This window comes from Coprococcus sp. AF38-1 (assembly GCF_003603945.1).
In the GTDB taxonomy this organism is placed as follows: domain Bacteria; phylum Bacillota; class Clostridia; order Lachnospirales; family Lachnospiraceae; genus Coprococcus; species Coprococcus aceti.
The window spans coordinates 1-115,343 of sequence record NZ_QVGO01000004.1; the positions used below are offsets into that span (position 1 = coordinate 1).

Below are 115,343 nucleotides of genomic sequence, written 5' to 3' on the forward strand. Positions count from 1 at the left end.
ACGCATAAAAATACCCTCCTTACTGGTTGTCCAGTAAAGAGGGTACATATCAAAGTAAACCTGTGGTTTAAAATTTTTTATTCAGTTTTCCCGTTCTGCTTCGCAAGCTTGTACTGGGTCATCTTCCTCTTGGAAGCTATGCGCTTATGCTTCTTTGCCTCAGCCCGCTCCGCAGACCGGTCAGGAAGAATGCCACAGGCCTCAAGGGCTCTCGGCCATGGCCCAAGGTAGGATTTTATCCAGCCAACCTGCTCCGGTGTAAAGTCTGACTTTTTCGGATATCTTCCAAGTGAAATATATGCGTCCAGAAGCATCTGACAACATTCTTCACGTGTATAGCCAGCTCTCTTGTTCTCCATACCTCTTTCCTCCGGATCATCTCTGCGTTTCTATGGTCTGAGAATTATTTTACTTTGACAGACTTCACTGAGCTGCCAAGTCCCATGTATCTCTTGCCATTTATTGTCTTGTAAGCTCTTACTCTCACATAGTATCTCTTGTTCTTTGCTAGATTCTTGATAGTTGCACTGCCATACTTTGCGCTCACATACTTTGTCTTTGCAGACTTAAAGTTCTTGTTTGTAGCATATGTTATCTGATATCCGGTAGCACCGCTTACCTTCTTGTAGGTCACCTTAAGACTTCTGCTGCTGTTTGGTGCAAGCTTTGTTATTGATGACTTTGCAGGGGTAACTATCAGAGTTACGATTCCGCTTGCCTTGTTGTAATTGCCGTTGCCTGAGACAGTGATCTTTATCTGTACTCTGCCCGGCTTCTTGGTTCTCACAAGACCTGACTTGCTGTTCACTATCGCAATATTCTTGTTTGTTGATGAGTAAGTTACAGTTCCCTTACCGGCAGCCTTAACGGTTATATATCTGTTGTATACATATAATGTGTTGCCTGTCACTGTCTGGTCTGCCTTATTGATCTTGAAGGTCTGCTCAACACTGCCTGTATAATCGTTCTTACCTGTTATAGTTACCTTGGCTGTTCCGGCGTTCACGTTATTTGCATACGATGCTGTATAATCAGCCACCTCAAGTTTCTTACCGTCAACTGTTACTGTAACCTCAGGCTTCTGTGCCTTGCCTGTATATGTCACATCTGCAACTTCTATAACTGTGTTGTCCTTTGTGAGTGTAACCTTTGTATCCGGCTCCTCTGGCTCTACAGGAACCTCCTTGACTGTTATCTTGATAACGATCTGTCCAGCCTCGTAGTTCTCTGTTCCCTCAGATGAAACTGTGATCTCAGTCTCACCGACAGCCTTGACTGTCACACGTCCTGTCTCAGGATCTACCTCTGCCACCTCTGGTGCAGATGATGCAAATGTAAGTGTACCCTGTCCTGTAACCTTGAGATCAAATGGCTCTGCATTTTCAAGAACCTCGATCTCAGTCTTTTCTGTAGTTATCGTCTTTGTAGACTTCTTTATCTCGAACTCGCCCTGAATTGTACCAGAGAACTTACCAGTTCCCTTTACCGTACAAGTACCCTTTCCGGCATTTACGTTATCACTGTATGTAACCTCATAGCTGCTTGGATCAAGCTTCTTGTCATTTACATATACGGTAACTTCCGGTGTGAGCTCCTCTCCAGTGTACTCTGCGTCTGCTATCTCAAGCTTTGTATTGTCCTCAGTGAGTGCTGTCACTGCCATGATCTTGTACCATGCAGTTCTTCCACCTCTTGATGTGATCCTGCACACAACATCATTTGTCAGGTTGATCTTGGCTGAAAGTCCGTCAACCACAACATAATGGCCATCCGCAGTTGTCTTGTATGTCATGTCAAGCTTTACAAGATCTGCGCTCTCCGGCAATACAACACCGACCTCAAATGGATCAGCCTTTGTTCCTGTTCCATTCAGAACCTCTCCATTTGCCTTGTATGTGTAGGTAGAATTCCAATTCTCATCGTATTCTGTCTCTGTGGTAAATGTTATCTCTGTTCCATCTATTGTCATGGACTCAAATGTAGGAAGTCCTGAGAATGATGCTGCTACATCTGCTCCTGTGAGCTCATAGTGAAGCTCGATAGTGTCGTTATCCTTTGCAGCCAGTGAACCAAGCCCACCGTTGTCAAAGTCGTCTCCGTTGTATGACAGCATCCATCCTGACATTGAGTAGTCAGCAACTGATGCAAGTCCGTTTACAGATACGATATATGGGCCATAAGCTGACTCCTGAATATCGTAGGCTATTCCGGCATTATCCAGTGCACGCTTTACAGCGTCAACCGCGGAAGCTGCCTCAACCTTTGTGTTCTTAAGGATAACTCCATCCTTTGATGCACCATTTATTCCGGCTGCACTTGCTGTGTAGTCATATACACCTATGTTGAAGATAGTAACTCCGTCAATTACAGTTCTTACCTTCTTGTATGTCTCTACAAATTCTCCATCTTCTGCTGTCAGAGGAACATTTGCCATGATCTCTGCTGCAGGTGCCACGTTCAAGATGGCCTCTCCGTCATTGATCTTGGTAACTGTGTCAACTGTGAGCTTCTTGACTGCCTCTATATTAGCAGCCGATACATATGAAGCCTGATTCTCTGTGATGCTCTCATCTGCTGCGGCTGTGCATGAATATGCAGATCCTGATATTGTCAGATCCTCTGAATAACCTGCAAATACGCCTGTTGTGGCTGCGTCACTGCCATTTACAGTTCCTGCGCTGTAGCAGTCTGTGATCTCCACGCCTGCGTCATTTGACGTATTACCCTTGAAAACACCTGCAATACCGCCTGCATTTGTCTGGCCTGTGATCGTTCCTGCATTGTAGCATGAAATGATCTTGCATCCAGGATCCTGTGGATAGTATTCATTGTGGCTTCCGAGTATTCCACCAACATTTGTCTTGGCTGTGATGTCACCATAGTTTGTCGAATTCTGTACGCAGATATTTCGGCTGCTCATAGATCCTATGATTCCGCCGACGGTACCACCGTTTTCTGCCTTAATAGTTCCATGATTTACACAGTTCTCAATCACTGTGTTGCTTATTTTGTTCGTGTTACAGTATCCTACCAGACCACCTATCGAAGCTGATGTATTTGTGCCTGTGTAAGTGATATTTACTTTAGATGTACAACCTGCTACTCTTGCCGGTGCATCTGTGGTTCCCTGATACAGGTATCCCACAACCGCTCCTGCTGCAGTCTTGGTGCTCATGATGATAGTTCCCTCTACTGTGAGGCCGCTGATCCTTGCACCCGCCTGTCCAAATATTCCTGAGTAGCCTATATCATTCTGATACAGATTGCTGATAGTATGTCCCTGGCCGTCAAATAAACCCATGTATATGGCACCCGATGTACCTATTGGTGTCCAGCTATATCCTGCAAGGTTGATATCCGCTGTGAGCACTGCATTTATGTCGACCTTCTTATTGACATTTACCTCATTTTCAAACCAGTACAGCTCTGCACCTGTGCTGATCTGGTATACTCCGTCAACCTGTTCGGGCTCGGTCTTGCTCTCGCCATCCCAAGCAGTTGCACTTGACGCTGTGAGGCTGATGGTCTGTGACATCTCGCCGGAAGTATCCTCCGGGATCTCAAATGTTCCCTCGGCATACATGTATCCGGCACACTTCATAGTGTAATTGTACTGTCTGCCTGCAAGGCCATTGAAGCTGCCGTCATTTACTGTTACGGCATTTCCTTCAGTATCCTTTATGCTTACCTTATATCCTTCTACTGCTTCGTTTGTAGCACCATCCACTACATCAAGCTTTACCTGGACAAAGTCTGTCTTTGCCAGCTTAAATGACATATCCGGGAGACTTCCAAGGTATGCCACACGTACGCTTGCTGCCATCTGTACAGGCTTTCCTGTTGCATGGCGGACCTCTCTGTGTGAACCGTATGGCGAACCAAATCCGCCCTCATACAGAACTCCGCTCAGCGTGTACTCGTCACCTGCAAAATACTGAGGTATCTTGACTGTAACTGTCTGGGCAGCAGGATATGATGCAAATGCATACTGGTTGCTTGCTCCTGAGAATTCATTTCCTTCACCATCTGACAGTTTTATAGTTCCGGCCATGTTGTAAATTCCTGCAAGCTTGTTGGCCGGAATATACAGACCATCGTATGCCTTCTTGCCATCCTCTGTACGCTTACCATATGAAACCTCTATGGTATCACCGGCTCTGAGTTCATCTGCTGAGATCTCGTCACCATCAGCGTTCTTATATGTGTATGATACCGGGACTTCCTTTGCACGTACTACCTGATATGTGCTAACTCCGTCCTTTGTCACCTTTATTATGTTTGATCCCTCTGTGAGACCGCTTACAGTGTAGCTTCCATCATCATTCTTCTTGACATCTGCTGTTGTAAATCCACTGTATGTAAGCTTGTTTCCCGTGATCTGTGGATGAAGAACTGATACTGCCACTCCATCCTCCGGTGTAAATGTGTACTCTGCACCGGCTGCTCCCTCAAGATAATACAGAACATCGATCTGTGCATCCAGATTGTCTACAGCAGTCTTAGCAGTCTCTGTGTTGCGTCCTGCATTTAATGTCATATTTGTCTGAATGTCTGAGCCGTCATTTCCTACAGTGAATACGACTACACCTGTGTTCTCAGGCCAAATCGCACTGAAGAATGAACCGCCCATACCAGGCTTGTTGATCTCGGCGTCATAGGTTACGAGAAGTATCGCTGTACCCTCTGATTTCGCCTGGATCTCAGCAACCTCTGAGTGATCTCCCGGAACTACGCTGATGACATCATCAGATACGTTTCCATTCTCATCAATGACTGTATAGTGGTAATCAGGCTCTGCTGACTTGGCATTCATGATTCCCTCTATAGCCTGCCAGTTACGGAAGCACTCAAGGCTGTATGTCTCACCCTTCTGCATTGACACATAGCCCTTCTCATTGGATGTCATGTAGATATCTGCGACATCTGAGCTGTTGGCTGACATGTCATGTACAACTGTGCCAGGGCCATATGTGCTGTCGCCGATGTACATATCCTCGGCTGTTACCTTGTACTCAGCATCTGTGGTTGTGGAGAACCAGTTCCAGTATGTCACTCCCTCTCCACCAGTTACACGGTAGTAATATGTGATACCACTTCCAAGCTTATACTTGTATGTGTCATATCCGGCATCCTTGCTGTCTGTCTTGATGCCAGCCTCATCCTTATATATATAGTATGTTGAAAGTGTACCAACTCTGAGCTCAGTTCCCTCTGGAACTGTGAACTCTACTGTCTTTGCCGCTGCAAGAGCTACTGAATAACCGTAGCTTCTGTTGGATGTAAGTGTGTTTGACACAGTCTTAGAGATATAGTCATCTGCTCTATCTCCAACCGGATCATATGTCACTGACACCATATCAGCATAGTAGAACAGTCCTGCATACTTTGCCCAGGCGTCATCTGACCCCTCCCTGGTCTTTACAAACTCTGCATGTCTGTCCACATTGTCAGGAGACATAACCTTACCTGTGACGGTATAGTCAACGTCTTCCTTCCAATATTTTTTGTTGCCATCTACAGTGTCATAACCTGTACATGCTATATCTGTGATGCTGTATATGCTGTATGACTGCTGTGGATCGTCTGTGACTACGAGATCTATAGATCCCATATCTGTCTTCTCGTCACCGCTCTTCTGATATGCTGACAGACGGTATGTACCCGGCTCAAGCTCAAGGGTATACTTGCTGCCATCAGGCTCTCCAACTTCAATCTCATTGCCCTCTGAATCAGCCAGAGTCATGTAAGGAGCAGAATAATTCATGGTTACAGATACTGTATTTCTCTTGTCGCCCCTGATCTTCTTCTCAACTGCCTGAACCTCATCTGCAGTTGCAGTGAGATCTGTCATGACCGCCTGAACCTCTTCACGTAGAGCCTCGTCCTTAGCTATCTCATCTGCATGCTCTGCATAGAGCACATAGAGCTCTGTCTTGTCCTGAGTCTCATAGTATGCATACTCAGAGTCAAATGTATTCTTATCCGGATTGTAGCCATATCCCAGATCTGCGCCATAATCTGCGAGCGTGAACTGCCAACGGATAACGTGTGTATTGTCTACTCCGGCTGCAGAATCTACCTGATATTCTCCTGCGCCGACATTTCCCAGTATATTGTCAACTGTGTTCATCCAGCCAGACATGCTGAAATAATCAAACTGGCCAAGATCTTTTCCTGTCTTGTCCTTAAGCTCAAGTGCCTTTCCATTCTTCTTCTGATAAGCATCCTTAAGCTCCTGTGGAACATTTGCAGCTCCCTTATCAATGCCCTTTATGTTGGCAAGATAATAATCGGAACTATTGTATTTGTCTGTTCCTGAAGGTTCTGTTTCAAGTCCCTCTTTCTTGAAAAACGCGTAAGTAGCCTGTGATACGGTAAGCTTAGACAGGTCGATGTCTATGCCTTCCTCTTTCCAGACTTCACCGATCTCTTTGTAGGACATTCTCTCCGGCTCGATATAGAAGCCCTGACCAAGAGTAAATCCCTCAAGAGACAGCACAACGTACTCAGTGCTGTAATCAACTTCGCCATCACTCTCTGCGGCGGCAGCCTGAACATAGCCCCAGCTTGCATTTGAAGCAAATGGTGCCACTAAAACTGCGCATGCCAATAAGAATGAAAGCATCAATGTCCTGATTCGTTTCATCTCCTATTTTCCTTTCTTTATTTAATTGTAGGTTATAAAGCAGGGAATATGTATTCTGCTTTTCCCACGCCCAAAAGCTAACAGATGAACTGTCGTGTCATCCGCATCCGGGTACTCCGCATATCCCGGCTGTCTGTGTCTGTCAGACGCCGTCACGCGGCCGGAAATCTCATAAAATCTGCGGGCATTCTGACTGAAAGACACAAGTCTTAACACAGTAATGGCGGTTGCACCGGAATCTCACCGAATTTCCCCCTGATCGGATGCTTTTCAGGACGGCATCCGAGCAGATTTTCACTATGAAATCACAGGGTTTATAGTAATTGTGAATCGGGGAATTGTCAACTCCAAGTACCACTTAATGTACTTTTTTGTCATATTTTATTAGTAAGGTGAGATATGTGTTTTATCCATATCACACATTTCTGCATAATATGTAAGTAGAGAGAAATTACTGAGAATACCTTTGGATTTCATTCTGCTGTCCACAGCATACATTTGGTTTACAAAAGCCGGGTATCCCTATTTTATAGAGATATCCGGCTTTTCTTCTGGCTCTTATTCTGATTACTTTTTAGTTACGGAAGCCAGCTTATTCTGACCTCTTTGAGCTGTCCTGTTGTATCGTCAAACTCAAATGTATAGCCGCTGCTTCCCATATAAACCTCAGAATCTACACTGTACTTGACTATCTTGCCATCTACTTCTGCATTCTCGCTGCACTTTTCAAGCAACTGATCCTTGGTGATAGTTGTAGGGAATGAGAAGTTCACCTGCTTTGCACCGTCAAGCATCATCTCACTGATCTCTGCATTCATGCTGGCATCATAATCCGGGTTTGGCACAAAAAGGTGTGAATACCTTACATATGAGAGAACGCAATCCTCCGCCTTCTGCTCACTGTCAGTAAAGTTGCCAAACATAAACTGCATCGTTACGTAGTCATTGATTTCTGCTGTGTATCTGTCAGTTTCGTAATTTTTATTTACATTGTTGCCACTGTTATTGAGAGAATTCTGCTCAAATGGTATTCCACCGTCTATAAGATCCTTCAAGGTGGACTCACCTAAAGTGAATTTCTTTCCATTATATACAAATGACCTATTGTCAAGATCTGCGTAATTCTCGCTGAGTCCCGATGCCAATGTGAAATCCTCATATACAGGCATCGTAAATTCTGTGGATTCCTCACTGTAATCGGTTTCATCTGCATATGAATCATCAGATTCAGTATCACCTGTATCCTCAGCCTCAGATTCCTCCTCCGTTGCCATTTCCGTTTCGGTTACCTGCTCTGTTGACTCCGTCTCTCTGGTGGATTTGCCATCATTTCCACATCCAACTATAGAAATTCCCATCACCACCGTGATAAGTCCTGCAATCAGCATTTTCTTGTTCCTCATATAATAATCCTCCTTAAAACCTAGTGGCTTTATTATTAAGAATGTCACTATATTTTATCAAGCCGTAATCGGTTGCAACGGGGCAACTATGGGTAGCAAACCGGAATTATAGGGATTTTCGTCACTTTTTTGTAATCTATAGTGCTTATTTCTCCGTAATGTTCATGAAACTATAATAAGTGTCTCTGTCCATGGCATCCGGATTATCATCGGCAAATCCGCTGACTGTATATATGTTCCCATCCTTCAGATCAGCATATGCATTAAAATAGTATGTGATATTTCTCTTGCCGTCCTTTATATATAAGGTCGAATATGTGTAGTAATAAAATGTCACACCATTTACCTCACACTGACCTTCCTCTGTTACCTTTGATATTCCGGCCCCGGTCTTTCTGTCTGCCATATCAGATGCTGTCATCCAACTATACGGTACGATCGAAGTCACAACCGTGATCTTATCACCGTCTGAATAGTATGTCTTACCTGACAAATCCTCATTCTGAAGGCTGTAATTTTCAGGGATTTCATATGACACGGTAGTATCTCCATTCACGACACTGTCCACTACTCCCGTCTCCATAGCTTCGTCCTCCTGCCAGTATGCGCCTGTCATATCATTTGTCTCATCTGTGGGAACGGCCCCCGCAACAATAGCCACAGCTTCATCGGCAGCCTTCTCATATACCTCAGCTCTCTCCGACCCGCTCAGCGCATCTATATCTATCTCATCAAATCTTATCGAAGTAAAGAAACGCTGACCTTCCCCGGCATCACATATAAGCTGATAGAAATATGATCTGTCGAACTTCGCACCTCGTTCATTTGCAAAACTCGCTATGTATCTGATATATTCCTTCCCCTGTATCTCGAACTTCTCAGGCTCCAGCTCCATCACATAACCTGCGTCCTCAATATTTTTCTTGCGCTGCTCTCTGTTGTCCCAGAAGTCCGCAATCGTCTTATCCTCCACATCGATCTGTATCAGATAATCATCACAGCTTCTTATATTAAGGCAGCCACTCTCATGTATGATTGCCTGTCCTACCGGATTCACAGAGAAGGCATATCCCTTGAACACTATATGCCAAGGCTCTGTCTCATCGTCAGCTATTTTATTTCCATCCTGTTCAGTTTCACTTTTTTCTTCCGTCTTCTGCGCGCTGTTCAGATCAATAACGCCCATAAATTCAAGAGCGACAAATGCAGCTCCCGCCAGTATGCATGCTATAACGATCGCGCAGACAATTTTTTTACATTTTTTCATCGGCTGTCTTATCCTCAAGTATGATCTGAAGTGTATCTTCTTTCTTCATCCTTCTTATCTCAAGCCCAATGAGGGTCAGAAGAATAATAAACACCAGCATGACAAATGATGCGGCAACTATGGTTGATGCCTTGTAATTCAGAAACAGTCCATTACCGTCCGCCCCTGTGTACAACTGTATGTAATCTCCATCTCGTACCCCCGGTACATCAAGCCACGCAGTATCCATGATCTTTCGGCCATTGTCATCCAAATATGCCAGATCAGCTTTTGTATACTGCTGATACACCTTCTCCACGCGCACATTTCCGTTCTTATCTGAATGGCTGGTCCACTCGTTCCTCACAAACAGCACCGCCACCACAATTACACAGAAAACGCATATGGCTGCCATCACGCAAAATAATATTTTCAATCTGGCAAGCCTGCCTTTTCCCCTGAGATTCTTCAGATGGACAGCATTATTCGCTGAAGTCCCATCCCCGGACACCTCTTCCGGCGCCTCCGGCTCCTCACCCTTTCCATATATAAGTTCTCCAACCTGTACATCCAGAATCTCACATATACACACAAGCCTGTCCAGATCAGGATACGCCTTATCCCTCTCCCACTTGGACACAGCCTGTCTGCTGACTCCCATCTTTTCCGCAAATTCCTCCTGATTCAGCCCGGCTTTCTTCCGGTACTCCTGAATCCTGGATCCTATAAGCAGCATTTGTTTTCCTCCTTTTCCCGAATATTCGGATTGACATTCATATTGTTAATAAGTTCTTTTAGAGAATTGGCAATTGGCTTATCTTCCACTTCTCCATCTATATCCATATTTTCCAGAAAAATATTATGACTACTCACGTCATAGAGAACGTATCCACCAGAATAACCAAGCCATCCTATAGGAATAAATTTTTTAATATCACCCATCTTCATATTCTTTCCTATTTGGCATCTCTTCCGGAAACCACGTCAAACCTTCTGTCCGGTACATTTTATGCATCCTTGATCGCCTTTTCCTTCTCCGCCGGACATTGAGGCTGTCTGCTATCCTCCGACTTCGGTAAATTATAGTTCTCTCCAACCTCTATTCCACATTTTCTTTTTACCTGTGAAATATACAGATTAGAGACCTTTAACCCATGCTCTTTCAGCACATACTCCGCTTTCCGTTGGGACAGAAGAACTACCGTCTCTACATGGCACGATGCCTTCTGATTGATGTCAGGTTTTGTGCCCGTTCGTGGAAACATATCCTGTCAAAAAGGAAACAGGTCCACACCTCTGATATCGTGCATTCACAGATGCAAACAGATGCAATCTGTGGCAAAATTGACATTCATATCACGGCCTTGACCACCCCAGTCTATGGGAACAAATCGGTATAAGTCCTTTACTACCTATATAATGCAAGCCGATTTTACATTGCTGCTCTCTGCCACTGTCTCGACCTGGAATCAGATCCTTATTTCTTTGCGCTTTCTTCTAATTCCAGCATATACTTATCAAAATCAGACATGAACAATCTATCCTGGATGACACGGTATTTTTCAAATTCTGTCTCAGCATGAAGCTTTTCAATTTCTGCGGACACCTTACCTGCGTCCTGTAAAATACCATAGTCAAACATTTCAATAAAGCTGTTGAGTCTCTTTTCCCAATCCTGCATCGTAAGCGGGATATGGCGTAAAGTCATGTTTTCAGCAAAATCCAGATATGCCGTCACCATACGATTCAGCTGCTTCATTTCATCCTGGCTCAGATAATTCTTCGCAACCGTAACATCGCTCTTCCTGATCTTTCCTTCCGGTGCATCTGCCCAAGTAGTTAATCCCATATGCTCTTTTGTATGATCAGCTCTTTCCACGATCAGCTCAGCTGCCGTATGTCCATGAACTGCGTAATGCATCTTATTCTGAACGGTCGCGTAGAATCTTCTCGTCGTTGCAGAATTTTTGTCATAGTCAATGGCTGTCGCATACAGGTCGGTGATCTTCTGATAGAACTTTCTTTCGCTGGCACGGATCTCACGGATGCGCTCTAACTGCTCATCGAAATACTTCTCCGTCAGATACGTTCCGCGTTTCAGCCGCTCATCATCCATCACCCAACCTTTGATGGTGTAATCTTTTGCAATCTGATTTACCCATTTACGGAACTGTACCGCGCGCTCGGAATTGACCTTGAAGCCTACAGCAATGATCATTTGGAGGTTATAGTGCTTGGTATCGCGTGTGACCTGACGAGAACCTTCGGTTTGAACTATTCGGAAATTCCGAATAGTTGCGGCCTCTTCCAATTCACTATCCGCGTATATTTTTTTAATATGTTCATTTATCGTCGGTAAACCAACATCATACAATGTGGCCATCATCTTCTGTGTCAGCCATATATTTTCATCCTCATAGCGCATTTCTATGCTGTCCTGCTGATCACCTACAGAGGCAACATAGGTCAGGTATTCCGCTGCGCTGGAGCGGATGGTTATCTCATCTTTTTTCTTTACCAAATAAAGCGCCTCCCTTTTTCTTATCACTAGATCCAGCAATTCTTCTTAAATTTCTCAATCTGAGCTAATTCTTCCTCAGAAGGTTCTTCTGCCTTATAATCTATCAATGATCTGATAGTTCTCTATTCATTTTCATATTCATATTCAAGATTCTTTGTGTTCCCCGTCCCGAGGTCTAACGCAACAACAACGGTTACTTTCTTCACAAGGCTCTTTTCTTTGTGATTTTCACCTATTTTTCTGAAACTGAAAAACCTCTCAAAGTGCCTAAAATCAAGGATTTTTACATATCGGTCCGATGTAGTGCAACTATTGTTTCTACGTGAACAGTGCCCGGAAATTGATCGACAGCGCATGCCTTAGTCACGAAATATCCGTTCTCCTGCAGAGTCACCAGATCCCTGGCAAGTGATGTAGGCTTGCAGCTTATGTACACAAGCTCATTCACGCCATAGTTAATGATCTTTGTCAGAGCCTTTGGGTTGATTCCGTCACGAGGTGGATCAAGAACTATGAAATCCGGCTTCTCCTCTATGTCATCTATGACCTTAAGAACATCCCCCGCGATGAACTCACAGTTGTCAAGGCCGTTGAGCCCGGCATTCACACGGGCAGCCTCCACGGCTTCCTCAACGATCTCCACACCGATGACCTTCTTTGCGACAGGCGCAAGAAGCTGGGCTATGGTTCCGGTTCCGCTGTAGAGGTCGAATATTACAGCATCCTTTGTGTCGCCCACATAAGAGCGAGCTTTGTCATAAAGTCTCTCCGCACTCTTGGTATTTGTCTGGAAGAATGAGAACGGTGATATCTTGAATTGAAGTCCAAGCACCGTCTCGTATATATACTCTGTTCCGTAGAGCAGATTTGTCCTGTCGCTGATGACCGCATCCGCCATGGAATCATTCTCCGTGTGGAGGATTCCTGCAATTTTGCCCTCAAGTGGCAGTTCCAGCAGACCCTTCACATATGCGTCAAGATCGAGAGCCTCCAGATTCTGGGTAGTCGTCACCAGATTCACCAGCAGATCGCCATTGGTAGCAGAACGTCTTATAACCAAATGGCGCAGAAGGCCCTCATGCTGCATCTTTTTGTAATATGGGAGTCCCGCCTCCTTGCAGAACTGGACAGTATATTTCACTATCTTGTTCAGATCATCATTCACTATATAACAGTCATCCATCTGTACGATGTCGTACGTGCTGTTCTTCTTGTGAAGTCCCAGTGCCAGCGGACCATCCTTATACTCATCGCCAAATGAGAACTCCATCTTATTTCTGTATCCCTTTGTCACAGGTGAAGCAAGTATCCCCTGCCACTCATAATGATGCGCCCCACTATCTATCACACCGTCAAGGAGACCTTTGACAAGCTCCTCCTTCACCTTGAGCTGGTTCTCGTAGCTGAGCGTCTGGTAACTGCAGCCACCACACATACCAAAATGCGAACATACCGGCGAAGCATCCTCAAGCTCAGACTTCTCAAGAACCTCAAGGAGTCTTCCGTCAGCCTTGCCCTTCTTCAGCTTCGTTATGCGGCAGCTCACTTTCTGGCCTTTTATCGCACCCTTAACTGTTACTTTTCTGTCATCCATATGGAAGCTGCCCTTGTTCGGGAACTCATATGTATCTATCACACCTTCAACTATATCGTGTTTCTTCATATCATTTTACCTGCCATTATCATATTCGTTAGTCTCTAGAAGACATACACTCTTGATTCTCCGTCCCCAAAGGCCGACTTCTGCTCTATCCCCACAGATCCTCAAAAAACTTCTTCCTCTTCTTCTCCTCCGGTATGGAACATCAGCCATTTAAAGCTGCCTTCGGCAGGGCTGATGCTACATGTCAAATTTTCTTCGAAAACTTGACACATTCGACTCTACCCTCGGCAGCTCATTCTGCGCAAAAAACGGCGTTCCGTGCTGGTCAAAGTCCAGCAGCATATACGTTCCAACTCTGTTGTCCCTCGGCAGAGCCAGACTTCCCGGATTCACTATATATGAACCCTTGTAGCTCGTCAGGTCACGGCGGTGGGTGTGTCCATACATTACGAAGTCATATCCTTCCGTGTCGATAAGCTCCTCCAGATATGAAATACCGCTGTTCACACCATACCTGTGTCCATGCGTTATAAATGCCCTCTTATCTCCGATGTTGAATTCGTCATATATCTGGAGCTCCGGGTTGTAATCGCAGTTGCCCCTCACCATGTGGATCTCACAGTCAAACAGATCATGTATCAGCTTTTCATCTCCCTCAACATCTCCGAGATGTATCAGCATTTCCACGTCGCCAACTATATCGTGTATCTGTTTTAAGCAGCTACTCTTGCCATGAGTGTCACTTATTATCAGTACTTTCATCTATTCCTCCTAACGAGAATCCATCGATCCCACTGATCATTAACTGATTTATTCCTGATTCTCACTTACTCTCCCTGTGCGCTCTGATGACGTTCTTCATCAGTCTCAGTGCATTTCCCCTGTGACTGATCTTGTTCTTCTCCTCAGGATCAAGCTCCGCAGTGGTCTTGCCCAGCTCTGGAAGGTAAAATATAGGGTCATACCCGAAACCGTTCTCGCCGCGCTCCTCGTAGCCTATGATTCCCTCTATGGTTCCCCGCTCTGTGTACTCGCTTCCATCCGGGAACACTGCTGCTATAGCGCACACGAATCTTGCTGTCCTCTCAGGATCTGGAACCCCGGCCAGCTTGTCTATTATGTACTGGTTCTTTATCCTGTACGATGTGTCCTCACCAAGGAATCTCGCGCTGTATATTCCAGGCGCCTTGTCCATGTAATCGACCTCAAGTCCTGAGTCATCCGCAAGCACCAGGCATCCGCTTGCCTTGCTGATGGCTCTCGCCTTGATCAGAGCATTCTCCTCAAATGTCTGTCCGTCCTCAACTATATCTATGTTGATCCCAGCCTCCTTCATGGACTGTATCTCATAACCAAGATCCGCAAGTATCATGCGGACCTCCTTCATCTTTCCTTCATTTCCCGTTGCAAATATCAGCTTGTCCATAATAGTTCTCCTTTCCCACAGCTTACATACACTTCCTGTTTATTCTGTCTTATCCGTAAATGCCTTGAGGCAGACGTTACATTTTCTCTCTTTTTCCGCACTGTACCACTGATTTCCATACAGACTTATATAGCCTTCTCCATCGGAGATGTCAAAGCTGTCGGTCATGGAATCCGCATCATACTCTATGGCTATCGGGTATTTGCTGCCCGGCGTGGTTATATGTACTATGACCGCAAATTTCTTTTCATCCGGGAGCTTGACCACATCATCCAGGTTGACCGTGTAGTATCCTGCGTACTCCATCTCGCCTGACGCGACAAGCTTCTTATTTGCCAGATCGTCAGTGTTCTCAAAATTTGTAGCCACATATACTTCATATGTCGTCTTTGCATCAGTAGCATAGAATGACACAGCCTTGAGCTCCTCGCTCTTGCCTGCCGTGTAAACATTTGCAAAGTAGGCATCCTCCTGGTCAAATCCAAGGACTCCTACCCAGCCCAGCTTATCCGACTGGTATATCTTATCGTAGTTGTCTGCACCCTCAAGTCTGGTGTACACAACACTGGTCTCGCAAATATGCGCATCATAGTATGATATATAGAAATATCCATCCTCGCCAAATTCGGTTCCCCAACTGTTCTTACAGATAAAAGCACCATCTTTCTTCGGCGCCTTGTTAAAGTTGTTCTTGCTGTAATTGTCATCCCATCCTACTATTACCACATCGTGGTTGATTCCCTCTGAACCATCATAATAGTACGCATGAGTCTCCTCGTTGTAATACTCCGAGCTACTGTCGGCATCTATCATATCGCTGTATATCGCAGTCTCCACACCGCCCTTGGTGTACACTGCCTCTTTCACAGCCTTCAGATTCTTGTCGTCAATTATCTCCGCCTCCTGCAAATGCTTCACGGCCTTAAGCTTGGAGTTCGTCTTGTCATCCCCGTACGGATCATCCTTCTCGAGAACCGGTCCCTTCCAGGATGCAAGATATGCAATACTCATCCTGTACTGGCCACCCTCAAACTGTTCAACGCCAAATCCGTTGTTCATGGTCATGTTATCCACAGAGAACTGCAGCTTTTCATCCGGCATAAGAGTTGTCTCAAGCGCAGCCAGCGACGCAAATGCCCAGCATGTTCCCGAGTCTCCCTGGTCTCTGACCTCTGTGACCCTGCCCTCTTTTCTCATGTCGTAGGCGGCCGGCAGCTTACTGTCCTCACCGACCTTCTGCAGGGATACACGGCCTGTGTCATAATTGTACTCACATGTATAGTCAAGCGTGTCCGCTATATACTCTATAGGGACAAATGTCTCGTCATCCTTCTTTATCGGCGCATCCGCGATCTTCACGTCCTTGCCGTCCAGCTCTGCATCCTGGGAATCAAGCACCAGTCTGGCGACTCCTTCATTCCTCTTGATCACGATACTGCCATTCACATACTCTATGTATGTGCACTTCATCTTATCCTTGAGCATCTTCAGCGGCATCATAAGGTGAAGATTATTGCTTACATACGGCTTGTACTCGTCCTCTTCCACCTCACTGCCATTTACATACAGTGTGAGTCCCGCTTCATTGTAATCGCCCGCAAGCTTCTCAGACATGCCGGAAACTGCGTGTTGATCCTCCTCGTTCTTCTCCAGACGTCCCGACGGCTCCTTTGTTCCGTAATACGCCAGAGCACCTATGGCAAGGATCAGAATTATATATACAAATTTCTTCAAGCTTCTTCTCTCCTTCGTTTAGGCGGCTTCGGTCCCATAAACTGATAGAAATATGATTTTATCATTCCGTTGTATATCTTGCGGTTTCTGTCGGCCTTTCTGCCGATATACTTCTCCGCATCCGTATACGATGTGATCAGGAACATTGACCAGTCATCAAGACTCCTATAGCTCTCGCCGATGGTCCTGTACAGCTCAGGCAGAGCCTCCTTCTCCTCAAGTCTCTCTCCGTAAGGTGGATTTGTGATTATAAATCCATACTTCTTCGGATTTCTCAGATCCTTCACATCCCTCTGCTGAAAATGGATGTGCTGCTCCACTCCTGCTGCCCTGGCATTCTCCATGGCACACTTCACCATATCGCCATCCAGATCATATCCCTGTATGTTCATCTTCACATCGCGGTCTATGAGATCATGAGCCTCATCCACCGCATTGTACCATATCTTCTTGTCACAGATCTTGGACCACTCCTGGGCCGTGAACTCCCTGTCCATTCCCGGTGCGATGTGTGCGCCTATCATGGCCGCCTCTATCGGAAATGTTCCACTTCCGCAGAACGGATCTACAAGGACTCTGTCGCTGTGCCACGGCGTGAGCATGATCAGCGCGGACGCCAGCGTCTCCGATATAGGAGCCTTTCCAACCAGCTTTCTGTATCCCCTCTTGTGAAGTGACACACCTGACGTGTCAAGTGCTATGGTCACTATATCCTTGAATATAAATACTCTCACCGGATAGCTTGCGCCATCCTCCGTGAACCATGACACTCTGTATGTCTGCTTCAATCTCTCAACCATAGCCTTCTTGACTATGGACTGTATATCCGATGGACTGAAGAGTGCACTCTTGTTTGATGTCGCCTTGGACACCCAGAATTTTGCATCCCTTGTCAGATACTTCTCCCAGGCGATGGCCTTTGTTCCCTCGAACAGCTCGTCAAATGTGGCGGCCTTGAAGCTGCCACATTTAAGCATGATACGCTCGGCTGTCCTTATAAAAATATTTGCCCTTGCAATCGCACTCTCGTCTCCGGCAAATGTGATCCTTCCGTCCTCCACCTGGACTATCTCGTATCCAAGATCAAGTATTTCTTTTTTCAGTACCGACTCCAGTCCAAAATGACATGGAGCTATAAGTTCTACTCTACTCATTTCCTGCCCTTTCTGTGGGTTGTATATTTGTTCTATCTCTGTCTTGTGAGCGGGCCTCTGTACTGCGCCAGGCCTCCCACCGTGTTGATAACTCTGTATCCATCCTCGCTCATGATGAGCGCAGCCTTCATGCTGCTCACCCCATGAGCACAGTATACCAGCAGATATTTGCTTTTGGGAAGAGTATACTCCCTCGCTTCTATCAACTCAAATGGAATATTTACCGCCATGGGGATGTGTCCCTCCAGAAATTCATCGCGGTCCCTGACATCCACTATTATGCCGCCCCTTGCAACAGCTTCACGTATGATGTTGCGTATGGGAATACTTGTGAATCCCATTTCTCCACCTCCTTCATACCGACAGAAAAACCTCTTCTGTTATATGATATGAAGGAAATGTCTCATCGACACAATAAAAACGAAGATCCCGGCAGGCGAAAAGCCAATTCCGTCTGTCGGGACCTTATAATTACTTCTTAAGCTGTGCAAGACGCTCGGCAACCTGCTCAGACATCTCAGTGTACTTGGCAAGCTTTGCCTTCTCCTCCTCAACCTTTGCGGCTGGGGCCTTGTCAACGAACTTTGGATTTGCAAGCATTCCTGATGCACGCTTGATCTCTCCGGCAAGCTTAGCAGCCTCCTTCTCAAGTCGCTCGATCTCCTTGTCGATATCCACAAGCTCCTCAAGAGGAATGTATACAGCGGCATCGTGGATCAGTGTTGATACTGCATTCTCATCGATTCCTGTCTTGTCCTCCTGAACGTGTACCTCGCTGGCATAACCCAGTGTGGCAAAGAAGCTCTTTGATGACTCAAATATATGTCTCACGTCCTCCTTTGCAGATACGACATATACCTTTGCCTTTCTGCTAGGTGGTACGTTCATTCCTGTACGAAGGTTTCTGATGGCACGGACTGCTGCCTTGATAGTGTCAACAGCGGCCTCGTCAGCCTCAAAGTTCCACTCGTCTGTATACTCAGGCCACTTGGAGATCATGATCGACTCCTCCTCGTCCTGAATGTTGCAGAAGATCTCCTCTGTGATGAATGGCATGTATGGATGAAGAAGCTTAAGTGCCTGGATCAGAACTGTCTTAAGTGTCCAGAGTGCTGCTGCCTTTGTCTCATCCTCATCGTTGTAGAGACGAGGCTTAACCATCTCGATATACCAGTCACAGAACTCCTCCCAGATGAAGTCGTACACCTTGGATACAGCGATACCAAGCTCGAACTTCTCCATGTTGTCTGTCATCTCTTTTGCAAGTGTGTTGACCTTGGACAGGATCCAGCGGTCAGCTATTGTCAGGTCAGACAGCTTCACATTTGTGAAATCTGCCTTCTCCATGTTCATCATGATGAAACGTGTTGCGTTCCAGATCTTATTTGCAAAGTTTCTGGAATTCTCAACTCTCTCCCAGTAGAAACGCATGTCGTTTCCAGGAGCATTTCCTGTTATAAGTGTCAGACGAAGGGCATCTGCACCGTACTTATCTATAACCTCAAGCGGGTCAATACCATTTCCAAGTGACTTACTCATCTTACGTCCCTGGTCGTCTCTTACAAGTCCGTGGATCAGCACATGCTTGAATGGGCTCTTGCCTGTCTGCTCAAGTGCTGAGAATACCATGCGGATTACCCAGAAGAATATGATGTCGTATCCGGTTACAAGCACGCTTGTAGGATAGAAGTATTCATACTCAGGTGTCTTGTCCGGCCAGCCAAGTGTTGAAAATGGCCACAGCGCAGATGAGAACCATGTATCGAGCGTATCCTCATCCTGTGTGAGATGTGTACATCCGCACTTTGGACATACTGTAGGTGTCTCACGGCTGACGATGGTCTCGCCGCACTCGTCACAGTACCATGCAGGGATTCTGTGTCCCCACCAGAGCTGTCTTGATATACACCAGTCACGAATGTTCTCAAGCCAGTGGATGTATGTCTTGTCAAACTGCTCAGGCACAAATGAGAGCTCATCGGTCTTGATGATGTCAAGTGCTGCCTGTCCCATCTCCTTCATGCGGACGAACCACTGAGGCTTGATCATAGGCTCTACAGTTGTCTTACATCTGTCATGTGTTCCTACGTTGTGGCTGTGTGGAACTACCTTTACGAGAAATCCCAGTGCGTCAAGGTCTGCCACCATCTGCTTTCTTGCCTCGTAGCGATCCATGCCTGCATACTTGCCTCCGAGCTCATTTATGGTTGCATCATCGTTCAGTATATTTATCTCCTCAAGATTGTGACGCTTTCCAACCTCGAAGTCGTTAGGGTCATGTGCAGGTGTGATCTTTACACATCCTGTTCCAAACTCCTTGTCAACATATGGATCTGCGATAACCGGGATCTGTCTGTCTGTAAGTGGCAGCTCCAACATCTTTCCTACTATATCTGTGTATCTCTCATCGTCAGGATTTACTGCAACGGCTGTATCTCCGAGAAGTGTCTCCGGTCTTGTGGTTGCTATCTCCACAAATCTTCCAGGCTCTCCAACTACAGGATAGTTGATATGCCAGAAGAATCCGTCCTGCTCCTCATGTATAACCTCAGCATCTGATATGGAAGTCTTACATACAGGACACCAGTTGATGATCCTTGAGCCCTTGTAGATGTAGCCCTTCTCGTACAGTCTTACAAATACTTCCTTGACTGCCTTGGAACATCCATCGTCCATGGTAAATCGCTCTCTGTCCCAGTCCGCGGATGAACCCATCTTCTTGAGCTGGCTCACGATACGATTGCCGTACTCCTCCTTCCATGCCCATGCATGCTTTAAGAACTCCTCACGGCCGATCTCTTTCTTATCTATTCCCTGCTCCTTCAGCTTCTCTGTAACCTTGACCTCGGTTGCGATGGCTGCGTGGTCTGTACCAGGCTGCCACAGTGCTGAGTAACCCTGCATTCTCTTGAATCTGATAAGTATATCCTGCATGGTATTGTCCAGGGCATGTCCCATGTGGAGCTGTCCTGTTACATTTGGAGGCGGCATTACGATCGTAAATGGCTTCTTGCTCCTGTCAACCTCTGCGTGGAAATACTTCTTCTCCTCCCACTTTCTGTAGAGTCTGTCCTCTATCTGGGAAGGATCATATGTCTTCTCTAACTCTTTCATCTCATTCTTCCTTTCTATTCTTCCTGATCTCTTACATGTTGATATATACTTTTACAAAATTTTTCACAAAAAAACCCGCTCTCCGGACATTCTGTCAGAAGGGCGAGTAAATATTCGCGTTACCACCTTGTTTTGTATCTCATCTTATCCTATAACGGGAACGCCCCGGCATGGCCTATCCTTATCATGATCTTTCAGCCATGCAGCTCAGAAGCTACCTTCACAAATCTCTGTCAGGAACGGTCTCACAGCCCACGAACCATTCTCTCTGTCTGACTCCACATGCTACTCCTCTTCGTCACAGCATTTGCATATATCTTCTTTATTCATTGTGATAGTACAACATAGGCTGGCTGTACGTCAAGCACAAAGTCATCCTATCTGGTTTCTGAACTGATCCTTGAGTGCACTCAGGATGGAATTCATACGCCTGTCATAGTCCTCTATGTCGCCGTGCATTCTGTTGTACACAGCCTTCTGGACTTTGTTGTATATGGACATCTCATGTACATCCTCCTTTGAATCAGCGATCTCGTTCATCAGATCGTCCAGGAATCCGGCCGGCATACCGCGCTTTCTTATCTCCCTCTGGAGTGTCGCCGTGTCCACCGTCACCGCCATTACACAGAAGTATTCTATCAATGACTCATTGTTCTTATTCAGCGCAAATGCTCTGATGAAAGCATCCTTTGCCTCCTCAAGCTGAAGATTGCCCGCCAGCGCAACGCCTTTGTTGTGATATATATTTCCAAGGAACTCATCGTACTCACCATGTGACTCCTTGTACTCTATGATGTCATCGTATATGGCGTCAGCCTTGATGTAATGCTTGTACATCATGTAGCTGTCAGCTCTCTTCTTGTCCAGCTCATACGGCTTGAGAGTCCTGATCCTCTTGCACTCGTCCATGAATTCCTTCACTTCATCCTTGCTGTAGAACTCACCAAATGTAAGTATCTCCACCATGATATCCTGGATATACGCATTCTTGGCATTGAGCGCGTCTATCTTGTCCGCAAGATCCTCCATGTCTATGGCCGTTCTCAGCCAGTTGCTGAGTCTGTCCGCAAGGTCGTCTTTACCTATGAGCACCATATTGTTGAATATGTAGTAGCACAGCTCCTCATATGAATATATGGTTATCTTCGTATTGAGGAATGTGTACGGATTGTCCGCTGTCTTTGTCTTACAAATAATAATTCCACTCATATGTGTATCACTCTCCCGGATCAAAATGCTGTCCTCTGAGGTATGACGGGATGCTGAACGCACTCTGCTCATACTCATCGGAATCTTCGTCATCCAGATCCTCTTCATCTATGGTTTCTTCATCGTCCGGCTCTGACTCGTCGATCTCAGTCTCGCTGTCATCTGCATCGTCTGTAATGTCATCTGATTCTGATTCGTCATCATCTACCTCATATGCAACATCCACTGATTCCGTTTCGTCATCATCTACCTCATATGCAGCATCCACTGATTCCGTTTCGTCATCATCAATTTCATCTGAAATGTTCTCAGGATCAGAGACCGCATCATCTTCTAACTCTTCAGCCTCCGTCATATCCGCCGCATCGTCATCAATCTCTTCCACAACATCCTCTGCTTCCGTTCCGAAATCGTCCGGCTCTTCCACAGTCTCCGGCTCCACAGGTGACGCTGTTCCGTAATATACCACAGGCTCTTCATGTACCTCCTGCTCGGCTTCCACCGTCTTTGCATTACCATGCTCCACCGCCGGATCTTCGCCTCTCAGTTCCTCGGTGTCACCCATGCGTATCCTGAGCTCCTCTTCCCTTCGCGCTGCCTCAAGCTTCTCCGCATGCTTTCTCCTGATGGCTTCTATGTCAAATTCTTTTCTGTATATCTTATTTGTGGTAGGATACAAACTTCCAAATCCAAGATCACGGATGACTATCGCGCCCTTATCCGCACCATAATACTCCACGGATATCGACAGCTTTGTCGTCTTCTTTGGTCTCGCCGGAAGCCCGTATATCTCCACAGTCTCCCGCCATTCTTCCTCAGTCAGTATATCCTGGTATACGATCTGTATCCTTCTTGTGTTGTCGAGGAATACCTCTATGCTTCCGCGGGTGTTGAACCACTCAAGCCCGCCGTATGCTATCGGCCAGAACGTCTTCTTCTCATCCATGAGATTTATTCCGATATTTGTCTTGACCGTCTGCTCCGTATCTATAAAATATCTGCTGAGCGCCTCCGTGTACACACCGCCAAGCGATCTGTAACATGCACCCTTTGTATATATATTCTGTCCAACAAATACCCTTCTGCCCTGACACAGGACCGCCGCCGACTGCTTCATCCAGTTGTCAGCAAATCCTATTCCCGTGAGGAATACAGAGGATATAAACACCTGTGACATACATTCCTTAACTATATCCGCAAATGCCTCATCCATATCCTCATGGTATTTTCCAAATCTTTTCATGTTCATCCTGTCATGGAAGTTCACATGCTCAACGGTCACTATCAAAGGATATTTCCTTGTCATATCTATCCTGTAAAAATCCAGCCCGCTCCTGCCGAAATCAAACAGTCCCACGCTGTTATTCCTGAGCGGCTCAGGCTGTGCAAATATATAGCACAGGCCACTGTCCAGATGGCTCACTATATTAAACTGGTCATGGGTCAGACGGAGTGCCGACTTAAGTCCTCTGACTGCAGCTATGATGCGCGGATCTGTGTCAGCCACTGTGACTGTCAGTTTCTTTATCACAAAACCCTCAAACTGCTCGGTAAACTGTCTTATATGCAGTATCATCATCTTCACAAGAAGATCTCCCGCCTTATAATTACGCCCCGCAACTTCTATATTCTCATTTCTCAGGGTACGCTCATACACCTGATCCACAACCGTTCCATTTTCCTCGAACCTGCAGGCTGAAGCCTTCGCCCCTGCACACCAGCCAGCCAGATCTATGAACTTGTAAGCTTCACTCTGTCCGTCATCCGTCTTTTTGTTGTACGCGCTGTAGAACATGATGTTAGGGAGCATATATGTATCCCTCGCCTCCTTGTGGTACACCGATTCCGGCTCCCGCGTGTCAACATTATAATAACTAAGCTGTGCATATTCCGGGCCAAGATCCAGACCCAGATATAACTGTGTGTCAGACATAAATTATGCCCCTCCTTGTGAAAAATCAAAAAGTTAAAGCAACATCAAATTGGCGTCGAAGAAATGGCTGTTGTACAGATATGTGTCCATTGCCTGTATGAGCTCATGGTCATTTCTTGTCTCCTGGCTAACCAGCATGCTATTGATAAGTTCAAAGCTGCTGCTTCCATCCTTATGGAATGTCTCATTTTTGAGTATGTCGCTCTCAACCACGACTGAAGTTCCAACCACTCCATCGATGGAGTAGACAAGCGACTCTCCGTGGAATACGACAACTTCCTTAACATACACTCCCGGAATTATCTCATTCATCCTCTCGGATTTGTAGTTTGCCATACTGCTGCTCTCCTGGCCAAAGCTGTAGCTGACCCATACCTGCTTTCCGCTTTCTCCCTTGAATATGACATATGTCTTGAATCTCATATCCCCTGGCAGCTTTACGATTGACTCAAATTTTCTGAAGAACGGAAGTATCTTGCTGTATTCTATAAACTGTTTTACATTTGCCTTGATCCATTCCCGCTGCTCCTCAGTGTATCGTCCACTTCGGTTGCTAAAATAATACAGCAGGCTCATTCTGGATATCTCGTCCTTTATATTGCCCTTGGCGATCTCCTTGTACAGATCCTCCATTATATATGAAGGGATCTTCTGATCCTTTATAAAATACTGGTGCGCGCAATATCTGAGGAAAGCTTTCACCACCATGCCTCGGCTGCGGCCGCGATAGTACACCTCAAATATATCGTATATGGACTCTATATATCCGTCCGCGAACATCATCTGTGCGAGTATGTTCTCAGACAGCATATCAATATTTCTGTAATTTGAATTGACCGACTTGAAGAGATTTGCCATCTCCTCGAGTGATCCGTTGTAATTGTTGATGAGATATGACAGTATCTTCTGTCCGGCGTACCCTCTCCTGTATATATACACGCATATGGATATGAGCAGCCTGCTCTCATCGTATCTCTTGTCATCGATTCCAAACTCGGCTATCTTGATCAGCTCATCTATATCCACATCCACATAGCCAAATCTGTACATTCCCTCAAATGCATTCTCATACATATCCAGAGCTATATAATATGTATTTATCCTGGAAGCATATGAAGGATCCACGTAATCCAGATCTATCTTGGACAAATATTTTCCGAGAATGTCCGCATCGAAATTCTCATGATAATACTCAACCATATGGGTAAGCGCTTCCTGTCTCACCCTGTAGCTCACCTCAGGGCAGAGTGCGATATCTCTGGCAAGATTTATCTCCTTTGCATCCCTGTGTGTAAATATATCTATATCGTTGTAGAGGAACAACAGGTATCTGTAATCCCTTGGACTGTACTCGTGACAAATGTCCAGATAGCTCCTCTCGTCTACGATTCTCTCCATTCTGTACTGTACGGTGCTCACATATCTGCCGCCGTTGTCATCCAGAAGTGTGACTATGGCAGACGGCGATATTATCTCTACATATGCCTCACCATTAACCACCGGAACCTTGACCTCTCCGCCAAGCTCACTGTGGGATACCAGTATGTGTGTTATATTCTCATTATCACACACGAACTTTCTCTTGAATATTATGTTGATGAGCTTTGTGGCAAATTCCGGTTTCACCGTATCAGGATCAAGGAATTCATCGTATATGACTGTCAGGTCATCGCTCACATTCCCCTGAAGTATCATCTTCTCCATGAAACGCTCAATGGCAGGGACAAAATCCCTGTACACCGACTTCTGGTTCTCCTTGTTCATGATGACATTTGCATATATATACGCCAGCTCCTCGTCCGTCAAAACGTTCTTGTAACTGAAATATCTGAGTATAGCCTCCGGTATCTCATCGTAGTGGTTTTTGTCCATGCTCCTGATAAAGCATTCATTCAGACCAACATACTTGAGATCCTTGTCCGATGCGTCACTGTAATATCTGTGATAACACGGATCGTACATCTTATTCTTGATCAGTATTCCACAAATGGCATCCAGAGTCGTCCTGTCATGCCTCATATCGTATATCTGCTCAAGCATCTTAAATGCCTGCTCGTCAAAATCCTTCTGTCTCGAAGCAGTCTTGACAAACTCCACGATGACATCCTCTGAGACAAATTCATTTCTCATGCCCCATCTGAGGGCTGCGATCTCAAGCGGTGCGATCTTCTTCATCATGAGAGGCTGCTTGTTGAACATGTCGCATATCTCAAAGTATATTACCGGACTGTTTACACCTGAGTTAAACAGCTTCTGTATATCCTCGTAGAGAACCCATTTGTCCTCTGTATAATTCACATCCACAAATAACAGTATCCAGAAATAGAACAGCCTGTTCTTGTCATTTGCCTCAAATCTTTCTCTGACCATGGCAGCAGTTCTGTCTATGATGAACTTCTCCCTGCGCAGAAGCGACTTCAGGTAACTGAGATAACACTTCTCCATGTCCTCCATGCTGGTGAAATTGGCGTCCGCATCTATTCTCAGGAATTCCTGCTCGACAAATTCTGTGTGTCCCTCCAGAATCTGCATATGAAGCAGTCCCAGCCTGTACATTCCATACTCCGGTCTGTATTTTATAAGGGTATTCAGGGCATCCCTGGTCTCCGCTATGTACTTCTTCAGATCGATCTTGTCCGTTCTGAAGTCAATATATGCACGGATCAGAGCCTCCTCCGCCCTCTTGATGGTGAATCTCGTCTGCCTGCTCTTTGGAGTCATCTTGATGACCTCAGGCTTTCTGATGCTCACCTGTATTCTCATATTCTGATAAGTGTTCCATATATAAATGTAACCCGATGACTCCCCGTCGTGGATCTTCTGCGGATCTATGAGGAAACTGAGGTCAAATGTGTTGCCATCGAAGCTGTTCCACTTCAGCACGCTGGTCTCCGGTATGAGGAAATCGCAGTCCGATGCTATCTTGGTATTCGTGTAGCCCCAGGTGTTCTTGGTGATCGTAACCGATGCCCTGACCAATTCGGATGGCATCTCAACCAGCAGATCGTTCTGAGCCACGGACAGTGTGAGTGCCCTCTTCTTGTGTGTATACACAAGGAATTCCTCCATGGCCTGTCCTATGGACAGTGACATTCCCAGTGTGTCATACACCCTCTGAAGCTTTTCATCCCTGCCTATAAAAGTGCGCACAAAATCCTCGCTTCCGAATATCCTTATGGCATCCTCCCAGTTCTCCTCTGCATATGCTGCAAACTGGAACAGATCCTCGAGCTTCTTACCCTCGACCTGAATATATGGAGCGACTATAGCTATATGATAAGGGATTATAAACTCTCCCCCATCAGTGATTATATTTATATGACCCTTGAAGGATTTGCCTTGCTCGATTCCTCGGGCGTCAAATGAATAGCTGACTCTGTTCTTCCTGCCCACAAATGTGTGACTCTTGAAATCCAGTATATAGCGGCTGTCGTATACCATCAGTTTCACTGCACAACTGTTTGAAGAATCCACTGTAAACTCTCCATCATACACAGTTCCCGCCTCGATATTCAATTCTATCTTGCTGACTGATATGGCTACCGCTGGTCTGTCAACCTTAAACTCACCACGAGCATACTGTTCAACTATTCCCTTCATCGTCTGGTCTCCTGTATCTATTTCTATTGTCTTTTTGTCAAAAATCACTCATAGTGGTTGTATTTGAAGCTTCCAATCGGTATAATTGACAAAAAGACATATATTCAGATTATAACAAAATATTGTCTCTTTTTAAACAATATATACAGAAAAATAACTTAAAACAACTGAAAAAGGGGTTTTTTTATGAAAAATGGGGTTATCAATCTAAAAACAGAGAATCTCCTCAGTCAGGTCGAAACTGTTCGTGCAGATCTTAACATGAATCCACTGGGAGTTCCCGAATCTGTTACTAAAGCTATTGCGGACAACATGAGTCAGTTATCAGTATACCCTGATCACAACACAAAGAAATTAAAGGAGGCCATATCCGCATACTCCGGAGCAAAGACAGACGACATAATCGTCGGCGGCAGCTCCTATGAATTTGTCAAGATACTGTGCGAATTTACCTCGCCTAAGAAAGCTATCCTGATAACACCTGGAGCACAGAATTACGAAAAGCTGCTCTCTATGAACAGCTGTGAGATAATCTACTACTCCACACCTGAGGAGGAGGATTTCACCCTCGACATCGCAGATTTTATATCGAAGTTGTCAGAGGACATCGATATTATATTTATATCGAATCCTAATGGTACAACATCACAGATAATCGATGCAGAGTCTTTGGAATTTATAGCCAAGATATGCGATGGCAATAACATAACCATGGTCGTTGACGAGGAATACATGGATTTTGTTGATGATCTGGAGAGTAATTCTGCCATTCCTCTCACATCGGAATACGAGAATGTTATCGTGCTGCGAAACACAACGAAATTTTTTGCAGTTCCCGGACTCAGGCTGGCATATATGATCACATCGAATCCTGTTCTCAAGAAAACACTTGAGATCACCGGACTGCCATTTGCGATAGGCAAGCTTGTGGAGGCCGCCGGAGTCGCCATGTTCACCGACGAAAAATACATTGCCGAATCAAGAGAGCTCATCAGAACCGAGCGCAACCTTGTGTACTCGGCACTGTCCACCCACAAGTCGATCAAGCTGTACAAACCGGCCGCCAACTTCATACTGATTCGTATCCTGAGGGATGCTATTTCCGCGGGTGATGTGGTGGATTACTGCATGCCAAAGGGACTTTATATACGAAGCTGTGCTGATATAGGCGGACTTGACAACAAATACATAAGATTCTGTTTTATGAATCCAAAACAGGATGACCTGCTGGTCAACACCGTGCTGGAAATAGTCTAGGAAATTACTGTTTTATTTACAGACAACATAATAATAGAAAAGGAGAATTTAAACTATGGAAAACATGACAACCAAGATCACATCGTCTTATAACAATGCACTGGACATCAAAGTAGTTGACGGACATTTTGCAACTAACCATTCCCACATCAACAGATACATCGATATGACAACCATCAAAAGCAGAAGAAAGATGGCTCTCGCTGCTGCCAAATCCATGGCTACAGAGTATGTTGCAACAACGATCGTTGACACCATCGTCTGCATGGACGGAACAGAGGTTATCGGTGCTTACCTTGCAAATGCCCTCACAGAGAACGGTATCGTGTCCATGAACCAGCACCAGACCATATACATCATGACACCTGAGGTTCATTCTTCAGGCCAGCTCATATTCCGTGATAACCTTCAGCCAATGATCAAGAACAAGAACGTTCTCCTTCTCCTTGCATCGGCAACCACCGGCAAGACAATCAAGCAGAGCATCGAATGTATTGAATACTACGGCGGAAGCATCTCAGGAATATCAGCTATCTTCTCAGCTACAGACGAGGTTGCAGGCCACGAGGTTCACTCTCTGTTCAGCAAGAAGGATATCGACGACTATGCTTCTTATTCCGTTGACGAGTGCCCTATGTGTAAGGCCGGCAAGAAGATAGAAGCCATTGTCAACAGCTATGGTTATTCGATGCTGTAATACCTCAGAAACAACACAACCTTTCCCTCGCCGCTCACATAAACTAAAACGGCTGCCTCGATGGCATATGGCCTTTCTTACCGAAAACCACATACCATCAAGGCAGCCGCTTATTTTATATTATTCTATTTTCCAAGATAAAATTTCTTTGACCTTTTATGATATACGATCACTCCGGCCAGTGCACCGATCACCGCTGCCACAATAAACCATGCCCATATCGGCACATCTTTGATATTGTAGCATCTGATGTTGATCCACATCTGGTTGATATCCTTGGTGGCATCCTCATCGAAATACTCCATGACCGCACTTCTCTCTATGGCGTCCTGTGACGGATACTGAGCCCCAAGCTGTCTGTTGACCTGTTCCGCAGGAGCTCTGAGAACGTAGTCAGGATCTGAGTTGTCCCCTGTGAAGAAATATCCAAGTGGATAATCAACAACATCCTCCTCGTCATCTTCTGCACCATAAGTGTAATCCAGATAAGAATATACCGTATCGTCATCCCCACCTGCTATGACTGAGGTATAACCAATGTAATACATGTTGCGGACTGCATTGTCAGGTCTTGACACAAAGTTGATAAACGCCTCGGCCGCCTGCTTTCTGTCAGCGTCACCGTCTATTCCATTTTTCAGCATGACCCATCCGTCAAAGTACAGATTTGTGCACTCCTCAGGGACCGCAAAGTCAAGCTTCACACCATCCTCCTCAGCCTGATCCATGGCATAAACTGCATCTCCTGACCACTGGTAATTCGCAACAACCTTTCCTGTTATCATGTCTGCCTTACCGCTGTCAGTCTCAAATGAATACACATTATCCTTTATGTCCTGTAGAAGATCCTGTGATTTTGCTATAGTCTCAGGACTGACATCGTTCATGATATCCTTGAGCTGCTCTGAGTAATCATCCTGAGCCCTGAATTCAGTGTCCATCAGCTTGTCCCTCTGCAGTGCTCCGACTGCGGCGAAGTAGGAATCTCTGACATTGTCTTTTATGGTGATCTGTTTTGCAAACTTAGGGTTGTTGAGGACTGTCCATGTTCCCGCCTCGTCAGCAGTCATCTTCTCCGGATTGTACAGAATTCCCGTAATTCCAAACATGAAGCCAGCCGCATATTTGCTCCAGGTCTCACCATTTATCTCATGCGTCTCAAATGTATCTCGAATATATGGCGACACACCATTTATATAATAATTCTTGTCATTGTTCTCATCGAAAAAGTCATCGGACAAAGGCTCAAGCTTGTTCTCAGACATAAGCTTCATGATCATGTACTCCGAAGGACATACAAGATCATACACATCGCCGAGAGTCAGCATATTATAGAGATCCTCATTGGTACCGAAGCACGAATACTGAACATTCACCTTCACACCATAATTCTCGTAATACCAGTTCTCGAAATCCTCCACCATGGAATTCTCACCAAATATAGTTGTTCCATTGTCCAGTTCCAGGGCTTCGTCTTCATCCCAACCACCCTCGTCAATGTACTCTTCCCAGCTGCACACCCTGAGAGTGACCTCTTTTTCAGTAGCAGATGCACCGTTGTTCTTGACAGAAGCAGAATCTCCTATATCCTCCGCTGCCATTACCGGCAGCATCTGTCCGGCAAGCAATGAAACAGCCATGACTGCTGCCGCCAGCTTTCTGGAAATCGAACGTCCAAAACATCTATGTCTTATCATCGCTCCACCCTCTCTATAATGTTTCGCCCCTCTCTGCTTCGCGAGCGGGGCAGATCGGTGGAGCGCATTAGAATTATTCACTCCGTTCATAAGCGCTCCACCTCCTTCTTTCTTCCGGCCACATTCATAGCCACAACGATTATGACAACCAGTGCAAATATGACTGTTGAGAGCGCCCACAGGGCTGTCTTAACTTCCGTCTGTGAACCCTTTGTCGCATTTACAACGTAAGTACTTATGGTGTCAAATGTCGCAGGCTTGGTGTATGTCGCGATGAAGTAATCATCCAGTGACAGTGTAACAGCCAGCGCAAATCCCGAGATAATGCCCGGAAGTATCTGAGGTATCACTACCTTTGTGAGTCCCTGGAAAGGTGTAGCTCCCAGATCTAACGCAGCCTCATACAGACTGCTGTCCATCTGCTTGAGCTTTGGCACCACTGACAGATATACGAAAGGTGCCGACAAAACCACATGGCCGATGACAAGTGGAACATAGCTGTCCTTGCTCATGCCAAATGCAACTATGAGCAGTATACATATAGAGAAACCTGTCACAACATCTGCATTTACAACAGGCACCTCATTCATGGCATTTATTGATGCTGAAGCCCATTTTTTTGAATAAAAAGCACCTATGGCACCGAGTGTTCCTAGTATGGTTGCTATCAGTGCTGAACCGGCAGCCAGAAGCACAGTTCCAACGATCATTGACCTCAGCTCATCTTTGGTGAACAGAGTCACATAATTGTGAAGCGACCATCCGTGAATGCTTCCGATATTTGCCGATGTTGTGAAGCTGTACACAGCCAGTATCAGTATAGGCATATATATGAGAAGCAGCATAATGCATATAAATATAATCTTAGACCATTTCTTCATTATAACAACGCACCTCCTCTGCTTCCGCCGTCGTCATCCGTGTACTTGTTTGTCACAAGTGTGAATACAAGTATTATCACAAGAAGGACGAGTGCTATCATGGAACCGCCGTTCCAGTTGTATGCTGAGAAGTAGCTTCCTATCAGACTACCCATGATATATGTGCTGTTGTAAAGCATATCAAGCACAACATAGTTAGTCATAGATGGCAAAAATACCATAACTATTCCGCTGACGATTCCCGGAACGGTGAGCGGAAGTGTGACCTTGACAAATGTCTGGAAGCTATTTGCCCCAAGATCCACAGCGGCCTCCATAAGGCTGCCGTCAAGCTTCAATATGGTTGTGTATATAGGAAGTATCATAAATGGCAGGAAATCATATGTCATTCCTATAACCGAATTGAGAAACGGGTGGAATGCCAGATTGCCCTCTATAACCGTGAGCACTTCCTTGAGTGCTGTGATCCTCAGTGTGAAGTTGATCCACATCGGGAGCACGAACATCATGACAATTACCGATTTCCTTTTCATCTCACTTCTCGCAAGTATATATGCGATCGGATATGCCAGCAGCAGACACACCAAAGTAGTCGCTATGGCAAGCAAAAAGCTGTATGCCAGAGTACCTATGGTGTTCGGGCTGGTAAAGAATCCCGTCAGATTGTCAAATGTAAACCTGCCCTCGCCGTTGGTGAAGGCATAATAAATAATTACAAACAGTGGTGCAACTACAAAGCATATGAGAAATAATGCGTATGGGATGCCCAGCTGTTTTCTTGAAAAACGTAAGCCGTTCATGTTCATCCCTCCATCTACCTTTTAAGTGAAAACTTCATCTTATCCTCTGGAATTATCAGGCTGACTCTGTCCTCCATGTTCCACAGGTACTCGTCATCCACGATAAAGTCCTCCTCATTGTCAGTTCTCACCACATAGCTGTAGTGGTCTCCCTTATATATAAGATTGATGATATGTCCGCAGAGTATACCAGCTTCCTCGTCATCACTCATGTCGATATCCTCTGGAAGTATAGATACTATTACCTTGATCTTCTCACGGTCTATCGCCTCACCATTTGCATCCACCAGCACGCCATCCTTCATGGCTGAACCCGGAACGATCTCCGTGAGGTCACATGATACCTTACCGTCAAATACGCCGAGGGCATAATTTCTATTGACTGAGCTCTCAATCTTGTTGATTGCAGTCTCCGATATCATGATGTGTATTCCATCAGGTTCAACATTGAGGCCAACCTTGTCTCCAACCTTGGCGGACTTTGTGGTCTGAATAACTATCTCATTCCTTCCGGACTCAACGGTGATCTCATAGTGTACACCTTTGAACACAACAGATGTCACAACTCCCTTTACAGCGCCCTGTTCAGGTGTAGTGATCATCACATCCTCCGGTCTTACTACGGCGTCCACCTTTGTTCCAATCTCCACGTCATCCAGACAGACAAATTCTGCACCACAGAATCTTACCTTTAACTTGCCCGTCATGATTCCGTTAAAGATGTTACTCTCGCCTATGAAATCCGCAACAAATGCGTTCTTTGGCTCATTATATATATCCTCAGGAGTTCCTATCTGCTGTATCTCACCCTCGCTCATGACAACTATCTTGTCTGACATGGTGAGTGCTTCCTCCTGGTCATGTGTTACATAGATAAAAGTGATTCCCAGCCTGTCATGCATTCCCTTGAGCTCTATCTGCATCTCTTTTCTCATCTTGAGATCCAGTGCGCCAAGAGGCTCATCCAGAAGAAGTATCTCTGGCTCATTGACAAGAGCTCTCGCTATAGCTATTCTCTGCTGCTGTCCACCCGAAAGCGTGGCGACTTTTCTGTCCTCAAAGCCCTCAAGGTCAACCATCTCAAGGACCTTCTTGACCTTCTTCACAATCTCTGCCTTAGGAAGCTTCTTGAGCTTGAGGCCAAATGCTATGTTGTCAAAGATATTCAGATGTGGGAACAGCGCATACCTCTGAAAGACCGTGTTGATAGGTCTCTTATTTGGTGGAAGCTTGCTGATATCCTGTCCATCCAGTAATATCTCTCCTGAAGTAGGAATCTCGAATCCTGCTATCATTCTAAGTGTCGTGGTTTTTCCGCAGCCTGAAGGGCCTAAGAACGTGACGAACTCGCCTCTCTTCACTTCGAGGTTAAAGCCGTCAACTGCTGTGAATCCATTGTCATAGGTCTTGACAATGTTTTTCAATTCAATGATATTGTTGGAATTATTGTTGTTTTTTTCCATTTATTTCCTCCTTAAGTATCGTGACATACTCCGTCACTTACTTACAGTGCCCCAACAAAGCGCATTTGTCATCTGCCATTCCAAATGGACGACAAGAGCGACCGCCCCGCCGTCAGCGGACAACAAATCCACGCTCCATGTATCACTGCTGTATATCTCACCAGCCCGGGGAGCAAATAACGAAAAGCCTATCTGATAGCTCTCCTCGCATGAGCACAACTTTATCTTGCCCTCATACTGTCGGGGAATCAAAAACATGTTAAGAAAAAACCCCTTTATGATACCGGGTGATGGCATGGATCACGGTTAGTAGCCCTATCCACCTGCCTCTCCATGTCGAGATACATTTTAAGGCACGATATCCAGGGTAAAATAGCTAACAGACTTCCTATTTTTCCCAAAATCCACGAAGATCATCCTGCATTTTATGCAGAAAAATCGACCCTGTCTCCAAACATTCCGCATATTCGCGGCTGCATCCCTGCAATTTGAAACAAAGTCGATTTATTCTAACATATAATCATTGGTAATGATATATATTTTCATTTAATTCTTTAACAAAACAGGTCGTTACCTGTTATTTCATTCTGAACAATTCCGGAATGACTCAAGAGGCAGTCACATTTTACTGAATCCATCAAATCCGAATCGCTATTCAGATAACAGTTAATAAATTCTAGATCAGAAGTACCGCCAGCTGCACCAGTGCTGACAGCCATATGAGAACCACCAGATATATCTTTGCCGCTTTTGTCATGTCGAACCTCCACACACGTCCCTTTTACAACTTGTTATTATTATGTTCTACAAGAGGGGATTTTATGCCTGAGCAGGCACAAGTTTACGCAAAGATCGTGCAAAAATCATCTGATAATCCTTCTTTCCGTTTTCCCATATTTCCATGTATATACATACGTAAGCTTCATCTGCCCGTGCTCTGACTGCCATTCAAGATGTCCGTCTTTCATCCGAAAATCTATGCCCAGCTTGTCCGTGTCTATCTCTCCTGGCTGGTATGTTCCATCTTGACCGTCACGAGATACATCGCTGATACCAGCGACCTCGTATCTCACCTTCTCAACATCCGCCTCCACCTGCGCTTTAGCCATGTAACCAGCCGCAGAAAACATAGCCAGATCAAAAATCACGGATACAAAGCCAGCCAAAAGTACAGTCATTATCTTCTTAAACAGATAGGTTCTTATCTTTCTGTCATCGACTGGTTCAAGCCTTCCTCTATATCTTCTATTGTCAGACTGTCTATAATATACAACTGCCCCAGCCACCCAGAATACAACAACAATACACAGGCATATTCCAGGAATCGACACTCCGGGGAGCCAGCGCCACCACCCTACATAATACTTTATGACCACCACTGCAAAACAAAGTGCACATGCAGCCGTGATACATGCTGATATCACGCTATCCCTGTCCCTTCCATCAACAATGCAATAATCTTCTCGTTCTCTCGGCAGATTTTCCAGCACACAATTATATTTCCTTCTGTCATCTGGAACCTCATATCCGGCCTTGATCAGTTCTCTCAGGTACAGCCATGCGTCCAGGTAGGCAAGCCACAAACCAGCCATAGGGGAAAATGTAATAACGCTGGTCACCATCATAACATCGCAAAATGTACTGACAATATCATCAAAAAACACACCACAGATCATTCCTACAAGTGTAGGAACAGATACCACCACCGCTGTGGTCAGAATTATACGCATTACGCGTCTGTCATATTTTATCTTCATACGACTTTACCCCATTTTTGAACATCAAATAACTTATTATCTCCTACCTGCACTACATCAATGCCAGCCCCACAAACATCTTAACTGCTGTCTCTATGATCTCATCCGGGAACTCGAATCCCGCCGTGTGGAGCTGGGCATGATCCTCACCATCACCTACGCCGAAGAATGCCCCCTTTGTCTCCTGCAGATAGTATCCGAAGTCCTCCGACCATCTCATCGGCTCAGCAAGTTCTGTAACCACAATATTCTGGTCAGCAGCACATTTTCTCAGTTTGTCCACATTCACAGCATGATTTTCCGTTGCCGGGAACCGCTCTATCTCCTGTATATCAAGGGTGAAGCCCCCATCGTCCGCAGTATTTTGTGCAATCTGCTTTATCTCATCCACATACCCGGCAAATATCTTTTCTCTCTCAGCCCTCACCGTCATGCGCAGCGTTCCTTCTGATGCAGCCACACCGTAATTGGCACTTCCAATATCCATTCCGATGAGCGTCATCCTGACAAATCCCCTGCTGCGGTTGTACTCCTCCGTAAGCTTCTCTACCTCCAGCAGCAGCCTGGCAAGCGCAGGTCCCGGATTCTTTCCCGCCTCAGGATATGCCGCATGGCTGGCAGCACCAGCCATATGTATCTCAAGCCCCGTTGATGCACATGCAAATGTTCCATCTATCGTCAGCACATGATTTCTCGGATATCCTGGTATGTTATGAAGCCCATAAATCTCACCTATATTCTTCTCAATTATAAGATCTCTGCACAGCCTTGCCCCGGCACCGACCTCCTCGCCGGGCTGGAAAATGAAATAGACGTCCCTGTGTGTATTTCCGCATTTTTCCATTGCACGGGACAGCCAGGCCGCAGCCCCACATAATATACTGCTATGTCCATCATGCCCGCAGTAATGTCCCGGCTTTCCATCCTGCCCACACACTGCATCCATGTCTGCCCTGAACGCGATCGGCGATCTTTCTTCATCCCCTATTCTGTCATAAGAAGATTTCAGCACCGCATAAAACCAAGCACCTCTATCCACGATCTCAAGGTCAGTATTCTCCCTGAGAAACGACATGAGCACCGCCTTAGTATGCGTCTCATGCATCGAAGCCTCAGGAATGCCGTGAAGCCTGTGCCTGAGGTCATATATCTTTGTCATCAGCTCTTTGTCAATTTCCATAACGCCTCCGTGCTCCTTCTCATCTATCACAGCCCAAGACACATCCTTATAATACCGAGTATCAGCATATGCACTGGATAGAACAGGTAATTCACCAGCTTATTCTGCCTGCCGCGCTTGCCATTGTATGTCAAAGTCAGTCCAAACCCCAACAATGCCCACGGTTCCTTGAACATCGCCAGGTAGCAGAACGGTATTGCAATTGCGGACTTTTCATGAAATATATACAGGAAATATCCTATAAGTATGGCGTGGTAGTCATAATCAACCGCAAGATTCATCGATATAAGACACACTATGGCAACTATCGGTATCGTTGCTATAAACCATACTGCCTTGGGAAGCTTCTCCATTTTTTTCCTCAGCACATCAATGATCCATATCATTGCCAGCACCATCGCCAATGTAAACATAATATTATTTGCATTCCATTCAAAGAATACGCCACTGGAGAACATGTCATAAGGGATCTCAGATATCACGCCAAATATAAGCAGCATTCCAAGATACTTCCACTTGTTTCTCGTATGGAAATATCCTTCCACCAGCATATATATGAATATTGGGAAGGCTATCCGTCCCAGGACATCAAACACATCACTTACAGCCGATATTATTCCACCGTCCAGATACGGATACAGCAAAGTCTTATTCGTATGATCTATAAGCATTGAAATGAACGCTATATACTTAAGCTGTGCTCCGGAAAGCAGACCTATTCCGTTCAATGTTATTTTTCTGCACGTTTCACAAGTTGCACCCTCTGCCTGCTCAAAGTTATTTTTTATTTTATAATTATGAACTTTCATGCAATTTCTCCTTTGTTTTCCCAACATTTACTGATGTTTTAGTCCTAATAAGTACAGTAGTCGTTTTTAGATCCCCGCACTTATGCACTACCACACTTTTCAACAGTGTTTTCACTATAAGTATAACATAACTGCATTGAATAACAGAGCTTAACTTTTTTTCAATACGCTTAAATTTATGACATTGCGCATTTACATGTAGTCAGCATATTTGCTGGATAAATAAACAAAATACCAGTCTGCAAAATCAGATGTTTTTCCAATCTTTGCAAGCTGGTATTTTTTATCGCATGTATTCAGGTTCTCAAATTTTTTATTGTATCATAAACTCTTCTATTTCTTTCAAAATATCATCCATCCGATCACCCTCTGTGTCAATCTGAAGTTTAAGCGGCCTGGACAAATCCATACTGAACACTCCCATTATAGACTTGGCATCAACTACATACTTATCATTCTTTATTGCAAAATCTGCACTTAAAGGAGCAATTGCAGCCACAAATCTTTTTACCTTATCTATCGTCCCCAGATTGATCTGAACCTCGTATGTATTCTTTGCATTTCTTCCTGATATAAGGCTCTCAATTTCTGTACGTTCTGGCATAGACTTTAGTGCACCAACTCTTGTAGTTATAATGGAAGCCGCAGCATTTGCAAATACCAGCATCTGTGTAAGCTGGTTTTTCGTAAGATTATCTAGTCCATTCTCACACACATAATTCAGAACACATGCCATAAAAGTATCTCCGGCACCAGTGGTATCTACTGTATTTTCCTGAACAAAGCCATCTTCTTTTACCTCAATATCGCCATACAAGGCTATGCTTCCATCCTTACCCATAGTAGCACATATGAGTTTCGGAGAATATCTCTCTTTTATGATTTTGATTCCTGTCTCAATATCGCTCTGTCCTGTCACAAATTCTATCTCATTGTCAGATATCTTAAGTATATCGCATACTGACATACCATATTCCATCTTTTCCTTTGCGCGCTCAAGGTCATCCCACAATGGTTCTCTGAGATTTGGATCAAATGAAATAATTTTTCCATTTTTCTTTGCATAGTCAACCGCAAGCTTTGTAGCCTGCTCCACGCTGTCGTCTGTCATAGAAAGAGTGCCAAAATGGAATATCGTCGCATTGCCTATAATTGACAAATCCACATCGTCTTTACTGAGCATCATGTCAGCACCAGGGTTTCTGTAAAAGGAAAAGCTTCTGTCTCCATCCGGCGTATTGTTTACAAATGCAAGAGTTGTAGGGACCTTATTGTCTCTGGAGAGCCCCGATATATCAATTCCCTGGTCTTCAACTGTTTTTGCCAGAAATTCTCCAAGGAAATCATTGCCCACCTTTCCAATAAAAGCGGTTTTCCTGCCAAGCTTTTGCAGCATAGCCAGAACATTGCACGGAGCGCCTCCAGGATTTGCCGCAAACATAAGATCACCTGTCACATTCACTTCTTTTTTTGCAAAATCTATAAGCAGCTCACCAAGTGCAGCCACATCATATTTACACATATTAAGACTCCTTTCAAAATTTGATCAATCAGAGCATATTACCTATATGTTCAGATCGTATTTCTCCACCTCAATTTCCACACATCCGTCAGTTTCAAATACAATATCCTGAGCATTGCGCGGTGTATATATAACTGTAGACAGCACCTGTTCTCCATCATTTACAAATATCTCTATGGAATTCCAATCCATCACTATTCTCATTTTTGAAAGTCCATTGCCATTCTTGATTTTGACCTTGCGCACACAGTTTGTATCACGTATCCATCCCGCAAATGTTCTGTCTATCTCAAGCATTTGTGTTCCCGGGGTATAGCTGACATTGGTTTCATGAATCTCATCCTTTGCAAAGTGCATTGTAAAATGTCCGCATTCAGCTTTCTTTATATCAACTGTCATATCGATAACTCTGCCGTTAATGCCTTCATATGTCTTCTCACCACGCAAAGTATCATTAACTACCAGCTTGTTCTGCCTGTATCCACAAAGCTCTCTGACCGGAGTCTGAATCAGCTTGCCGTCAGAGATCATTAGTTCTCTTGGAACTGACATCATACATGCCCACTTCTGTCCACGTGGCAGCGTATTTACGCTGTCCCAGGACTGCATCCAGCCAATCATCACCCTTCGGCCATCAGATGTTCTTATAGTCTGTGGTGCATAAAAATCAAATCCACTGTCCACAGATACCGCTTTTTCATACTTGAAAATATGTTTCTCTTCATCCACATCGCCTGTGAAGAATACCACGTTATTTCCATTGTGAAACTCTCCATCTGCTGACATGTCCTGTGGGGATACTATAAGCACCTTATGTCCATCCATCTCAAAATAGTCTGGGCACTCCCACACTGCACCAAATCTGCCTGTTTCATCCTTTGCAAATACTGATTCAAATTTCCAGTTGTACATATCATCTGAAGAGAACAGTACAACCTGAGGGATTCCATCATATGTCCGGTTTCCAGCCAGCATATAGTACCTGCCGTCCGCATCCTTCCAGACCTTCGGATCTCTGAAATCAGCACGGCTGCATTCCTCCGGCATGATCTTCCCATCAACAACAGGATTGCCGGATATTTTTTCATAACTAATTCCATCGCCTACAGCCATACACTGGTTTTGTATAACATTCTTAGTTCCATCAGCCAGTTTTTCCTCAACTACTCCTGTATAGAACAATACATGCTTCCCGTCATTCTCTATTGCAGTTCCTGAAAAGCAGCCAAATGCATCATAATCCGAGTCAGGTGCCAGTGCTGTTGGAAGCTCCTCCCATCTTATAAAATCATCTGAGGTGGAATGTCCCCAGTGCATAGGTCCCCACTCCGTGCTGTATGGATGGAACTGATAAAACAAATGTGCCTTTCCTCCATATATGGAAAATCCATTAGGGTCGTTTAACCAGCCCACCGGAGTTGTAAGATGGAACTCCGGCTTGTCTGCTCTGTCTACTCTGTTCTTTTCTATATATTCATCTGCCTTCTGGCATGTATACATACTGTGACCTCCTTCTGTTTGATTAGATTGTTTTTTCGGTTGTGCTGTCAAAGAAGTGAAGCTTATGTGGCATGAATACGAACGAAACCTTGTCGCCTATCTGGCTTATCTCATACTTTGATACTCTTGCAACAGTCTTGCTTCCAGCAAACTGGAAATACAGATTATTTTCATTTCCCATGATCTCTGTATCCTCGATAACAGCGCTGAATGTATTATCCTTATAGAGATCCAGATTCTGAGGATCGAACTTGATATCTTCTCCTCGAATACCGAGTATCACATTCTTCTGTCCATGATCGCTCAGCTTCTTGACAGTCTCGTCTGTGAGCTTCATTCTGCTTCCATCCTTGAATGTCACTCCATCGCCATCCAGCGTCACGTCAAAGAAATTCATCTGAGGTGAGCCTATGAAGCCTGCTACAAAGAGATTGACAGGGTGATCATAAAGCTCCATAGGAGCTCCTGTCTGCTGTACAACTCCGTCCTTCATGATCACTATACGATCTGCCATGGTCATAGCCTCAACCTGGTCATGTGTTACATATATAGTAGTACTTCCAAGATCTCTGTGAAGCTTGCTTATCTCACTTCTCATGCTGACTCTGAGCTTTGCATCAAGGTTGGAAAGCGGCTCATCCATGAGAAATACTTTCTGATCCTTCACTATAGCACGTCCAAGCGCCACTCTCTGTCTCTGTCCACCAGAGAGATTCTTCGGTTTTCTGTTTCTGTACTCCTCAAGTCCGAGGATCTTGATTGCCCAGTCGACCTTTCTCTTTATCTCATCAGCAGGAACCTTCATGTTCTTAAGTCCATATGATATATTCTTCTCAACTGTCATATGAGGATAGAGTGCGTAGTTCTGGAAAACCATTGATATACCTCTGTCTCTTGGCAGTACATCATTCATACGCTTTCCTCCGATGAACAGATCTCCGCTGGAAATCTCCTCAAATCCGGCTATCATACGAAGAGTTGTGGATTTACCGCATCCTGAAGGGCCGACAAATGCGATGAACTCCTTCTCCTCTATGTTAATATTTACATCTGTTACAGCATTCTTGCTGCTTCCCTTATATTTTTTACATATATTTTTTAACTCTATAAAACTCATATTTTAACCCTCCTTGGATCCTGTTGATACGACACCTTCTACTATCTGTTTTGAGAATAATGAATAAATTATAATTACCGGAATTGTGATCAGTGTGATTACAGCCAGCGTCTGCCCCATGGTCGTGTTGTCATTTGAAGTTATGGCATTCAGACCAATCTGAGCTGTGAGCAGATCGCTTGATGTAAATACAAGTGATGGCCACAGATAATCATTCCATACATTCAAGAATGTAAATACACTGACAGTTGCAACAACGCTCTTTGACATAGGCAGTACCATGGTAAAGAAATATTTTACAGGACTGCAGTAATCAAGCTGTGCTGCCTCATATATATCATCTGGCAGACTGATAAATACCTGTCTGAACAGGAAGATATTGAATGGGTTTACTATCATCGGAAGCACGTATCCAAGCACGGTATTGAGGAGTCCTAGCTTTGCGATGAAAATGAAATGTATAGTAATGATCGTCTCCATAGGTACTATCATGAGAAGCATGATGATCATCAGCCATCTCTCCCTGAAAGGGAAGTTGATCTTTGCCAACGCGTATCCGGCAAGTCCGTTTACTATAACCCCTGCAACTATAAGAATAAATGCATAGAGCAGTGTGTTCCCCATATACTTGAGGAAATCAGTATTTGTGATTATCGACACATAGTTGTCAAAGAATCCGCCGGTTAATGCCGGTGGAACAAATGCCTTGATTGAATTCATGTCTGCTGTTATGACCGCATCTGTTTTGAACGAATTGGCCAGCATCCAGATAACAGGGAACAGGAACAGAAGTGAGAGTGCAAGCATCACTATCACCAATATCCAATTAATTGTTTTTTGTTTTTTTGTCCGCATGCTTTTTCTCCTCCTTATCCTTTGTCAGTATAGTCTGTATGATTGTAAGTATCATGACAAATATTGCAAATACAATCGCCATGGTTGAAGCAAGTCCAATCTCCCAGTTTACTGTACCGGTCTCATATATGTCATACACCATTGTATATGTTGAATGTGATGGTCCGCCGCCAGTCATGACCATAGGCTGGACTATCATACGGAAAGCTCCAATCGTTATAGTTATAAATACAAATACACACAATGGTTTGAGTTCAGGAAGTGTGATGTCTTTGAACTTCTGCCATGCAGATGCGTGATCCATCTCAGCAGCCTCATAGAGCGCCGGATTGATCTGCTGCAGACCTCCGAGGAAGATTATCATCTGGTAACCCATTCCCTGCCATGCACTCATAAAAGCTATGGAAGGAAGTGCCTGAGATGCACTGTTGATAAACGGCTGTGCGCTTATGCCCAGATGTGCCAGAAGAGAATTGAGTATTCCCTCAGGGCTGTATATCTGTATCCACAGTGTAGATACAACCGCCAGTGACATTACAACTGGTATAAAGAATGCTACCTTAAAATAAGTCTTGCATCTGGTGACTTTATTTATAAGAAGTGCCAGCACCAGTGCTCCTATTCCCTGAAGCGGAACTATGATCACCACAAACTTGATAGTATTCACAAATGCCTTGAGATAATCCTCATCCTGGAAGATCTGTATATAATTTCCCAGGCCTGTAAAATGTGTCAGCTTTGGATTGAGTGCAAAGAAATCAGTAAAGCTGAACACCAGTGTGAGTATCATCGGCAGAAAAAGGAATATAGTCAGCAGAAGTAATGCCGGGCCAAAGAAGGCCATTCCCATTATCGATTCTCTTTTTTTCTTTTTCATAATCTTTTACCTGTAACGCTTCAGCTTAGCGTTTATCCTTTCCACAGATTTATCCAGCTGATTCCCCACATCTTCACCACTCAGCACACAGTTCTCAAGCACCTGCTGGAATGATGTGCTCACCTGAGGATAAACAGGTGTCTTTGGTCTCGGATGTCCATACTTGGAAAGCTGATTGTAAAGTGCACTGTAGTTCTCATCCGTCTGAAATATGTCTATACTCTCAAACGCCTCGTAAGTTGAAGGGAACGTCTTGGTATCATTCCAGAGCATCTTGCCGCTCTCAACACCGCTCATCCACTGTACAAGCTTAGTCGCGCCCTCAAGATTCTCTGTCTTGGATGAAGCTGCATACGCCCATGATCCAGTCGGTGTATATCTTTCACCATTCCAGTTGTCACCCACTACATAAGGCGCAACACCAAAAGATACATCAGGATAGCTTGTATACAAGGTATTGACTTCCCAAGCACCATCAAACTTAAATGCTGCTCTGCCACTTTCAAAAAGGTTCTGGATAGGAACGCTGCTCATGTAGCCATTTGCCAGTATAGTCTTGAAATAATTCACAGTGTCCGCATTTTCCTTTGAATTGAACACGCCGTCCACCTTAAGTCCCGTGTCATCAACAAGGCTGCCACCATTTGACCAGAAGAACGGTGCATAGTAGTAAATAGTTGCCTCTCCCACCGGGAATGTCATATCAAGTGCATAGCCGCCCTTCGCCTCACATACCGGCTTTACCTTCTCAAGAACATCAAGGAACTCACTGAATGTCCATGGATGATCACCATCAGGTACTTCAACTCCCGCTTCTTTCAATATATCCTTATTGTAATAACAGCCGACGCTGGACTCCATGGCACCAAGTGCATACAGCTTATCATTGTATGTACCCTGTTCGATGATGGAATCAAGATAAATACTCTTATCGTCATCACTTATCTCTGCCAGTGGCTGGATGATTCCATTCTCAGCATATGCTGCAATATTGGGTCCATCGACAGTAAGGACATCCGGGAGATCTCCCGTCATAACAGAGGCATTGATCTTGTCTGAATATCCTCCGCCACTGTCATTTCTCGGTATAAATTCTATATCTGCGAAATATGTTCCGTCATACTTCTCATTGAACGCCTCCACCGACTTCTTATAACACCGGCCTTCGTCAGTATCTTCTATGGAATGAACCCATATGGACAAATACTGTTCCCCTTCATCGTAACCGGCTATTCTGCCCGGCTCCGGCTCACTCTTGCCACATCCGGCAAGACATCCGGCAAAAGCTGCTGCCGCAAGAAACACCATCAAAGACTTCTTTCTCATAAACTTCTCCTTTCGCGTTATGTAACCGGTTAAGTAACCGGTTACTTTGATGTTCTTATATTATCACCAGAACATTTCAAAGTCAACCTGATTTTCATACTTTTCGCTTATTTTTTCCGCTCGGATTATGTTATAAATAAAGGAAAGTAACCGGTTATTTATTTTGTTGCATTATTGTGTATAAATGAGTATACTGGACTTAGTTTTTGGATATCTGCTCTGAAAATGTAGATATTCATTTTGGGAGGATATTAAATGAATAAAAAGAAAGTCACATTTGACGATATAGCAAAATACACAGGTTTTTCCAAAACAACGATATCAAGATATTTCAACAATCCTGATTCCGTCACTCTGGAAAATCAGGATAAGATATCACAGGCATTAAAAGATCTGAACTACCAGGAAAACAAACTGGCTAAAGTCCTTGCAAACGGCAAGACCGAGTTCATCGGTCTCATAATTCCCAATCTGTACCTGCACTACTATTCAGAGATGCTCAACCAGCTGCTTCTCACATACAAGGACTACGGCTATAAATTTCTGGTATTCCCGGGAAGCGGTGATGAGGAACTGGAGCGCAGATATATCCAAGAGCTTCTCGCCTACAACATAGAAGGGATGATCATCCTCAGCCACACTATATCATCACAGGAACTGGCATCCTACAATATCCCTATCGTAGCCATAGAGCGTGAGGACAAGTACATCGACAGCGTCAACACCGACAACTACATGGGGGCAATGCAGGCCACAAGTCTGCTTATAAGGAATAACTGTGATGTACTTATACATATCAATTCAAATGTTCCACAGGAGATACCAAGCTACAAAAGAATTGCAGCCTTTGAGGATGTATGCCGCGAGCAGAAGGTCACATATGAGTTGTTCCTTCGGGAACTGGGCAACACATACCGTGATACGTACAACAAAATATATGACATTTTCTGCGAGATAGAAGAAAAGTATCCGACTAAGAAGAAAGGAATCTTCATAGCCAATGATACATTTGCAAGTATTCTGCTGAATATTATCATCAGAAAATACGGTTCTCTTCCGGAAAGCTATCGTATAGTCGGTTTCGATGGTTCCCCAATCGCAGAGGATGCCATCATACCTATCTCCACCATCGGTCAGCAGATTGATGTTATAGCCCACACAGCCATGGAGCTTCTGGTAAACGAAATGGACGAACGCAAGAAAAGGAACCCCCATATAAACACAGTTCCCGTCCACAAGAAGATCACACCCGTTCTTCTGCGAAGGGATACAACCGACTAATTCAATATTCAACCAAAAGATCAAACCGCCAACACCCCTTTATTTATCTGAGGTGTTGGCGGTTTTTATCAAAACTTTTGTCCTATAAGTTTAAATATCATTCTGTCTACTGCGCATGCTCAAACTGATGCTCTTTGTAGTGATGAGCCTCCTCCAGCATCATGTCCTTGACCTTCATAAGTCTGACCTGAGTGCTTCGCTCATTCTCATCAAGCTTCATGCTTATATACTTTATGCCCTCCCGGGTCTCCGGGATAATGACATGCTCAAGAGCATTTACGCGCCTTCTGGTCTTCTCTATCTCCGCTGCAAGCATCTGGCAGGACTTCTCAACCTCCGCCAGCCTCAGCATATCAGGAAGTATATCCGAGAGGGACTTCACTGCATCATCCAGCTCTCCGGATGTAAATGCAAATCCATATGAATATATGTCATTTGAATTTGCGCTTTTCGTCTTATAGTCGTACACCGGAATGTCAACACTCATTACATTCCTGTCGCCAAGAGCGATCCGCACCTCCTGCTTCGGAGCCATGAGCGCCGTACTCAATGTCTGCTCATTCATCCCCGCCTTCGCTATTACGAAGTTGGTGTTGGCAGCTTTGATGCCAGCCTCAACCTTCTTTCTCAGTTCCATATTCTCTCTTGCCATGTCAAGGAACTGCCTCATCAGTTCATCTCGCTTATCCTTCAGGAGCTTATGACCTCTGGACGCCGTAACCAGCTTCTTCTTAAGCCTTGTCAGCTCCATACGTGTAGGATTGACAACCACATTAGCCATCCGTCTTCTCCTTTCTTCCAAATATATTTTCAAGCTACTTGACATGTATTACAAAGACAACGTGTATATGGCAATTTTGCACGAATGCTTTAAATATATAGCAATCCACTGCATTACCATGAGCAGGACATTTGAGCCCGCCGGTACTCAGCGAGCATGCGAGCGCTAGTACCGCTGCAGGGTGAAACGAGCGAAAGCGCTCCTGCTCAGGTATGCAGTCGAATGCTATATTCCACAATCTTCCCGCAAAATTGCCTACCCACTACTTTCCGTAATACATGTCAAGCCACTTGTCGTCGATACGTTTCAGCTCGGCTCTAGGAAGAATGGAGAGAAGCTTCCAGCCTATGGCAAGTGTCTCCTCAATACTTCTGTCGGTGCCGTACCCCTGGGATACATACTCCTTCTCAAATGCCTCTGCAAACTTTGCATATATGATATCTATATCCGAAAGTGCCGACTCACCCAGGATAGTCATGAGCTCCTTGGCATCCTTTCCTCTTGAATAAGCAGCAAATAACTGGTTCATGGTGCTGGCATGATCTCCTCTGGTCTTGCCCTCACCTGTTCCCTTATCCTTAAGTCTGGACAATGATGGAAGTACATCGATAGGCGGTGTGACTCCCTTTCTGTACAGCTCTCTTGAGAGAATGATCTGTCCCTCTGTGATATATCCCGTGAGGTCTGGTATAGGATGAGTCTTGTCATCCTCAGGCATGGTCAGGATCGGTATCATTGTTATACTTCCATTCTTGCCCTTCTGTCTTCCTGCTCTCTCGTACAGAGTTGCCAGGTCAGTGTACATGTATCCAGGATAACCACGGCGTCCCGGAACCTCTTTTCTTGCGGCTGATACCTCACGAAGTGCATCCGCATAGTTCGTGATATCCGTGAGGATTACCAGAACGTGCATGTTCTTCTCAAATGCAAGATACTCAGCGGCGGTAAGTGCCATTCTAGGTGTGGCGATACGCTCAACCGCAGGATCATTTGCCAGGTTGATGAAGAGGACTGTTCTGTCTATGGCACCAGTCTCCTTGAAGCTCTCTGTGAAGAAGTTTGCCTCCTCAAATGTGATACCCATAGCCGCAAATACAACGGCAAATGGCTCATCTGTTCCGCGCACCTTCGCCTGTCTTGCTATCTGTGCTGCAAGCTGGCTGTGCGGAAGTCCTGAAGCCGAGAATATCGGCAGCTTCTGTCCTCTTACCAGTGTGTTCAGTCCGTCTATGGCTGATATACCTGTCTGAATGAACTCAGACGGATAGTTCCTGGCAGCCGGATTCATCGGCAGACCATTGATATCTCTTCTCTCATCAGGAAGTATCTCAGGGCCGCCATCTATAGGTCTTCCAAGTCCGTCAAATACACGGCCAAGCATATCTTCTGATACGCCGAGCTCCATACTCCTTCCAAGGAATCTTACTTTGCTGTTTGAAAGATTTATACCCGTCGAGTTCTCAAAGAGCTGTACCAGGGCATCCTCACCATTTATCTCAAGGACCTTGCATCGTCTGATCTCGCCGTCCGCCAGCTCGATCTCACCCAGCTCATCATAAGCTACATTCTCAACTCCGTGCACCAGCATCAGAGGACCCGCAACTTCCTGTATAGTTCTGTATTCCTTTGGCATAGTCTTAGTCCTCCTTCTCTATAGCTTCCTGAAGCTCTTTGTCAAGCTCCCTGGATATCTTCTCGTACTCTTCATCCACATTCTCAGGAAGCACATATTTGAATCGTCCGATCTTTTCTCTGATCGGCATGTTCAGAATATTTCTTATGCTTGCTCCACCGGCCAGTGCCTGCGCTGACTCCTCATAAAATGCCATGATGAGCTCCATCATCAGAAACTGCTTGTGAAGCGGTGTGTATGTGTCCACATCATGGAATGAGTTCTGGTGAAGAAAATCCTCTCTGATGGATCTCGCCGCCTCCATCTTCAGTCGGTCTCCCGCTGAAAGGGCATCCATACCTACCATCTTAACGATCTCATCGAGCTCTGCCTCCTCCTGAAGCAGGGTCATCATCTTCTGTCTGTCGACCATGAACTTTTCATTTACATTTTCCTCGAACCATTTGCCCATATTGTCCACATACAGAGAGTATGAGGTCAGCCAGTTGATGGCAGGAAAATGTCTCTTGTACGCAAGCGATGAATCCAGTCCCCAGAATACCTTGACGATTCGAAGTGTTGCCTGTGAAACCGGCTCGGAAATATCACCACCCGGAGGAGAAACCGCACCGATAACCGACAGTGCACCGGTTCTGCCCTCGCTGCCGAGAGTCTTGACCATTCCGGCTCTCTCGTAGAACTGTGCAAGTCTTGAACCGAGGTAAGCAGGGTAACCCTCCTCACCAGGCATCTCCTGCAGACGTCCTGACATCTCTCTGAGCGCCTCAGCCCAACGCGATGTGGAATCCGCCATGAGTGCCACCGAGTAACCCATATCACGGAAATACTCAGCTATAGTTATACCCGTATATATAGATGCCTCTCTGGCCGCAACCGGCATATCCGATGTGTTGGCTATGAGGACTGTTCTCTGCATGAGTGAATGTCCGGTCTTCGGATCCTTCAGCTCTGGGAACTCGTTCAGAACATCTGTCATCTCATTTCCGCGCTCTCCGCATCCGATGTAGACAACGATATCCGCCTCAGCCCACTTTGCAAGCTGATGCTGGATAACTGTCTTGCCGCTTCCGAAAGGTCCGGGAACCGCAGCCACTCCTCCCTTTGCTATAGGGAAGAATGTATCTACAACTCTCTGTCCTGTGATAAGTGGCATGATCGGTGGTATCTTTTCCTGATATGGACGGCCCTTACGAACCGGCCACTTTTGCATGAGTGTCAGCTCCCTGTCACCCTTGTCTGTCTCAACCACACACACAGTCTCCTCAACTGTGAATTCTCCTGCCTTTATCTCTTTGATGGTTCCTGTCACACCATAAGGCACCATGATCTTCTGTGTGACGACCACAGTCTCCTGAACTGTTCCTATCACATCGCCTGCCGACACTTTATCACCCACCTTGGCAGTCGGCACAAATGTCCACTTGATATCTCTCTTCAGCGATGGGACTTCAACTCCTCGCTTCAGGTTGTTACCACATATCTTCATGATATCATCCAGCGGTCTCTGGATTCCATCGTATATACTGCTTATAAGTCCCGGTCCCAGCTCAACCGACAGAGGCATTCCCGTTGACTCGACCGGTGCTCCCGGTGCAAGTCCTGATGTCTCCTCGTATACCTGAACTGATGCCTGATCTCCGTGCATCTCTATGATCTCGCCGATAAGTCTGCTCTCACTTACACGCACCACGTCGTACATATTTGCATCACGCATGCCCTCAGCGATGACCAGTGGTCCGGCGACCTTCTTAATCTTTCCTGTAGCCACTTAACAGCTCACGCTCCCTTCTATACTCACTCGCTCCATAGATAATTGCGAATCCTTTTTCCGATATGATTGAGGCAGTTTAGTATATCAATCAGTGGTCGCTTCCGCTTAACTCAGCCTGCAACGGTACTAGGATGCCGCTGACGCGCCATCTAAGGACCGGCGGCTTCGTATTCCCCTGATTTGATAATACTAAACGCCTCTATCAAAATCGAATTATACCGATTTCGCAATTACCTATATCCGCTCGTTTCACCATTATTTTCTAATCATTCTTCATTAAATAATATGTCCGAGCCTACAGCCTGCTCAACGGATTTCTTTACTCCCGCTATTCCGGCCCCTGTATTGCCAGATATCCCCGGTATGAGAATGATCGCAGGCTTCATAACCTCTCTGTATCTGTCTATCTCTTTATTGAGATCCGAAGCCAGTGCCTCGGTCATATATATGACTGCATAATTGTCCTCTGCCAGCCTTTTCAGCAACGTAGCCCCATAATCCAGATTATCTACAGGGAATGTATCCAGGCCCAGAGTTGCAAATCCGTATATACTGTCATAATCGCCCATAACAGCTATCTTATACATACATCTCCCTTACCCTTTCCCTGATAGCCTCCTCCGGAAGCTGGTTCAGCTTGCATGTCAATATGATCCTGACTGTCTTTATCTCGTTGAGCCTCGCCAGAATGTACGCCACTATCGGTCCCACCGTAAATGGGTTGTACTTCTGAGGCTTTATCGTTTCTATGATACGGTTGTCACACCATCTCTCAAATGCCGATGCCGACTCAGAAAGTGCCTCTGCCCCACCGGCGTATGCTGTATCTGCAAGGTATCTCTCTATCTCCTCCATGCCAGCCACCGCAGCCGTCGCCAGCCTGTCAATATCCAGAGTGTTGCACTCCGCCATGGCTCTCTTCATGAAATCCTTGTTTTTGCCTGTCTTCATGGATCTCACCGCTATCTTGATATCTGCAACAGCCACCGTCGTCTCTGCATAATCCCTGAGCAGGCTGTCATCTGCCTTCTTTGCAGCCTGCATGATCGCCAGCAGTGTTCCTCGATCTATCACAGCATCGCACATCTGTCCATCTCCAGCCTGTGCCATACAGTCCCAAGCCTCCCTCGCGCAGTCTCTCATGTGTTCTGGAAGTCTGTCCCACGCCTTGTCACTTACGATGGACAGCATCTTCTGACCGTCTATCTCGGCATTGTCGAAGAACACATGGGCAGGAGTCTCCCCGGCAACCACAGTCTTGATCGCCGCCTTGAGGTTGTGATACAGATCTGGAAGTCTTATGACATCGAACACGGACATATCATCCACCATCTCAGCCACAGCAGCCCACGTCTTGTCAGTCTCCGCCCTAAGTATGTCATTTTCATCCATACTGGCTTTATCACTATCGCCCCAGCCCTTCTCTATGATGAACTGAACCGCCTTCTTGTAGGAATCCGTGGCCACGAGCTGTTCTATGACTGCCTGACTCATAAGCGTCATCTCAAGCGCCCTGATCCTGGCAACTGCATATATATATTTGTCTGCCATCTGCCTACCTCCAGCTATCTGTTATCAACAAATAATAATTCATTTACCTTGTCTGCCAAATGTTCTCTGTTCGCGTCCAGCATTGCCCTGAATGAACAGTTTTCCTCGATTCCTCCGTAGATCAGGATAAATCCTCCATCTATATCACAGTTCCCATTGGACACCTTAAGGCTTCCTCCATGAGCTGCAGCTATCTGCTCTATCTGCTTCTCAGTCTGTGGTGTAAGTCGTTTTCTGTCTTTCCCGGAGAAACATATCTCTCCGCTTTTCGGCTGTACCGACTTCTCCAGACATTTGACGATCACCTGGAAATACTCCTCATCCGGGAGCGCCACCATTGCGTCATATGCCTTATCCAGCATATTCCCAATTATGGACTGCTTTGCCGCAAGTATCGCCTGTCTCTTCTTAAGCTCTGATGAGGACTTTGCCCTGAATGATCCGGACTTTTCTGCCTGGGCAACCTTCTCTCTGGTCTCCTCATTCATCTTATCCACAGTCTTTTTGGCATTTGCAATGATGGAATCCGCGTTTCTGGCAGCCTGAGCTTTGATCTCTTCAGCTTCCTTCTGCGCTTCCTGAAGGATCTGTTCTACGATTGTTTCCAATCCCGTCATAAAGTACATCCTCCTTACGAAAAGTTATAATTTGATTCCATTTACTGCAAGAATTGATACCAGAAGTGCAAGGATCGCATATGTCTCAACCATGGCTGGGAAAAGCATCGCCTTACCAAACTGATCAGGCTTCTTTACAACTATTCCAACTGCTGCAACTGCTGTCTTGCCCTGGTGCATTGCTGATACAAGACCAACTACCGCTATTGGAAGACATGCTGCAAGCATCATAAGTCCCTGTGCTACTGTGAGCTCCTTCGGTGTTCCTGAAAGGATTCCTATGTTGGACAATGCTATGAATCCAACAAGAAGTCCGTAGATACCCTGTGTACCCGGAAGAAGCTGGATGATAAGAACTTTTGCGAATTTGCTTGGATCCTCACTTACTACACCTGCTGCCGCCTGACCAGCAACTCCTACTCCATATGCAGATCCCATGCCTGCAAGAATTACTGCCAGCGCAGCTCCCACTAATGCCAAAACCGTTCCCATTGTCATAATATTTTCTCCTCCTAAAATTGGTTTCTTATTTCTGTGTTTCTGTACCACTTACTATATCAACGTACTTCGTATTCTCCCTGAACGGCCTGAATGGATTGCCGCCGCCCTCGTAGAATTTGCCGAAGAACTCTACATACTGGAGACGGCATGTGTGCACGTATGCTCCCAGCATGTTGATCGCAAGGTTGAACAGATGTCCTACTATAAATACGATGACGAACACTATGGCTCCGAATATTCCATCGCCAGCCATGCTTCCCATCTGGTTTATTACCTGTGCTATAACTCCCGTCGCAAGTCCCAGAGCAAGAAGCCTTGAGTACGACAGCAGATCTGACAGCCAGCCTGTCAGGTTGTATATGTCATACAGTCCAAGTGCAAGTCTGAGCACCGGATTCTTGTGGTCTCTTCCCGACATGAGCACGATGATCGCAGCTCCCACAATCGCCAGTCCGTAGCTTGTATTCTTAAGCCAGCCAGGGAAATTGAACTGCATCTGTGCTATGGATGCGAACAGCTCCGTCGGCATGAGCATCAGCACAAGTCCTGTGATGAGCATGAACCACGACAGCACGTCGCATATGAATGATTTCGCATCTCCCTTCTTCAGGCACATATATCCCTTGAGTGCCAGTCCGCCGAACAAATGTATAAGTCCGAACAGCAAAGAGAATAACAAAAGCTTCATCGGGTCATCCAGCGGTGCAAACCATACCGGCTTGAACGTCACCTCGTGGTGGAAAAACGTCCTCGATACCACCGTTATCAGGTCTCCGAAAAAACCACCAAATAATATTCCCCATATCAGTGTGGATATACCACAGTACATGAACAGACGCAGGGACTTTTGAAGTCCGTTCTCCATCTTCGGGAATTTCCTGATCAAAATAAAACATGCCAGGAATATGATGAGTCCATACGCCGCATCGGACAACATGAGTCCGAACAGGAATATATAGAATATCGCCATCGGTGTGGTTGGATCCATCTCACCTTTTCCCGGAAGTCCAAATGACTCCAGTACGCCCTCCGCCGATGCGAACATCTTCGGATTCTGAAGCTGTATAGGTGCCGCTTCATCCTCAGGAACATCATATACATCAGCCATAAGGCTAAATTTCTCATTGAGTACAGCCACTACCCTGTCTACGTCTCTCTCCAGCACATATCCCGATATGACAAATGTGCTCTTTGATTGGAGAATACTTCCAAGGACCTTATATTTATCCGCCCTTATGCGGTAATAGTCAGCCAGAAGTCTCAGCTTGTCTCTGTCATCAGCCATGGATACTAGTTCATTCTTCTTGTCCTCTATCCACTGTTCGAACTCCCTTATATCCGCCCTGTACTTATCCGTCTTCTGTTCAGGTGTTCTTTTGGAGAAATACGAAATTCTTGTAAATCCATGGGATCTCAATATCTCCTCCACCCTCTGTGATACAGTTTTAATGGCTATTGCCACCATACAAGTCTGGTCCTTATCAGATCCTACAACAGTGACTGTGTATCCCGCTATCTCCGGTTCCGCAGAGCTTATATACCCCTGAATATCCGTCTCCGTGAGCCCCGGTGGCATAGTTCCGATCATCACATCCGTCTTCTCGGTCCCTGTGGTATTGATCGGTATGTCCATATTCAGCCACGGCGCCAATCCGTCTATAGCCACCTGACATTTGACTATCCCCGCCTCGCAGCCGGCTATGTCCTTGCTGATCTCCTGGATCTTTTTAACCTCACGGTTATAATCCCATCTTCCAGCTATGATCTCCTGAATGTCAGCCTCTGACGCCTCCTGCCGTCCTTCCAGGCTGGCAAATATGGATTTCTCCTCCGGAGCATATTTATCAATTATCTGTAAGGCTTCATCTGTATTCTGTACTCTCTTCTCGTACTTTGCTCTCTGGCTTGTGGTACTCATCTTCCTGAAGTCATCAGTCTCTTCGTTATCAGTCTGTATCTCAACCATTCCCAGCGACTGGAGCTTCTCAAGAATTGCTTTTCTGTCCCTCTTCATGGCACAGATCTCAATCTTCTTCATAGGAAGTACCGCCATACATTTACCCCCTTTCTTAAAATGCCTGCAGGACTTTTCATCCCACCAGCTCTGCGATGATCATGGAAGTAACCTCGCCTTCCATGGACGATGCACGTTCCCTGAGATGTGCGATCTCAGCGGTGGCAATATCCATCGCCTTCACCGTGAGTTTCTCCTCCTCAGATCTGCCGGCTCCCTCGGCACTCTTCATGCTTTCTCTCGAAGCTGATCCTGCGGCCGCGATCATATCCGCAGCCTCCTTCTTTGCAGCAGCTACTGTATAGTCGGCTTCTTCCTTGGCCTTGCGAATGATCTCGTCAGCTTCAGACTCTGCATCGGTTATCTTCTTCATAGTCTCCTGCAGCATAACATTCCTCCCTTATAAAAATTTATGAGCAGACTCAATTCCATAAACACTTCATCAAAGCATCACTTTAGATTATTATGTCAAAACTCAAGTAATATTATTTTATAATGAGTTGGCTATATTGTAAATAAACATTTTGCAAAGTTTGTACAACCCCCTTGATATTTTTTTATTGTTAATGTACAATGTGACTATGTTGATAATACTTATGTTTATCCATTAATCATTTTTCTTCCTTTTAACGCGGTTATATGTCGAACAAATGATGCAGTTTGACGAAAACCGTATAAAAAAAGATCCCATGACAGTCTTGACCATACTGTCATGGGATTCTTTTTTGAGTATGAACGGGGTCCCCCTTACGGCATAACTTATGATACTACTCAATCATTCCGATTCTTCTTACGTGACGCTCATCATTTGAGAATGGTGTGTCGAGGAATATGTCGACTATCTTAAGTGCAAGTCCAGGTCCTATGACTCTGGCACCCATAGCCAGCATATTTGCATCGTTGTGCTCTCTTGTCGCCTGTGCCGAGAAGCAGTCGTGGCAGAGTGCAGCTCTGATTCCCTTTATCTTATTCGCTGAAATCGATATTCCTATTCCTGTTCCGCAGATGATGATTCCCTTATCACACTCACCTGAGGCTACTGCCTTTGCTGCTGCCTGTCCATATACCGGGTAGTCAACTGACTCTGTGCTGTAACAGCCAAAGTTCTTGTACTCAAGGCCTCTCTCCTCAAGATGCTTTATAACCTCCTGCATAAGCTCATATCCGCCGTGGTCACATCCAAGTGCTATCATGTTCTGATTCTCCTTTTTATATAATATTTTTTTCGAAATTAACTAACAGCTTATTATCCTGTGTCCTGCAGCCTTGATGAGACGGTTCATGATGGCGTAGCCCATGTCCCCCTCCTCAAATGACTCGCTGTATATATACTGTGCACCTATGTCATCACAGGTTCTGAGCAGACTGTACAGTCCGGCAGACACAGTTATCTCGTTCTTCTTGCTTCCGGCATCGTATACGTTCTCGCATACTCCGTCATCATAAAGACTGACATTGTCAGTGTCACACAGTATCGCAGTCTTGTATCCCTGTGCCTTTTTCTCCGCAACAAGACTTCTTATCTTCTCAGCAGCAGCCAGTCTATCGCCCTCTACTATGCTGAGTTCTCCCTTTGGAGCATAGTGTGTGTACTTCATCCCCGGAGCCTTAGGTCTCAGAGCATTGTTCATACCTGTTATCGCCGGATCTATAGTCACATCGCCAACGATATCCCTTATCATCTCCGGAGTGATATATCCAGGCCGTAATATAGTCGGTCTGTCCCCGGTCATGTCCACTATCGTCGACTCTATACCGATTCCGACTGCCCCACCGTCGATGATCATATCTATCCTGCCGTCCATATCCTGCTGCACATGCTGCGCAGTGGTCGGGGATGGTCGTCCGGACAGATTGGCACTTGGAGCTGCGATATACACTCCCGAATCCTTTATGAGCCTCATGGCAACCGGATGTGATGGCATCCTGATGGCAACCGTATCAAGTCCGCCAGTGGTCGTGTGCGGAACGACCTCTTTCTTGTTGAGTATGATGGTGAGTGGTCCCGGCCAGAATGCTTCCATGAGCTTCTTCGTGTCGTCACTCACTGTCTCCGCCAGTTCATACACGCTTGATGTCTCTGCTATATGGACTATGAGCGGATTGTCCGATGGCCGGCCCTTTGCCGCATATATCCGATGTGACGCATCCGGATTCAGCGCGTCTCCTCCAAGGCCATACACTGTCTCTGTCGGAAATGCTACAAGACCACCTCTCTTAAGTATCTCCGCCGCCTGTTCATACATGCGGTCGTCATCCACTCCTGCTTTTGCAATTATAGTGTTCATCACTTTACCTTCTTCTATAATAAATTGTTATCGCTTCTATATTATTGCATATACGCCCATATTTTAGCCCAGCACCGCATGTGTGTCAAATGTTTAGGCTATATTTGGGTAACATATATCATATAACGTCCGCCGCCGTCATATAAAATAGTAATTACACTTCCCGGGTATCACCGATGCGTACTTCCACCAAATTATACATACTTGTATTTGCCATAATATTTGCAGTAATACTTCCTCCAATCCTCTGCTACATATTTATAGTCCGTCCCGCAGACCATACAGCCGGGCAGGATACTTCCACCAATACAGGAAATGGGCGCGCATCCACCGAAGGTTTGGGCACCACAGATGCGGCAAAATCATTTACGATCCTCATCGATCCGGGACACGGCGGATTTGACCCGGGTAAGGTCAGCCCGGATGGGATCATGGAAAAGGATATAAATCTGGCCATCGCCTCAAAGCTGGCATCGGCACTTACGGATCAGGGATTTTCCGTGTATCTGACCAGAGACTCCGACAAGTCCCTGAACAGTGAAAATGCATCCAGCAAGAAGACTTCAGATCTGAAAGCCCGCACCAACCTCGCCACAAATGTAAACGCTGATCTCTACATCAGCATCCACCAGAACAGCTATTCAGCCGAGTATGTCCACGGAGCGCAGGTATTTTATTACTCCACTTCCTCCGGTGGTAAAGCCTTGGCGGAGTGCATCCAGGAGCATCTCATCTCCGAAGCCGATCCATCCAACACACGGGCAGCAAAGGGCAATTCCGAATACCTTGTTTTGCGGGAAAGTCCATGCACCGCCGTCATCGTTGAGTGCGGCTTTCTGAGCAACACAAAGGAATGTTCCGATCTGTGCAATGATGAATACCAGACCGCCCTAGCAAACGCCATCTGCAATGCAGTCTGTACATGGCATGAACAGCACGCCAAATAAAACCAGGAGCTCTGCTGTGACAGCGGCAGAGCCCCCAAATAGATGTTAAGTGTAATTCTGTGCATATAATTATGTTCTATATGCTACTGCTGCCTTTTAACCCCCTATAGGCATCACCCCCAAATAGTTTATTTTTCCATCCCTGCCATGCAATGTAAAGACAGATGTGTTGTGATGTATTATTCTCCTTTTATGTGCCATATGTCAGTTATGGAAATGTGTGAGCACTGTCATATCACTATCTCTGGGAATTGTATCTGAGACGATAAGAATCAGACAGAATTTGTAGAAAAATATAGAAATGAGCTCATCTAAATATCCTGAGCACGTCCCGCTCACAACTCCACAATAACGCATAAAAAGCCATTTTCCAACCCCATTTGAGCATATTTTATGAAATTTTCATAAAAGTATACATAACGTAGAATTAGGGATATTTTTTCACGGAAAATTCCAATATTTTCTCCATATATCCTATTTACTTGCTTGACAAATGTGGTAAACTATAATACACATTTTAATACCATTAAATTATTGAAGGGGGTCGATTCTATGAAGATTGAACGTCTAAGTGAAAATCAGATAAGATGCACACTCAACAAAGCCGATCTCACCGAAAAGCAGCTCAAGATCTCCGAGCTTGCCTATGGCACACCGAAGGCAAAAGAGCTCTTCAAGGATATGATGCAGCAGGCATCTGTAGAATTAGGCTTTGAGGCTGACGACACTCCACTTATGATCGAAGCCATACCGGTATCACCAGATTGTCTCATACTCATTGTGACAAAGGTTGAAGATCCGGAAGAACTGGATACCCGCTTTTCCAGATTCTCAAAGACCAGCGAATATGATATTGATGACGATGACGAATACATGGATGATGATGACATAGATGACGATCTTGACGACAACGATGAGTCCAGGGATAACAACGGAACCATCGCAAGACTTGAGATCAGTGGATCCGGTTCCGTTCCACAGGGCGTAAGAGAGGCACTTGAGGGCATTTTCAACACCATATCCGGACTTGCCGGAACCGCAGGAGATTTTGCCGCTGCGGCAAATGGCAGCAATACATCATCTGATGACAGCACCACAGGCACTGCCGCCAGTACAACAGGCAGCACAAAGGAATCAGGTTCAGCAAGGGAGAGCATGTGCTCACTGTACATCTTTGACTCACTTGCAACCATCATAAGTGCAGCAAAACAGGTTGCTTCTTTCTACTTCAGCGAGAACTGCCTGTACAAGAATCCTTCCAACGGAAGATATTATCTGGTTCTCACGAACAGCAATAACACAAGCCAGGAATTTGTGAGAGCCTGCAATATCCTTGCAGAATACGGAACAGCACAGAAGCTCACATATGCCATGCCGGCACATTTCAAGGAGCACTTCACCGCTATTATGCCGGAGGAAGCACTTCAGACACTGTCAGCATTATAAGTAATAGCCAGAGATTCCGGCGCAGCAAAAAAGACGTACCGCACAAGCGATACGTCTTTTTGTTTTATATGTCAATATCATCATTCTCGATAACTGCTTTTGGATTGGTGTAGAAGAGCTCCGTCATGTAATCCTCTCCATACTTTCGCTCTATGTACTCAGCACACTCCCTGAGGTATGGTGCTTTATCCTCTGAATCCAATGCATCACTTGCCACAAAGTGAACAAGCTCTCCCTTGAGAAGCTTTCTCGAAAAATTCTTGATGTCATGTCCAAGATCTCCAACCACAGCCGATGCACTTATCTGTACATATGCACCAAACTGAATGAGCTCCTCGACCTTGTCCTCGTCTTCCTCAAGACATTCATACTGTTCTACATTGGCAACTATCGGTATATATCCGTCCATATTGATGTCTCTTATAGCTTCAGATATCGTCTCAAAATCCACATCGTAAGGAAATCTGATCATAACATACTTGCTGTCTGCCATGGAATCCAACTGACCAGATATGATCTTCTGGTGGTTCTCATCGTTATACTCTATCTCTCTTCCAAGATAGACTCTGTAATTTGGATCTATCTTTCCAGCTTCAACGTTGAGCTGTTCCACAAGTCTGTCCAGTTTGTCTTCATCCATTATCGGATTCTTCTTGTTGTATGGCGGGGTGGCAACTATCGTCCTTATTCCCTCATCATACGCTATTCTGAGCATCTCTGCCGCTTCCCGGAAATTATCCGGTCCATCCTCTGTTCCCGGTAAAATATGACAATTAATATCTATCAGTCCAAATATTCCCTGCCCGGGAGGATTTGTTCCGTCTGTCTTCATATATCTCTCCATCCTTTATAGTACACCTGGTTACTTTGGCAAGTATACTACTCAGCCTCCTTTTTTGCAAGATAATCATTGATCTCCTGCTCAAGCTCCTCTGCATCAAGTCCGTGAACGGCTGCTGCCTCCTCAAGACTCTCTCCTGCTGCTGCAAGGCACCCTATGCAATGCATACCTGCTGCCATCAGTATTGCTGCATTTCCTGCATCAACTGCAAGAATGTCATTTATAAGCATGTCTTTACTTATCTTTACCATTATTTATATCCTCCTTAGATTGCACTCTTACTCAGCATTCACATTATATTATACCCAATTTTAAATGTCTATCCCTTTTATTGTTACTTATTGATAAAACCCGTTGTTGATAAATATTATTATCACTTGCTAATTAATGAGTTTTGTTTTACAATAAGCGTGTGATTATTTTTACTTTATAAGGAGGAAACAATTATGGCATTCGTTATTGGCGATTCATGTATCGGTTGTGGTTCATGTGCTGGCTCTTGTCCAGTAGGTGCTATCAGCGATAATGGCGGCGTATTTGTTATCGATGGTTCACAGTGTATCTCATGTGGTGCTTGTGCTGGTTCTTGTCCAGTAGGAACAATCTCAGAGGAGTAATCTACATGATCCGTAACATTCGGATCCATGCTAAGTAACTTATACTACAACTATTATAAAGAAAACGGAGCGGTAACACGCTCCGTTTTCTTTTTATCTTTATTCCTCAACATAAGTGTAGGATTCATTGTGCCACTGGAGCATCATATCCGTATACTCATCTCTTGACACAACTATCTCCTTGTCCTCGACAGGATCATAATATCTTATGTCTGCCTCATTATAGCTCACTATGAGAACATATCTGCCATCGCTTATCCTCGATATTACCGGTATTCCCGAACTCACATAACCGAGGAGCATATCCAGCGAAAGACCTGTAACATCTATGCCCTGTCTCTTTCCAAGAGAGTTAAGAGCCTCGACAGGATCTGTATACTGTGCTATATCATCCTCTGTCACCTGTACTCCCTGATACGTCAGAACCATGTACAGACAGTCGCCGAGTGACGCATCCACACTTCCCGTACTGCGATGGAATATTCCAGAGGCAATGGTGTTGTATTCCTGGCTCTCAGCCTGCCTGTATATTACCTCGCCTTCGCTTGACACCACTATACCTGATACAGACACTGCATAATTTATCGCATCACCCGCCACGTCATATATCTTTGAAAGTCCAAGATTGTCGTACACATGATAGGTCACCTTATCACGCACTACTGTCATTATCATACTTGCAGCATCAGGATCTATCTTTTCCTTTGTTATGTTCAGCGCCGGTATATAGCTCAGATACATATTTGACGGAACCGTAAAATACAGCCTGTCATATCCGGTTATGGATGACAGATGGGTAGTTCCTATCGTCTCCTTTGTATCGTCCTCCTTGAAGGTTATGAAATCATCGTCCACAGACTTGAATCCACTGTCGGATTTCTCTCCTCTTGTCAGATACAGCAGATTCGTATCCACATCAACCTGCATCAGATAATACCCGCTCTTTGCGTATTCCTTTATCTGCTCGCCATCGCTGTTTACTATATACAATCTGGATGCAGGTATGTTATCTCTGGACTCCTCGCTGTACCTCGTACCAGCAAATGACTCGGCATCCACATCAACCTGCGCATCAGATATGCTCGACACTCCGTATACCATATCTGAGTCCTTAAAGCCATAGCATATCAGACATTCCCCTGCTCCGGCGGTTATCTCATAACTCTTTCCGGTATGCATATTCATCAGAGTCAGCTTTGTATTGCTGCTCTGGTCCTCGCTCTCTCCATACGCCATAACTTCCATGTTCACCGACACCTTGACATCGCTGGCTGACAGTCCCTCCGCAATATAAGACTGCTGTCTCGTCTTCATGTCCACGGCATTCACCTTTCCGCCGAGCATGTAATAAAACTTATCTCCGTCGTAATATGTCAGTCTGGAGGTCTCGCTCTTCATAGCCTCATAAGGCACATTGCACTCGACGAACAGAAGCTCGTCCACCTCCAGAGTCGTATAATCAAATGTATACAGCGCAACTCCGAGCTTTCCCTCATGATCTCCGCTGTTCATATATCCATACACCGCAAATGTCATATTTCCATCTTTGTCAAAGCTTATGATGTTCATGTCATGGTCGGCATAAGTGTTTGAGTCATTTGCATGGTCATCCATTCCTGATCCGTACACCAGAGTTATCTGTCCATCGCCGTAGTCATACATCCAGAGCTGTCCATTTCTCACAAATGCGATCTTCTTGTTATCCTCTGTGTAGCGGTATTCCAGATCATCCGATGACACGATACCTATCTCATACACATTGTTTATGGCATCTATGCCGTCTTTGTCAAAATACTCGTCCACATATCTGTCATAGCTGAGCATGGTGATCTTCGGCTCAGTCTCCGTAACAGTATCTGCATCCTGTTCATCCGAATAGGCCTCATCATACGAAGCTGTTTCGTCAAAATATATTCCATCAGTGCCGGCTCCGTCCGCCTCATCAGTCTGGCTGGCAACAGGCACATCCTTGTAGCTGATCTTATAGAACTCCTTAACTGTATAATAGCTCATGACATCCTGCGATGTGATGGACATGGCTTTATATTCCATCTCGATCACCGCATAGTTGACATCTATCTCCTTTATATATGTGTTTACATCGCTTATAACCGTAGGCTTAAGTCCATCCCAGAGGAGATCCGAGTATGCATTTGCAAGGTTCACATGTCCCAGTCCGTAGGAATCTCCCGTTCCGCCGCCCGTGTATTCCTGCTTGTAGGTTCCTATGACCGATTCCGACTCCAGCTTGTCAAATGCAAATGTCGCATCGTGGAAATCCTTTGCGGCATTCAGCAGTTGGGACTCATGATAATTGTCATTTACGACCACTCTGGTATAGTATGAAGCACTCCTGCCATCACCGCTCTTAAGCTTGACAACCAGCATATACTCCATATCCTTCTTGAGATCCATTCTCGCACTTATATCAAGCACATCGTAGCCATCAGTTCCCGAGGCCGCCTCCAGATCCCCCTTCTCTATAAGGGAATCTCCGGATATCGACCTGATCTCATACGAATACGACGCATCCTTAAATGCATCATTCTCCACCATTATCTCAAGATTCTTATTCTCATCTATCGGCGTCACAGAGTCCCTGAGAAGTGTGAGGTCGACCTCCCCTGTATAACCATGCATACAATTGAGAAGCGAATCGCCATAGCACACATAAGCTAATGGCAACTCTGCATCCTTCATCTCCGCAGCCAGATTCTTGTAACTTCTATTCTGAAATATATTGACCAAATATATTGTGATCACAAATATTGCTGCCATCACAAGTATTCTTACAAGTACATTTATTTTCTTCTTCACTTAATAAAACCTTCTTCTACGTCTTCTATGCCTGTCGCGTCTCATACAGAATTCATTGCACACAAGCAGTTCGATTATATTTCTCATAACACAATTGGCGCATCCGGGTCCCTCTGGAACATATGGCGGTTCCTCGTACGAAGCTTCACCTGCCGAAGCCATTCCTGCATAACAATCCTCCGATATCTGTCCACTTTCGCTCAGATCATCGTACACCCTTCGCGCAACACGGCGCATCTCTTCTCTGTCAGGATATTGAACAAGCATCGGACTGCCCTCATACTCGAGCTTGTCACACTCCTCCTCCACGGCCATACTGACCTTTCGGAGTTCTTCCGGGTACATCTCCTTCATGTACTCAATATCCCTCATCATTTCATCTGTCCCATCATCACAGTCAGGAAGCATGATTCCTGTAGAACTCATACTGTATCCACCAGTCTCACCCATACCGGGTATCACAGGTGTCTTGATATTATAGACATTTCCATCCCTTATAAGCCCCCTGAGGTTTTCATCGTCCGGGCTGTAAGGAATATACTTAAATTCTTCACTCATACAAATCTCCCTATCTGCATTGTTGTGTGTCTATTACATAGATATGCAGATGGGGAGAATGTGTGAATATCTCTGTTACTTTTTTCAGAGCTTACTTTATCTGTCTCCGAATGAGATTCCAAGTGTTCTTGCCTCGCTGATGATGTCGTCATCAGGAGATACGTATTTGAGCTTTCCTGCACTCTCTGAGAGTGGGATAGCTGTAACCTTGTTGTCAAGGAATACAACAAGCTTTCCAAAATCCTTTGCCTTTATGAGCTCTGCTGCCTTTGCTCCAAATCTTGATGATATGACTCTGTCATATGCATCCGGACTTCCACCTCTCTGGGTATGTCCAGGTATTGCTATTCTTATATCCTGTGTTGTGTACGCTTTGAGCTTATCAGCCAGCTCATACGCAACTGATGGATATGGATTGTTGGCTATCGCTTCTTTTCTCTTCTTCTTTGGAAGCTCTGCGATCTCCTTCGGAATAGCACCTTCGGCAACTGCAACTATCGTGAAGCCCTTGTTGTCCTTTGTTCTCTTGTCTATAGCCTTATATACCTTATCGATATCGTATGGGATCTCCGGGAGCAGGATCACATCTGCGCCACCGGCGATTCCGGCGTGGAGAGTTATCCAGCCAACCTTGTGACCCATAATCTCAACGATAAAGATTCTGTTATGCGATGCAGCGGTTGTGTGGATACAGTCTATTGTCTGGGTCGCTATATCAACAGCACTCTGGAAACCAAATGTCATGTCAGTTCCCCACAGATCATTGTCTATGGTCTTTGGCAGACCGATGACATTGAGTCCCTCCTCACTGAGGAGATTTGCGGTCTTCTGTGAACCATTTCCACCTAAAACGCACAGGCAATCCAGCTTCAGCTTCTTATAGTTATCCTTCATGGACTTTACCTTGTCCAGACCATCCTCAGTTGGCTCTCCCATGAGCTTGAATGGCTGTCTTGAACTGCCGAGGATCGTTCCACCCTTGTTGATAATCCCTGAGAAATCAGCCGGCTTCATCTTGATATAGTTGCCTCTCATGAGTCCCTTGTAACCCTCAAGGAATCCATAGATCTCAACCTCGTCAAACAATTCATACAAACCCTTTGCGATTCCGCGCATAGTTGCATTTAATGCCTGACAGTCACCACCACTAGTCAAAAAACCTACTCTTAACATACTCTGCACCTCTTCCTTTTATTTTTCCTATGTACACAGACTGTCTGTATACATTATAAGTATACTCTTCCCTCAAGAGCCCTCAGAAGCGTAACCTCATCTATACATTCCAGATCTCCGCCTACAGGCACACCGCTTGCTATACGGCTGACCTTGATACCGGCCGGCTTCACAAGCTTTGATATATACATCGCAGTCGCCTCACCCTCCGGGCCTGAACCTGTAGCGATTATGAGCTCATCCACATCTTCATTCTGAAGCCTTCTCATGAGCTCGGATATCCTGATATCCGCCGGGCCGATACCCAGGGCAGGATTTATAACTCCGTGGAGCACATGGTAAACGCCATCAAACTGTCCTGTTCTCTCATATGCCGCCAGATCCCTCGGGGTCTCCACCACCATTATCACCTTGTGATTCCTGTTTGGTGAACTGCATATAGGACATACCTCCCTGTCAGTTATCGTGTAGCAACAACTGCAGTATTTTATGTTCTTCTTTGCATTCACAATGGCATCGGATAACGCCAGCGCCCTCTCCTCAGGCATACTTATTATGTGAAACGCCAGTCTCTGAGCCGTCTTGGAGCCTATTCCCGGGAGTCTTCCCAGCTCTTCTATAAGTCTGTTTACTTCTCCTCCATAAACTTCCATTAGAACGGCAATCCTCCAAGTCCCATTCCACCTGAGATCTTGCCCATACTGCTATTGTAGTCATCCTCCTGTGCTCTCAGTGCCTCGTTCACAGCCGATATGATAAGATCCTCAAGTGTCTCTATATCATCAGGATCAACAACCTCAGGATCAAGCTTGATCTCCATGAGTTCCTTCTTACCTGACACCTTTGCAGTGACAACTCCGCCACCTACAGATGACTCATACACCTTATCCTCAAGTGTCTTAGTTGTCTCCTCCATCTGCTTCTGCATCTTCTGTGCCTGCTTCATAAGATTGTTCATATTACCAGGCATCATACCTCCTGGGAAACCGCCTCTCTTAGCCATTACAATAGTCCTCCTTATTCTGATTAAATAATTTATAATATGATATCATCATTTCTTATCTATTGGAAAGTTGATCTTGTTTAGGTTCAGTATATTCTCCGTCTCAAGCCTTCCATTATCACTGTGGGAATTCCTTGTACAAAGTATCTCAAATTCAATCTCTCTTCCAAGATATTCCTCGATCACACTCTTCACATGCTCCACATTCTCAGGCTTGTCAAAGTATAACTTCGGCATATCGTCATCCGTCAGCGGGATCATGAGCAGAAGTCTTCTGTGATCATCGGACAGTATGAGCTTCGTCCTTATGGCCGGATCAGCATCATTTCTCTTGAGATATCTTCTCGCAGGAACCGACAGCTTCTCCAGTATATCATTCCAGTTCTCCGCAGCTCTCTGCAGATCCTCGAACTCTGCCTTTGGAAGCTCCATTGCCAGCTTGTCCTGATACTCCTTCATGCCCTTCTGATCTATCACATCGTCAGCCGGGCTTACGGGGGCAGCACTTTGAACCGGCGCAGCCTGTATGCCATTTGCCTCAAGGTCATCAAGCTTCTTCTCAAGCATCCTTACCCTCTCGATCAGACTTGTGGTATCAACCTCCATCTGTGGTCTGCACAGCTTTATGACAGCCATCTCAAGCACTATCCTCTTCTGTGAGGAATACTTGATGCTGGCGGCTGTATCCGAAAACACGTTTATATATCTTACTATGGTGCTCTCCTCCATATGACCGGATATCTCTCTTATGCGTTCCAGATTCTCCTTGGTCATATCCAATCTGTCGCCCTCCGCCGAGGACAGCTTGACAACGAGTATGTTCCTGAGAAACCATGTAAATTCATTTACGAAACGGCCAAGCTCACGTCCCTGCCACACAACTTCGTCAACCACATCTATGGCGTGTTCAACATCAGATTCCAGCACGCACTCCAGAAGTCTTGCAAATGTATCTATGTCCACAGCTCCTATGGTCTCAAGCACATTATCATATGTAAGCTTCTGTCCGAGATTGAATGCAACGCACTGATCCAGAATAGACAAGGCATCTCTCATGGAACCATCACCGGACTTTGCGATATAATCTATCGCCTTCTTATCCGCATCAAGTCCCTCCCTGTTCATAAGCTCCTCCAGTCGATCCGAGATGACATCCACCGGGATACGTCTGAAGTCGTACTTCTGACACCTTGACGATATTGTTATAGGTATCTTGTGGGACTCCGTGGTAGCCAGTATGAATATTACATATGATGGCGGCTCCTCGAGAGTCTTTAACAGAGCGTTGAACGCTCCCGGGGACAACATATGAACCTCATCTATGATGTATACCTTATACTTGCCCTCAGTAGGAGGATATGCTACCTCCTCCCTTATCTGCCTTATATTGTCAACACCATTGTTGGAGGCCGCATCTATCTCAATGACATTAAGCGATGATCCATCCGATATGGCTCTGCAGCTTGCACATTCATTACATGGGCTTCCGTCCACCGGATGCTCGCAGTTACATGCCTTGGCAAATATCTTGGCGATCGAAGTCTTACCTGTTCCTCTCGTACCGCAAAATAAAAAGGCATGACCAAGTCTATCATTCTTAATCTGGTTTCTAAGAGTGGTAACTATATGATCCTGCCCCTTTACCTCGTCAAAAGTATCAGGTCTCCATTTTCTATATAAAGCTACATACGACATCACCAATACCTACCTTTGTATCATAAAACTCACACAGACTATTATATCTGAATTTACATTTTATATCAATCAGATAAGCAATATTTGAATATGGTATTGCCTGGTGCCTATACACAGAACATCTCTGTCCGCAAGCTGCCAGCTCCTGCCCGCCGGAAGCCTGATCCCATTTATGACAGTTCCATTTGTGGAATCAAGATCTTCGACATAGATCTTCTCTGCATCCTCGTATATCCTTATGTGCCTTCTACTGACGCTGATATCCTCTATAACCTGATCCGCCTGTCGTCTGTCCCGCCCCAATACAACTCCCTCCGGCGTCACCGGAAATTCAGTAGCCACAATGCCTCCGTCTTCGATCAGTCTCACAAACAGTCTCTGCTCCTGTGCGGACGCTCTGCCATCGAGATTATGCTGTGTAAGCAGGGTTGTACAGTCATCCTCCGAGCCAAGCACCGTGGTATCGCCAGGTATTTCGTCAGCCAGACTTACATGTTCCAATGCATCAACATTCTGTTTTTTAGGTCTTCTGTTTTCATCTTCCTCCGCATATCGCAGCTCTGAGCACTCCACGCCCTCCTGTCCCCGCCGTTCATCCTCAGCAGCAGACAGCTTCCTCTTCATCTCCACATAGACAAATAACTCCACGGACAGCACGATGAGTGCCAGCATTATAAGTCTCACATCCGCCGCATGCCCCTGTATATAAAATTGAACAGCCGCTATTCCCGTAAATGCCGCCACAGTAAATCCTATGAGTATGAAAAATATCCTATCATATTTGTTTTTCTCCGTTGTCGGTATCGTCAACGCCGCCGCACTGCTTTGATCCGTTCCGAACACCTCATCCATCAAAAGCTCCTGCTCACGGGCCGCATCCAAAGATTCCACATTTCTTTTTCTATTGCCGGAGCAGCATTTTTCCTGCTCACGGGCAGAGGCCTCATCCACATATTTCTGCATCCGCTCCATGTCATAATTTGCCGACACCACCATGTCATATATCTCATACATAAAATCCACAAGCTCAGTGTCCCTGTGATCTACCCTCTTTATGATCTTCTCCACAAGATTCTTTATTCCCATTCTGACATCCGTTCCCTGTCCCGGCACATACACGTATCTGAAACTCTTCTCTGCATCCGAGTAAAATATCTTGTCGGATTCTATCAGAAGATTGTCCGGCTCAAGCATGTATTCTCCCGTCTCCATGACCACACTGCACAACGATCTCATGAGAGCAACAGCCTGCTCCATGGACATTATCCCCCTGTCAGATATATCGTCCAGGCTCTTCATGCCATTTATTTTGCAGTATATGAACATATCTCCGTTGATGGCCCTGAATTCCGGCTGTATTATTCCCTCGACAAAATTATTGTACAGCATGTCCGTCTCATAGGAATTTATGGCTGCTGCACTGACCTCCACCACAAAAAAAGTGTTAATTCCCTCTACCTGGCAATAACTTACCATATTCCTGCCACCTCCTAAGTTCATTTCCTACATCCCTTATCTCCTGTCTGGCCGCAGTCTTTCTGTCACATCTGCCGTCATCTATCAATATCTGTATCCCCGGAAATGACTCTCTGTAAGTTATCTCCGCAACCAGATTCTTCCCATTCATGGCCATTTCCGCATTCACACCATCGGCACATATCACGGTCTCGGATACATTTGTGGACATCGCTTTCTCTGCACTGTCCGTATCCCCCTCACCAATCTCATTGATCCTGTATTCCTCTCGGTTGTACAGTACCAAATATGCCTCCCCCGATGCCGCCGCATGGTTAAACGCTATAAACAACATGTTCATCACCACAAACAAGGCACACACAAGTATCAGTGTTATCAGGCACATCTCCAGAACTATAGATCCATTGTCATCCATATATCTGACTCCTCCTGTCTTTTCTTATCTTTTCTTATCTTCTCCTATCTTTTCCCGCACTCAGAGCACTGAGGAAGTCCCCCGCACTCTGACTTTTTCTTTCTGTATATCGTCCGCTTCAAGCCGGAGCAGCCCAGCGAATAGTGATATTTGTCTCCCTGTTCAGTGACATAGATCACACCATTGCTTTTATATCTTCCACAGATCCTGCACGCCGAAAGCCCGGAATATCTGTCATCCAGAACCTCCCCACTCACGCTTCTCACAGATATCCTGATATGGTAACAGCTCCGCGAGTTGTGGTACACCGAACCATTCTCAGCCACATACACATACTCATCATCATCGTCATCATCCTGCGACCTGTCATATCCCAGGTACGCCCTCTGTCTTATCCTGTCCACGCACCCCACGGTGGATCCTCCGGCAAATGGCAGATTGATTTTCAGCATATATCTGACCTTGAGGCACACAAATCCGTCATCCGACAGCTCTGCATTTATCACCTTAACCCCGGACATTCCGCCGTCGACATATGTGTTCACCGTGCCTTTGTCATCTATGTACTCCCTGATCTTCCTGTTCGCCAGCACGAGCGACACACCATCTGCCATACCTTCAGCATACGGCCCCATGTCCGCGCCCTTTTCGGCTAGCTCATACGCATAGCTGCATTCCGCAAGATACGCAGCCGTCTCATGTAAGCCCTCATATATCACAGTCCGTGTCCGTATACATCCGGCCATGGCAAACACAGTCAGCATGGCAAATATAAACACTGGCAGCACCAGCGATGCCTCCACACTGGCACTACCACGGTCACATCCCAAAGGAGCTGTCTTATATATTCTCCTGCCATACCTGATCCGAACAAAATCTATAGTAATATGCGCTTGGAGAGGCGATTTATCTTTCATATATTTACTTTTCAACATACAACAAGAGAACATATAACACCCCCCTTCAGGATATTTTCATATCTCAATAACTCACACACTGCCTGAAGCTGTACCTGTACAGTCCGTCATCTATCTTCGATACGCCCTCGTGATCTTCTATAAACGATGCAAATTTCCTGTCCTGACTGACCTCAACATCAAATGTCAGAGAATACATCATATTCTTCATCTCAAACGACTCATCCGTCTGTCTGAAATTAAGCTGTATAAGATCCGCCAGCCTGTAATACATGCCTCCTTTATTCTCTATCAGAAGTATTGCCAGATAATCCCTGTAGCTCACAGCATCCACGCCTTCATAGTCCACGGAATCCAGATTCATCAGCTTGTCAAGATTGTTGATGTCCGTCACCCAGTATTCGTCTGTCTTCATAAACTGAACGCTTTTGCCGTCAAGCAGCAGCCTTATATCAACAATTGTCTCAGCATAAGCCCAGCATCCGAGCAGCAGATATTTCGCCGCCCCATAGGTGACCCCCGGCACAAGAGCCAGCACCGCAGCTATGGATGACACCTCGGCCATCTTTGCGCTGTCTGAGAGCAGATATGCCAGATTGAGCGGCAGTCTGTGAAGCACTATCCTGTTCACGACCCCCTGCAGATTGTCATGGTCATTATCCTTTCCGGCGATAATGTATTCCACCTCACACTCAAATGGTCTGTCCTGTTTCCTGTCGGTAAATGTATTGAAATTCGCCAGTGCATACCCGACACCATATATGTCATCCACTATTCCGGTCTGTGATCTCTCTCCATCCGACATGAGCTGCCTCTGGAATTTATCCAGATCGTCAAATTCTATGTCCTCCCACTGTCTCGTATCCTCCGCCTGTCCGTCTGACGGAAAGCCATCCAGATCGTATGCCTGATCTGACACCACCCGCCCGGATGGCGTGACAACATTCAGAAGTCCACCTGTCAGGATGCTTTTCAGCGCTTTTCTAGGATCCGTACCGCTCCAACTGCTCTCATCCTGATTCGACTCATTCTTACCATTTTCCACAGCTCCAGAAGCATCCTCCATGGCCTTATCCCCGGATGTTATCATCTCAAGAATGTCTTCTATTCCCTTCTCCTCCATGTACACCTTCATATGGTCAGTTATCTGCAGCTTCATATTCTCGCAGTCATTCTCCAGAAGTCCCCTGCACTCTGCCAGCGCCACATCTTCAACGCTCATATTGTCGCCCTGACCATTTTCCAGAGTATATTCCAGATAATCCTGCGCCATCTGTTCAAGCTTTCCCTCACCGTGTCCGCCAAATGTGCTGTCGACCGCCAGCAGATGATACTCCTCAAACAACTCCTTGTCGTACGCCGCCTTCACATCACAGGCTGCGCCCTCGGCCGCCATTGCGGCCTTGGCACTGCCCATTCTTATCCGCGCCATCTCAAGCACGGAGAACCCCAGAAGCAGCATGGGGATCAGGATTATACTCAGAAAAACCGTTACATGTCCCTGATTTCTCATACAGCTCCCCCTTAATATATCTTCTTTGCACTCTTGTTGATCGAGTTCCATATGTTGTTCACCAGAGAAGTTATCTGCTGCTTGAATATGACGCACATCGCGATCAAGACCACCATTATAAGGATTATTTCGACCACTCCCATACCTGACTCATCTTCCATAAAATCTTCCCATCTCTTCATACATTTTTCCTCCTTAAAACTTATTATCTTAAAAATTTATTATTGCGGGCAGCATGACTATTACCATGACCACTCCCAGCAGAACCACCATCGGAAGAAGCAGCTTTGTCCCGGCTTCCTCCCCCTTTCTCTTCGCCATCTCCTTTCTGGTCTGCATTGCGTTCTGCTCCTCGCCCGCCATCATGATCAATATATCTCTCGTGCCTTTCTTCACATTCTGTGACAAAAGCGACATGAGCTTTATATACACCGGCAGATTTATCCTGTGCCCCATGTTGTAGTAAGCCTCACTCTCGGATACTCCTGCCTGGATCTCATTTAGCGTATAAATCAGTTCCCTGGTCAGGACACTCCCGCCCTGATCCGTACCGGCACAATCTTCCCTGCCACTCTTCACTATCCTTGCAAATGCACCTCTGACCGTGACTCCTGCTCCAAGATAGAGCGTCAGCTTATCCAAAAGCTCCGGGTACTCCGACATGAGCTCATCGGATCTCTTTTTTTCCATTCCCCGGATCTTCGACCTGTTTCCACCCCATATACAAATGGCTGCGAAACCACCGAGAAACAGTATCATAAGACCACTTCCGCCTCCCGAGGTGGGCCTGACCGCATATCCGTTTATCTGCTCCGGCAGCGCCACCTCGCTCGAATCTCCACTTCCCGCCTGTATCTCCCTGATGCCTTCCCTTATATCCTTCAGAGCCTTTTCCCTGCCTGTCTCTTCCCTTCCGCACACGCGTATCTGATATGTTCTCTCCGCGCTCAGCTCCCTGTATGTAAGAACAGCCGTGATGGACACTATTCTGTCTTCTCCCTCCGCTATATCGCCGATACGTCCATCGGACGACACCAGCTCGTTGTCCTCGCTTATCCACTGCACATCGAGTCCGAGCGCATCCAGGTGATCCACAAGCTCCAGATCATATATCACTTCGTCGGGGGATTCATTTTCCCCAAGATACAGGTCTTCAATCTCACCAAATCCCTGCTCAAACACAGCTTCCATATCGTCAGGATCATATTCCAGCGGCATGACATCCACATCAAAATCAGTCTTTTCTCCATCTATATCAGTCTCCAAAGTGACGGTGGACACATCCCCTCCGTACCCATCTCTGGTGAGCACCACCTGATGAGGCGCAAATGCTTCCTTTGCCACAAGGATCACCGCAAGAATACATGTCACCAAAAGCACCAGCAGGATCTTCGCAATAATGTCTGTGTACATCTCCGCACATTTATCCCTCGCCGCGGCATCCGTACATATGTATACCCTCTTTATCTTCGTGAGCATCTTGTCATTGTCCATATGCGGTTCTATCCAGCCGTATATTTTTCCCGCAGCCCTTTTCAGCATATCCATCATCCTTTCACATATGTATATCTGTGATCTTTCTGCCCCATATCACCGTCGCCGCCGTGATCACCAGACACGCACTCATGGCAGCTATCCCCAGAGCATTGCCATACAGCGCATCCATATATCCAGGATTACACACCCTCAGATACAGAATGATGACAAATGGCATGGCGGACATGATATTCTGCTCCAGCCGTTTTGACGTTATCATCGTGTCTATCTCTTCCTCCACTTCCAGACGCCTGTCAATATTTTCAACCATCTTCTTCATCATCCTGATGAGATTTCCCCCGGAGCCCTTTGCAACTGCGACCACATGAGCAAATTCCTTCACATCCTGAAGTCCTGACCTGTCCGCCATATCCCTCAAAAGACTTTCAACATCAGAGCTCATCTCAAGGCCGTTTATTATGAGCAGCATTTCCTGTCTGATATAAGATTTCCCCTGATACATTCCGTCCAACTCGTGACAAGCTGGAACAAACGCTTTTTCCAATGAATATCCCGCCGCCATATTTGCGGACAGGGACAGTAGCATTTCCTTAAATTCATTATTAAGTTTATTCTTTCTCTGCCGGCATTTACCATCGGCAATTTTCCTGAGAAATACCAGAATCCCCGGCGTGAACACCAGGCACGGTATAAGACTGTCAAAGAAGAGCACCGACACCATCACCGCTATGACTGAATACACAGCGATACCGGTTACGATTTCCCTGACACTTAGTTTATAAGAATCATAATCTATACCCTGTCTCAGCACACATCCCTCCTTGAATCACTGCTCTCATTAACGCTTATAAGTCCAGCCGCCACGAGCTTTGATGTGTTGTGAAGATCATTTATCTTTCTAAGCATTCCTTCCACTCGCCCCCTGTCCTTTCCCATATTGCTCTCATGAAATTCATACAATTTATTCATGACAAATTCACCTCCTTCCAGTCCTGTGACCTCGCTTATCTCTATACATCTTCGGGATCTGTCCCTCAGTCTTCCAAGCTGGACAACTATGTCCACCGCCGACGCTATCTGCTGCCTTATCGCCAGAACAGGCATATCCGCACCCATCAGAACCATGGTCTCAAGCCTCGTCAGCATGTCCCGGGCAGAGTTTGCATGTCCTGTTGACAGGCTTCCATCGTGTCCTGTGTTCATGGCAGTAAGCATATCTATCGCCGCCGCATCCCTGACCTCACCCACTATTATCCGTGAAGGTCTCATTCTGAGGCTCGTCTTGATAAGATTCCTTATGCTCACCGCATTTTCGCCCTCGACATTTGCACTTCTCGCCTCAAGGCTCACCAGATTGTCGATGCCCGCAAGCTGAAGCTCCGCCGAATCCTCTATCGTGACAATTCTCTCATCCGCCGGTATATACCCTGACAGGGCATTCAGAAATGTCGTCTTGCCCGCGCCGGTTCCTCCCGAGATGATTATGTTGTAGCCCGCCACGACCAGATTCTTCAGGAAATCAGCAACCTCCATGGTGACTGATCCGATCTCCACCAGCTTGTCCATGGTCATCTTGTCCTTCGGAAACTTTCTTATGGTCATCACGCTGCCGCTCAGGCTCACCGGCGGCAGCACCACATTCACTCTCGAACCATCCTTAAGCCTTGCATCCACTATCGGCGACGCCTCATTTACTATCCTGTTGCACTCCGCTACGATGCTCTGGATTATGGTCTTGAGCCGATCCTCGCTCTCAAATGCCTTGTCATATCTGTACATCCTTCCTGCCCGCTCGACAAATATATTGCTGTAGCCATTTATCATTATCTCAGTCACCGCTTCATCGTCGAGAAGCTCTGACAATATATCAAGCCTCCTCAGACTGTTGAACAGTTCCTTCTTCAGCGCAAGCTTATCCCTCACGCTCAGCACATTCCCGGACTCAGATTCGAGAATACACCTGTCGATCATATCGCTGACCTGCTCATCTCCTATGTCACCCGACATATCTATACTCTGCATGACCTTGCTTCGTATCAACTGTCTGTCATCCTGTTTCATCTTCTGCTTCCTATTTCACTTTCTATAAATCTCAGCATCTCCGCACTTCCCGGAACCGCCAGCGGCACGTTCAACCTGTGCAGCCTCCGAGCAATCTTACCGAGCTCCCTTCTCTCCAGAACCCTCTCGAACATCCCAAGCTTGTCCTGGGACAATTCATCCTTAAGCTCCGGAACCATTATCTCGTCAAATGCCCCAAGTATCGCCAGATCCTTGAGAACCGCCTGTCCCATATCAAACACAACCGTTGTATATCTGCCCCATCTGCGGAACTCGTCTATGAGCCACACCATATCCTCCGTGTCCAGCTCCAGTGCATCTATGTACGATCCCAGATATCCAAGCACGCTGTATTCCTCAAGCTCCACGATATTTTGCTCCATATATCCGGTCAGATCCGGTGACCTCTGTTTCACCAGATATATCACATTCGCCAGAACGTCCTCATGGTCGTGAAATGCACTGTACTCCTCCATGCCCACATACAGGCCGCCCCGCACCTCATCATTCATGCACAGGCTGACCGCAAGGTTTGTCTTACCACACCTCCCTATGGGTGATATAACTGCATACGACCTGAACAGCTTTCTTCTGCGGTCCGTATCGTCTATATTCATATATCTGAGGATCTCTGAAGAAATGTTCCGTACCCTGGAATATTTGAATATCCTGTTATGGCTGATCTCTTCTGATCCATCGACTCTATCCCTCGTCATAAATATCATCCGGCAGGCCACCGGCACTTTGCTCTCATCCAGAGGAATATTCTCATCCATCAGCAGAACATCCAGAGTCTTAGTCTCAAGATACCCATACAGTTCTCCCTCCGATGAAAATGCAAGCGCAAACAGCGGATTGTCCCTGTCCGAATTGATATGGTTCATAAGACTTATCATGTAAGCCCTGTCACCATCCAGTATTCCAATCTTGTACTGCTGAATTTTGTCACCTCCACTCTGTAGTGCACACGTAATACATGACTCCGCCCATTATGGCAGCAGAGAAATGTACCCTGGACTTCATCAGATTCCTATAAAATTGTTTTGTTGAAATTTCTTTACGATTCGTAACTGACATTAAAACTTCTTTTAAAAGAAAAAATAAAGATATAACTCCTCCGGCCAAAAAGGAGTAAACAATCACCCGGATCACATCGGTTCCTACAAATGTGCCAGCCGTCGCCAGCAGCTTGATATCACCTGCCCCCAAGGCTTTTTTATGAAATAATACAAACAAGATCACCACAGGAATAACACAGCCTGCCACACTGCTCAGAAGTCCATCACACGGTCCTCTGACAACTGCCGACATCAGGAATCCCTGTATCATGCCAACTGCGATAAGCCTGTTCGGAATCCTCCAGTCTCTGAAGTCCGATACCACCGCCATGCTCACAGTTGCGATCAATGGTATTACATAATATATGATCTCTGTCCTCCCTTCTCTCTGAGTTGTAAGCACACCTTACACCCTCTCTCAGCCTTTGTAAAGGGGGGATTTCATAAAGAAAATTTTATAAATTGCGGCTATATACAGGCTGTATATTGCCCAATTTCAATATACAAAAAGCCCGTCCTGTTACGAACGGGCTTCTGATTTTACAGCATGTATATATAATTTTTTTTACTAAAATTGTCCATTTCCCATGTTCTGATTGTTATTTGGGTTCTGGTTATAGTTCTGGTTAGGACTCTGATTAGGATTCATATCAGCCTGCTTCCTTGCCGCCATGGCATTATCAATGTTCTGTATCTCGCTCCTGCTTATGGCTATACTGTCCTGAAGAACCTTTACATTGTTGAAATACTGGAGCAGCTCCTGAGGTGGATTCTCCTTGTTCTGCTCGTAGAAATACTTGCCGATCTCAACCATGTTCCTGTCGATCATCTGCACCTCATTTGATATCTTGTTGTTGAGCTTTGCCTTCTGTGCTGCGTCCTTCGTCTCATCCACCGCATTATTTGCAAACTTCTTGGTCTTGTTGAACACATCCTGGAAAAAATCTGACATATCATATACCTCCATGTAATATAGATCTTTCTTTATCTGCCTTAATATATCCATGTAAAACTAAAAAAACCGGGAATATGGGTGTTGATTCCATAATCCCCGATTTTTTATTTGACTTTGTTTCTCACTATTTCATGTATACTTATGACCTTTCACATCAGTCGTCTATGTACTTATTCAGTGTATCAACCACATCATTGAGATTATAAGGCTTTGCGATATAATCATCAAGCTGGTTCTCAAGAATCCTCTCCTTGTCACCGAACATGGCTCTCGCCGTAACCGCAATGATCGGAAGTCTCTTTCTCTTCTCCTTGCGCTCTATCTCCCTGATCTCCTGTGTAGCTGCTATACCGTCCATAACTGGCATCTGTACGTCAAACAGTGCCGCATCATATATCTTGGTCTTGAACAGTTCAACAGCCTTCTGGCCATTCTCAGCTATATCGTATGAGAATCCTGCCATACCGAGAAGCTTACCGATAACCTGCTGGTTGACCGGCTCATCCTCTGCAACAAGTATCCTTGCCTTGCTGTGTGCATTGATGGAGAATACCGCCGGCTCCTCCTTCTCTTTGAGGAACTCATCTGCTGCATCTGCCGCTTTGATAACCTTGAGTGGTATCTCGACGATGAATGTTGAACCTATATCTTCCTTACTCTGAACTGTTATGTTACCACCCATCAGCTCAACGATCTGCTTGGTGATGACAAGTCCCAGACCTGAACCACCGTACTTTCTTGTATCTGATGCATCTACCTGGCTGAATCTTATGAACAGCTTGCTCATGTTAGCCTCTGAGATACCTATACCGGTATCTGCAACTGCCATTCTGATCTTAATCTTGTTGTCCCCGTCATCCATGGATGCTATCTTGACTCTTACGCTTCCCTCGGATGTAAACTTGATAGCATTTGAAAGCAGACAGTTGAGAACCTGCTGGATTCTCTGTCCATCACCGCGGACAAGCTTTGGAATATTGCTTCCAAATGAACAGTCGAGCTGCAGTCCCTTGTTGGTTGCGATCGGAACCTGTGCAGCAACTGTGTCCTCGATGGCAGTCCTGATGTCAAATGTCTCTTCCTTGATCTTGTACTTACCAGCCTCAAGCTTGCTTATATCAAGAATATCATTGATAAGTCTGAGCAGTGTGTCTGCACAGTTCTTAGCTGTGATAAGGTTATCTCTGTAATCAGCCTGAAGATCCTCAGCCATAAGTGTGAGCTGGAGCATACCGAGAATACCGTTGATAGGTGTTCTTATCTCGTGGCTCATGTTTGCAAGGAACTCGGCCTGTGTCTTGTATGCTGCATTCGCATCCACGATGGCCTTGCTGAGCTTCTCCTCAGTCTCCTTCTGCTTGGTCACATCTATGACTACCATGTTGATGTAATCAGCCTCTGACTTATACATAACTGTGTTGAACACCTTCTGAAGTGACTCCATGGTGATCTCAACATCCATCAGATCTCCCTCTTTGGTGCCGGAGTTGTTATAAGCTGTGAACCATGCATTGATATCCTGAAGTACCTCTATCTTACTCTCCTTCAGTATCTTGTCCTTGTAGTCAGACACATCGAGCTTGAAATACTCCCCAAATATCTCATTGGCGTCTACTATCTCGTAGTTTGTTCCGTTGACAGGATCATTAACGATCCTCGCCTGTGCAAATCCTATAGGAAGGTTCATGAAAAGCTTCTTATACTTATCAGACTTTCCTGCTGATCCCATGTTGCCATCTCCGAATACCAGTAATACCAGAACAGCAACGACCGCTGCCAGGACGCCACATATAATAGCTCCCACACCGATACCGGCGACTCCCAGCACTCCCGCCAGCAAAGCCAGAACAGCCATGGCCAGTGCAAGCGGCTTAATCCCAATTTCCTTAATTTTGTCCATTAATGCACCTCTGTTTCTATAAATATTGCGTTTGCCACATAGACACTCCTATGCATATCCACATGGATACATTATATTATAAATAATTATTAAGGTCAACGCTCATATAGTTTTTTATGCTGAATAATGTACAAATTTTCTCTGTTATTTTGTACATATTGGACTACTTTTTATGATCTTCCAGCCATTCCACCTCGTTATTATGCATATTTTATCTCTCAACAGATCTGCATTACTCTATCACTGCTTCATCATCTGTCCGATCCTCATCCTCAGGCTTCCCCTTTTTGCTGCCGCGCTTCTCCTTGATGATCTTCGCATTCATAAGCAGCGCAAACACAAGCCATCCGGCAAATGTGAATATCAGGCCGCTCTTGAGTCCTCTAGGGAAATACTTGAACTCTATCACATGGTCTCCCTTCTCGAGATCCAGTGCGATAAATGCTCCCGCAACAGTCTGTATATCGGTCTTTCTGCCATCAACATAGGCAGTCCAGCCCGAATCATATGGTATGGATGTGAACATCAGGCCAGCCTCATCGACTGATATATGTCCCTTCACATATCCATCCTCAAATTTGTTGATATTTAACTGATTGTCAGCCCATCTCTCATACGCCTGGTCAAATGCAGCACCGTTGAGAGTGGCTATCGTAAGTCTTGCAGATGTATTGTCAGGTACACCCGCAGAGAAATAATACTCGACCTCCACGTTGGTTCCCTTTATCAGATGTCCCACATGGTATGTCTGGTACTGAAGTCTCTCGTAATTCTGCTCCTCACCGTTCACATATATCCTTATCTTGGTGATTCCATTGCAGTTCGCTATGATGTACAGATCATTCTGTTCCTCTGTTATGTCAAAGCTGAGTCCAAAGCTCACGATACCCGGTGTGATATCGGAAAGTCCAAAGTATTCACTGTACGGATTGTCATGTGTTATCGTGATGTCATTTGAAGAGCCAGTTACCTCCGGATATATCTGGCTGAACGTACCAGCCACCCCAGTCGACTTTTCCACGAAATTATTTATACTGTCAAACATATTCGATGCATCAGAAGTCCAGTCTTTCAGCTCGTTATTCACCATGAAGCCCAGCTTGAGCGCCCGGCTGTTCTGGTATACATCAACGCCATCCACCGTATCCACATAGTCCATATCGTAGGACATATGCTCATCCTGTCTCCTGAACAAATATCTTATGCCCAGAACCGAACTTGACACCGGATTTGCTCCGTCAAACAGGAACTCATTGGCACCTGTGTAGAAACCAAGTCCGTGCATGGCATTCACAAGGTCATTTGAAACCGTCGAACCAAACAGGCTGACTCCCTGCATATTGTAATAGGTAGATTCATCCACCACCTTGGTGTTGTTGAGCTCCGTCCTATATGGAAAATGGCCTGTCTTAACTGAATCTATAGCGGCCTGCACACTAGCAGCGTCGCCATAGTAATCCGGTATGTTCACCGTTCCGTTACTCTCGTATCCCTTTGCCGCGCTGAACACGATCTCAGTCAGACACAACACTGAAAGTATAGCTGCCACTGCGAATCTGCCTTTGCCGCGGACAAGTCCCAGCACCAGGATTCCCGCCGAGTACACAACAAACAGCACCCATGTGAGGATAATTACCGTCCTGTCCATATCAATATTCTTGTCTGCATAAACCAGAAAACCGAACGACACGATAATTCCCAGGGCTATTCCCGGTATCTGCTTCTTGTCTGTATTTGCAAGGGCCTCGTATCCCATGCTCAGCAGAATGAAGATGAACAGGAATGAAAATCTGTTCGGGATTCCGTACTGATCATGGAAGCCGTGCCATATATAGTTGAGCAGCGTATTGTTAAAGCTCATCATGAGAAATACGATCAGTATCACATTCTTAAGCTTCTCATACCATTTGATCTTTGTATTGAAAATATATATTCCTATCAGCAGTATGGCAAATGTACCGCAGTACAGGTTCACACCGCCGTCAAACTGCTGGCTCTTTATCGGCTCAGTCAGGACAAACATCTGCTTTATCATATCCCATATGCTTCCGTACCACTCCCATTTAGGGAAATGTCTGGTGGCAGACGCCGTGGTGTTAAGCCCGATATAAGCTGGAATCAGCAGAAACGCAGACATAGCCGCAGCCATGACAGATGTTCCCGCAAATCTCAAAGTGTCCTCTGCGCCCTTGTATATGTTCTTGTGATTGGTGAGTATAAACTGGAGAACCAGGAACACACATATCATGAAACATATATAGTAGTTACACAGAAGTCCGTAGAACAGACTGAGCGTATACAGTCTGTAGTTGCTGCCGTCCTCCATCATCTGCTCGAAGCCCTGCATGATAAGCGGAAGTATCAGTATACAGTCCATCCACATGAGATTCCATGAATATCCTATGACATAGTTGCTGAGCGCATATGCCACAGCAAATGGAATGATGAGCAGGTTGTTCTTGTTCCTGCACTTGTATCCAAGATAGCTCGCCATGGTCATACCGGACAGAGCTATCTTGATACTTATGAGCAGGCACATCGCTATGTACAGATGCTCCCTGCTGAACAGCACGATTATAAAGTTCAGAGGACAAGCCATATAGTAGGCGATTATGTCAAGCAGATTGCTTCCCATGCCTATGTCCCATGTATAGAACAGGCTTCCCTCGTTCACCAGTTTGTCATGATAATCAGAGAAGAATGGCAGATACTGGTGAAGACTGTCCACCATGGTAAGGCTGTGTCCGCCAAATGGTCCTATCTCCGCCACCACCCACAGCACGAACATAAATATCGCCGGGATGATAAAAGCGATTATCATGATATAGTTGTCAGCAAATATATCCTTTACAGGCTTTTTATCCCTCTTAAATACGAAGCATTTGCTGAATATATAGTTTATTACAAGTACAACTACCTGAATTATTATCTTTGATATAAACTCATTGTATCTGAAGGAGTCGCACAGTAGGTTGGTTCCAACGACCTCCACCACCATGGCAAACAGACGCATTCCCACAAATGATATGAACTCCCTTATGATCCGGCCTATGCTCTTCCTCTGCTCCGACCTGAACACGTAAAATCCATTTGCAAAGTAGGCAAATAATATGGCAAGCATTATCGCTATGATATTCGCCGCACTTCGCGACAGATCCGTCACAAGTCTCAACACAAAGAATGATACAAGATTCACAGCCGTGGTCATTCCTCCGGCTATAACATATCTGACCATCTCTTTCTCCATAAGCTTTTTTATTTTGTCCACATATTCATTCATATTTCCATACCGATTCCTTACATGATATTCAACAGTTATATCAAATATGATGTACTAATGATAGTTACATATTCTTAAATATTTGCTACTTGAAGTTCGCAAGAAGATATACAAGAGGTGAATTCCAGTAGATCGTTACCTCATTACATGAATAACTCTGTACGTTGTCGACATAGCATCTCTCCTTTGGAAGCTTTGCAAGAACAGCCTTCGCATATGGATCCTCAAGGTTTCCATCGGCACCGCCCACAAGCATTCCAGGCATTGCCTTGCCCAGTGCCTCTGAAGGTCTGTGGTGTGGATTCTCAGGAGTCTGTGAACCATATCCTGTCACATAACAGTAGCTGACTGCATTTCTTCCAAGTATATAGTTGAGCTGGTCTGCCGCATAGTCCACATATGAATCGTCGCCCAGAACCTTTGATGCCATGAGCAGGAGGATTCCGTTATCCGCAACGACCATGTTGCTTCCCCATACATAAGAGCCGCCTGTTGTTGAACCGAAGCCGCTGCCGGCATAGTTATCTACAAGCTTGTCAGCACCCTTCTTAAGTATCTCCTTCTCTGCTGCGCAGTCCTTTACATTTACACAGTAATCATATATTCCATAATATCCGACATCCGCCCATCCAAGGCCGTACTTAACGCTTCCCTCGATGGCTGTCTTCACATAATCATTGTAGCTCTCATCACCTGTTGCGATATACAGCTCCGCTGCTGCCCACAGGTACTCATCGCTGTCATTGCTGTCAGGATACTCACCTGTAACTATGCTTCCAACGTTCTTAAAGCCTGCCTCTCCCTGATGCTGCTCAAGATACTTCCATGCCTTCTGAGCTGCAGCAAGACATGAATCTGCAAATGCTGCATCGTACTTTCTGTATACAACTGAAGCCTTTGCCATAACAGCCGCAAAATCGCCTGTTGCTGTGTTGGATATAGGTGAGAGTATCATCTGTGCAGTCTCCTCAACAGCAGCCACCATCTCAGGGAACACCTCTCCGGTAACCTTGTGATAAACTCCGCCGCTGGTCTCATCCTGCATCTTGAGCATCCAGTCAAGCTCGTATCTGACCTCATCCAGAACGTCAGGAACACCGTTGCCGCTCTCAGGTATTCCGATAGCGTCGTCCTTTGCCGCATACTCTGAATCCTCATATGTAAGGAGCAGATCCTGTACCGCCTTTGCGCCCGGAACAACATATCTTCCGTAGTCTCCGGCATCATGCCATCCGCCGGTCACATCCTTTGCAACATCTGAACCGTACACTATGGCAGTTCCCGTGTGACATGCAGCGTGTGCAAAATCACCGGCTATGGCTGAATCAAGCTCTGTTCCACATCTCTGGTCATAGAACATGAGCACTGACGCCTTGTATATATCGTCATACACGCCATCCCCAACAGGGAACTCGTATGATTCTGCTCCGGTGTCGAGAACTATCTTGTATGTACCCTGATCCTTGACATCAGAGAAATCTATAACCGCACATTTGTCGCCCACAGCAGGATCGTAATCCCAGCCAGATACGTCACCCTTGCTGACTACCTTGTCATCAGCGACGCTCTTTACCTCGTAGCTCTTGGCGTCTCTGTCAGTCACTGTGGCAAGTTTCTTCGCATCCTTGCCGTAACCCATCTGGTTGATGTTAACCAGCTTTGGATCAGGAATACCCTCAACGCTCTGTGCGCTTGAGGCGTCAACTACAGTGAGCTTGATATTGTCAAAGTATACCTTGTGAGGCACGCTGTCATCACCAACGCCCTCGAAATGTCCCAGATTCATACACATTCTAGGTGCCGGATCCGATTCCTCACTCATGGTGAACTGTTTGGATATGTGCTGTGTCTCAGTGCCTATCGTTATGTCATCCATCACATAAGCGTGGTAATCACCGCCATTTATCTGAAGTCTGTACTGAAGTCCTCTCTCAATGGTGCTGTGCACGTCAAATGACAGCTCATACACACAGTCCTGGTTGAGCTCAAATCCGTCATAGTATATCTGGTTCGCATAATCCAGGCTTCCTGTTCCGGTTATATCCAGACACAGTTCTCCGTTCTCTGCTCCGAGTACGGCCTGTCCGCCATTTGAATATGTATGGCACTCGTCCGTGTCATTGTCATCAAAGTTCAGGTCTATCAGGACATCCCCTGCCTTGACCTCTGTCTTCTCCTGTTCAGCCTCCTCCGAAGCAGCCTCCTCTGTCTTCTCCTCCGAGGTCGCAGCCTCGCTGGTCTCCGCCTGGCTTGTCGCCTCTGTCACATCGTCCTTGCCCTGACCTCCGCAGCCAGCCAGCATGGACATACCCATAGCCGTAGCCATCGCAATGGCCAGTACCTTCTTCATCTTTGCCATGTTAACCCTCCATAAACCTTATAATCTCCTGAAACGCCATATGTCCCCCAAAGATATCCAGTGCACTCCCTATGGTCACGTCTATCCTGTTCCTTCCGAGACTTCTGAGCTGTTCCAGATCGTCAAATGATGCCACACCTCCGGCATATGTCATCGGCAGCTTTCCCCATCTTCCAAGCATGTCCGCAACATGGGTCTCTATGCCTGACGCCTTGCCCTCCACATCCACCGCATGAACGAGATACTCGTCGCAGTATTCTGAGAGCCGGTCAAGCGTTGCCTCCTCCACCTTTACATTTGTAAATTTCTGCCATCTGTCAGTGACAATATAATACTCTCCGTCCCTCTTCCGGCAGGACAGATCCAGCACCAGATGCTCTCTGCCCACAGCATTCTCAAGTGCCTTCAGGTTGTCGTAGTTGATCTCTCCATCCCTGAACACAAATGATGTGGCTATGACATGTGACGCACCCATATCTATGAACCGCTGTGCATTGTCAGCATTTATTCCCCCCCCTATCTGCAGTCCTCCCGGATATGCAGCCAGAGCGAGCTGTGCCTGTCTTACATCGGCGTCATAGTATTCGCTGGACGCAGGATTGAGAAGTATGATATGACCACCCTTAAGTCCATAGCTTTTGTACAGTTCAGCAAAGAAGTCTCCGTCCTTCTGTGATACAAAGTTTTCATCTGCTCTGTCACCCTCATCACAGAGACTGCCTCCAACTATCTGCTTTACCTGTCCATTGTGTATGTCTATGCATGGTCTGAATTTCATATCGTCTGTCTCCTGTCGCGTTTGTCACCTTTTGGTGTAAATTTTGCTCATATAACTGCTATTTTATCATACAAAATACAAATATGACACAATAAATGGATTAACCAGGCAAAACTTTATTTGATTACATGGGCCAAAGGCTTTACAATAGATACAATTATGTGCTTTATGGAAAGGATGGGGAACAACTTATGAATTACTCACTAAAAGCCGAACTGGACAACTGCTATTCCTATGCCGATTCGCTGGACAACGACGGCTACGGTGCGCGCCAGAAGACAGGACTCAAGACAAGAGAGATGCTTCAGTTTGACCTGCTTCAGTTTCTTGCATATCTGTCCAGCTCCGACCAGGCAGAACTTACCCTGGAGATAAAATTTGTCCGCGAATACCTGAACCAGCACTTTACAACAGACAAATTCCGCACATTCAAATATGAGAGAACAACCAGGGATTTTGCCGTGACACCACCTAGATCCCTTACATATTTTGTACAGGGCGATCTGGCCCGGGCAAAGGTAAATCCCAAATCAGTATACCGTTCCAGAGATTACGTCAGAATGTTCAAGCTCATGGGTCAGGAATTCATCGCCTGCAACAACATGACTGACGACAACGAGATAGCAAGGCTCACAGGCTACTGCCTCATGCTCGACAAATATCTCAAGTCCATGAACCTGTACGCCATAGATCCAAGCCCACTGCTCGACAAGTACAACGCACTCCCAAAGAGTGCTTCCCCAGTCTCACAGACTCCGGCTAAGTCGACAGCTTCCGAAAGTGCTGAACCCGTCAAGGATGTGGACACTCTTCTCGAGGAACTGAATTCCATGACCGGTCTCGAGAGCGTGAAGAAGGACATCACCAACCTCGTAAACCTTCTGAAGATCAAGAAGCTCCGCGAGGAAAACGGCATGAAACAACCGTCCGTATCTCTCCACCTTGTATTCTCCGGCAATCCGGGAACAGGAAAGACCACGGTGGCAAGACTTCTTGCAAATATCTATAAGGGTCTGGGCATACTGTCAAGAGGACAGCTTGTCGAGGTCGACAGAGGCGGACTTGTTGTGGGATATATTGGTCAGACAGCCGTCAAGACAACCGAGGTCATAGAATCAGCCCTCGGCGGGATCTTATTTATAGATGAGGCTTATACTCTCACCGCAGGCAAGGGTGAGAATGATTTCGGTCAGGAGGCAGTGGACACGCTGCTCAAAGCTATGGAGGATCACAGAGATGATCTCATAGTCATAGTTGCCGGCTACCCGGATCTCATGGAACGGTTCCTGAGCTCCAACCCGGGACTTCGTTCCAGATTCAACAAATTCATCACATTTGAGGATTACACCGGGGACGAGCTTATGTCCATCTTCGAGAGCATGTGTTCCAAGCAGGAATACAAGCTGGACGATGATGCCCGCGCATACGCCTCAGAATACTGGCACGACAAAGCCGCACATCACGACGATACATTTGCCAACGCCCGTGAAGTCCGTAACTTTATGGAATCCGCCATATCCAGGCAGGCCACCAGAATAGTTTCCATGAACAACATTGACGTAGCCACACTTGAGACCCTTACAAAGGAAGATCTGATGGCTTAGGCTTGTAATATTTTTTGGATAAAGAAAGAGAGGTATTTTATTTTGAACAGATCATTATCGACAGATAATCCTATCATGAATTTTCTAACCATAGTGTGCGATATAGTAATATTGCATTTTCTGTGGCTGCTGACTTCCTTGCCAATCCTCACGATAGGTGCATCGACCACAGCACTCTACTACACCACCATGAAATGCATCAGAAACGGTCAGGGCGGCGTGGTCAAGCTGTTCTTCAAGAGCTTCAGGGAGAATTTCAAACAGGCTACAGGGATAGGAGTTCTGGCTCTGCTTGCCGGTGTCCTGTGTGCATTTGACATGTGGTTCGCCGTGAGCAGGAACATCAAGAGTATGCTGGTCATATTCACCATCATGTCACTTATCTACCTGTTCACTGTCCTGTATGTATTCCCTCTTCAAGCGCAGTTTGAGAACACAGTCAAAGCGACCATCAAGAACGCATTCCTCATGTCCATCAAGAATCTTCCATGGACACTTCTCATGGTTGCGATAACGGCAGCGATCGCAGCGGGATGCTATTTCAGCTCCACCGTGCTCGGTCTTATGCTCATATGTGTCGCAGGACTTCACGCTTATCTGTGCTCACTGGTATTTGTACACATCTTCAACGAGTACATGCCGGAGGAGGAAGAGAAGAGCGACGAGGACTTCCATATAGCTGACGATACAGACGAGGACTAACACCCCTTGCCAACACATACAGATGAATAATATACATGGCGTGCGCCGGCTTTCTTCAGAAGGCCGGCGCACACGTCTATGGTGACACCGGTTGTATATATGTCATCCACAAGCAGAATATTTCTGTACTCCGGGTACAATCTGCCTATGTCCATGGATGTCTTTATGTTGTTTGCCCTCTCCAGGTTGTCCAGTTTCTTCTGCGGTGTGGTGTACTTTCTTCTCACCAGCATATCCTCACAGAATGGAAGCCCCAGTTCATCAGCGACAACCTTCGCCAGTACAGCCGCCTGATTGTAGCCGCGCTGTCTCTGCTTTTTCCTGTGCAAAGGTACACAGGTGACCGCATCTATTCCATACCTTCTGACATACGGGCGCACCTTCTCCGCCATCTGAGCTCCGTAGAAATCACAATATTCTTTTTTGTTATGGTATTTTATCGCCAGAACACTGGCTTTGACGGGTTCCACGTAATTAAATACGGGGAAACCTCTTTCGAAATTTCTTGAATGTTTCTCACAGTCCAGACAGAGCTCCCGCTCTTCACTGTCGACCTCCTTGCCGCACACCATACATGACGGAATCTTCACATAGGGAAGGCTGTTATGCCCTCTGCATATCAGCCCTTCTCCCATCGGAAGCACCTCGTCACATATCGCACACCGGCGGGGATACAGGAGATCCGTGAGCAGTCGTCCGAACCCGAACTTATCTGCGCATCGTTTCATCTTCTCTCCATCTCCCTGAGTCTCAGTGCAAATGAGGTGTATCTCTTCTGTTCATCCTCATTGTCTATCATCGTATTTACCAGTCCTATATTGCCCACTATGACCACGCTTCTTCTGGCTCTCGTCACCGCCGTATACAGCAGGTTTCTGTTCAAAAGCTTAGGTGGGCATCTGAGAAGCGGGATCACAACCACGGGATACTCACTTCCCTGCGACTTATGTATGGTTATCGCAAATGCATGCTCAAGCTCCTCAAGCTGGTTGTATGGGTACTCAGTCTGTCTTCCATCGTCAAATTCCACCACGATCCTCTGCTCGTAGTCGTCAACAGCCTTTACAAATCCAATATCGCCGTTGAACACTCCGACTCCTTCCTCCTTGGCAAATCTGCCCGACGGATCCAGTATCTTCCACTCCTGCTTGTAATTGTTCTTGACCTGCATGACCTTATCGCCCTGTCTGAACACCACATCGCCCCGGTCATGCTCGGGTTTTCCGTGTCCCTCCGGATTGAGGACATCCTGAAGCTGCTTGTTTAGGTTCTCAACACCCATATCATACTTACGCATAGGTGTCAGCACCTGTATATCCGATTTATCCACACCAAAATATGATGGAAGCTGCTTTGTCAGAAGCACCTTGAGCTCTGCCACGATCTCATTGTAGCCATTTCTTGGAACAAAGAAGAAATCCCTGCTTTTGTTCTTGATCTCCACATGCTCTCCATCCTTTATCCTGTGGGCATTGCCTATGATATCGCTGTCCTCGCCCTGTCTGTATATCCTGTCCAGCACCGACACGCTGAACACACCGGACGCTATGATATCCTTGAGCACATTTCCCGGGCCAACTGACGGAAGCTGATCCGAATCACCCACAAGCACAAGTCTTGTGCCCGGAGCCACAGCCTTGAGCAGACTGTAGAAAATGCTGCTGTCAACCATGGACATCTCATCTATTATGATAACATCGGCCTCAAGTGGATTGCTCTCATTCCGCATAAATGTATACGCAGAAGTCTCTTCTCCTTCCACTCCGCCCGTAAGCTCGAGCATTCTGTGTATGGTCTGTGCTCCGTATCCTGTGGCCTCTGTTATCCTCTTGGCTGCACGTCCTGTAGGCGCAGCGAGAACTATCTTCATCCTGAAGCTCTCGTATATCTTGATAAGTACATTTATGATCGTTGTCTTTCCGGTTCCGGGGCCTCCGGTTATGACCGCAACGCCGTGATCCACGGCATTTCTTATGGCAAGTCTCTGGGCATCAGCCAGCTTCATATTCTCTGACTTTTCTACCGTCTCAACAACCTTGTCTATCTTGAGCTTTGCCTTTGAGAAATCTATGTTGAGCTCACACAGAAGTCTTGCCGAATTGAGCTCCATATAATAATTAGGTGCTGCATACACGGCATTTGTCACGTTTGACTCTGACTCCGTATCCAGCAAATCCATGTCTATGTCAGTCACCGGATCATCAAGGCTCACATCTGGGAGCTCCCCTGAATCTGGATCGTCCTTCAACTCCTTTATGATTATCTTGCCGGCAACGCTGAGCTCAAGTATCTGATTGCATATGGACATCTCAAGCTCCGGATCATATGGCATGTACTCATTCATCAGCAATGAATATGTCTTGTCTACCAGCATCTTCTGGGGAATATACATATGGCCAAGTCCATTTGCACCGGATAGGGCATACATAATAGCGGCTCTTACCCTGAAATCCGAATCTCTTCCGATACCAAGTCTGTCCGCAATCTCGTCCGCTGTCCTGAATCCAACGCCCGTTATATCCTCTGCTATCTTATAGGGATTTGTCCTCACTATGTCGTACACTTCGTCACCGTATTCATTGTAGATCTTTACAGCGAGGTTCACCGGGATATTGAGACCGGTCAGGAACATGAGCGCATCCTGCATCTCTTTTTTCTCGTTGTATGACACGGCAATGTCTCTGGCCTTCCTCTCTGATATTCCACGTATCTCCGCAAGGCGCTCCGGCTCTTCCTCGATTATCCTGAGTGAGTCCATACGGAACTTCTTCACTATACGTTTTGCCAGAGCCTCTCCGACACCCTTTATGATGCCCGAACCGAGGTACTTCTCAATACTGAGCACATCATCCGGCATCTTGATCTCACATGAGGTGAATTTGAACTGCAAATCATAAGTTGGATGCTCTACATAATCCCCCTCCGCCGATACATAGATCCCCTCTGCAACGCCGTGAAGATTCCCCACAAAAATATCTTCGCCGTCCTCGCCCTCAACGGCGAAGACGGCGTACCCATTGTCTTCATTCTTATATATAACTTTCTCTACGTAACCTTCTCTTACCAAGTTTTCTCTCCTCTGAAGACTGAGTCCTCAGCTCCTGTCTTAATTGTTCTTCTCGCTGAGAAGCTCGATGTACTTTCCTGTACCAATGGCCACCGCTCTGAGTGGATCCTCCGCTGTCATGGTGGTTATTCCTGTCTTCTCCTCAAGCAGCTCCTCAAGTCCGTGGAGCAGCGCACCACCACCGGTCAGAACTATACCACGATCTGCAATATCAGCAGCAAGCTCAGGAGGAGTTCTCTCCAGAACTGAATGAACAGCTTCACATATCTGGGACGCAGGCTCACGAAGTGCCTCCTCCGTCTCATCCGATGTGACCGTAACAGTCTTCGGAAGACCGGTTACAAGGTTTCTGCCTCGTATATCCAACGTTATATTCTCAGGTCTTCTGTAACATGTACCTATCTTGATCTTGATCTCCTCGGCGGTTCTCTCTCCTATGAGAAGGTTATGCTTCTTTCTCATGAATCTGACAACTGCCTCATCAAAATCATCTCCGGCCACCTTAATGGATGCACTGACAACAGGACCTCCGAGAGAGATGACTGCTATATCGGCAGTTCCACCACCTATATCAACTATCATGTTACCACATGGTCTGTATATATCTATTCCTGCGCCAATGGCTGCTGCCACAGGCTCCTCAATTATGGACACATCCCTGGCACCGGCCGCATAAGTTGCATCCTCAACTGCCTTCTTCTCAACCTCTGTAACCTGAGAAGGTACACATACGCTGATCCTAGGTCGTCTTCCAAAATAACTCCTTCCGACAGCCTTCTGTATGAAATACTTGAGCATCTTCTCTGTTATCGTATAATCAGAGATTACGCCCTGCCTGAGAGGTCTGATGGCCACTATATTACCCGGAGTTCTTCCAAGCATAAGTCTCGCCTCTTCACCAATAGCCACTATCTTATTAGTATCCCTGTCGTATGCAACTACTGAAGGCTCCTTGAGTACGACTCCTTTGCCTTTCACATACACCAGTATACTGGCTGTACCTAAATCTATACCAATATCTGCGCTTGCCATCACAAGTCTCCCTTCTATTCGTTCACGTCCCTTAATATTACAAGAGATGCATTGCTGCCGTCAAGCCATTTCATGCTAACTTCAGTCAAATCCATGATCTTGTCGAGACTTCTTATATAGCTTCTCCAGTTGACCTCCTTGCTGTCCGTAGCCAGATGCTGATCCGGACCTCCCATGAGCTTGTACTTATCTCTGAGATTCTCTATAAGGAGCTTACTGTCCTTGTCTGTAAAATCATATCCAAGCATATCGTTCAGAGTCCTGTTCGAGAACAGCACTCTTCCAGTATCAACTTCTCTAATAAATATACCCTCATCCATATAGTTATATGTATCGAGGAGAACACTGTTTATGCGTTTAACGCTGTCATCGCTCTCTATCTTCTCAAGGGCACTTCTGAGTACATCACCTGTCTGCTTTACAAATTCAATCTCTTCTGTGGTCCACAATTTGTTGATAGAGGTATTCGCCAGCACAAATACCGCTCCATAATTGCCATTGACATACACAGGAACTGCGGTAAAGCTCTTAACAGGACCCGCTGACATGATCTTCTTAGCTGCTTCATCCATATGCTTTGCATCTATCACAAGGTATCCCTTGTCCACCAGCTTGCCCGAGCCCTGACCATTCTGCCATGATCTGAACTTCATGTTGGCGCGCTGCCACTCTGTCACATACTCCTCCGCAGACATGCTCTGATTCTTGGACCAGATATACTGGCAATCCAGATCTCCCTGCTTGTCCTTCACATACAGGGCTGCCACGTCAGCATTTAAGACCTCGCCCACCTGTGCTATCACGTCATTGATAACCTGCTGGGAGCTCTTATCTGAAGTGTTCAGGGCATCAAGCAGAATCTTCTGCCACTGCAGCTTGTTCTCCATTATGACCTCCTCTGACTTGGCACGGATCGCCTCCTTTGCCAGGATCTGAGAGCTGAATGCGTATTCGGAGAAAATGCGTCCAAGCTGCCACTGCACCTTGTATACGCTCTCCATTTTCTTCGCATCCTCGTCATCATATGAGCAGCATATCCATGTTGCCACATGCTTGCCATCTATCATGATCGGTGCACCACAGATCATACTTCCCGTGATGTCATCGTCCATCTCCATCATAACCGGAACATTGTTCCTGAGAACTACCTCATTGAGCTTCATATATATCTGCTTATACTGAGGCTTCTCAAACATATCATAGAAATAACCCATATGCTTCTGAGGGCCGGCCGGCTCAACCATCTTCTTGCCCACAGGATCTATGATAGTTGTATAAAGTCCTGTGAGTGCAGAGAACGCCTTCGTTATCAGATTCCACTTCTCGGTATCTATCTGATTCCTTTCCTCATCCGACTGGGTATTTGTCTTCATAATGTACGAGAGCTTGTCATCGAACTCCTTCTTAGCGCGCTCAACACTGTTCTCAAGAGCCTTCTTGTCCGTAATATCAGATATAAAATACTCAACCGTGTATGTGTTATCAGCCGCCTGTGTCACAGAGCTCTGGGACTTCACCCAGATAACCTCGCCTCTGTCGTTGACTATCCTGAACTCTTCCTCGTAGTCCTTGTCCTCGCGCTTCGTGGCGTTTCTGACATTCGCCATAACCCTGCTTCTGTCCTTCGGATGGATATAATCCTCTATGAGTCTGTCACCAAGCTTGATGGCATCCACATTTATTCCCATCTGCTTGGCGTTCGGGGTTATATACTTGAAGATCGGTCTGCCATTCTCGTACTGCTGTACCATGACAAAGCTCTTGATCTTAGACATGGCAGATAATATATACGCCGCCTGATCCTCATTGTATCCGGTCTCCTTGTCCTTTATGAACAGGAGCTCTATTCCATCCATGTCGCCATCTGTGGTTCTCACGATGTGACACTTAAGTCTCATCTTATTTATATCTCTGTGAGCTGATACGATCCTAGTCTCCATCTCAAAATCATCCACTCCGGTATTCTGAACCTTGTAGAGCTGTCCGATCAGAAGGTCATAATCACTCTTAGGGAGCAGGTCGCTGAGTCCCACCAGCCCACTGTAGAAATTGCCATCTGTATATCCATACTCAGATATGTTCTTAGATACGTATCTCGTTCTCCATACGCCCTCCGGCTTATACAGATACAGAGCTATAACGCCTATATGGTTTATGATCCTCTCAAGACTCACGCTTCCTATCGTAACGTCTGATCGAAGCTCAAACAATACCATATACGCCTTCTTGTCACCATATTCAAACTGGTTGACAAATCCACTGACTACATATCTGTCCTTGTCGTTAACTATAAGTCCAAGTCTGTGCCATATGATAGCCTTCTTGTCGTCAAGTGTCGGCCAGAACTCATCGCTGACCATAAACTTATCCGGCTCCATGGCAATGGATTCAACATCCGAACCCACGATCTTAACTGCGGCATTGTTTATGCTGATGACTTCACCATCCTCGCAGAACACAACCGCAGGATATTCAACTATTCCCAGAAAATCTGAATAACCACTAAGTCTGTTTATCTCCATAAATATCTCTCCATATATCCACTGCACAAGTGCAGTTTTATCCCATTATTATACACCCCGTATATTATTTACCCCTTAATGCACATAAAACTTTCCTATGTCCCATCACATAGAAAAGTTTCATGTTACCATATATCATATATTACTACTGTGCATCCTCAGCATCACTAACCATAGCAGTTGCCTCGCTCTTCAGTCCGGTAAATGCCTTGTCGGCAACATCCTTTGTTGAAGCACATGCAGAAATAACATTGTCCAGTGATGACAGAAGATCTGACATATATCTGCTTACGCTCTCGCACTCCTTCTTCACATTGTTGCGAAGTCTGGTTGCATCATCTGTGGCTGCATTTCTTGTATTGGCAGCATCCTTCTGAGCTTCCTCTCTCATAACCTTGCACTCGTAATCTGTCTTTGCCGACAGAGCCTCTGCATCTGCGTGAGATTTATTTCTTGTCTTCTCTGCCTCTGAGTATGCCTCATCCTTCATGCTGTTGCACTTTGCCTCGGTCTGATCATACATCTGCTGGCACTGTATCTCTGTATCTGTCTGGAGCTTTGTGCATCTCTCCTTGACATCTGTCTCATATGCCTCGAGCTCTGCAGTTATAGTATTCTTCTTGTCTGTGCACTCCTTCTCAGTCTGTGCGATCAGTGCGTCTGCGCTCTCACGGGCCTCAAGAAGTGTTCTTGATATTGACTCGTATCTTCCTGCATTCTCAAGCTCTCTCTGCTTGTATGCATTGATCTGCTCCTTGAGTGACTCTATCTCGCTCTCCTGCTCTGAATTGGTCTTCTTGAGAGTCTCTATGGTCTTGGAAGACTCTGTCATATTGACCTCTCTCATGGTCTTGAGACTCAGAACAGCCTCGCTGAGCTTGTTGACGTTCGCCTTAAGCTCCTCTACTTCTTTATTGTGCTTTCCCTTAAGTTCATCAATATAGTAATCAACGGATGCCTTATCATATCCACCAAACTTCACTGTCTTCAGTGATTCTACTCTATCGTCAGTTACAACATCTTCTACCTGTTTTGCCATGACCTTACCTCCGAAAAACTAATCCTATTGTAGATACTCCGTAATTATAGCACACATAATTCTGTAAGCAAAGTATTTTTACCTTTTATGATTACAAACCACTTTTTTTATGCTATATTGTAACTGCTCATTGAATTTAAATTTTACGGAGGATCATATAGATGAAACACCATTCAAAACTTGTCATATTAGGTCTCGCGGCAACCATCGTGATGACATCACTCACAGGCTGTCTTCACCGCAAGAAGACCACCTATCAGGCATACATGCAGAACGTTCTCGACGTCAACTACAAAGGAAGCTTTGACGGATACGTGAAGGACAACGACGGCTCCGAGGAGGACGCCTCAGCCATGTACAGCGACAGCATAGATTATCTGGCCGGCCAGCTCATCAATCATTACTCACTGAACAACGCAGAGACAGACGAGGTGGATGCTATATTTGACGAGACCGCAAAGGTCATCTACTCCAAGGCCAAATATGAGGTGTCAAGAGCCTATAAGAGCGGAAGCGACTACTATGTGGACGTGACCGTGTATCCTATGGACATTCTCAATCAGGCATTTGACGATGTGTTCGCATATATCGACGACTATAACAAGAAGATCAGCGCCGGCGATTTCAACAACACCACAAAGGAAGATTACGAGAAAGAATTTGCCCAGGGCGTGTCGGATATCCTTCAGAATAAAGCCGCAGACATGGATTACCGCAGTCCTGTTGTGGTCTCTGTGAAGATAACCGATGACGGTGAATATTACTGTGCTGACCCGGTGGGGCTGTCCCAGGTTGATGCATCCATGCTTGCAATAGAGGGTTCCCAGCAGAGCTCAGGCTCTGACAGCTCAAGCGAGGACAGTTCAGACGAAGGCGATATCTCCTCAGGTGGCGAGACCGCCGAGTAACTATATGCATTAAGAATGTGTCTTAAGAATATACATTAAGAAAAGCTCAGCCTGTGTGATTTCTACTGAATCCATCACACAGGCTGAGCTTTATATATATGTTATCTCCGGCTACTTTCTCACCCTGACTGACTTTGTCTTGCTCCATGCTGAGTAGCATCTTGTGCCAAACTTGTTCGAAAAGCTTCTAACCCTTACATAATATGTTTTTCCGCCTTTAATCCGCTGCTTTGCTCCAAGACTCGCAGTCGTCTTGCTTCCACCGCTTAACACCGTGAATGCATATGTACCCTTTTTAAAGTTTGATGTTGTTGAATACTGGATCTGATAGCCATCTGCGCAGCTTATCTTTCCCCACTTTAATCTTACAGACGCAGCCGATGGGCTCTTTATCTGGCTTATACCTGGTATCTTCGGGCTGACAGTAACAGGTATTATCTTCTTCACCTTCACATGATTCGAATCTCCAGCATATACGGTGATGTTTGCCTTGCCTATATACCGGGCTGCGATCGTTATTGTTCCAGCAGAGTCTACCTTTACAGCTTTGTTATCCGAGCTGTAGCTGAGCTTTCCGGCACGTGCGCTCACGCTCTGTGAAATAGATATTCTCTTCGAGCTGGTTGACATCTCTATTCTGTAGCTGCGCTTTTTCAGCGTTATGCTGTTCGGCGCCTTTTTGATCTTAAAATTGATCGTCTTCTGTCCCTGATATGCGCCAGTGCCTGTAATTACAGCCTCTGCTGTTCCGGCAGCTTTGTTCTTATTGTATGAAACCGTATAATCTATACCCTTTTTCAGCGTTTTATTGCCAAGCTTTACTGTTACAGCCGGATTCTTCGAATTACCATCATATGTATATTCTGTTTTGTTAAGCGTAACCTTTGCTGACGATATGCTCTTACGCGTGAGCTTTGAGCCATACACATAGCTTGTCTCACCCTTTGCTCCACAGTATACACATGCATAGTAATACTCTGCCGGGGAATCATAATCTGCTGCCTTCTTCAGATATTGCTCAGTTGTTTTCTTTGCTGTGTAGCTGTGATCAACCGGGTCTGTTGCTGTACCGGTTTCAAAAATCTCACCACACATGCTGCAGACAACATCTCCTGTATATCCGCCGCCCATACAGGTAGCTTTCTTCTCTCCTACAAGCGTTCTATCATGGTCTGTCTTTGGAAGAATCTCAGCAGTCCTGCTGAGTTCTGCCTTGCACACGGTGCAGTATATAACCTTGTCTCGGCTGCCTTCAGCCTGACATGTAGCCAGATTTACATTCTCATACACAGCCTTTCCCTGGGTATGTCCGAGTGGCTCTGTCTTCTCATCCTTTGTCTTTTGGCATCGCTCACATGTGTATCTGATCAGACCTTCTGCTGCACACAAAGCTTTTTTCTTAACCACGCCTGAATCCCATCTATGTCCCAATGCACCAATGGCTATCTTCTTGGTACTCTGATAACTCTTGCCATTCAGCGTGCATTTTGCTGTACACACCTTTGCACCATCGTTCTCGCAGGATGCCTGCGTTATCTTGCTTGTTACAGTCATCGGCTCACTGATCACATGACTCGAATCTCTGGTACAGGTGAGAACCAGCTTGCAAGTGTTGCCATTTGCTGACCACTCATACTTTGGGGCGTAATCATGCCCCAGGCTATCCCCGTGTGTAAATGTCTTTTTGCGATTCACTCTTCCACAGTTATCACAGGAATAATAATATTTCGCAGCAGTTGTACAGGTCGCAGCCTGTGCAAGAGTTTCATCATTTACTATTTCCGCAGTGTATGAATGTCCGCCTATCTCTGTTATATCAAGTTCATACTCAGCCTTCACCCACGGATTATATTTACTGGCAATCGTAATCGTTACAACGCCGTTGCCGATTGCCGAAAGTGATGCCGCAGTCCTAGACACTTCATTCACCTTTACAACAGTCTCATCCGACGATGTAACCGCATACTCATGTATGTCCGCTCTCGTTGGCCAATCCATTATATTTATACTCAGTTCCGCTCCAATTTCATACTCACTTGGTGAAGTAGTCCTGTTATCGCTGTCCTTCTCCTGCCAATACACATATCTGATACTGGTAGGAAGTGACACGATCTTCTCATATCCGCACTTTGAACACGTCTCTACTGTCTGGCTTTCACCCTCATCTGCCTCTGATATGACATACTCATGTCCCCCCTGATCTGCCACATTGAACGTGTATTCCTGACAAATTGAGCTGTCATATTTATGAACTATTCTTATGGTTACATCACCTGTTCCGACCGCCGTAAGCTTAGCATCATATCTTCTATAAGAAGATTCCGGATCACTCACTTTTACAATACCTTCATCCGATGATGTAACTATAAACTCAGAGTTGTCGACCTTCGTTGGTGCATAATCTACTTCCAGATTGATCTCATCACCTACTTCCACATCAGCAGGCTTGTAATATCCATTACTATCACTCCACCATACAGTACGTGTTATCGCCGTCGGGATTGTCACCGTTTTTGTCGTCCCGCACTTTGAACAAATTTTTTCTGTCTCTCCAGATCCCGGTTCTGCCTGACTTATTACATAGTCATGACCACCCACATCTGTTACCGACACAGTGATTACCCTCTTCATATCCGGATTCACGACCGGATATACAGTCACCGTTGTCTCTCCTATCTTGTTCATATGGAATGTTCCAGCATAGTTAGACGAAGGGGTATACGAAATAATAGACGGGTCTGCTATATCAAACACGAATTTGTCATCGGATTTGCTATCTGATGCCGTTGAGAAAGATATGTATGTCTCTATATCCTTTCCTACTTCGAACTCCTGATCATATGTGGCTGATGAAGCAGTTTCCGATAATCTCCAGTACACGTACATCGTCTTTGGTCCTGTTACTTTACATCTCGTACATACGCCATCTGTAAAGCTATGCCCAAGAGCCGGAACCTTATCCTCTATCTTTTTGTAGCCACATTTAGCGCATGTGTATACTGTTCCACCTGTCTCTGTACATGTGGCCTCTTTTTTCACACCTTCACCATACACATGCTCCGTGCATGCATCATACCGCTGTCCAAGCAACTTATCCAGCTTGGCCTGCGCTGCATCCACCTTTTTCTGCCACTTCTCCGGATCTACAGTCTCATAATATTCATCAAACAGCTTCTCAAATTCAGCTATTGTGTACACCTCATATTGGCTAGTATAGTTTGAAAGCTTGCTTGCATTGAAGCATGAAGTATTGCCATACCTGCCATAGAGTGTGAATCCGACTCCCATCACCTGATCTGCTGCCCAGAACATATTGGTATAATGTCCAACCGTGACTCCCTCCGAATCCGCCTTTTGTTCAACAGCTGTAAGCTGACTCTGCGAAGTTATGGATGAATATCCCAGCTCATCCCTTATCTTGTTAAAAGATGCCTTCTCACTGTTCCATCCTGCCGCCGGATCAGTATATCCAAACGCCAGATTCTCACATGACACCTGAAGAAGTGAATGATTTGTGAGTCCTGCACCTCTGTCCGCGCCTGACTGTGCCACCGCCATGAAATAGAAATTAGTCTTAGCCGCATTCCTCTTCATTGCCCCGACATAGTTTTCGTCTGTGTCCCTTAACGAATTAATTTTATTCAATACCGCAAATGTCGCCTTTGTGTTTTCAAGCGATATGGCGTCTTTCTTATCTCCGGTAACAACAACCTTGTTATTTCTCGATTCCGGAAGACCTGTATTATTTCCTCCCGCCCACTTGGAGAAATCTTCCTCACATGCCTCCTGCAGGACAGTCTTGGCCCGATTCAGATCATATTTCTGTTTTGTTGTCAGGTTGCTTTTCGCAAGCATCCAGTCTACAAAACCTATAGAGCCCTGATCATATACGGTCATCACTTCACTCTGATCTTTCTTCACCTGTTCCAACTCACTCTGAGCCTCTTCTATCTGCTGGTCAAGGGTACTGGCCTTAACAGTCTGAATACCTGTCGTCTGAATACCTGCCGTCAGCATCAGCACTGCACACATTACCACTGTTGCTGCTTTTTTACACAGTGTCCTTCCCGATAAGCTTCCTTTTCTTTTCATAATCTTTGATACTCCCCCTTTTTTCACATTCTATTTATATTACCCCTTTACCCACATGTACTCCGGCGCACCTATGCAAGGGATTTATTATAAAATAAGGAGACTCATTATAATAATAAACAAGTCTCCTTATCCAGTATAATATACTATTTTATTTCTCCTTGAAGGTGAACTCTTCATTCGCAAGCTTGAATCTGATTCCATCTATGAGCATCATATCCGTTCCGCTGCTTATGATCTTGCCACCAAGGTAAGTGTGGTTGGTCGACTTGTTATCTCTCAGATAGTACACGCCGTTGACATTGATAATGTAAGCATGGCGGCGGCTGACTGAATTGTTGTCAGTTACCTGATAGTCAACTCCCTGTGTAGACTTACCGATACAGAATATCGGCTTGTCGATCCTTATTCTCTCGCCTGTTCTAGTTCTTATGATGACAGGGCCGCTCTTGCCACGGTTGTTGGCTGTGAGAACTGTTGTCGAACCGTCATCGTTGTCATCAAATCCAATATCATTTGATGAGAAATCCTTAACTTCCTTTGCAAGCTTGAATGAAGAAGTTGTAACATGAGGAGTCTCAGGGACCTCTACCTTAGCCACATTGACCGGGCTGACTCCCGCTGACTTCATAAGCTCCTGCTCATCCTCAGGATGTGCTATATTGTCATTCTTCAGGTCTGTTATAAACTTATAAAATTCTGACAGATAAAATGTAGGATTGTGATCAAAGTATTTGATAAGCTCATATCCGGCATCGGATGCCTTCTTATTCGCAAACTTCATATTGCCCATAAGATCCCTTATAAACTTCTCCATATTACATCTGTCCATAGGCTTATCTATAGGCAGGAATATGAGCTGAACAGCCATATTCTGGAAGTCTATATACATATATCCCTTGTTCAGTATAACCTTTCCAATGGACAGATCATTCGCCTTGAGATACATGAGCTGATCTGCAATACTGAATATCAGATCAACCAGCTCATCCTTGTGTATCTTCTTCTCAAGGAACTGATTCATGGTAGTCATGGCTGGAATAGAATATGTCAGAGCTCTCTGACCATCTATATATTCCTCATGGCAGAACGCATTATTGCCCACAAACTGAGCATTGTACAGCTCTACCTCATTGTGAAGAACCTCTACATCGTCTTCAATCTTAAAGTACAATTTGTACTCATCACACAAATACATCTTATCACTCATATAAAACCCTCCGATATTTATCGCACGATATCCATGTAAGTCCCGGAGTCAATTATTCTACTGTAACTGACTTTGCCAGATTACGTGGCTTATCTACGTCCAACCCCTTTGCATCGGACGTGTAATACGCTATAAGCTGCAGGATGACAGCAGCCGAAAATACCGTGAACAATCCATCCTGCTTTGGTATGGATATGTGTTTGTCACATACATCTTTATCATTGTACTCTTCATCCATGCTGACAAGAATGACGTATGCGCCTCTTGCCTTAACCTCGCGTATATTGGAAATCATCTTTCCGTATACAGATTCCTGTGTAGCCAAAGCTATGACCGGAACGTTCTCAGTTATGAGTGCTATCGTTCCATGTTTTAACTCCCCTGCCGCATAAGCCTCAGCGTGAACATAAGAAATCTCTTTCAGCTTCAGTGCACCTTCCAGTGACAGTGTATAATCCAGTCCTCTTCCTATGAAGAATGCATCCGGAGCCATCTTTATATAGTTTGCAACTGTCTTTACTTCATCTGCCTGCTTGAGTGTCTCCTCTATCACCGGGATAACGCCCTGAAGCTGTCTGATGAATTTCTTTGCCCTGTCCTCAGAGTATATACCCTTGACATAGCCAAGTCTGCATCCAATGAGATACATTGCAGCCATCTGTACCGAATATGCCTTGGTACTTGCAACTGCGATCTCAGGACCGGCATGTGTATAAAGGACGTAATCGCTCTCTCTGGCGATGGTCGATCCCTTTACATTGACTATGGACAGAACCTTTGATCCACATCTCTTGGCAAGTCTGAGTGCCTCGAGTGTGTCAATAGTCTCTCCTGACTGTGATGTAACTATTACGAGAGTCTTTTCATTTATGAGTGGTTCCTTGTATCTGAATTCTGATGCTATCTCAACATTAACAGGAATCTTTAACTCCTTCTCAATCATGGCCTTGCCGACTATTCCGGCGTGCATAGCTGTTCCGCATGCAACCACTGTGATGTTCTCAAGATTCTTAAACACCTCATCATCGATGCCGTCCTCAGTGAAATCAGGAAGCTCATTCACTATACGAGGAGTTATCGTGTTTCTCAGTGCCTCTGGCTGCTCATAGATCTCCTTCAGCATAAAGTGCGGATATCCACCCTTCTGAGCTGCCGTTATGTCCCATGTTATCTTGAGCATCTCCGGCTCTACCATGTTCCCCTTCATGTCCTCTACTTTGATGCCTGTGCTTGAGAGTGTCAGTATATGATACTCCGGCACAACAAAGTATTCCTTTGAAAATGATATTATCGCTGTGAGGTCTGATGCAATGATCGATCCCTCATCTGTGTATGAAGCGATCATCGGACTTACATTTCTCACTGCGTATATCTTGCCCGGTCTGTCTGCAAACATAATGCAAAGTGCAAATGAACCGGCTATAGCCTTAACAGCCTTTCTGATAGTCTCGATGGGATTGCCATCGTACAGTGTGTCCAGAAGTGCTGCTACTACCTCTGTGTCCGTCTCGGATACCAGCTTATCAGCCAGTCCGTATTCCCTGATAATGTCATTATAATTCTCTATAATGCCATTATGTATAAGTGCAACATCACCGCACTTATGTGGATGTGCATTCACATCCGTAACTCCGCCGTGAGTAGCCCATCTCGTATGGCCTATTCCACAGGTTGATCTGTACACAGGACTGTCGTCGCTGCACATCTCCCTGAGGTCTTCCACTCTGCCGGCTTTCTTCTTGATCGTCAGTGTATCATCATCATTAAGCAGTGCTATTCCCGCACTGTCATATCCCCTGTACTCGAGCTTTGCCAGTCCGTCAATAAGAATGTCCTTGGCTGGTTTCTTTCCTACATATCCTATGATTCCACACATATTAAATTAATCTCCTTTCGGCTTATAACCACGCTGTATACTGATAATATTATAATATGGCGCACTAAAAAAAGGTGAAGCCACCATACATAACAGCTATGGGTGTCCGGTCATGATTCTTTGTTTTGGAGTTACCCCCATATTTGGATATCATGTGCGCATCCAGACTCTGCGTGAAGGCATCCGCCGAATATTCGATAACCTTCAACCTCGTTATCCCTGAAAGCCAAAGCCCAGGGGTCATGGCGCTAAGATTTCTAAATCTTTCCAAAGGCACACTCCTCCTGTCCGTGCACCTAACAAAATTCTATCATGAAACATCTAATAAATCAATGCAGAAAGGCCTCTGCGTATAATCTTTGTAACATAAAATTTACTTCAGCTTTATAAATAAAAACAGGGAAACACCACGGATCCCGGCCGTGTGCCCGGCCTGTGATGCTTCCCTCATTATATCCACTATTTTATATCTCAGCTTATAAAGCATCCACCTGGGAAGTCCTTCTCGGTGGTCAGGAGTGACAGATTACCCTCAGGATCCTCTGCGCACAGAAGCATACCCTCTGATACGACTCCGGCAAGCTTGCATGGCTTGAGGTTTACTATAGCCACAACCTTCTTGCCAACCATATCCTCAGCGGAATATGTACCCTTGATTCCGGACACAATCTGCTTCACATTGTTCTTGCCAAAGCTTACCTGTGAACAGAGAAGCTTTCTGGAGTTTGGAACCTCCTCACAGGAAACGATCTCGCCGATCATGAGCTGCATCTTCTGGAACTCCTCAATGCTTATCTCCTGCTTGTCAACTACATCAGGATTGGCCTTGAGTGCCTGAACCTTTGCCTCTGCGATCTTGATCTTCTTGGTCTCAGCAGAATTCTCCTTCTCTTCCTTCTGCTTCTTGGCCTGCTCGTACATGGACTCCTTCTCCACTGGAGCGAACTCGGCAACCTTAGCCATAACTTCCTTCACGTCAAGACGTGCGAATAGGATCTCAGGCTGCTCTGTTACCTTTGTTCCTGACTTGTACAGACCAAACTTTCCAAGCTCTGTGACCTTTCTCTTCTCGGTATTGAGCTGTGCCATGATCTTCTCAGTTGTCTCAGGCATATATGGCTCAAGGAGTGTTGCACCTATAACGATGCTCTCGACAAGGTTGTACAGAACTGTGTTCAGTCTGTCCTTCTTGTCCTCCTCCTTTGCGAGTGCCCAAGGCATTGTCTCATCTATGTACTTGTTGCATCTCTTGAACAGTGCAAATATCTCTGTGATCGCATCTGCAACCTTGAGCTTATCCATGCACTCTGCAACCTTGTATCTGCAGTCCATAACGACCTTCTTAAGATCCTCATCGACAGGCTCTGTGACGTTGGTATTTGTCACAATGCCACCGAAATACTTGTTTGACATCGATATGGTTCTATTGACCAGATTTCCAAGTGTATTTGCAAGCTCTGAGTTGAGTCTCTCAACCATGAGCTCCCATGAGATAACTCCATCATTCTCAAATGGCATCTCGTGAAGAACAAAGAATCTGACAGCATCCACGCCAAATATATTGACCATATCGTCAGCGTACATTACGTTGCCCTTCGACTTACTCATCTTGCCATCACTCTGGAGGAGCCAAGGATGTCCAAATACCTGCTTTGGAAGCGGAAGTCCGAGTGCCATCAGCATGATAGGCCAGTAAATGGTATGGAATCTCAGGATATCCTTGCCGATCAAGTGAAGATCTGCCGGCCAGTATTTATAAAACTTCTCATCGCTCTTTCCATCTACGTCATATCCAAGTCCAGTTATGTAGTTTGAAAGCGCATCAACCCATACATATACAACATGTTTTGGATCAAAGTCTACCGGAATTCCCCACTTGAATGATGTTCTTGAAACACACAGATCCTGAAGTCCCGGCTTTAAGAAGTTGTTGACCATCTCGTTACGTCTTGACTCAGGCTGTATAAACTCAGGATGCTGCTCTATATGCTTCATGAGCTTGTCCTGATACTTGCTCATCTTGAAGAAGTATGCCTCCTCCTTGGCCTCCTGAACAGGTCTTCCACAGTCCGGGCACTTGCCATCTATGAGCTGTCCATCTGTAAAGAACGACTCACATGGTGTACAGTATTTTCCTACATAATGTCCCTTATATATATCACCCTGATCGTACAGCTTCTTAAATATCTTCTGTACCTGCTTCTCATGGTAATCATCTGTTGTACGGATAAACTTGTCATATGAAGTATTCATGAGATCCCATATTCTCTTGATCTCACCTGATGTCTCATCAACGAATTCCTTTGGGGTCTGCATGTTCTCAAAAGCCTTGTTCTCGATCTTCTGTCCATGCTCATCTGTTCCTGTCATGAATCTTACATCATAACCTGCGAATCTCTTGTACCTTGCAATGCTGTCAGCCAACACGATCTCGTAGGTGTTGCCTATATGAGGTTTACCTGATGCATATGCAATGGCGGTTGTAATATAATACGGTTTTTTTGCCATTTCAAAAACCCTCCCTGAAAAAATACTACAAGCACAAATGAAATGCTTGTGCAACTTTACCGAAAAACTCCTCGGTAATTGTAAATTATATGCCCTTTTATTATTTATTGTCAAGAAGATGGGATATTAAATAAGTCTGTTACGATGGTCATTCTATAACGCTGCCAATAAACTTGTCATCGTCTCTCTCTCAAAAGCGCATCACATTCCTGAGAACGGCAAACATCACCGCCCCGGCAATACATATAAATATAAGTATATTGTCAAATCGCGATAATTTTCTGTTTCCATATCTTACGAATACATAATCGTTTTTTACAATTATGTATGCCAACGCCGGAAGAGCTATAAACATAAATTGATTATAAGCAAATGCCTTTGCAAGATCCAGCCTTACGGCCGCAAGGATAGCCCGTGTTATCCCGCATCCTGGGCATAAAAATCCGGTTATCTTTCTGAATATACATGGTATGGCAAGTCCTGTCACTCTTATGAATATATAATAGAGGATGCCTATCCCCACGAGGATGGCATCCCTTTTAATTATCGCATTTCTTCTTGATTTCTGTATCTGATCCATGCTCTGTATTTCTTTGTCTCCGCCGACTACTGCTGGCTGTTATCACTGCCTGAAGCATCTGCTGATGTGTTAATATTCTGATCTGACTGCTGGCCAAATGTATTCTGGTCTAAACCGGCCTGCTGACCATATCCCTGCTGATTGTATGCATTCTGATCATATCCCTGCTGGCTGTATGGCTGCTGTCCGTATGCCTGCTGATTATATGCGTTCTGATCATATCCCTGCTGGCTGTATGGCTGCTGTCCGTATGCCTGCTGGTTATATGCGTTCTGATCATATCCCTGCTGGCTGTATGGCTGCTGACCATATCCCTGCTGATTGTATGTATTCTGACCATATCCCTGCTGGTTGTATGTATTCTGACCATATCCCTGCTGACCATATGGCTGCTGACTGTAGGTCTGCTGACCATATCCTGTATTCATCTGAGGTATAGCCTCTGCATATTTGTTTGCAGTGTCCTGCATAAGCGCATATGCAATAATTCCAAGTCCAAATACCTGAAGAAGGACGTATAAGATGCCTGAGTTGCTTGATGGTACACCGTTCTTATTCTTTATGATATCAACTTTCTCACCCATCTTATATGCCCAGAACCATCCATAGATGTTACATGTAACGATAGTGAGCAAAAGCGACATTCCACCACTTGTTGCATCTGTCTCTCCTGACTCCTGATTGATATCGTCTGTCAGCACAACAAACCAATACAATCCATATATTCCGCATGTCACAATTGAAAGCAGAATACATATTCCAATATTCCTCTGTTTGATCATAATTGATAATCCTCCTTAAATTTAGATCCTTAATTACATATGTATGACTTGTGTATGACTGCAATTATACTGTTCCTATATAACCACTACATAACTGCAATAAAAATAATAGAATAGCCCCGCAGACACAACTCAGCCTACGGGACTATTTTCTCATACATTTTGTCTGTATGCAACTGCATCTATACATTTTTCAATGTATATTTGTATGCAATTTGATTCATTACGCATTTTTATTGATGGTATCCTGCATAATAGCATATGATACGATTCCAAGTCCGCATAACTGGAGCAGAAGGAAAAGTATGCTTGAGTTTCCTGCTGGCTGACCATTCTTTGTCTTTATGGCATCAATCTTCTCGCCCATCTTGTATGCCCAGAACCATCCATAGATATTACATGTAACGATAGTAAGCAACAATGCTACCCCACCGCTTGTTGCATCTGTCTGTCCAGATTCCTGATTAGCATCATTTGTAAGGCAAACGAACCAATACAGTGCATATATTCCAAATGTAATGATTGAAAATACTATGCACAAAGCAATGTTTCTCTGCTTGATCATAAAATGTCCTCCCTTTGATTTAATTATAAATTTTTTATAAAAATTTTATAAAATAATAAAACCATATATGCACATCTTTGTCAATAAAAATCAAAAAATTAAGCTGTTTTTTGCTTTATTATCTATATTTTTTTTATAATCAGGCATAAATCTTCAAATATTTACATTCATGATTTATGTGATGTCGTAAACTGTTTTACTTTTGAAACCATGTGCTATATAATAAAATTTCAGGCAGACATATATCAACACCCGTATCCTAAATATATTGCCAGGATCCATAGATTATGTTTGTCCGTATTGCAAGTAATTTATAATTATAGAGAAAAGAGGACATTTGTTATGAAAAACATGCTTAACTTCAAGAATTTCACAGCTGGTGAGCTGATGGATATTCTCAATCTGGCACTTGATATGAAGAAGAACCCTGAGAAGTACGCTCATGCTCTTGATGGCAAGAAGCTCTACACTCTTTTTGAGAAAACTTCCACAAGAACATTCCTTTCATTTACAACAGGTATAACTGAGCTCGGCGGTACATATTACAACCAGCTCTGGAAGGATTCCAACTTTACACTCGGTGAGCCTGTATCAGAGATTAAGTATGTATGCAGAAATGTAGATATCATCATGGCTCGTCTTGTAAAGAACGAGACTGTTGAGCTGTTCGGTGACAATGTTACTGTTCCATTTATCAACGGATGTGACAGTTCTTATCATCCATGCCAGATTCTGGCAGATGCCCTCACTATCATAGAGAAGTTTGGCAGCCTCGATGTAAAACTTATGTACATTGGTGCCAAGAACAACGTATTTAACTCACTTGTTGAGTTCTTTGCAAAGATGAAGAAGGGAACTATCTACGGACTCACGCCACTTGTGAACAACACCGTATGCGGCGATGACTTCTTTGAGGCAGCAAAGGCTACAGGTCACTATGTTGAGCTCGATCCTACCATGAGCATGGAGGAGGCCAAGAAGTACGCCAAGGACATGGATATCCTCTACACAGATACATGGGTAGACATGGAGTTCTTCAACAACCCTGCATACAAGCAGCAGAAGGAGGAGACTCTCGCAAAGATGATGCCTTACCAGCTCAACGAGGAGTTCACAGAGGGAAGCAAGGCTATAGTATTCCACGACATGCCTATGCACCAGGGATTTGAGATCTCACAGGGCGTTATCGACAAGAACCTCAACCACATTTTGGATGAGGCTGAGAACAGACGTCACGCTGAGAAGGCTGTTATGTATACACTTCTCAATTCATGATAATATTTACCCGATCATCTAAGGAGGATTATGTCAAATGAGACATTTAATAGACCCGATGGATCTGTCAGTTGAGGAGATCGATCATCTGCTCACTCTGGCGCAGGACATCATCGATAACAAAGAAAAATACAGTGAGGTGTGCAAGGGCAAGAAGCTTGCAACTCTGTTCTTTGAACCAAGCACACGCACAAGACTTAGCTTCGAGGCTGCCATGATGGAACTTGGCGGAAACGTTCTCGGATTTTCATCTGCGAGCTCCTCATCTTCAACAAAAGGTGAGAGTGTGGGCGATACCGTCAAGATCGTCAGCTGTTATGCCGATATTATAGCTATGAGACATTATAAAGAGGGTGCCCCGATGCTGGCTTCCATGAAATCAGATGTTCCTATTATTAATGCTGGTGACGGCGGTCACAATCACCCTACGCAGACATTGGCCGATCTTCTCACAATAAAGAGAGAGAAGGGCAGACTAAACAATATGACCATAGGTTTCTGCGGGGATCTTATGTTTGGTCGTACGGTTCATTCACTTATAAAGGCCATGTCACGATACGAAGGCATAAAATTTATTCTCATATCACCGGATGAATTAAAATTACCTGATTATATAAGAACAGAAGTCATCGAAAAGAATAATATACCATATGAGGAGATCTCTTCTCTTGAGGATGCTATCGGATCTCTGGACGTTCTCTATATGACAAGAGTCCAGAAAGAACGTTTCTTCAACGAGGCGGACTACATAAGACTGAAAGATACCTATATTCTTGACAAGTCAAAGCTGGCTCTCGCTAGGCCTGACCTGTCGATCCTTCACCCGCTTCCTCGTGTAAATGAGATATCTGTTGAGGTGGATGACGATCCGAGAGCATGTTATTTCCGACAAGCACTCAACGGCAAATATGTCCGAATGGCACTCATCATGGACCTTCTCGGACTCGACAAGGATTTTAAGGCATAGGAGGAATGATCATGAATATTGACAGTATTCAGAATGGTATTGTACTTGACCATATAACAGCAGGCAAAGCCCTGCAGATATACAACGATCTTCATCTTGATAAGCTGGATTGCTCCGTTGCTATAATCAAGAATGTTAAAAGCGAGAAGATGGGAAGAAAGGACATTCTTAAGATAGATCAGGATATCGACATAAACCTTGATGTTCTGGGGTATATCGACCCGGATATATCCGTCAACATCATCAAGGACGGCAAGCTCGTTGAAAAACGTAAGATCGAACTGCCTGAGAGACTGGTTGGAATAAAGAAATGTACCAATCCAAGATGCATTACGACCACAGAGCAGGGAATAACCCATATATTCAAACTCACAGACAGAGAAAAGCGAATTTACAGATGTATATACTGTGAAGCAGACAAGTAACTGTTTACTTTTCAGTTTTATGTGCTATAATCTATAAAGTTGCGATAATCCGAGAATTATCTAAGAGGTGAAATATGGAACAGTATGTTATCAAGGGAGGTCGTCCTCTGGAGGGCGAAGTTACCATTGCGGGTGCTAAGAATGCCGCACTTGGAATACTTGCCGCTGCAGTCATGACCGACCAGGAAGTCACAATAGAAAACGTACCGAACGTCAGAGATACAAGAGTCCTTCTTCAGGCCATTCAGGGTATCGGCGCAAGGGTCCGTTACATAGACGAGCACACGGTTGCTATATGTGGTGGAACCATCAATCCGAATACCAATCTCTGTGTCGACGACGAATATATCAGAAAGATCAGAGCATCCTACTATCTGCTCGGCGCACTGCTTGGCAAATATAACCATTCACAGGTCGCTCTTCCAGGCGGATGCGACATCGGAGCCCGTCCGATAGATCTGCACATAAAAGGTTTTGAAGCACTTGGAGCCCACGTTGATATAGCAAACGGTATGATATCCGTTGAGGCTGATGAGCTGATCGGAAGCCACATTTACATGGATGTGATCTCAGTAGGTGCCACCATCAATGTCATGATGGCCGCCGTAATGGCAAACGGCAAGACTACCATAGAGAACGCAGCCAAGGAGCCACATATCGTTGATGTTGCCAATTTCCTCAACAGTATGGGTGCTAACATCAAGGGTGCCGGAACTGATGTCATCCGTATCCGTGGCGTAAAGTCACTTCACGGAACTACATATTCCATCATTCCGGACCAGATCGAGGCAGGAACCTTCATGGTTGCAGCAGCAGCCACCAGAGGCAACGTCCTCATCAAGAACGTAATTCCTAAGCATCTTGAGGCTATAACCTCAAAGCTTACAGATATAGGTGCCACTGTCATCGAGTACGATGATTCAGTGAGAGTAATGTGCAACAAGAGACTCAAGGCTACCAACATCAAGACTCTGCCATATCCGGGATTCCCGACAGATATGCAGCCACAGATGGCGGTTACACTTGCACTGTCCAACGGAACAAGCATCGTCACCGAGAGCATATTTGAGAACAGATTCAAGTATGTCGCAGAGCTTTCAAGAATGGGCGCACACATCAGAGTCGAGGGCAACACCGCTATTCTCGATGGTGTGGAGACATTCACCGGTGCAAATGTTGCAGCACCTGACCTGAGAGCAGGCGCAGCACTTGTAATTGCGGCACTTGTGGCCAACGACTTCTCTACTGTATGTGATATCAAGTATATCCAGAGAGGCTACGAGAAGTTCGACGAAAAGCTTCGCGGACTTGGTGCTCTAATCGAGAAGGTAGAGACGGACAAAGAGATCCAGAAATTCAAGCTCAAAGTAGGTTAATATATACGACATAAGGCGAAAAGCTTTTGCCGGTCAGCACTTGTCTGACCGGCAAAAGCTTTTTTGTTGCAATTTTATTACTTTTTTATAACTTTTTTCACAAAAATGGTGCTCATTTGCAATAATTATGGTAAACTTAGACTGATGTAATTTTGTCATAAATACTATTTTATATATAGATTTGTTTTATGAAAAATGGAGGTTACTATGGATATCAATAATAAACGAACCCGGACTACTATTTCTATCGTAATGCTTATTTGGGCGGTCGTCTGCATCGCGGTGACCGGACTGTATGTGGGAAACAATCACGCAGAAGCCGCGACCACGGGAACTCTCACGTCTGACTACGTGTATTTCCGCAAATCACCAAACGGCACGCCTATAAAATATAACGGCTCGGCCATACTCCTCAGGAAGGGTCAGAAGATGACCGTACTGAGCACTTCCAACAAGACATGGTACAAGGTCAAGCTTACATATAAGAAGAAGCGCTACACCGGTTATGTGTACTCCGCATTTATCAAGGTGACAAGGACAACCTCCAAGAAGGCTCACCTTCGAAAAAATGAAAACTATGTATATTTCCGAAAAACGCCAAACGGCACGCCGCTGAAGTATAACGGATCGCCGATCATGCTCATGGGCGGTCAGAGCATGACCGTACTGAGCACTTCCAACAAGACATGGTACAAGGTCAAGCTTACATATAAGAAGAAGCGCTACACCGGTTATGTATATTCCAAGTTCATCGTGATCGACTCCACTTCAGCCACAACAAAGGCCACGACCAAGGCTACTACGCAGCAGCCTACCACAGCGGCTCAGGCAGCCAAGAGCGGTTATGTGAATGAAGACTATGTATACTTCCGCAAGACGGCAGCGGGTACACCTATAACCTACAACGGAAGCGCGATCATGCTCATGAAGGGACAGGCACTCTCCGTGACTGATACATCCAACAAGTCATGGTACAAGGTCAACCTCACATACAGCAGCAAGAAGTATACAGGATTTATCTCCTCATCGCTCATCACAATGGGAACATACAAGGAACCTGACGGTAACCAGACATCGGATGCAGCATTTGAAAAGCAGTTATCCGCCCAGAACTTCCCTGAGAGCTACAAGGTGCTTCTCAGAAAGCTCCATGCGGAGCATCCAAACTGGATATTCAAGGCGGTACACACCAACCTTAACTGGAACGACGTGGTCAAGAACGAGGTCAACGTACAGGGACGTGTCAACAACCTTGTAAACTGTACATCTTCCAGTCCTAACTACGGCTGGAGATCACAGACCGTTGGATACAACTACAAGACAGACTCCTACTCATCATATGATGGTTCAACATGGTTTGCAGCCTCGGACGATCTTGTAAAGTATTACCTCGATCCGAGAACATATATGTCATCCGCAAGCTCCATGTTCGCATTTGAAAAGCTGTCATACGACTCATCACAGACAAAGTCAGGAGTTGAGGCTATATTATCTGGTTCGTTTATGCACAATGCGCACCCAACCGGTTCGACCACCACATATTCATCCATGATAATCACCGCAGCACAGAAATCCGGCGTCAGCCCTTACCACATTGCTTCACGTATCAAGCAGGAGGTCGGAGGCTCGATAACCTCGGGAACAAACGGTAAGAATGCCACATATCCCGGCATATATAACTTCTACAATATCGGTGCATTTGAGAGTGCATCAGGCAACGCTATAACAAACGGTCTGAGATGG

Annotated in this window: 92 protein-coding genes, 2 pseudogenes, 1 riboswitch and 1 other annotated feature (1 of these 96 running past the window's edge); of the genes and pseudogenes, 14 read left to right on the top strand and 80 right to left on the bottom strand. The window is 45.5% G+C overall.

All coding sequences use genetic code 11. From position 1 onward, the window contains the following. Positions 1-77: 77 nt before the first annotated feature. The 18 genes and pseudogenes from DW025_RS06430 to DW025_RS06520 form a co-directional block, all read right to left on the bottom strand. Positions 78-359, bottom strand: coding sequence for a homing endonuclease associated repeat-containing protein (locus DW025_RS06430; RefSeq protein WP_055271920.1), 282 nt, complete (start codon positions 357-359; stop codon positions 78-80). 44 nt (positions 360-403) lie between these two features. Beyond that, a complete protein-coding gene (locus tag DW025_RS06435; protein WP_243104920.1) occupies positions 404-6,646 on the bottom strand; it encodes a DUF4430 domain-containing protein in 6,243 nt (2,080 codons plus the stop codon). A gap of 162 nt (positions 6,647-6,808) precedes the next feature. Continuing rightward, a riboswitch (cobalamin riboswitch) is annotated at positions 6,809-6,951 on the bottom strand. Between the two features lie 273 nt (positions 6,952-7,224). Further along, positions 7,225-8,049, bottom strand: a complete 825-nt coding sequence (locus tag DW025_RS06440; protein ID WP_119999227.1) for a hypothetical protein — start codon at positions 8,047-8,049, stop codon at positions 7,225-7,227. 145 nt (positions 8,050-8,194) lie between these two features. Continuing rightward, a complete protein-coding gene (locus DW025_RS06445) occupies positions 8,195-9,316 on the bottom strand; it encodes a hypothetical protein (protein ID WP_119999229.1) in 1,122 nt (373 codons plus the stop codon). After that, complete coding sequence (locus DW025_RS06450) at positions 9,303-10,031, bottom strand: helix-turn-helix domain-containing protein (RefSeq protein ID WP_119999231.1); 729 nt, start codon at positions 10,029-10,031, stop codon at positions 9,303-9,305. The genes DW025_RS06445 and DW025_RS06450 overlap by 14 nt, the downstream gene beginning before the upstream one ends. Next, positions 10,019-10,243: a hypothetical protein gene (locus DW025_RS06455; protein ID WP_119999233.1), complete on the bottom strand. Its 225-nt coding sequence runs from the start codon at positions 10,241-10,243 to the stop codon at positions 10,019-10,021. The genes DW025_RS06450 and DW025_RS06455 overlap by 13 nt, the downstream gene beginning before the upstream one ends. A 59-nt stretch (positions 10,244-10,302) precedes the next feature. Then, positions 10,303-10,509 (bottom strand): annotated as a pseudogene (locus DW025_RS06460) (23S rRNA (uracil-5-)-methyltransferase RumA); the annotation flags it as partial. Between the two features lie 263 nt (positions 10,510-10,772). Next, positions 10,773-11,816: a virulence RhuM family protein gene (locus DW025_RS06465; RefSeq protein ID WP_119999235.1), complete on the bottom strand. Its 1,044-nt coding sequence runs from the start codon at positions 11,814-11,816 to the stop codon at positions 10,773-10,775. 283 nt (positions 11,817-12,099) lie between these two features. Continuing rightward, positions 12,100-13,479, bottom strand: coding sequence for a 23S rRNA (uracil(1939)-C(5))-methyltransferase RlmD (gene rlmD, locus DW025_RS06475; protein ID WP_119999238.1), 1,380 nt, complete (start codon positions 13,477-13,479; stop codon positions 12,100-12,102). 177 nt (positions 13,480-13,656) lie between these two features. Beyond that, complete coding sequence (locus DW025_RS06480; RefSeq protein WP_119999239.1) at positions 13,657-14,181, bottom strand: metallophosphoesterase family protein; 525 nt, start codon at positions 14,179-14,181, stop codon at positions 13,657-13,659. Positions 14,182-14,242: 61 nt separating this feature from the next. After that, on the bottom strand, positions 14,243-14,845 hold the full coding sequence (locus tag DW025_RS06485) for an XTP/dITP diphosphatase (RefSeq protein WP_119999241.1): 603 nt from the start codon (positions 14,843-14,845) through the stop codon (positions 14,243-14,245). 39 nt (positions 14,846-14,884) lie between these two features. Then, complete coding sequence (locus DW025_RS06490; protein WP_119999243.1) at positions 14,885-16,579, bottom strand: lectin like domain-containing protein; 1,695 nt, start codon at positions 16,577-16,579, stop codon at positions 14,885-14,887. Continuing rightward, positions 16,576-17,733 (bottom strand): THUMP domain-containing class I SAM-dependent RNA methyltransferase, encoded by a 1,158-nt coding sequence (locus DW025_RS06495; protein ID WP_118017954.1) that lies wholly within the window; start codon positions 17,731-17,733, stop codon positions 16,576-16,578. Before DW025_RS06495 ends, DW025_RS06490 begins: the two co-directional genes overlap by 4 nt. A gap of 32 nt (positions 17,734-17,765) precedes the next feature. Then, positions 17,766-18,074, bottom strand: coding sequence for a rhodanese-like domain-containing protein (locus DW025_RS06500; RefSeq protein ID WP_117875111.1), 309 nt, complete (start codon positions 18,072-18,074; stop codon positions 17,766-17,768). A 130-nt stretch (positions 18,075-18,204) separates the two neighbouring features. After that, positions 18,205-20,847, bottom strand: a complete 2,643-nt coding sequence (locus tag DW025_RS06505) for a valine--tRNA ligase (protein ID WP_119999244.1) — start codon at positions 20,845-20,847, stop codon at positions 18,205-18,207. A 95-nt stretch (positions 20,848-20,942) separates the two neighbouring features. Beyond that, positions 20,943-21,158: a binding site (T-box leader), on the bottom strand. 61 nt (positions 21,159-21,219) lie between these two features. Next, complete coding sequence (locus tag DW025_RS06510; RefSeq protein ID WP_117549702.1) at positions 21,220-22,056, bottom strand: hypothetical protein; 837 nt, start codon at positions 22,054-22,056, stop codon at positions 21,220-21,222. Between the two features lie 7 nt (positions 22,057-22,063). Beyond that, positions 22,064-23,989, bottom strand: coding sequence for a DUF5716 family protein (locus DW025_RS06515; RefSeq protein ID WP_119999246.1), 1,926 nt, complete (start codon positions 23,987-23,989; stop codon positions 22,064-22,066). A gap of 33 nt (positions 23,990-24,022) precedes the next feature. Continuing rightward, on the bottom strand, positions 24,023-27,589 hold the full coding sequence (locus DW025_RS06520) for a DUF5717 family protein (protein WP_119999248.1): 3,567 nt from the start codon (positions 27,587-27,589) through the stop codon (positions 24,023-24,025). 186 nt (positions 27,590-27,775) lie between these two features. Here DW025_RS06520 and DW025_RS06525 point away from each other — a divergent pair, with 186 nt between their 5' ends. Then, positions 27,776-28,846 (top strand): pyridoxal phosphate-dependent aminotransferase, encoded by a 1,071-nt coding sequence (locus tag DW025_RS06525; RefSeq protein WP_117875107.1) that lies wholly within the window; start codon positions 27,776-27,778, stop codon positions 28,844-28,846. A gap of 55 nt (positions 28,847-28,901) precedes the next feature. Next, positions 28,902-29,543 (top strand): phosphoribosyltransferase, encoded by a 642-nt coding sequence (locus tag DW025_RS06530; RefSeq protein ID WP_022217543.1) that lies wholly within the window; start codon positions 28,902-28,904, stop codon positions 29,541-29,543. A 125-nt stretch (positions 29,544-29,668) separates the two neighbouring features. Here the strand turns inward: DW025_RS06530 and DW025_RS06535 are convergent, their stop codons facing one another. The 15 genes and pseudogenes from DW025_RS06535 to DW025_RS06600 form a co-directional block, all read right to left on the bottom strand. Next, positions 29,669-31,330, bottom strand: a complete 1,662-nt coding sequence (locus DW025_RS06535) for an extracellular solute-binding protein (protein ID WP_243104922.1) — start codon at positions 31,328-31,330, stop codon at positions 29,669-29,671. Next, positions 31,327-32,121 carry an ABC transporter permease gene (locus DW025_RS06540; RefSeq protein ID WP_119999250.1) on the bottom strand — a complete coding sequence of 265 codons (795 nt, stop codon included), beginning with the start codon at positions 32,119-32,121 and terminating at the stop codon, positions 31,327-31,329. The genes DW025_RS06535 and DW025_RS06540 overlap by 4 nt, the downstream gene beginning before the upstream one ends. Next, the gene (locus DW025_RS06545; RefSeq protein WP_004850757.1) at positions 32,121-32,921 is read right to left on the bottom strand and encodes an ABC transporter permease; all 801 of its coding nucleotides are present in this window, start codon (positions 32,919-32,921) and stop codon (positions 32,121-32,123) included. Before DW025_RS06545 ends, DW025_RS06540 begins: the two co-directional genes overlap by 1 nt. 14 nt (positions 32,922-32,935) lie before the next feature. After that, a complete protein-coding gene (potA, locus tag DW025_RS06550; RefSeq protein ID WP_004850758.1) occupies positions 32,936-34,384 on the bottom strand; it encodes a polyamine ABC transporter ATP-binding protein in 1,449 nt (482 codons plus the stop codon). A 33-nt stretch (positions 34,385-34,417) separates the two neighbouring features. Further along, entirely contained in the window at positions 34,418-34,642 is a 225-nt protein-coding gene (locus DW025_RS06555) for a hypothetical protein (RefSeq protein WP_015534264.1), read from the bottom strand. A 605-nt stretch (positions 34,643-35,247) separates the two neighbouring features. Then, complete coding sequence (locus tag DW025_RS06560; protein WP_119999252.1) at positions 35,248-36,141, bottom strand: hypothetical protein; 894 nt, start codon at positions 36,139-36,141, stop codon at positions 35,248-35,250. Positions 36,142-36,193: 52 nt separating this feature from the next. Continuing rightward, on the bottom strand, positions 36,194-37,351 hold the full coding sequence (locus DW025_RS06565; RefSeq protein WP_119999253.1) for a M20 metallopeptidase family protein: 1,158 nt from the start codon (positions 37,349-37,351) through the stop codon (positions 36,194-36,196). Then, positions 37,348-38,130: a TraX family protein gene (locus tag DW025_RS06570; protein ID WP_015534268.1), complete on the bottom strand. Its 783-nt coding sequence runs from the start codon at positions 38,128-38,130 to the stop codon at positions 37,348-37,350. The genes DW025_RS06565 and DW025_RS06570 overlap by 4 nt, the downstream gene beginning before the upstream one ends. 313 nt (positions 38,131-38,443) lie before the next feature. Further along, positions 38,444-38,629, bottom strand: coding sequence for an HPr family phosphocarrier protein (locus DW025_RS15470; RefSeq protein ID WP_243104940.1), 186 nt, complete (start codon positions 38,627-38,629; stop codon positions 38,444-38,446). A gap of 63 nt (positions 38,630-38,692) precedes the next feature. Continuing rightward, a pseudogene (locus tag DW025_RS06575) lies at positions 38,693-39,652 on the bottom strand (carbohydrate kinase family protein); the annotation flags it as partial. A 42-nt stretch (positions 39,653-39,694) separates the two neighbouring features. Beyond that, complete coding sequence (locus tag DW025_RS06580) at positions 39,695-41,152, bottom strand: glycoside hydrolase family 32 protein (protein WP_119999257.1); 1,458 nt, start codon at positions 41,150-41,152, stop codon at positions 39,695-39,697. Positions 41,153-41,174: 22 nt separating this feature from the next. Beyond that, a complete protein-coding gene (locus DW025_RS06585) occupies positions 41,175-42,269 on the bottom strand; it encodes an ABC transporter ATP-binding protein (RefSeq protein WP_119999259.1) in 1,095 nt (364 codons plus the stop codon). Positions 42,270-42,272: 3 nt separating this feature from the next. Then, entirely contained in the window at positions 42,273-43,124 is an 852-nt protein-coding gene (locus DW025_RS06590) for a carbohydrate ABC transporter permease (RefSeq protein ID WP_119999261.1), read from the bottom strand. Beyond that, positions 43,096-44,001, bottom strand: a complete 906-nt coding sequence (locus tag DW025_RS06595; protein WP_119999263.1) for a carbohydrate ABC transporter permease — start codon at positions 43,999-44,001, stop codon at positions 43,096-43,098. The genes DW025_RS06590 and DW025_RS06595 overlap by 29 nt, the downstream gene beginning before the upstream one ends. A gap of 6 nt (positions 44,002-44,007) precedes the next feature. Then, the gene (locus tag DW025_RS06600; protein WP_119999264.1) at positions 44,008-45,327 is read right to left on the bottom strand and encodes an ABC transporter substrate-binding protein; all 1,320 of its coding nucleotides are present in this window, start codon (positions 45,325-45,327) and stop codon (positions 44,008-44,010) included. A gap of 255 nt (positions 45,328-45,582) precedes the next feature. Between DW025_RS06600 and DW025_RS06605 the strand changes: the two genes are divergently transcribed. Then, positions 45,583-46,608, top strand: a complete 1,026-nt coding sequence (locus tag DW025_RS06605; protein WP_119999266.1) for a LacI family DNA-binding transcriptional regulator — start codon at positions 45,583-45,585, stop codon at positions 46,606-46,608. 106 nt (positions 46,609-46,714) lie between these two features. Here DW025_RS06605 and DW025_RS06610 read toward each other — a convergent pair whose 3' ends face one another. The 11 genes from DW025_RS06610 to DW025_RS06660 form a co-directional block, all read right to left on the bottom strand. Continuing rightward, complete coding sequence (locus tag DW025_RS06610; RefSeq protein WP_119999268.1) at positions 46,715-47,389, bottom strand: V-type ATP synthase subunit D; 675 nt, start codon at positions 47,387-47,389, stop codon at positions 46,715-46,717. A gap of 262 nt (positions 47,390-47,651) precedes the next feature. Then, positions 47,652-49,022 carry a V-type ATP synthase subunit B gene (locus tag DW025_RS06615; RefSeq protein WP_004850771.1) on the bottom strand — a complete coding sequence of 457 codons (1,371 nt, stop codon included), beginning with the start codon at positions 49,020-49,022 and terminating at the stop codon, positions 47,652-47,654. Positions 49,023-49,026: 4 nt separating this feature from the next. Continuing rightward, complete coding sequence (locus DW025_RS06620) at positions 49,027-50,790, bottom strand: V-type ATP synthase subunit A (protein ID WP_022217533.1); 1,764 nt, start codon at positions 50,788-50,790, stop codon at positions 49,027-49,029. Positions 50,791-51,059: 269 nt separating this feature from the next. Next, a complete protein-coding gene (locus DW025_RS06625) occupies positions 51,060-51,380 on the bottom strand; it encodes a V-type ATP synthase subunit F (RefSeq protein WP_119999270.1) in 321 nt (106 codons plus the stop codon). Next, positions 51,373-52,344 (bottom strand): V0D/AC39 family V-type ATPase subunit, encoded by a 972-nt coding sequence (locus DW025_RS06630; RefSeq protein WP_022217531.1) that lies wholly within the window; start codon positions 52,342-52,344, stop codon positions 51,373-51,375. The genes DW025_RS06625 and DW025_RS06630 overlap by 8 nt, the downstream gene beginning before the upstream one ends. 14 nt (positions 52,345-52,358) lie before the next feature. After that, positions 52,359-52,961 (bottom strand): V-type ATP synthase subunit E, encoded by a 603-nt coding sequence (locus DW025_RS06635; protein WP_022217530.1) that lies wholly within the window; start codon positions 52,959-52,961, stop codon positions 52,359-52,361. 24 nt (positions 52,962-52,985) lie between these two features. After that, complete coding sequence (locus DW025_RS06640; protein WP_004850778.1) at positions 52,986-53,459, bottom strand: V-type ATP synthase subunit K; 474 nt, start codon at positions 53,457-53,459, stop codon at positions 52,986-52,988. A 28-nt stretch (positions 53,460-53,487) separates the two neighbouring features. After that, complete coding sequence (locus DW025_RS06645) at positions 53,488-55,515, bottom strand: V-type ATP synthase subunit I (protein WP_118757982.1); 2,028 nt, start codon at positions 55,513-55,515, stop codon at positions 53,488-53,490. A gap of 37 nt (positions 55,516-55,552) precedes the next feature. Continuing rightward, complete coding sequence (locus tag DW025_RS06650) at positions 55,553-55,864, bottom strand: vacuolar (H+)-ATPase G subunit (RefSeq protein WP_022217528.1); 312 nt, start codon at positions 55,862-55,864, stop codon at positions 55,553-55,555. 379 nt (positions 55,865-56,243) lie between these two features. Next, complete coding sequence (gene rpiB, locus DW025_RS06655) at positions 56,244-56,669, bottom strand: ribose 5-phosphate isomerase B (protein ID WP_015534276.1); 426 nt, start codon at positions 56,667-56,669, stop codon at positions 56,244-56,246. Between the two features lie 42 nt (positions 56,670-56,711). Further along, on the bottom strand, positions 56,712-57,764 hold the full coding sequence (locus tag DW025_RS06660) for an L-threonylcarbamoyladenylate synthase (RefSeq protein ID WP_015534277.1): 1,053 nt from the start codon (positions 57,762-57,764) through the stop codon (positions 56,712-56,714). Between the two features lie 176 nt (positions 57,765-57,940). Between DW025_RS06660 and DW025_RS06665 the strand changes: the two genes are divergently transcribed. Both DW025_RS06665 and DW025_RS06670 read left to right on the top strand, forming a co-directional pair. After that, positions 57,941-58,711, top strand: a complete 771-nt coding sequence (locus tag DW025_RS06665) for an N-acetylmuramoyl-L-alanine amidase (protein WP_055271943.1) — start codon at positions 57,941-57,943, stop codon at positions 58,709-58,711. 552 nt (positions 58,712-59,263) lie between these two features. Then, positions 59,264-60,157, top strand: coding sequence for an adaptor protein MecA (locus DW025_RS06670; protein ID WP_119999272.1), 894 nt, complete (start codon positions 59,264-59,266; stop codon positions 60,155-60,157). Between the two features lie 64 nt (positions 60,158-60,221). On the opposite strand, the gene DW025_RS06675 is transcribed toward DW025_RS06670, so the two are convergent. After that, positions 60,222-60,989 carry a CpsB/CapC family capsule biosynthesis tyrosine phosphatase gene (locus tag DW025_RS06675; RefSeq protein ID WP_207666804.1) on the bottom strand — a complete coding sequence of 256 codons (768 nt, stop codon included), beginning with the start codon at positions 60,987-60,989 and terminating at the stop codon, positions 60,222-60,224. Between the two features lie 47 nt (positions 60,990-61,036). Further along, on the bottom strand, positions 61,037-61,249 hold the full coding sequence (locus DW025_RS06680; protein ID WP_015534281.1) for a DUF1858 domain-containing protein: 213 nt from the start codon (positions 61,247-61,249) through the stop codon (positions 61,037-61,039). A gap of 195 nt (positions 61,250-61,444) precedes the next feature. Here DW025_RS06680 and DW025_RS06685 point away from each other — a divergent pair, with 195 nt between their 5' ends. After that, positions 61,445-61,615, top strand: a complete 171-nt coding sequence (locus tag DW025_RS06685) for a DUF362 domain-containing protein (protein WP_004852414.1) — start codon at positions 61,445-61,447, stop codon at positions 61,613-61,615. A 99-nt stretch (positions 61,616-61,714) separates the two neighbouring features. On the opposite strand, the gene DW025_RS06690 is transcribed toward DW025_RS06685, so the two are convergent. The 21 genes from DW025_RS06690 to hisA all read right to left on the bottom strand — a co-directional run bounded on the left by DW025_RS06690 (position 61,715) and on the right by hisA (position 87,070). Beyond that, positions 61,715-64,432, bottom strand: a complete 2,718-nt coding sequence (locus DW025_RS06690; protein ID WP_119999276.1) for a hypothetical protein — start codon at positions 64,430-64,432, stop codon at positions 61,715-61,717. After that, positions 64,433-64,990 carry a hypothetical protein gene (locus tag DW025_RS06695; RefSeq protein WP_015534283.1) on the bottom strand — a complete coding sequence of 186 codons (558 nt, stop codon included), beginning with the start codon at positions 64,988-64,990 and terminating at the stop codon, positions 64,433-64,435. A 96-nt stretch (positions 64,991-65,086) separates the two neighbouring features. Further along, positions 65,087-66,163 carry a 6-phosphofructokinase gene (locus DW025_RS06700; RefSeq protein ID WP_119999278.1) on the bottom strand — a complete coding sequence of 359 codons (1,077 nt, stop codon included), beginning with the start codon at positions 66,161-66,163 and terminating at the stop codon, positions 65,087-65,089. Between the two features lie 53 nt (positions 66,164-66,216). Continuing rightward, positions 66,217-66,816, bottom strand: coding sequence for a recombination mediator RecR (recR, locus tag DW025_RS06705; RefSeq protein ID WP_022217523.1), 600 nt, complete (start codon positions 66,814-66,816; stop codon positions 66,217-66,219). After that, complete coding sequence (locus tag DW025_RS06710) at positions 66,816-67,166, bottom strand: YbaB/EbfC family nucleoid-associated protein (protein WP_015534286.1); 351 nt, start codon at positions 67,164-67,166, stop codon at positions 66,816-66,818. The genes recR and DW025_RS06710 overlap by 1 nt, the downstream gene beginning before the upstream one ends. A gap of 48 nt (positions 67,167-67,214) precedes the next feature. After that, positions 67,215-68,861, bottom strand: a complete 1,647-nt coding sequence (gene dnaX, locus DW025_RS06715; RefSeq protein WP_055222454.1) for a DNA polymerase III subunit gamma/tau — start codon at positions 68,859-68,861, stop codon at positions 67,215-67,217. Positions 68,862-68,930: 69 nt separating this feature from the next. After that, complete coding sequence (locus DW025_RS06720; RefSeq protein ID WP_165854760.1) at positions 68,931-70,337, bottom strand: DUF6382 domain-containing protein; 1,407 nt, start codon at positions 70,335-70,337, stop codon at positions 68,931-68,933. Further along, positions 70,306-70,752 carry a hypothetical protein gene (locus DW025_RS06725; protein WP_119999281.1) on the bottom strand — a complete coding sequence of 149 codons (447 nt, stop codon included), beginning with the start codon at positions 70,750-70,752 and terminating at the stop codon, positions 70,306-70,308. The genes DW025_RS06720 and DW025_RS06725 overlap by 32 nt, the downstream gene beginning before the upstream one ends. Positions 70,753-70,796: 44 nt before the next feature. Then, the gene (locus DW025_RS06730) at positions 70,797-71,669 is read right to left on the bottom strand and encodes a TadE/TadG family type IV pilus assembly protein (protein ID WP_133302880.1); all 873 of its coding nucleotides are present in this window, start codon (positions 71,667-71,669) and stop codon (positions 70,797-70,799) included. Between the two features lie 64 nt (positions 71,670-71,733). Continuing rightward, positions 71,734-73,182: a DUF5702 domain-containing protein gene (locus DW025_RS06735; protein ID WP_119999285.1), complete on the bottom strand. Its 1,449-nt coding sequence runs from the start codon at positions 73,180-73,182 to the stop codon at positions 71,734-71,736. An 11-nt stretch (positions 73,183-73,193) separates the two neighbouring features. Then, a complete protein-coding gene (locus tag DW025_RS06740) occupies positions 73,194-73,364 on the bottom strand; it encodes a Flp1 family type IVb pilin (RefSeq protein WP_015534291.1) in 171 nt (56 codons plus the stop codon). 28 nt (positions 73,365-73,392) lie between these two features. Next, entirely contained in the window at positions 73,393-74,724 is a 1,332-nt protein-coding gene (locus DW025_RS06745) for an immunoglobulin-like domain-containing protein (protein ID WP_119999287.1), read from the bottom strand. A gap of 13 nt (positions 74,725-74,737) precedes the next feature. Next, entirely contained in the window at positions 74,738-75,490 is a 753-nt protein-coding gene (locus DW025_RS06750; protein ID WP_055271948.1) for a type II secretion system F family protein, read from the bottom strand. Next, entirely contained in the window at positions 75,484-76,740 is a 1,257-nt protein-coding gene (locus tag DW025_RS06755) for a CpaF family protein (protein ID WP_118757975.1), read from the bottom strand. Before DW025_RS06755 ends, DW025_RS06750 begins: the two co-directional genes overlap by 7 nt. After that, positions 76,737-77,714 carry a hypothetical protein gene (locus DW025_RS06760; protein ID WP_330376127.1) on the bottom strand — a complete coding sequence of 326 codons (978 nt, stop codon included), beginning with the start codon at positions 77,712-77,714 and terminating at the stop codon, positions 76,737-76,739. Before DW025_RS06760 ends, DW025_RS06755 begins: the two co-directional genes overlap by 4 nt. Continuing rightward, positions 77,686-78,201 carry an A24 family peptidase gene (locus tag DW025_RS06765; protein WP_022217516.1) on the bottom strand — a complete coding sequence of 172 codons (516 nt, stop codon included), beginning with the start codon at positions 78,199-78,201 and terminating at the stop codon, positions 77,686-77,688. Before DW025_RS06765 ends, DW025_RS06760 begins: the two co-directional genes overlap by 29 nt. A gap of 165 nt (positions 78,202-78,366) precedes the next feature. Next, positions 78,367-78,750 (bottom strand): hypothetical protein, encoded by a 384-nt coding sequence (locus DW025_RS06770; RefSeq protein WP_015534295.1) that lies wholly within the window; start codon positions 78,748-78,750, stop codon positions 78,367-78,369. A gap of 157 nt (positions 78,751-78,907) precedes the next feature. Further along, the gene (locus DW025_RS06775; protein WP_015534296.1) at positions 78,908-80,653 is read right to left on the bottom strand and encodes an ATP-binding protein; all 1,746 of its coding nucleotides are present in this window, start codon (positions 80,651-80,653) and stop codon (positions 78,908-78,910) included. Positions 80,654-80,885: 232 nt separating this feature from the next. Further along, a complete protein-coding gene (locus DW025_RS06780; RefSeq protein ID WP_243104924.1) occupies positions 80,886-83,888 on the bottom strand; it encodes a GtrA family protein in 3,003 nt (1,000 codons plus the stop codon). Positions 83,889-84,018: 130 nt separating this feature from the next. Then, the gene (locus tag DW025_RS06785; RefSeq protein ID WP_119999290.1) at positions 84,019-86,292 is read right to left on the bottom strand and encodes a glycoside hydrolase family 9 protein; all 2,274 of its coding nucleotides are present in this window, start codon (positions 86,290-86,292) and stop codon (positions 84,019-84,021) included. Between the two features lies 1 nt (position 86,293). Next, on the bottom strand, positions 86,294-87,070 hold the full coding sequence (gene hisA, locus DW025_RS06790; protein WP_119999292.1) for a phosphoribosylformimino-5-aminoimidazole carboxamide ribotide isomerase: 777 nt from the start codon (positions 87,068-87,070) through the stop codon (positions 86,294-86,296). A 191-nt stretch (positions 87,071-87,261) separates the two neighbouring features. On the opposite strand from hisA, the gene DW025_RS06795 reads away from it, so the two are divergent. Together DW025_RS06795 and DW025_RS06800 are read left to right on the top strand one after the other, a co-directional pair. Beyond that, entirely contained in the window at positions 87,262-88,674 is a 1,413-nt protein-coding gene (locus tag DW025_RS06795; protein WP_119999294.1) for an AAA family ATPase, read from the top strand. 42 nt (positions 88,675-88,716) lie between these two features. After that, positions 88,717-89,376, top strand: a complete 660-nt coding sequence (locus tag DW025_RS06800) for a YesL family protein (protein WP_119999296.1) — start codon at positions 88,717-88,719, stop codon at positions 89,374-89,376. Here the strand turns inward: DW025_RS06800 and DW025_RS06805 are convergent. The 5 genes from DW025_RS06805 to DW025_RS06825 all read right to left on the bottom strand — a co-directional run bounded on the left by DW025_RS06805 (position 89,373) and on the right by DW025_RS06825 (position 97,036). Further along, positions 89,373-90,104 carry a ComF family protein gene (locus DW025_RS06805; RefSeq protein ID WP_119999298.1) on the bottom strand — a complete coding sequence of 244 codons (732 nt, stop codon included), beginning with the start codon at positions 90,102-90,104 and terminating at the stop codon, positions 89,373-89,375. The genes DW025_RS06800 and DW025_RS06805 overlap by 4 nt on opposite strands. Then, positions 90,101-92,443, bottom strand: a complete 2,343-nt coding sequence (recD2, locus tag DW025_RS06810; protein WP_119999299.1) for an SF1B family DNA helicase RecD2 — start codon at positions 92,441-92,443, stop codon at positions 90,101-90,103. The genes DW025_RS06805 and recD2 overlap by 4 nt, the downstream gene beginning before the upstream one ends. Before the next feature lie 39 nt (positions 92,444-92,482). Next, complete coding sequence (locus DW025_RS06815) at positions 92,483-93,475, bottom strand: rod shape-determining protein (RefSeq protein ID WP_015534302.1); 993 nt, start codon at positions 93,473-93,475, stop codon at positions 92,483-92,485. 14 nt (positions 93,476-93,489) lie between these two features. Next, complete coding sequence (locus DW025_RS06820; RefSeq protein WP_119999301.1) at positions 93,490-95,997, bottom strand: PAS domain-containing protein; 2,508 nt, start codon at positions 95,995-95,997, stop codon at positions 93,490-93,492. A 145-nt stretch (positions 95,998-96,142) separates the two neighbouring features. After that, a complete protein-coding gene (locus DW025_RS06825) occupies positions 96,143-97,036 on the bottom strand; it encodes a hypothetical protein (protein ID WP_117549749.1) in 894 nt (297 codons plus the stop codon). Between the two features lie 161 nt (positions 97,037-97,197). Here DW025_RS06825 and DW025_RS06830 point away from each other — a divergent pair, with 161 nt between their 5' ends. Then, positions 97,198-97,944, top strand: coding sequence for a hypothetical protein (locus DW025_RS06830; RefSeq protein WP_119999303.1), 747 nt, complete (start codon positions 97,198-97,200; stop codon positions 97,942-97,944). 111 nt (positions 97,945-98,055) lie between these two features. On the opposite strand, the gene DW025_RS06835 is transcribed toward DW025_RS06830, so the two are convergent. The 8 genes from DW025_RS06835 to DW025_RS06870 form a co-directional block, all read right to left on the bottom strand. After that, a complete protein-coding gene (locus tag DW025_RS06835) occupies positions 98,056-102,036 on the bottom strand; it encodes a hypothetical protein (RefSeq protein ID WP_119999305.1) in 3,981 nt (1,326 codons plus the stop codon). Positions 102,037-102,187: 151 nt separating this feature from the next. Next, the gene (locus DW025_RS06840) at positions 102,188-103,246 is read right to left on the bottom strand and encodes a DUF6382 domain-containing protein (RefSeq protein WP_015534306.1); all 1,059 of its coding nucleotides are present in this window, start codon (positions 103,244-103,246) and stop codon (positions 102,188-102,190) included. 52 nt (positions 103,247-103,298) lie between these two features. Continuing rightward, a complete protein-coding gene (gene glmS / locus DW025_RS06845) occupies positions 103,299-105,122 on the bottom strand; it encodes a glutamine--fructose-6-phosphate transaminase (isomerizing) (protein ID WP_118757964.1) in 1,824 nt (607 codons plus the stop codon). A gap of 64 nt (positions 105,123-105,186) precedes the next feature. Further along, positions 105,187-105,393, bottom strand: coding sequence for a hypothetical protein (locus DW025_RS06850; RefSeq protein WP_117549755.1), 207 nt, complete (start codon positions 105,391-105,393; stop codon positions 105,187-105,189). Between the two features lie 200 nt (positions 105,394-105,593). Next, on the bottom strand, positions 105,594-107,630 hold the full coding sequence (metG, locus tag DW025_RS06855) for a methionine--tRNA ligase (protein WP_055222442.1): 2,037 nt from the start codon (positions 107,628-107,630) through the stop codon (positions 105,594-105,596). A gap of 190 nt (positions 107,631-107,820) precedes the next feature. Beyond that, the gene (locus DW025_RS06860) at positions 107,821-108,210 is read right to left on the bottom strand and encodes a DUF2752 domain-containing protein (protein WP_015534309.1); all 390 of its coding nucleotides are present in this window, start codon (positions 108,208-108,210) and stop codon (positions 107,821-107,823) included. Between the two features lie 26 nt (positions 108,211-108,236). After that, positions 108,237-108,992: a DUF4234 domain-containing protein gene (locus tag DW025_RS15310; RefSeq protein WP_117549757.1), complete on the bottom strand. Its 756-nt coding sequence runs from the start codon at positions 108,990-108,992 to the stop codon at positions 108,237-108,239. A gap of 223 nt (positions 108,993-109,215) precedes the next feature. Beyond that, positions 109,216-109,557 carry a DUF4234 domain-containing protein gene (locus tag DW025_RS06870; RefSeq protein WP_117549759.1) on the bottom strand — a complete coding sequence of 114 codons (342 nt, stop codon included), beginning with the start codon at positions 109,555-109,557 and terminating at the stop codon, positions 109,216-109,218. A gap of 342 nt (positions 109,558-109,899) precedes the next feature. Here DW025_RS06870 and DW025_RS06875 point away from each other — a divergent pair, with 342 nt between their 5' ends. The 5 genes from DW025_RS06875 to DW025_RS06895 all read left to right on the top strand — a co-directional run. Then, a complete protein-coding gene (locus DW025_RS06875; RefSeq protein ID WP_117549762.1) occupies positions 109,900-110,832 on the top strand; it encodes an ornithine carbamoyltransferase in 933 nt (310 codons plus the stop codon). A gap of 37 nt (positions 110,833-110,869) precedes the next feature. Further along, positions 110,870-111,799, top strand: coding sequence for an aspartate carbamoyltransferase (pyrB, locus tag DW025_RS06880; RefSeq protein ID WP_118017989.1), 930 nt, complete (start codon positions 110,870-110,872; stop codon positions 111,797-111,799). A gap of 11 nt (positions 111,800-111,810) precedes the next feature. Continuing rightward, positions 111,811-112,224, top strand: coding sequence for an aspartate carbamoyltransferase regulatory subunit (locus DW025_RS06885; protein ID WP_015534312.1), 414 nt, complete (start codon positions 111,811-111,813; stop codon positions 112,222-112,224). 74 nt (positions 112,225-112,298) lie between these two features. Further along, positions 112,299-113,600, top strand: a complete 1,302-nt coding sequence (locus DW025_RS06890; protein ID WP_117549764.1) for a UDP-N-acetylglucosamine 1-carboxyvinyltransferase — start codon at positions 112,299-112,301, stop codon at positions 113,598-113,600. A gap of 207 nt (positions 113,601-113,807) precedes the next feature. Continuing rightward, positions 113,808-115,343: the 5' portion of a cadherin-like beta sandwich domain-containing protein gene (locus tag DW025_RS06895; protein ID WP_242992637.1), read on the top strand. It continues 585 nt past the right edge of the window; the window shows 1,536 of its 2,121 coding nt (coding positions 1-1,536); it begins with the start codon at positions 113,808-113,810; its stop codon lies beyond the right edge, outside the window.

Coding starts and splice junctions, on each gene's coding strand:
- rlmD (WP_119999238.1), bottom strand. CDS start 13,479: ATGAAGAAACACGATATAGTTGAAGGTGTGATAGATACATATGAGTTC.
- DW025_RS06660 (WP_015534277.1), bottom strand. CDS start 57,764: ATGAACACTATAATTGCAAAAGCAGGAGTGGATGACGACCGCATGTAT.
- DW025_RS06890 (WP_117549764.1), top strand. CDS start 112,299: ATGGAACAGTATGTTATCAAGGGAGGTCGTCCTCTGGAGGGCGAAGTT.
- DW025_RS06630 (WP_022217531.1), bottom strand. CDS start 52,344: ATGGCAGACAAATATATATATGCAGTTGCCAGGATCAGGGCGCTTGAG.
- DW025_RS06670 (WP_119999272.1), top strand. CDS start 59,264: ATGAAGATTGAACGTCTAAGTGAAAATCAGATAAGATGCACACTCAAC.
- DW025_RS06840 (WP_015534306.1), bottom strand. CDS start 103,246: ATGAGTGATAAGATGTATTTGTGTGATGAGTACAAATTGTACTTTAAG.
- DW025_RS06780 (WP_243104924.1), bottom strand. CDS start 83,888: ATGGTCAGATATGTTATAGCCGGAGGAATGACCACGGCTGTGAATCTT.
- DW025_RS06645 (WP_118757982.1), bottom strand. CDS start 55,515: ATGGCGGTACTTCCTATGAAGAAGATTGAGATCTGTGCCATGAAGAGG.
- DW025_RS06835 (WP_119999305.1), bottom strand. CDS start 102,036: ATGAAAAGAAAAGGAAGCTTATCGGGAAGGACACTGTGTAAAAAAGCA.
- DW025_RS06885 (WP_015534312.1), top strand. CDS start 111,811: ATGAATATTGACAGTATTCAGAATGGTATTGTACTTGACCATATAACA.
- DW025_RS06520 (WP_119999248.1), bottom strand. CDS start 27,589: ATGAAGGGAATAGTTGAACAGTATGCTCGTGGTGAGTTTAAGGTTGAC.
- DW025_RS06510 (WP_117549702.1), bottom strand. CDS start 22,056: ATGAGTGGAATTATTATTTGTAAGACAAAGACAGCGGACAATCCGTAC.
- DW025_RS06640 (WP_004850778.1), bottom strand. CDS start 53,459: ATGACAATGGGAACGGTTTTGGCATTAGTGGGAGCTGCGCTGGCAGTA.
- pyrB (WP_118017989.1), top strand. CDS start 110,870: ATGAGACATTTAATAGACCCGATGGATCTGTCAGTTGAGGAGATCGAT.
- DW025_RS06665 (WP_055271943.1), top strand. CDS start 57,941: ATGCGTACTTCCACCAAATTATACATACTTGTATTTGCCATAATATTT.
- DW025_RS06545 (WP_004850757.1), bottom strand. CDS start 32,921: ATGAACGGCTTACGTTTTTCAAGAAAACAGCTGGGCATCCCATACGCA.
- DW025_RS06720 (WP_165854760.1), bottom strand. CDS start 70,337: ATGGTAAGTTATTGCCAGGTAGAGGGAATTAACACTTTTTTTGTGGTG.
- DW025_RS06435 (WP_243104920.1), bottom strand. CDS start 6,646: ATGAAACGAATCAGGACATTGATGCTTTCATTCTTATTGGCATGCGCA.
- DW025_RS06650 (WP_022217528.1), bottom strand. CDS start 55,864: ATGCTGCAGGAGACTATGAAGAAGATAACCGATGCAGAGTCTGAAGCT.
- DW025_RS06680 (WP_015534281.1), bottom strand. CDS start 61,249: ATGGTAAAGATAAGTAAAGACATGCTTATAAATGACATTCTTGCAGTT.
- DW025_RS06445 (WP_119999229.1), bottom strand. CDS start 9,316: ATGAAAAAATGTAAAAAAATTGTCTGCGCGATCGTTATAGCATGCATA.
- DW025_RS06515 (WP_119999246.1), bottom strand. CDS start 23,989: ATGTCTGACACACAGTTATATCTGGGTCTGGATCTTGGCCCGGAATAT.
- DW025_RS06710 (WP_015534286.1), bottom strand. CDS start 67,166: ATGGCTAAGAGAGGCGGTTTCCCAGGAGGTATGATGCCTGGTAATATG.
- recR (WP_022217523.1), bottom strand. CDS start 66,816: ATGGAAGTTTATGGAGGAGAAGTAAACAGACTTATAGAAGAGCTGGGA.
- DW025_RS06740 (WP_015534291.1), bottom strand. CDS start 73,364: ATGAAGAGATGGGAAGATTTTATGGAAGATGAGTCAGGTATGGGAGTG.
- DW025_RS06805 (WP_119999298.1), bottom strand. CDS start 90,104: ATGAAACGATGCGCAGATAAGTTCGGGTTCGGACGACTGCTCACGGAT.
- DW025_RS06770 (WP_015534295.1), bottom strand. CDS start 78,750: ATGTCAGATTTTTTCCAGGATGTGTTCAACAAGACCAAGAAGTTTGCA.
- DW025_RS06480 (WP_119999239.1), bottom strand. CDS start 14,181: ATGAAAGTACTGATAATAAGTGACACTCATGGCAAGAGTAGCTGCTTA.
- DW025_RS06735 (WP_119999285.1), bottom strand. CDS start 73,182: ATGAGAAATCAGGGACATGTAACGGTTTTTCTGAGTATAATCCTGATC.
- DW025_RS06455 (WP_119999233.1), bottom strand. CDS start 10,243: ATGAAGATGGGTGATATTAAAAAATTTATTCCTATAGGATGGCTTGGT.
- glmS (WP_118757964.1), bottom strand. CDS start 105,122: ATGTGTGGAATCATAGGATATGTAGGAAAGAAACCAGCCAAGGACATT.
- DW025_RS06615 (WP_004850771.1), bottom strand. CDS start 49,022: ATGCCAAAGGAATACAGAACTATACAGGAAGTTGCGGGTCCTCTGATG.
- DW025_RS06570 (WP_015534268.1), bottom strand. CDS start 38,130: ATGAAAGTTCATAATTATAAAATAAAAAATAACTTTGAGCAGGCAGAG.
- DW025_RS06685 (WP_004852414.1), top strand. CDS start 61,445: ATGGCATTCGTTATTGGCGATTCATGTATCGGTTGTGGTTCATGTGCT.
- DW025_RS06625 (WP_119999270.1), bottom strand. CDS start 51,380: ATGTATAAGATAGCTGTTATGGGCGATTATGACAGTATATACGGATTT.
- DW025_RS06700 (WP_119999278.1), bottom strand. CDS start 66,163: ATGTTAAGAGTAGGTTTTTTGACTAGTGGTGGTGACTGTCAGGCATTA.
- DW025_RS06795 (WP_119999294.1), top strand. CDS start 87,262: ATGAATTACTCACTAAAAGCCGAACTGGACAACTGCTATTCCTATGCC.
- DW025_RS06530 (WP_022217543.1), top strand. CDS start 28,902: ATGGAAAACATGACAACCAAGATCACATCGTCTTATAACAATGCACTG.
- DW025_RS15310 (WP_117549757.1), bottom strand. CDS start 108,992: ATGATCAAACAGAGGAATATTGGAATATGTATTCTGCTTTCAATTGTG.
- DW025_RS06610 (WP_119999268.1), bottom strand. CDS start 47,389: ATGGCTAATGTGGTTGTCAATCCTACACGTATGGAGCTGACAAGGCTT.
- DW025_RS06485 (WP_119999241.1), bottom strand. CDS start 14,845: ATGGACAAGCTGATATTTGCAACGGGAAATGAAGGAAAGATGAAGGAG.
- DW025_RS06500 (WP_117875111.1), bottom strand. CDS start 18,074: ATGGGATTCACAAGTATTCCCATACGCAACATCATACGTGAAGCTGTT.
- DW025_RS06775 (WP_015534296.1), bottom strand. CDS start 80,653: ATGGACAAAATTAAGGAAATTGGGATTAAGCCGCTTGCACTGGCCATG.
- DW025_RS06635 (WP_022217530.1), bottom strand. CDS start 52,961: ATGACGGGATTGGAAACAATCGTAGAACAGATCCTTCAGGAAGCGCAG.
- DW025_RS06590 (WP_119999261.1), bottom strand. CDS start 43,124: ATGCGGACAAAAAAACAAAAAACAATTAATTGGATATTGGTGATAGTG.
- DW025_RS06595 (WP_119999263.1), bottom strand. CDS start 44,001: ATGAAAAAGAAAAAAAGAGAATCGATAATGGGAATGGCCTTCTTTGGC.
- DW025_RS06430 (WP_055271920.1), bottom strand. CDS start 359: ATGGAGAACAAGAGAGCTGGCTATACACGTGAAGAATGTTGTCAGATG.
- DW025_RS06605 (WP_119999266.1), top strand. CDS start 45,583: ATGAATAAAAAGAAAGTCACATTTGACGATATAGCAAAATACACAGGT.
- hisA (WP_119999292.1), bottom strand. CDS start 87,070: ATGAAATTCAGACCATGCATAGACATACACAATGGACAGGTAAAGCAG.
- DW025_RS06755 (WP_118757975.1), bottom strand. CDS start 76,740: ATGAAACAGGATGACAGACAGTTGATACGAAGCAAGGTCATGCAGAGT.
- DW025_RS06600 (WP_119999264.1), bottom strand. CDS start 45,327: ATGAGAAAGAAGTCTTTGATGGTGTTTCTTGCGGCAGCAGCTTTTGCC.
- DW025_RS06815 (WP_015534302.1), bottom strand. CDS start 93,475: ATGGCAAGCGCAGATATTGGTATAGATTTAGGTACAGCCAGTATACTG.
- DW025_RS06560 (WP_119999252.1), bottom strand. CDS start 36,141: ATGAAGATAAAATATGACAGACGCGTAATGCGTATAATTCTGACCACA.
- DW025_RS06745 (WP_119999287.1), bottom strand. CDS start 74,724: ATGCTGAAAAGGGCTGCGGGAAAAATATACGGCTGGATAGAACCGCAT.
- DW025_RS06830 (WP_119999303.1), top strand. CDS start 97,198: ATGAAACACCATTCAAAACTTGTCATATTAGGTCTCGCGGCAACCATC.
- rpiB (WP_015534276.1), bottom strand. CDS start 56,669: ATGATAGCACTTGGATGTGACCACGGCGGATATGAGCTTATGCAGGAG.
- DW025_RS06860 (WP_015534309.1), bottom strand. CDS start 108,210: ATGGATCAGATACAGAAATCAAGAAGAAATGCGATAATTAAAAGGGAT.
- DW025_RS06580 (WP_119999257.1), bottom strand. CDS start 41,152: ATGTATACATGCCAGAAGGCAGATGAATATATAGAAAAGAACAGAGTA.
- DW025_RS06555 (WP_015534264.1), bottom strand. CDS start 34,642: ATGTTTTTGATTCCCCGACAGTATGAGGGCAAGATAAAGTTGTGCTCA.
- DW025_RS06725 (WP_119999281.1), bottom strand. CDS start 70,752: ATGGATGACAATGGATCTATAGTTCTGGAGATGTGCCTGATAACACTG.
- dnaX (WP_055222454.1), bottom strand. CDS start 68,861: ATGTCGTATGTAGCTTTATATAGAAAATGGAGACCTGATACTTTTGAC.
- DW025_RS06540 (WP_119999250.1), bottom strand. CDS start 32,121: ATGAAGAAATGGTCTAAGATTATATTTATATGCATTATGCTGCTTCTC.
- DW025_RS06730 (WP_133302880.1), bottom strand. CDS start 71,669: ATGAAAGATAAATCGCCTCTCCAAGCGCATATTACTATAGATTTTGTT.
- DW025_RS06535 (WP_243104922.1), bottom strand. CDS start 31,330: ATGAACGGAGTGAATAATTCTAATGCGCTCCACCGATCTGCCCCGCTC.
- metG (WP_055222442.1), bottom strand. CDS start 107,630: ATGGCAAAAAAACCGTATTATATTACAACCGCCATTGCATATGCATCA.
- DW025_RS06695 (WP_015534283.1), bottom strand. CDS start 64,990: ATGAGTGAAGAATTTAAGTATATTCCTTACAGCCCGGACGATGAAAAC.
- DW025_RS06675 (WP_207666804.1), bottom strand. CDS start 60,989: ATGAAGACAGACGGAACAAATCCTCCCGGGCAGGGAATATTTGGACTG.
- DW025_RS06525 (WP_117875107.1), top strand. CDS start 27,776: ATGAAAAATGGGGTTATCAATCTAAAAACAGAGAATCTCCTCAGTCAG.
- DW025_RS06870 (WP_117549759.1), bottom strand. CDS start 109,557: ATGATCAAGCAGAGAAACATTGCTTTGTGCATAGTATTTTCAATCATT.
- DW025_RS06785 (WP_119999290.1), bottom strand. CDS start 86,292: ATGGCAAAGATGAAGAAGGTACTGGCCATTGCGATGGCTACGGCTATG.
- DW025_RS06495 (WP_118017954.1), bottom strand. CDS start 17,733: ATGAGTAGAGTAGAACTTATAGCTCCATGTCATTTTGGACTGGAGTCG.
- DW025_RS06585 (WP_119999259.1), bottom strand. CDS start 42,269: ATGAGTTTTATAGAGTTAAAAAATATATGTAAAAAATATAAGGGAAGC.
- DW025_RS06875 (WP_117549762.1), top strand. CDS start 109,900: ATGAAAAACATGCTTAACTTCAAGAATTTCACAGCTGGTGAGCTGATG.
- potA (WP_004850758.1), bottom strand. CDS start 34,384: ATGGAAAAAAACAACAATAATTCCAACAATATCATTGAATTGAAAAAC.
- DW025_RS06450 (WP_119999231.1), bottom strand. CDS start 10,031: ATGCTGCTTATAGGATCCAGGATTCAGGAGTACCGGAAGAAAGCCGGG.
- DW025_RS06440 (WP_119999227.1), bottom strand. CDS start 8,049: ATGAGGAACAAGAAAATGCTGATTGCAGGACTTATCACGGTGGTGATG.
- DW025_RS06505 (WP_119999244.1), bottom strand. CDS start 20,847: ATGAAAGAGTTAGAGAAGACATATGATCCTTCCCAGATAGAGGACAGA.
- DW025_RS06825 (WP_117549749.1), bottom strand. CDS start 97,036: ATGGCAAAACAGGTAGAAGATGTTGTAACTGACGATAGAGTAGAATCA.
- DW025_RS06820 (WP_119999301.1), bottom strand. CDS start 95,997: ATGGAGATAAACAGACTTAGTGGTTATTCAGATTTTCTGGGAATAGTT.